91 protein-coding genes, 1 tRNA gene and 1 pseudogene are annotated in these 115,343 nt (G+C 44.7%); 45 read left to right on the forward strand and 48 right to left on the reverse strand.

Annotated elements, in window-relative coordinates; translation table 11 throughout:
• Nucleotides 1-653 precede the first annotated feature (653 nt).
• Together R7E00_RS02585 and R7E00_RS02590 are read left to right on the forward strand one after the other, a co-directional pair.
• Nucleotides 654-1,811: an amino acid permease gene (locus tag R7E00_RS02585; protein ID WP_005375474.1), complete on the forward strand. Its 1,158-nt coding sequence runs from the start codon at nt 654-656 to the stop codon at nt 1,809-1,811.
• Between the two features lie 232 nt (nt 1,812-2,043).
• Nucleotides 2,044-2,391 carry a hypothetical protein gene (locus R7E00_RS02590; RefSeq protein WP_080996664.1) on the forward strand — a complete coding sequence of 116 codons (348 nt, stop codon included), beginning with the start codon at nt 2,044-2,046 and terminating at the stop codon, nt 2,389-2,391.
• A 143-nt stretch (nt 2,392-2,534) separates the two neighbouring features.
• On the opposite strand, the gene R7E00_RS02595 is transcribed toward R7E00_RS02590, so the two are convergent.
• The 4 genes from R7E00_RS02595 to R7E00_RS02610 form a co-directional block, all read right to left on the reverse strand.
• On the reverse strand, nt 2,535-4,406 hold the full coding sequence (locus R7E00_RS02595) for a methyl-accepting chemotaxis protein (protein WP_158155337.1): 1,872 nt from the start codon (nt 4,404-4,406) through the stop codon (nt 2,535-2,537).
• A gap of 437 nt (nt 4,407-4,843) precedes the next feature.
• Nucleotides 4,844-6,208: a YjiH family protein gene (locus tag R7E00_RS02600; RefSeq protein ID WP_136976482.1), complete on the reverse strand. Its 1,365-nt coding sequence runs from the start codon at nt 6,206-6,208 to the stop codon at nt 4,844-4,846.
• A 455-nt stretch (nt 6,209-6,663) separates the two neighbouring features.
• Complete coding sequence (locus tag R7E00_RS02605; protein ID WP_005375484.1) at nt 6,664-7,335, reverse strand: YoaK family protein; 672 nt, start codon at nt 7,333-7,335, stop codon at nt 6,664-6,666.
• A 153-nt stretch (nt 7,336-7,488) separates the two neighbouring features.
• Nucleotides 7,489-7,890 carry a GFA family protein gene (locus R7E00_RS02610; protein WP_047101644.1) on the reverse strand — a complete coding sequence of 134 codons (402 nt, stop codon included), beginning with the start codon at nt 7,888-7,890 and terminating at the stop codon, nt 7,489-7,491.
• A 200-nt stretch (nt 7,891-8,090) separates the two neighbouring features.
• On the opposite strand from R7E00_RS02610, the gene R7E00_RS02615 reads away from it, so the two are divergent.
• A complete protein-coding gene (locus R7E00_RS02615) occupies nt 8,091-8,720 on the forward strand; it encodes a hypothetical protein (protein ID WP_085569299.1) in 630 nt (209 codons plus the stop codon).
• Between the two features lie 124 nt (nt 8,721-8,844).
• A complete protein-coding gene (locus R7E00_RS02620; protein ID WP_025768471.1) occupies nt 8,845-10,128 on the forward strand; it encodes a peptidoglycan DD-metalloendopeptidase family protein in 1,284 nt (427 codons plus the stop codon).
• A gap of 106 nt (nt 10,129-10,234) precedes the next feature.
• Here the strand turns inward: R7E00_RS02620 and R7E00_RS02625 are convergent, their stop codons facing one another.
• Nucleotides 10,235-12,055 (reverse strand): putative bifunctional diguanylate cyclase/phosphodiesterase, encoded by a 1,821-nt coding sequence (locus R7E00_RS02625; protein ID WP_005375494.1) that lies wholly within the window; start codon nt 12,053-12,055, stop codon nt 10,235-10,237.
• A gap of 183 nt (nt 12,056-12,238) precedes the next feature.
• Complete coding sequence (locus R7E00_RS02630; protein WP_017635852.1) at nt 12,239-13,126, reverse strand: LysR family transcriptional regulator; 888 nt, start codon at nt 13,124-13,126, stop codon at nt 12,239-12,241.
• 105 nt (nt 13,127-13,231) lie between these two features.
• Between R7E00_RS02630 and R7E00_RS02635 the strand changes: the two genes are divergently transcribed.
• The 3 genes from R7E00_RS02635 to R7E00_RS02645 all read left to right on the forward strand — a co-directional run bounded on the left by R7E00_RS02635 (nt 13,232) and on the right by R7E00_RS02645 (nt 15,218).
• Entirely contained in the window at nt 13,232-14,425 is a 1,194-nt protein-coding gene (locus R7E00_RS02635) for a multidrug effflux MFS transporter (RefSeq protein ID WP_017821607.1), read from the forward strand.
• Nucleotides 14,426-14,602: 177 nt separating this feature from the next.
• Nucleotides 14,603-14,950, forward strand: a complete 348-nt coding sequence (locus R7E00_RS02640; RefSeq protein ID WP_005391198.1) for a hypothetical protein — start codon at nt 14,603-14,605, stop codon at nt 14,948-14,950.
• A gap of 133 nt (nt 14,951-15,083) precedes the next feature.
• Complete coding sequence (locus tag R7E00_RS02645) at nt 15,084-15,218, forward strand: hypothetical protein (RefSeq protein ID WP_017635854.1); 135 nt, start codon at nt 15,084-15,086, stop codon at nt 15,216-15,218.
• A 126-nt stretch (nt 15,219-15,344) separates the two neighbouring features.
• Here the strand turns inward: R7E00_RS02645 and R7E00_RS02650 are convergent, their stop codons facing one another.
• The 3 genes from R7E00_RS02650 to R7E00_RS02660 form a co-directional block, all read right to left on the reverse strand.
• Nucleotides 15,345-15,959, reverse strand: a complete 615-nt coding sequence (locus R7E00_RS02650; protein WP_017635855.1) for a glutaredoxin domain-containing protein — start codon at nt 15,957-15,959, stop codon at nt 15,345-15,347.
• Nucleotides 15,960-16,002: 43 nt separating this feature from the next.
• Nucleotides 16,003-16,860 carry a DMT family transporter gene (locus R7E00_RS02655; RefSeq protein ID WP_005375542.1) on the reverse strand — a complete coding sequence of 286 codons (858 nt, stop codon included), beginning with the start codon at nt 16,858-16,860 and terminating at the stop codon, nt 16,003-16,005.
• 464 nt (nt 16,861-17,324) lie between these two features.
• Complete coding sequence (locus R7E00_RS02660; RefSeq protein WP_005375535.1) at nt 17,325-18,296, reverse strand: porin; 972 nt, start codon at nt 18,294-18,296, stop codon at nt 17,325-17,327.
• A 609-nt stretch (nt 18,297-18,905) separates the two neighbouring features.
• Here R7E00_RS02660 and R7E00_RS02665 point away from each other — a divergent pair.
• The gene (locus R7E00_RS02665; RefSeq protein WP_042521502.1) at nt 18,906-19,964 is read left to right on the forward strand and encodes a porin; all 1,059 of its coding nucleotides are present in this window, start codon (nt 18,906-18,908) and stop codon (nt 19,962-19,964) included.
• A gap of 221 nt (nt 19,965-20,185) precedes the next feature.
• Entirely contained in the window at nt 20,186-20,800 is a 615-nt protein-coding gene (locus R7E00_RS02670; RefSeq protein WP_017635857.1) for a fumarylacetoacetate hydrolase family protein, read from the forward strand.
• Here the strand turns inward: R7E00_RS02670 and R7E00_RS02675 are convergent.
• From R7E00_RS02675 to R7E00_RS02685, 3 genes are all read right to left on the reverse strand, one after another.
• Entirely contained in the window at nt 20,797-21,108 is a 312-nt protein-coding gene (locus tag R7E00_RS02675) for an AzlD domain-containing protein (RefSeq protein ID WP_005385193.1), read from the reverse strand. The two genes, R7E00_RS02670 and R7E00_RS02675, sit on opposite strands and share 4 nt — an antisense overlap.
• Nucleotides 21,108-21,818: an AzlC family ABC transporter permease gene (locus R7E00_RS02680; protein WP_025768466.1), complete on the reverse strand. Its 711-nt coding sequence runs from the start codon at nt 21,816-21,818 to the stop codon at nt 21,108-21,110. The genes R7E00_RS02675 and R7E00_RS02680 overlap by 1 nt, the downstream gene beginning before the upstream one ends.
• A gap of 79 nt (nt 21,819-21,897) precedes the next feature.
• On the reverse strand, nt 21,898-22,725 hold the full coding sequence (locus tag R7E00_RS02685; RefSeq protein WP_258624830.1) for an AraC family transcriptional regulator: 828 nt from the start codon (nt 22,723-22,725) through the stop codon (nt 21,898-21,900).
• 229 nt (nt 22,726-22,954) lie between these two features.
• Between R7E00_RS02685 and R7E00_RS02690 the strand changes: the two genes are divergently transcribed.
• Both R7E00_RS02690 and R7E00_RS02695 read left to right on the forward strand, forming a co-directional pair.
• Nucleotides 22,955-23,587 carry a LysE family translocator gene (locus R7E00_RS02690; RefSeq protein WP_115386735.1) on the forward strand — a complete coding sequence of 211 codons (633 nt, stop codon included), beginning with the start codon at nt 22,955-22,957 and terminating at the stop codon, nt 23,585-23,587.
• 79 nt (nt 23,588-23,666) lie between these two features.
• Nucleotides 23,667-24,089, forward strand: coding sequence for a GNAT family N-acetyltransferase (locus tag R7E00_RS02695; protein ID WP_115386734.1), 423 nt, complete (start codon nt 23,667-23,669; stop codon nt 24,087-24,089).
• Nucleotides 24,090-24,188: 99 nt separating this feature from the next.
• Here R7E00_RS02695 and R7E00_RS02700 read toward each other — a convergent pair whose 3' ends face one another.
• A complete protein-coding gene (locus tag R7E00_RS02700; protein WP_025768465.1) occupies nt 24,189-25,883 on the reverse strand; it encodes a phospho-sugar mutase in 1,695 nt (564 codons plus the stop codon).
• A gap of 330 nt (nt 25,884-26,213) precedes the next feature.
• Here R7E00_RS02700 and coxB point away from each other — a divergent pair, with 330 nt between their 5' ends.
• The 4 genes from coxB to R7E00_RS02720 are packed head-to-tail and all read left to right on the forward strand — an operon-like array spanning nt 26,214 to nt 30,501.
• On the forward strand, nt 26,214-27,377 hold the full coding sequence (coxB, locus tag R7E00_RS02705) for a cytochrome c oxidase subunit II (RefSeq protein ID WP_136976477.1): 1,164 nt from the start codon (nt 26,214-26,216) through the stop codon (nt 27,375-27,377).
• Entirely contained in the window at nt 27,374-29,005 is a 1,632-nt protein-coding gene (ctaD, locus tag R7E00_RS02710; protein ID WP_005375510.1) for a cytochrome c oxidase subunit I, read from the forward strand. The genes coxB and ctaD overlap by 4 nt, the downstream gene beginning before the upstream one ends.
• A gap of 20 nt (nt 29,006-29,025) precedes the next feature.
• Entirely contained in the window at nt 29,026-29,565 is a 540-nt protein-coding gene (locus tag R7E00_RS02715) for a cytochrome c oxidase assembly protein (RefSeq protein WP_005385211.1), read from the forward strand.
• Nucleotides 29,566-29,616: 51 nt separating this feature from the next.
• Nucleotides 29,617-30,501 (forward strand): cytochrome c oxidase subunit 3, encoded by an 885-nt coding sequence (locus R7E00_RS02720; RefSeq protein WP_171344122.1) that lies wholly within the window; start codon nt 29,617-29,619, stop codon nt 30,499-30,501.
• 24 nt (nt 30,502-30,525) lie between these two features.
• Here R7E00_RS02720 and R7E00_RS02725 read toward each other — a convergent pair whose 3' ends face one another.
• Nucleotides 30,526-30,762, reverse strand: a complete 237-nt coding sequence (locus tag R7E00_RS02725) for a DUF2909 domain-containing protein (protein WP_005375504.1) — start codon at nt 30,760-30,762, stop codon at nt 30,526-30,528.
• Between R7E00_RS02725 and R7E00_RS02730 the strand changes: the two genes are divergently transcribed.
• From R7E00_RS02730 to cyoE, 4 genes are read left to right on the forward strand one after another with little or no spacing between them, the layout of a single operon-like run.
• On the forward strand, nt 30,761-31,552 hold the full coding sequence (locus tag R7E00_RS02730; protein WP_199267669.1) for an SURF1 family protein: 792 nt from the start codon (nt 30,761-30,763) through the stop codon (nt 31,550-31,552). The two genes, R7E00_RS02725 and R7E00_RS02730, sit on opposite strands and share 2 nt — an antisense overlap.
• Nucleotides 31,542-32,078, forward strand: coding sequence for a hypothetical protein (locus tag R7E00_RS02735; RefSeq protein WP_033906820.1), 537 nt, complete (start codon nt 31,542-31,544; stop codon nt 32,076-32,078). Before R7E00_RS02730 ends, R7E00_RS02735 begins: the two co-directional genes overlap by 11 nt.
• An 11-nt stretch (nt 32,079-32,089) precedes the next feature.
• The gene (locus R7E00_RS02740; protein WP_033906821.1) at nt 32,090-33,109 is read left to right on the forward strand and encodes a COX15/CtaA family protein; all 1,020 of its coding nucleotides are present in this window, start codon (nt 32,090-32,092) and stop codon (nt 33,107-33,109) included.
• The gene (cyoE, locus tag R7E00_RS02745) at nt 33,102-34,001 is read left to right on the forward strand and encodes a heme o synthase (protein WP_262605994.1); all 900 of its coding nucleotides are present in this window, start codon (nt 33,102-33,104) and stop codon (nt 33,999-34,001) included. Before R7E00_RS02740 ends, cyoE begins: the two co-directional genes overlap by 8 nt.
• An 82-nt stretch (nt 34,002-34,083) precedes the next feature.
• On the opposite strand, the gene R7E00_RS02750 is transcribed toward cyoE, so the two are convergent.
• The gene (locus tag R7E00_RS02750) at nt 34,084-34,557 is read right to left on the reverse strand and encodes an FKBP-type peptidyl-prolyl cis-trans isomerase (protein ID WP_005375638.1); all 474 of its coding nucleotides are present in this window, start codon (nt 34,555-34,557) and stop codon (nt 34,084-34,086) included.
• 13 nt (nt 34,558-34,570) lie between these two features.
• A complete protein-coding gene (locus R7E00_RS02755) occupies nt 34,571-35,203 on the reverse strand; it encodes a thiol:disulfide interchange protein DsbA/DsbL (RefSeq protein ID WP_005375635.1) in 633 nt (210 codons plus the stop codon).
• A 282-nt stretch (nt 35,204-35,485) separates the two neighbouring features.
• On the opposite strand from R7E00_RS02755, the gene R7E00_RS02760 reads away from it, so the two are divergent.
• Nucleotides 35,486-36,112: an OmpA family protein gene (locus tag R7E00_RS02760; protein WP_031777209.1), complete on the forward strand. Its 627-nt coding sequence runs from the start codon at nt 35,486-35,488 to the stop codon at nt 36,110-36,112.
• A gap of 191 nt (nt 36,113-36,303) precedes the next feature.
• Here R7E00_RS02760 and R7E00_RS02765 read toward each other — a convergent pair whose 3' ends face one another.
• The 4 genes from R7E00_RS02765 to R7E00_RS02780 form a co-directional block, all read right to left on the reverse strand.
• On the reverse strand, nt 36,304-36,663 hold the full coding sequence (locus R7E00_RS02765) for a glutaredoxin family protein (RefSeq protein WP_213879507.1): 360 nt from the start codon (nt 36,661-36,663) through the stop codon (nt 36,304-36,306).
• A 111-nt stretch (nt 36,664-36,774) separates the two neighbouring features.
• Complete coding sequence (locus R7E00_RS02770) at nt 36,775-37,317, reverse strand: hypothetical protein (RefSeq protein WP_017635869.1); 543 nt, start codon at nt 37,315-37,317, stop codon at nt 36,775-36,777.
• Nucleotides 37,304-37,849: a YaeQ family protein gene (locus R7E00_RS02775; protein ID WP_005375627.1), complete on the reverse strand. Its 546-nt coding sequence runs from the start codon at nt 37,847-37,849 to the stop codon at nt 37,304-37,306. Before R7E00_RS02775 ends, R7E00_RS02770 begins: the two co-directional genes overlap by 14 nt.
• A gap of 89 nt (nt 37,850-37,938) precedes the next feature.
• A complete protein-coding gene (locus R7E00_RS02780) occupies nt 37,939-38,148 on the reverse strand; it encodes a cold-shock protein (protein ID WP_005375625.1) in 210 nt (69 codons plus the stop codon).
• Between the two features lie 365 nt (nt 38,149-38,513).
• Between R7E00_RS02780 and R7E00_RS02785 the strand changes: the two genes are divergently transcribed.
• The 3 genes from R7E00_RS02785 to R7E00_RS02795 all read left to right on the forward strand — a co-directional run bounded on the left by R7E00_RS02785 (nt 38,514) and on the right by R7E00_RS02795 (nt 41,671).
• Nucleotides 38,514-38,801 carry an alternative ribosome-rescue factor A gene (locus R7E00_RS02785; protein WP_017821594.1) on the forward strand — a complete coding sequence of 96 codons (288 nt, stop codon included), beginning with the start codon at nt 38,514-38,516 and terminating at the stop codon, nt 38,799-38,801.
• A gap of 203 nt (nt 38,802-39,004) precedes the next feature.
• The gene (locus R7E00_RS02790) at nt 39,005-40,447 is read left to right on the forward strand and encodes a sensor domain-containing diguanylate cyclase (protein WP_262605995.1); all 1,443 of its coding nucleotides are present in this window, start codon (nt 39,005-39,007) and stop codon (nt 40,445-40,447) included.
• 333 nt (nt 40,448-40,780) lie between these two features.
• A complete protein-coding gene (locus tag R7E00_RS02795) occupies nt 40,781-41,671 on the forward strand; it encodes an RNA polymerase sigma factor RpoD/SigA (RefSeq protein ID WP_017635872.1) in 891 nt (296 codons plus the stop codon).
• A gap of 26 nt (nt 41,672-41,697) precedes the next feature.
• Here the strand turns inward: R7E00_RS02795 and R7E00_RS02800 are convergent, their stop codons facing one another.
• From R7E00_RS02800 to R7E00_RS02830, 7 genes are all read right to left on the reverse strand, one after another.
• Entirely contained in the window at nt 41,698-42,072 is a 375-nt protein-coding gene (locus R7E00_RS02800) for a hypothetical protein (protein WP_025768457.1), read from the reverse strand.
• Nucleotides 42,073-42,177: 105 nt separating this feature from the next.
• Nucleotides 42,178-44,316 carry an ATP-binding cassette domain-containing protein gene (locus R7E00_RS02805; RefSeq protein ID WP_053303764.1) on the reverse strand — a complete coding sequence of 713 codons (2,139 nt, stop codon included), beginning with the start codon at nt 44,314-44,316 and terminating at the stop codon, nt 42,178-42,180.
• The gene (locus tag R7E00_RS02810; RefSeq protein WP_063345678.1) at nt 44,313-45,899 is read right to left on the reverse strand and encodes an ATP-binding cassette domain-containing protein; all 1,587 of its coding nucleotides are present in this window, start codon (nt 45,897-45,899) and stop codon (nt 44,313-44,315) included. Before R7E00_RS02810 ends, R7E00_RS02805 begins: the two co-directional genes overlap by 4 nt.
• On the reverse strand, nt 45,889-47,313 hold the full coding sequence (locus R7E00_RS02815; protein WP_262605996.1) for a TolC family protein: 1,425 nt from the start codon (nt 47,311-47,313) through the stop codon (nt 45,889-45,891). The genes R7E00_RS02810 and R7E00_RS02815 overlap by 11 nt, the downstream gene beginning before the upstream one ends.
• Nucleotides 47,288-49,519, reverse strand: coding sequence for a response regulator (locus R7E00_RS02820; protein WP_025768453.1), 2,232 nt, complete (start codon nt 49,517-49,519; stop codon nt 47,288-47,290). The genes R7E00_RS02815 and R7E00_RS02820 overlap by 26 nt, the downstream gene beginning before the upstream one ends.
• A gap of 3 nt (nt 49,520-49,522) precedes the next feature.
• On the reverse strand, nt 49,523-50,872 hold the full coding sequence (locus tag R7E00_RS02825; protein WP_005375593.1) for an HlyD family type I secretion periplasmic adaptor subunit: 1,350 nt from the start codon (nt 50,870-50,872) through the stop codon (nt 49,523-49,525).
• A 9-nt stretch (nt 50,873-50,881) separates the two neighbouring features.
• Nucleotides 50,882-51,250, reverse strand: a complete 369-nt coding sequence (locus R7E00_RS02830) for a hypothetical protein (protein ID WP_031777210.1) — start codon at nt 51,248-51,250, stop codon at nt 50,882-50,884.
• Nucleotides 51,251-51,432: 182 nt separating this feature from the next.
• Between R7E00_RS02830 and R7E00_RS02835 the strand changes: the two genes are divergently transcribed.
• From R7E00_RS02835 to R7E00_RS02850, 4 genes are all read left to right on the forward strand, one after another.
• On the forward strand, nt 51,433-71,259 hold the full coding sequence (locus R7E00_RS02835; RefSeq protein ID WP_262605997.1) for a tandem-95 repeat protein: 19,827 nt from the start codon (nt 51,433-51,435) through the stop codon (nt 71,257-71,259).
• A gap of 431 nt (nt 71,260-71,690) precedes the next feature.
• Nucleotides 71,691-72,044 carry a hypothetical protein gene (locus R7E00_RS02840; protein WP_033906832.1) on the forward strand — a complete coding sequence of 118 codons (354 nt, stop codon included), beginning with the start codon at nt 71,691-71,693 and terminating at the stop codon, nt 72,042-72,044.
• A gap of 121 nt (nt 72,045-72,165) precedes the next feature.
• Nucleotides 72,166-74,166 carry a methyl-accepting chemotaxis protein gene (locus tag R7E00_RS02845; RefSeq protein ID WP_049537031.1) on the forward strand — a complete coding sequence of 667 codons (2,001 nt, stop codon included), beginning with the start codon at nt 72,166-72,168 and terminating at the stop codon, nt 74,164-74,166.
• Nucleotides 74,167-74,466: 300 nt separating this feature from the next.
• Nucleotides 74,467-74,946 carry a Dps family protein gene (locus R7E00_RS02850; RefSeq protein ID WP_005388254.1) on the forward strand — a complete coding sequence of 160 codons (480 nt, stop codon included), beginning with the start codon at nt 74,467-74,469 and terminating at the stop codon, nt 74,944-74,946.
• Nucleotides 74,947-75,054: 108 nt separating this feature from the next.
• Here the strand turns inward: R7E00_RS02850 and R7E00_RS02855 are convergent, their stop codons facing one another.
• The 5 genes from R7E00_RS02855 to R7E00_RS02875 all read right to left on the reverse strand — a co-directional run bounded on the left by R7E00_RS02855 (nt 75,055) and on the right by R7E00_RS02875 (nt 79,332).
• On the reverse strand, nt 75,055-75,669 hold the full coding sequence (locus R7E00_RS02855; RefSeq protein WP_005375585.1) for an HAD family hydrolase: 615 nt from the start codon (nt 75,667-75,669) through the stop codon (nt 75,055-75,057).
• A gap of 142 nt (nt 75,670-75,811) precedes the next feature.
• Nucleotides 75,812-76,888, reverse strand: coding sequence for a PQQ-dependent sugar dehydrogenase (locus R7E00_RS02860; protein WP_262605998.1), 1,077 nt, complete (start codon nt 76,886-76,888; stop codon nt 75,812-75,814).
• A gap of 149 nt (nt 76,889-77,037) precedes the next feature.
• On the reverse strand, nt 77,038-78,186 hold the full coding sequence (yiaY, locus tag R7E00_RS02865; RefSeq protein ID WP_262605999.1) for an L-threonine dehydrogenase: 1,149 nt from the start codon (nt 78,184-78,186) through the stop codon (nt 77,038-77,040).
• A 333-nt stretch (nt 78,187-78,519) separates the two neighbouring features.
• Entirely contained in the window at nt 78,520-79,170 is a 651-nt protein-coding gene (gene elbB, locus R7E00_RS02870; protein ID WP_017634378.1) for an isoprenoid biosynthesis glyoxalase ElbB, read from the reverse strand.
• A gap of 12 nt (nt 79,171-79,182) precedes the next feature.
• On the reverse strand, nt 79,183-79,332 hold the full coding sequence (locus R7E00_RS02875; protein WP_017634379.1) for a hypothetical protein: 150 nt from the start codon (nt 79,330-79,332) through the stop codon (nt 79,183-79,185).
• Nucleotides 79,333-79,452: 120 nt separating this feature from the next.
• Here R7E00_RS02875 and yddG point away from each other — a divergent pair, with 120 nt between their 5' ends.
• Complete coding sequence (gene yddG / locus R7E00_RS02880; protein ID WP_005389394.1) at nt 79,453-80,355, forward strand: aromatic amino acid DMT transporter YddG; 903 nt, start codon at nt 79,453-79,455, stop codon at nt 80,353-80,355.
• Between the two features lie 151 nt (nt 80,356-80,506).
• Here yddG and R7E00_RS02885 read toward each other — a convergent pair whose 3' ends face one another.
• Together R7E00_RS02885 and R7E00_RS02890 are read right to left on the reverse strand one after the other, a co-directional pair.
• Complete coding sequence (locus tag R7E00_RS02885) at nt 80,507-81,400, reverse strand: cation diffusion facilitator family transporter (protein ID WP_005389400.1); 894 nt, start codon at nt 81,398-81,400, stop codon at nt 80,507-80,509.
• A gap of 176 nt (nt 81,401-81,576) precedes the next feature.
• A complete protein-coding gene (locus tag R7E00_RS02890) occupies nt 81,577-82,455 on the reverse strand; it encodes a LysR family transcriptional regulator (protein ID WP_053307827.1) in 879 nt (292 codons plus the stop codon).
• Between the two features lie 171 nt (nt 82,456-82,626).
• On the opposite strand from R7E00_RS02890, the gene R7E00_RS02895 reads away from it, so the two are divergent.
• Nucleotides 82,627-83,202: a class I SAM-dependent DNA methyltransferase gene (locus R7E00_RS02895; protein ID WP_017821100.1), complete on the forward strand. Its 576-nt coding sequence runs from the start codon at nt 82,627-82,629 to the stop codon at nt 83,200-83,202.
• Nucleotides 83,203-83,351: 149 nt separating this feature from the next.
• Here R7E00_RS02895 and R7E00_RS02900 read toward each other — a convergent pair whose 3' ends face one another.
• The gene (locus R7E00_RS02900) at nt 83,352-85,325 is read right to left on the reverse strand and encodes an acetoacetate--CoA ligase (RefSeq protein ID WP_171342532.1); all 1,974 of its coding nucleotides are present in this window, start codon (nt 85,323-85,325) and stop codon (nt 83,352-83,354) included.
• A gap of 222 nt (nt 85,326-85,547) precedes the next feature.
• On the opposite strand from R7E00_RS02900, the gene phhA reads away from it, so the two are divergent.
• Both phhA and R7E00_RS02910 read left to right on the forward strand, forming a co-directional pair.
• Nucleotides 85,548-86,342, forward strand: a complete 795-nt coding sequence (gene phhA, locus R7E00_RS02905) for a phenylalanine 4-monooxygenase (RefSeq protein ID WP_005391119.1) — start codon at nt 85,548-85,550, stop codon at nt 86,340-86,342.
• Nucleotides 86,332-86,670, forward strand: coding sequence for a 4a-hydroxytetrahydrobiopterin dehydratase (locus R7E00_RS02910; RefSeq protein WP_005375563.1), 339 nt, complete (start codon nt 86,332-86,334; stop codon nt 86,668-86,670). Before phhA ends, R7E00_RS02910 begins: the two co-directional genes overlap by 11 nt.
• Nucleotides 86,671-86,741: 71 nt before the next feature.
• On the opposite strand, the gene R7E00_RS02915 is transcribed toward R7E00_RS02910, so the two are convergent.
• Entirely contained in the window at nt 86,742-88,511 is a 1,770-nt protein-coding gene (locus R7E00_RS02915; protein ID WP_017821098.1) for a choice-of-anchor I family protein, read from the reverse strand.
• Between the two features lie 199 nt (nt 88,512-88,710).
• Between R7E00_RS02915 and R7E00_RS02920 the strand changes: the two genes are divergently transcribed.
• Complete coding sequence (locus R7E00_RS02920; protein ID WP_005375560.1) at nt 88,711-89,055, forward strand: HopJ type III effector protein; 345 nt, start codon at nt 88,711-88,713, stop codon at nt 89,053-89,055.
• Nucleotides 89,056-89,093: 38 nt separating this feature from the next.
• On the opposite strand, the gene R7E00_RS02925 is transcribed toward R7E00_RS02920, so the two are convergent.
• Nucleotides 89,094-89,402, reverse strand: coding sequence for a cysteine-rich CWC family protein (locus R7E00_RS02925; protein ID WP_017821097.1), 309 nt, complete (start codon nt 89,400-89,402; stop codon nt 89,094-89,096).
• A 144-nt stretch (nt 89,403-89,546) separates the two neighbouring features.
• Here R7E00_RS02925 and R7E00_RS02930 point away from each other — a divergent pair, with 144 nt between their 5' ends.
• The 5 genes from R7E00_RS02930 to R7E00_RS02950 all read left to right on the forward strand — a co-directional run bounded on the left by R7E00_RS02930 (nt 89,547) and on the right by R7E00_RS02950 (nt 93,384).
• Complete coding sequence (locus R7E00_RS02930) at nt 89,547-89,762, forward strand: DUF3820 family protein (protein ID WP_005375557.1); 216 nt, start codon at nt 89,547-89,549, stop codon at nt 89,760-89,762.
• A gap of 40 nt (nt 89,763-89,802) precedes the next feature.
• Nucleotides 89,803-90,048, forward strand: coding sequence for a hypothetical protein (locus R7E00_RS02935; RefSeq protein ID WP_017821096.1), 246 nt, complete (start codon nt 89,803-89,805; stop codon nt 90,046-90,048).
• 320 nt (nt 90,049-90,368) lie between these two features.
• Nucleotides 90,369-91,280: a hypothetical protein gene (locus tag R7E00_RS02940; RefSeq protein ID WP_017821095.1), complete on the forward strand. Its 912-nt coding sequence runs from the start codon at nt 90,369-90,371 to the stop codon at nt 91,278-91,280.
• Nucleotides 91,270-91,740: a hypothetical protein gene (locus R7E00_RS02945; RefSeq protein WP_017821094.1), complete on the forward strand. Its 471-nt coding sequence runs from the start codon at nt 91,270-91,272 to the stop codon at nt 91,738-91,740. The genes R7E00_RS02940 and R7E00_RS02945 overlap by 11 nt, the downstream gene beginning before the upstream one ends.
• Nucleotides 91,741-92,133: 393 nt before the next feature.
• Nucleotides 92,134-93,384 carry a DEAD/DEAH box helicase gene (locus R7E00_RS02950; RefSeq protein ID WP_053350636.1) on the forward strand — a complete coding sequence of 417 codons (1,251 nt, stop codon included), beginning with the start codon at nt 92,134-92,136 and terminating at the stop codon, nt 93,382-93,384.
• 151 nt (nt 93,385-93,535) lie between these two features.
• On the opposite strand, the gene R7E00_RS02955 is transcribed toward R7E00_RS02950, so the two are convergent.
• Nucleotides 93,536-93,952 carry a VF530 family DNA-binding protein gene (locus R7E00_RS02955; protein ID WP_005375544.1) on the reverse strand — a complete coding sequence of 139 codons (417 nt, stop codon included), beginning with the start codon at nt 93,950-93,952 and terminating at the stop codon, nt 93,536-93,538.
• A 418-nt stretch (nt 93,953-94,370) separates the two neighbouring features.
• On the opposite strand from R7E00_RS02955, the gene R7E00_RS02960 reads away from it, so the two are divergent.
• Complete coding sequence (locus tag R7E00_RS02960) at nt 94,371-95,828, forward strand: DUF3360 domain-containing protein (protein ID WP_005375642.1); 1,458 nt, start codon at nt 94,371-94,373, stop codon at nt 95,826-95,828.
• Nucleotides 95,829-95,959: 131 nt separating this feature from the next.
• Here R7E00_RS02960 and trpB read toward each other — a convergent pair whose 3' ends face one another.
• From trpB to R7E00_RS02980, 4 genes and pseudogenes are all read right to left on the reverse strand, one after another.
• Nucleotides 95,960-97,183: a tryptophan synthase subunit beta gene (trpB, locus tag R7E00_RS02965; RefSeq protein ID WP_005375643.1), complete on the reverse strand. Its 1,224-nt coding sequence runs from the start codon at nt 97,181-97,183 to the stop codon at nt 95,960-95,962.
• Between the two features lie 399 nt (nt 97,184-97,582).
• Nucleotides 97,583-97,889 (reverse strand): annotated as a pseudogene (locus R7E00_RS02970) (S1 RNA-binding domain-containing protein); the annotation flags it as partial.
• A 357-nt stretch (nt 97,890-98,246) separates the two neighbouring features.
• On the reverse strand, nt 98,247-98,459 hold the full coding sequence (locus R7E00_RS02975) for a cold-shock protein (protein ID WP_005375644.1): 213 nt from the start codon (nt 98,457-98,459) through the stop codon (nt 98,247-98,249).
• Nucleotides 98,460-98,765: 306 nt separating this feature from the next.
• Entirely contained in the window at nt 98,766-99,014 is a 249-nt protein-coding gene (locus R7E00_RS02980) for a hypothetical protein (protein WP_005375646.1), read from the reverse strand.
• 288 nt (nt 99,015-99,302) lie between these two features.
• Between R7E00_RS02980 and pcp the strand changes: the two genes are divergently transcribed.
• From pcp to R7E00_RS03000, 4 genes are all read left to right on the forward strand, one after another.
• Nucleotides 99,303-99,941, forward strand: a complete 639-nt coding sequence (pcp, locus tag R7E00_RS02985; RefSeq protein WP_054574378.1) for a pyroglutamyl-peptidase I — start codon at nt 99,303-99,305, stop codon at nt 99,939-99,941.
• Nucleotides 99,942-100,138: 197 nt separating this feature from the next.
• Nucleotides 100,139-100,402 (forward strand): hypothetical protein, encoded by a 264-nt coding sequence (locus R7E00_RS02990; protein ID WP_053303741.1) that lies wholly within the window; start codon nt 100,139-100,141, stop codon nt 100,400-100,402.
• Nucleotides 100,403-100,465: 63 nt separating this feature from the next.
• Nucleotides 100,466-101,452, forward strand: a complete 987-nt coding sequence (locus tag R7E00_RS02995; RefSeq protein ID WP_215810434.1) for a CobW family GTP-binding protein — start codon at nt 100,466-100,468, stop codon at nt 101,450-101,452.
• 171 nt (nt 101,453-101,623) lie between these two features.
• Nucleotides 101,624-102,916, forward strand: a complete 1,293-nt coding sequence (locus tag R7E00_RS03000; RefSeq protein WP_262606000.1) for a DEAD/DEAH box helicase — start codon at nt 101,624-101,626, stop codon at nt 102,914-102,916.
• Nucleotides 102,917-102,982: 66 nt separating this feature from the next.
• Here the strand turns inward: R7E00_RS03000 and R7E00_RS03005 are convergent, their stop codons facing one another.
• The 3 genes from R7E00_RS03005 to R7E00_RS03015 form a co-directional block, all read right to left on the reverse strand.
• On the reverse strand, nt 102,983-106,009 hold the full coding sequence (locus tag R7E00_RS03005; RefSeq protein ID WP_262606001.1) for a polymer-forming cytoskeletal protein: 3,027 nt from the start codon (nt 106,007-106,009) through the stop codon (nt 102,983-102,985).
• Nucleotides 106,010-106,316: 307 nt separating this feature from the next.
• Entirely contained in the window at nt 106,317-107,156 is an 840-nt protein-coding gene (locus tag R7E00_RS03010) for an arginase (protein WP_033907142.1), read from the reverse strand.
• Between the two features lie 6 nt (nt 107,157-107,162).
• Complete coding sequence (locus R7E00_RS03015; protein ID WP_005386192.1) at nt 107,163-107,897, reverse strand: IclR family transcriptional regulator; 735 nt, start codon at nt 107,895-107,897, stop codon at nt 107,163-107,165.
• Nucleotides 107,898-108,245: 348 nt separating this feature from the next.
• On the opposite strand from R7E00_RS03015, the gene R7E00_RS03020 reads away from it, so the two are divergent.
• A complete protein-coding gene (locus tag R7E00_RS03020; RefSeq protein WP_025768976.1) occupies nt 108,246-109,718 on the forward strand; it encodes an EAL domain-containing protein in 1,473 nt (490 codons plus the stop codon).
• Here R7E00_RS03020 and modF read toward each other — a convergent pair.
• A complete protein-coding gene (gene modF, locus R7E00_RS03025; RefSeq protein WP_213885157.1) occupies nt 109,706-111,160 on the reverse strand; it encodes a molybdate ABC transporter ATP-binding protein ModF in 1,455 nt (484 codons plus the stop codon). The genes R7E00_RS03020 and modF overlap by 13 nt on opposite strands.
• Nucleotides 111,161-111,445: 285 nt before the next feature.
• Here modF and R7E00_RS03030 point away from each other — a divergent pair, with 285 nt between their 5' ends.
• A complete protein-coding gene (locus R7E00_RS03030) occupies nt 111,446-112,996 on the forward strand; it encodes a PAS domain-containing methyl-accepting chemotaxis protein (protein ID WP_198556859.1) in 1,551 nt (516 codons plus the stop codon).
• Between the two features lie 155 nt (nt 112,997-113,151).
• Here R7E00_RS03030 and R7E00_RS03035 read toward each other — a convergent pair.
• Nucleotides 113,152-113,242, reverse strand: a tRNA-Ser gene (locus R7E00_RS03035).
• Nucleotides 113,243-113,571: 329 nt separating this feature from the next.
• Here R7E00_RS03035 and R7E00_RS03040 point away from each other — a divergent pair.
• Nucleotides 113,572-114,252: a MaoC family dehydratase gene (locus R7E00_RS03040; RefSeq protein WP_005375670.1), complete on the forward strand. Its 681-nt coding sequence runs from the start codon at nt 113,572-113,574 to the stop codon at nt 114,250-114,252.
• A gap of 63 nt (nt 114,253-114,315) precedes the next feature.
• On the opposite strand, the gene R7E00_RS03045 is transcribed toward R7E00_RS03040, so the two are convergent.
• Entirely contained in the window at nt 114,316-115,140 is an 825-nt protein-coding gene (locus R7E00_RS03045; RefSeq protein ID WP_017635752.1) for a phosphate ABC transporter substrate-binding protein, read from the reverse strand.
• Nucleotides 115,141-115,343: the final 203 nt, after the last annotated feature.

The raw sequence follows: 115,343 nt of genomic DNA on the forward strand, positions 1-115,343 counted from the left end.
TGCAAATGCTGGGGAACCACACCCAGCATTCGGACACTCATTTACCTATATTTTCGAACCGTAAATCAGTGTTTAGAGGTATGTGAACCGAACAGTGTCGGTACGCAGCGAATAATAGCGATATTGTCCGATCTAGGCTACGTCCTTGGAATCTAACACCTTCACTTAAACTGTAAATTAATCTGTACACCCAGCCAAATTGAGCCATTGAGCACGTTCTTCCTTCTCTTTAAGCGATAAAAGACTAATTAGTGACGAAAAAAACAACACATCTTAGGTAAAAGATAAGAGTTGTTAAAATATATCGCTATAAGATTGACCTTTTGCTTTTCAATCGTCCTGCTTATGCCTTACAATCTTTTCGAACCAAATCCATTCATAACGAATGGGGTTGATGAATTAAGATGAACAATTTTGCTTCGAACCCAAAGTTGCGCACATTTCATCAACGATGACATCGCCAAAAACGACTCTCAAGTGTTCATGTGCAAATGATTAACCACCTTTTGTTGCGTGTTTTCTTAGCCATACAGGGCTCTTGTAACATAGTGCTCTTGTAACCAAATTTTGACTAAGTCGGAGCGTTTTGTTGTGTGCTTTAGATAAAGCACAACTGGTGAGAAATTAACGGATTGAATTTAGAGGTATTAACCGTGAACCTAAAACTTGTCGGCAGCTCCCTGATCGTTGCAGGTACTGCTCTTGGCGCTGGTATGCTTGCTATACCAATGGTGCTTGCTCAATTTGGCCTCCTTTGGGGCACTCTTCTTATGTTGTTCATCTGGGCTGGAACGACTTATGCTGCGCTGCTCCTTCTTGAAGCCAGTTGTAAAGTAGGTGGTGGTGTGAGCATGAATGCAATTGCTCGCGAAACGCTTGGTAAAGGAGGCCAGTTGGTAACCAACAGCTTGCTTTACGCCCTGTTAGTTTGTCTATTAATGGCTTACATCATTGGTGCGGGTGATCTCGTACAAAAAGTAACAGCCTCAATTGGGCTTCCAACATCTACGATCTCAAGCCAAGTCGGTTTTACTCTTTTAGTTGGTATCATTGTTTCGGCAGGTACAGGGGTAGTAGATAAGCTGAATCGCGGTTTGTTCCTAGGCATGATCGTAGCACTGATCCTGACACTTTTTGCGCTTGCACCAAGCGTCTCGTTTGAAGGACTTGATGAGGTTGTGAGCGACGATAAAATGGCACTTATCAAAACCAGTTCGGTGCTTTTCACCAGTTTCGGTTTTATGGTCGTGATCCCATCGCTTGTAACTTACAACAAAGAAGCGAGTAAAACACAACTGCGTAATATGATTATCGTGGGTTCAACTATTCCGCTTGTTTGTTACCTGTTATGGTTGTTAGCGGTTGTCGGCAACCTACCACCTCATGAGCTTGTTCAATACTCCAACGTAACAGAGTTGATCTCGGTACTAGGTCAGCAATACGAGGGCTTAGAGTTCATCCTATCCATGTTTACTGGTTTGGCACTGCTAACGTCGTTCTTAGGTGTTGCAATGGCGCTATACGATCAAAATGCAGACCTACTGAAAGCAAGTAAGCCAGTGATTTTTGTTACTACTTTTGTGCTACCACTATTAGGTGCTGTATTTGCGCCAGAACACTTCCTAGCTATTCTCAGCTACGCGGGGATTATTCTTGTGTTTCTCGCGGTCTTTGTCCCATTATCAATGACCATGAAAGTGCGCCGAGTGCCGGTAGAAGATGACAATATTTATGAAGCTGGTGGCGGCGCAATGGGAATGAGCATGATCTTCCTATTCGGCTGTTTCTTGCTGTTTGCCCAAGCAGTATAAAATCACGCTAGCTTATTTAAAAACTGAGCCGCTCGTATTCAAACGGGCGGCTTTTTTGTATTCATAGCCGAACCCAGGCCACTCAAAGTCATCAGCATTTGTGATGTTTGACGTTTCTCTGATAATCACGGTTAGCGCTGACTTTTTAGTAAAACTCCTTAGCGAAAGGCTGACATGTACAGTGATTCACCCTTCTATTATATCGATGTTGATATGAATAAGAGGCTCTGTTGTGTCAAAGCAATTATCTTTTGCCATGGTTGGCGTTATGTTGTCTTTAGGTGTGTTGAGTACAGAAGCGGTGGCTGACCCGAAGCATAAGCATGGACATCGGTACGGGTACGATCACCATCATGCGCATCACCACCATCATAAACACAAGCGCAAGCACAAGCATAAACACAAACATCGTGACGTTATTTATGTGGAGACCAGACGACCAAGGCGCAGTTACTATTACCATGACCGAATTCCTCGGAATAGTACCTACATAAAGATTGGAGATTTCACTTATCTAAAAGTGGACGACCGCTATTATCGTCGTTCTAATGATCGCTATATCCATGTCGAGCTCAATTAAACTTGAAAGGACACATAGTCGCGTTCTTGTAATGTTGAGCTTAATAGCACCAACATGGCACATATAACATCGACCAATACTAGGGTAGAGGGTTAAAAACAAAAACAGCGAGCCGGTGCTCGCTGTTTTTGCTTAAATGAGTGTTAGACAGTAAATCTATTTAAGATTTGATCTTGTTTATGTACATCTTCTTGTTGCGCCTGCATCGCGTCGTTGGTTCGATTTGCCGATTCGGCGACTTGAGTCGATAGGTCTTTAATATTCACCGTATTGTTGTTGATCTCTTCAGCGACAAGGCTTTGCTCTTCCGCTGCTGAGGCAATTTGCAAGTTCATATCGGAAATACGCTGAATCGCGTCACGAATGCGTTGTAACGCACTATTTGCTAAACCCGCTTTTTCAACGGCCTCTATAGCACTACCTTTGCTTTGATGCATGGCATTTGCCACAGATGAAGCGCCAGATTGTAGTTGCTCAATCATAGTACGAATCTCTGTTGTCGACTCTTGAGTACGTTGTGCCAGTGTACGTACTTCATCTGCAACAACGGCGAAGCCTCGGCCAGATTCTCCCGCACGTGCAGCCTCGATTGCGGCATTCAACGCGAGTAAGTTCGTTTGGTCCGCAATATCGTTGATGACTTTTAGAATCGTTTCGATATTGGCAGTAGCAGATTCCAACACTTGTACTTCTTCGACTGCAAGGTCAATGCTATCGGAAAGCATGTTTATCGTTTGTGTCGATTCACCAACGATAGAAGATCCCTCAACCGTTGCTTGGTCGGCTTCTTTGGCTGCACTTGCCGCACCTTGCGCATTATTAGCAACCTCTGTCGCGGTGACAGACATCTCATGCATCGCGGTAGCAAGTTGTTCTAGCTCTTGCAGCTGAGTGTGAATTGCGCCTGCCGAGTCTTTTGCGCCCTCAGCGGTGATTTGAGTTCCATTTAAAATTTGATCAGAAATACGTTTCGACTCAATGATTTGCTGTTGTAAGTTCTCCATGAACGTATTGAAGTTTGTGGCAAGCTCAGAAAACTCTTGGTCAGTATCTGTTTCGAGGCGTTGTGTAAGGTCGCCTTTCCCTGATGCTACATCTTTAATCGCATTGTTTAGCGTGTCCAAAGGACGCATGAGAGTGCGAATCAACAGAGTTAGGGCGATAATAGATGCAATCACGGCAATGATTGAATAAATAATAGCGTTGTTACGAAGCTCTCCTACGGCAGAATAGGCAATAGCTTCATCGATCACCGAACCTACGTACCAGTTCTCGCCAGGAATGTGAGTCAGGTTAACCATGTAGCGGTTGCCATCAATCTCAACATGTTGTGCTGATTGCGTAAGTTCGATTTGCGGGAGGTAGCTACCGACTTTCTCACCGTTGTATTTACTTTGAGGGTGAGCAATGGTTGTGCCATCAGCGGTGACCAGAAATAAGTAACCAGCATCAAACAGATTCACTTGGTTGACCAGATCTGAAAGGGTAGTTAATTCGAGGTCATAAAACATACCGGCTAAAAACTGGCCATTTTCTTTTACTGGTGTACCAACAGAGATGATAACGTTTTTCGAAGACGCATCGACGTACGGATCGGTTACGACCAAATCGCCTTTGCTCTTAGCTGCAATAAACCAAGGACGCTGACGTGGGTCGTAGTCTGGACCCGCATCCCAGCCGTCGTCATTTTCAATCACAAAGCCATTACTTTCATAACCAAAACCGATGGCAAGGAAGCTGCTTTTTGGCGTCGGTCTTTCAAGTATGTTTTGAACATAGCTATGTGAACTGGGATCAAGCTCAATCACTTCAGTAATGGAGCGAGCGAGATCCTTCTTTGCATCCATTTCTGATTGCACAGTGTTACCAACACTGGTCAATATCTCGTTGACACTTGAGTCGATTTGCTCCTGAGTTTGGGAGCGGATGGTCATAACTTGTTGTGTCGACAATAACGACACGGTAATTAGCAGCAAAAATGAAGAGGCTGTGACAACCTTATGTCTGAATTTCATGAGCTTTCCTCTGATTCTCCCGGTTGGTTCCACTTTGCTTTCGCCTCTTTTAAACCGAGCGAATTGGGCATAAAGAGAAACCTATTGTGTTTGGTTATATTTTTATCGACATCTTTGTCAAAAACATGAACTCATTTGTCGTCTTTTTTAACTAAATTTAAACAAAACGATAGTTTACGTTAAAACTTGTGAGTGTGATCATGTTTGCGAGCTCGATTAATGAAATCGTCATAATGAAAAGAATTGCTTAACAAACAGTGGTATCAACTGGTTTTACAGGTGAGGTGATGAAAATTTTGTTGGTGCTGAAAGGTGTTTTTGTTTAAGTTTTGTCTTTGTAAATTATGAGCTTTTTACTAAAAGCCTAATGTGGACGGAGTTTTAGGTATAAAAAAGGCCCCGACGATGCGGAGCCTTTGTTAATTGACGTCTCGATTTTAGAAAATAAGATGAGCAACGCCAGCAATCACAGGTAACGTGATTAACGTACGTAAAATGAAAATTACGAAGAGCTCTACAATGTTTACTGGAATTTTGCTGCCTAACAGTAGGGCACCTACTTCCGACATGTAGATAAGCTGAGTTACTGACATTGCTGCAATAACAAAACGTGTCATTTCGTTATCGATTGAGGCCGCTAAAATTGCTGGAATAAACATATCTGCAAAGCCAACAACTATTGTCTGTGATGCTGCAACAGCTTCAGGGACTTGCAGTAGCTCTAGGTATGGGATAAACGGTTGACCCAGAATTGCAAATACAGGCGTGTATTCTGCAATCACCAATGCGACGGTACCAAGACCCATAACTACAGGTAGTACGCCAAATACCATGTCGACTGCGTTGTGTACGCCTTCTTTAAATACAGACTGAACCGATGTGACTTGACCAGCACGCTTAAGAGCTAGATCCATACCCCAAGAGAATGTGGTGTGGCCTTCTGGCACTGTATCTGCGTCTTTATCTGGGTTGCTGCCGTCAATGTAGCGATCTTTCTTCAGACTAAGCGGAGGCAGGCGAGGAATGATAATCGCAGCTACGATACCAGCTAGACAGATAGCGCCGTAGAAAGGCAAAAATAAGTGCTCTAGTTTTACCTGAGCGATAACAACTAAGCTAAACGTGATCGATACTGCTGAGAAAGTGGTCCCGACAACAGCCGCTTCACGCTGAGTATAGAACTTATTTTCGTATTGCTTGCTGGTTAGCAAGATACCAACACTTCCGTCGCCTAACCAAGATGCCATACAGTCAATTGCACTGCGGCCAGGTAGGTTGAATACCGGACGCATTATTTTACTGAGTAACGCACCAAATAGCTCCAGAAGACCGAAGTTCAAAAGAAGCGGAAGCAGTAAACCCGCGAAAATGAAAACGGCAAACAGAGTAGGTAGGAGACCAGTAAGAACAAGCCCGCCAGTGTTTTCTTCCCAAATTGCTTTTGGACCCACTTGGAAAAACGTCATTAACACGGCAGCGCCGCCGATTAAACGAACAACGAGCCAAAGTGGAGATGGGTTGAAGAGACCGTTTAAAAAACCATTACGTAAAATTGCAGCTGGCTTAAAAATTTTGCAAAGAACAGAAGCAACGGCCATGAAAGCGATGATACTGGTGACGATAGCAATCAAGGTATCGCCTAACACCGCTGGGATGACTTTTGCCATCACGGCAACGGGAATGGTTAGGCCACCATCGTAAGAGATCGGAGCCATAAAGAGTAGAAGACCAATTAGGGAAGGGATGAAAAACATCCAAAAGTTGCCCTTAGGAGCTTCAGTAGCATTAGTGGTGTTATGCATAGTTGTCTCGTGTTACTACTAGTCAATACTTGCCATTTCCATGACATAAATATTCACTAAACATCCGTATTTAATCACAGTTTTGCGGAGGGTACCCGCAAACTGCATCCATTGCAATACTATTCATTAAATACATCTAGTTATTCAGCCGATTTGTCGGGTAATTGGTCAAATAACGTCTAAGTGTATGCGAATATGTTGCTTGTGTTAGAAAATTGTAGCACGAGGGGCGAATTGCGCAGTGAATTATGGGGCGCATTGTGACTGGAATAATAAAATGGTAAACAAATGTGATTTTGATCTAACTAACTTCTTTGCCAGAAATTCAGTTAGCCTTATCTATTCTAAGGTTTTTAGTGGTGTCAAAATACCGTTCAGCGTTTCTTGTACCGTTGCAGTGTGAACCTATTGAGCCAAATCCGATTGAAGCATGTCGCTTCAATCGGATCGAAATTTTATGCTTTTTGTTGACGGCTAAGTATGTATAGGTAACTCCAGTAAATCAGAGCTGTAGAAAAAGCCAATATTGCTGGGAAAACCAGCGTATATAAACCATATACCGTAAATAGAGCCGCTCCCGCGACGCCGCCAAACAAAAAGCCAAAGAAAATGAATAGGAATAATTTTGCTTTACGTCGGTCAAATTGACGACCTCTCAAGCTCTCTCCAATCATAATCCCTAGATCGGTGATGATTCCGGTCATATGTGTGGTTCTGACTACTGCGCCGCTAAACGTGGTGATCATTGCGTTTTGTAATCCACATGCTGCTGATGCTAGATATTGGCCGTACAAATCCCCTTGCACCAAAAAGCCCAAGCTGAGTAAGAGCAAGCTCCCTTCTATGCACAGTGCAACACCATATCTTCGCCCTAGTTTTAACGCACTGCTTTCAATAAAAAAGCCGCTAAAGGCAGCGCCAATCAAAAAGCTAAATACGATGAAGAGCAGGTGAATGGAGCTATCCACACCTGTTAGCAAGCTGTTCCCTAGCTGAGTTACGGTTCCCGAAAGATGAGTTATCGCTTGGTGTTGAAAGCCGAGAAGACCAACGGCGTTGACGCAGCCCGCGAGAAGAGCTAGTAGAAACGCGCCATATTCCACCCAACGAGGAAGTCTGGAAATCACAATAAACCCCAACCAAATATTAGGAGCCGATTATAACGCTCACACCGAGTTACGAAACCCTTTACAGTAAAACTCGATTGATCATTCTCAAAAAAATCTCACTTATAGGTCGTTTGTCCGAGCCAAAGTAAATACGTGAACGAGGATTGCTCGCTAGCAGATGTGTTCCGTTGTGCATTCGAAACTCACCCACCCGTGTTTCATTTGTTCATAGACTGAAACGGTAGGTTGGTGGAACTCTTTATCGGTAAATAGACCGACGGGAATGATCATGATTTCTGGGTATGCAGAAACGAACAACCTCATTGTCGTGCCGCAGGATGGACAAAAGTCATACTGAACCTCACTGCCATCATCGCCAATTCGGGTATAGCTAGTGACTTCACCGTTTAAAGTGACGTGCTCTTTTTCAAAGCGAGCTTGTACCCCAAAAACACTGCCAGTTCGTTTTTGGCATTCGAAGCAATGACGGACAGACGTGTGGGTGGGCTCTCCCTTACAACGGATCTCAACTAAACCGCAGGCGCACTCGCATGTATGAATGGTTTTTGTCATCGTGATTACCTATTTGTCCCAACACACCGATAGACCTAGAGCACAGAGCTTGTGTCACTGGCTCGTTATTAGCTCTGGACTTGAAACTATTTGGATACAATCAGTTTAGTTTAATTTTGAAACACTTGAAGAGGTGAAATCATTTGGGTATACAATGGTATACTCGCTTTTCGTTTATACCTTGAAACAAGGAAGCCTTCATGACTTACAAAAAAATCCTGCCGATACCACTTATTCTACTTATTCCAATCGTTTTATTAGTTGTGGTTGTGATCGCAGGTGTTTATCGTTTTAGTTTGTCTGATGACGAGATCATGGCTAAGTTTCCTCAAACAGAAGTAGAAACTAACGTTATTGTGCAAGAGACGCTTGGCATCACTGCACGTAACCCTTGGACGATCCAAGTACCCGAGCAAAGTGCGGTCACTTTTCTTGATGAGTGGGATAAAGAAAACGGCTATTTGATAGGTGACTATGATGCAGGTGCGACAAAAGGTCAGGTACTTGTTCCAACTGCGTCGATTAGTCAGCGTGAGATTGAAGGTGTTTCATGGGTTGTTGCACCGATGATTGTAACGACACAAGGTAGCGGTTCGTTTAACTATGTTGGCTTGTTCAAGTTTGACCCCGTGCCGAGCCGAGTTGTCCTTTTAGACAGTATTTTTGTTGGTGACCGCGTGAAATTTACTCAGCTCGAATGGAAAAGTGATACAACTATCACGCTTTCATATTTAGCGCACGGTGACGATCAAGCAATGGCAGACACGCCAAATCAATTCAATTCATCCACATTACAGCGTGTAGGGAATAACTTACATATGCAACAGTGATGAATTTTTTTTGAGTTCTGTAAAAATTCAGTATTTTCTGCGCTAGATCTCGAAATTTCCTAGTGATTTCTTATTCGGGAATGCATAAGCTATGAGCCTTGTTTGAAAGGAGATAGTAATTCCCGTGTCTACAAATGAAATTACAAGACGGTTGCCGAATCTGACAAGTCGTAGAGCGCTGCTGTTATACTCCTTGCCAGTTTTAGTTGCGATTGGTGTTTCTCACTCTCTCAAAGAGTCATCTTTAACCAAAACCATCGCATTGAACCTACCTGAATCTCAGGTCGTTGAAAAAATTCTTGATGCGACAACTGCCGAAGTTGTCACTCCCCCGAACTTCGAATATCAAATCCAAGCAGGTGACAACCTAAGCACTATTTTTAGTCAGCTCGGTTTCGGTTACAGCTCGTTAATGAAAGTAATGGAAACGGATTTGAACTACTTGGCACTTGATACACTTAAGCCGGGCAATACGCTCCGTTTCTGGCGTGATGATGCGACAGGCGAGTTAGCGAAAATGGAACTGCAATTTTCTATTGCAGATAAAGTGGTCTACAAGCTGAATAGTGATGGTAGCTATGACTTTACTGATATTTCCATTCCTGGCGTGTGGAGCCAAGAACCTTTAGTTGGCGTTATTCAAGGCAGTTTTTCTTCTTCTGCGAGTCGTTTAGGTTTAACGTCGGCGGAAGTGAGTCAAGTCGTAAGCTTACTCAAAGAACAACTTAACTTTGGACGTGATCTTCGTGCAGGTGATCGATTTGAAGTTGTTCGTCGCTCACAAAGCATCAATGGTGTACCAACAGGTAAGAACGAAATTGAGGCGATTAAGATTTATAATCGCGGCCGCGAGATCACCGCTTACCTTCATACTGATGGTCAATTCTACAATGCCAAAGGTGAAAGCTTACAGCGCGCATTCCAGCGTTACCCTGTAAGTAGCCGTTGGCGTATCAGTTCTGGCTTTAATCCTAATCGTTTACATCCAGTAACGGGGCGTGTTGCGCCGCACAACGGCACTGACTTTGCTGTACCAACCGGTACACCAGTCGTTTCTACTGGTGATGGTACAGTGATCATGACTCGTAAACACCCTTATGCGGGTAACTACGTGGTTGTTGAGCACGGCAGCAAATACAAAACCCGTTACTTACACCTAAGTAAGATTTTGGTGAAGAAAGGGCAAAAGGTTTCTCGAGGCCAGCGTATCGGTCTTTCTGGTAAAACAGGTCGAGTGACTGGGCCACACCTTCACTATGAGTTGATTGAATACGGCCGTCCAGTTAACGCTATGCGAGCAAATATCCCAATGGCGAGTTCTGTTCCTAAGAAAGAGATGGCTACTTTTGTCGCGAACAGAGATGAAATGGATAGACTATTACGCGATAAAGAGAAAGCAGTGCTGTAATAAAGTACTTCGCTCAAAAAACAAAAAGAGACTAAGCATAGCTTGGTCTCTTTTACTTTGTGCATTAACTAGATTTGAATTCTATGACAGCAGTCTGTTCAGTACGTTAGGCACTCCGCACTTCACGTTCATTTATCAGGTGTACGATTTCTTCAACACTGTGTGGACGAGAGTAAAAATAACCTTGGATGTAGTGGCAGCCCATTTCAATTAACTTTTGTAGTGCTCTATCGTCTTCTACTCCTTCGGCAATCAAATCCACATCGAGCAGCTCTGCCAATTGCGCTATCAAAAACACTACTTGTTCAGAGGTTGTATTTGAGAGCATGTTCTGCACAAAGGTAGCATCGATTTTGATGCTATCAATCGGATAATTGTGTATATAGTTCAAGCTTGAGTATCCCGTACCAAAATCATCCAGTGCGACTTTAAAACCCAAGTATCGCAACGAGTTAAGTACCATCTGTTCACGGCCACTTTGTGAGAGTAAGACGGTCTCGGTGAGCTCTATAACAAAGTCTTTTGCTTCGTGCTGATACTTTTCAACCATGTTGGTTAAGTGATTAATATAACGGTTGGAATCAACCAGCTCATACGCTGAGCAATTGATGGAGAGTTTGACTTTATAGCCTAGGTTCGCTTCGAGTTCTTGCTTTGCGATACACGCGAGTTCAATAATCCGTTCACCTAACTCGATAATCAGGCCTGATTGTTCGGCAGCTTCAATGAACTCCGCTGGAGAGATATTTCCATAGATATTGCTATTCCAACGAGTCAAAATTTCAAAGTAATTCCAGCGGTCGCTCGTGATATCGACGATCGGTTGAACCACTACATACAACTCATCGCTGTCTTGTATATCAGTACTTAGCTGGATTCGCATTGCCTCAATAAGCTGCGTCCTACGGTGGTATAACGCACTAAGGTGTGTGTCGTAATGCTGAATCCGTGTATCGCGGTGTTTTTTACAATCTTTGAGAGCGAGACTGGCATTCAAAATCAGCTCATCGCTGTTCAACATATGTACTGGGGCACGTGCAATACCAATACTAACGGTGAAAGAAATCCGGTTAGATTTGTCGCTGTAGCCGCTTTCAATTTTGTCGAGTACTTCCTGACACACGGCGACAGGATCTTCGTCGTACGTGATGAAGGCGAATTCATCTCCTGCAACACGGAACGCATTGTTTGGCGACGACAAGCTCTGTTGAATGGCGTTAGCTGTGAACTTAATGATTTGGTCGCCGATATAGTTTCCGTTGATATCATTGATCGATTTGAAATTATCGATATCAAGATACGCCAAACTGAATGGACGAGTCGCTTGCTGCGTTAATGTCTCCAAGGTATCAGCTAAACAGCTACGGTTGAGCAGTCCAGTTAGGTTATCATGCGATACCTCATAGCTAAGCTGATTAAGAAGCTTATCTGAACGTTCACTGACCCACTTTTCACGTAAGCTATGAATAATGACATTGGCATAAAATCGGTGGAAGTCGAGGATATCTTGCGCTTCTTTCGCGTGGATGCTTCGGGTAAAGGTAGACAGTAAAATTCCCAGAACTTCGCCATTTTGTGTCTTCAATGGCAGGCCAATGTAAGCTTGAATGCCATCTTCTTGAAACATCTGATCTTCAGGAAAACGCTTGTATACCTGGTCTTGATAGAAAATATGTTCGCCAATGTCTTTCGCCACTTTTTCACAGGGGGTGCCTGAAAGGTGGTAGCTTAGGTTGTCTGTAATTTTTCCATTGCTGGCGAAGGAAATGGTATGAGCCGAATGCTGAAGATGCGCAACTTCTACAACGCAAGTGCAATGGCTCTGCAAGTGTTGATGAATATCTAACGTGACTCGGTTTAGCTGAGCCGTGCCGTTTAGCTTCAATATCTCATCAATTTTGTGGAAACTGATTTGTACCTGACCCATCGAGCATTTCACCTAGCGTTGTTATTAACATATCGTGTAAGACACGACGAATTATTATTTGATATGCATCAAATAAACTATCGGTTACTAAGGCAGATTTTTCAAATTTTGTGAACGAACAAATCATTATTTTCATGTTTTTATGCTTGAACCTTTTAAAGGTATAGCGATAAAAACGCTAAGCTAGGCGCGCTTCTCCTCTTCTAATCGTGATTTGAGATAATCGAGGAATAGCTTAGTCCGGGTATGCTGATAATCCAGCTTTGGATAGTAGGCATATACAGTGGCTTTATCCGCTGTGATATCGGGCAGGATAGGGACTAACGCGCCGGATTTGAGATCATCTTTGATCATGACGTTGTTCGTCATCAAAATACCCATGCCTCTTTTGGCACCATGAAACAGCGCTTCTGGGTTGGTCGTGGCAAAGTTACCGGACAAGCTGATACGCTTACCTCGATTTGTTTTGATTTCTCGTGAGGGTTTTTCTCCCCAAATCAGGACATTATGCTCTGTCAGATCCTCAACGCATTGCGGTGTTCCATATTTTTTTAGGTAACTAGGCGCAGCGTAAAACTGGGCTTTATGTTCGAAAAGCGCAGTGGCTTTGAAACTCAGAGAGTTCAGTTGCTCTAATTCCCGGCTAATAAACAGGTCTAAGCTTAGCTCTGGCAATTGGCCTGGTAGCGTTGTTGTTAATTGAAGTGTGATGTCTGGATATTTCTCAAGAAAATCATCGAGATAATGAACTAGAAACTTGGAACCAACGGCCAGTGTCGCGCCAATTTTTAATAGCCCCGCTGGTGATTGGTTGACTGAGCGAGTTTCATCTAATACCGATTGCCATGAATCAAGCTGACTTTTTGCTCGTTGATAAAACAGCGCACCAGCTTCAGTTTGGCTAATTGAGCGGGTCGTACGTTTGAGTAGTTGAACGCCAATTTTATCTTCTAGCCATTGAACTCGCTTACTGATAGCTGAGCTGGTGGTATTGAGTTTCCGCGCTGCTGCATTAAAGCTACCTTCTTCGACCACACGAATATAACTCTTCACGCTTTGAATCCAGTCCATTGTATCTCCTTGGGAATTAATTCCTTTCCAACTTAGCTGATTATCATCTTTGAGTATCAAATATACACTGTTTGCCATCAATCTGTCACAAAGTAGGAGGAACGTTTGCGTAAAACACCATTGTTATTAGCGATGATGATCATTGCCACAGGCCAAGTTGGCGTTAGTATTTATCTTCCTTCTTTGCCGTTGATTGGTCATGACTTGAATTTGCCGCAACATTCGATTCAGAATCTCGTCACGCTATTTCTCGTTGGCTTCGGTATCTCTCAGCTTTTTTACGGCCCATTGTCTGATGCGATTGGTCGTCGGCCGGTGTTTATTTTGGGGCAAAGTGTATATCTAGTTGGTACGGTTATTTGCATCGCGTTTTCGGACAACATTGTTGCCCTTGAAGCGGGACGGTTACTGCAAGGCCTAGGAGCGGGCAGCGCTTCGGTACTTGGTCGGTCAGTACTGCGTGATAGTTATGACGGTATGCAATTAACCAAAGCGCTATCTTATATTTCAGTCACTGCTTCAGTGATGCCAATTATTGCTCCGCTGTTTGGTGGCTGGATTGCTTTTCACCTGAGTTGGCATGCTGTCTTCGTGTTTGTGCTGATTTACTTAATGGCAATTTTTACACTTGGTTTATTGGTGCTGCCAGAAACGCTGCCTTATCCGAAGAGAAAATTTAAAGTAGGCGAAGTAAGCGCGAACTATTTGCGTCTGTTAACGAATACACAAGTGATTGGTAGTGCGAGCTACAACTGGCTTAGTTATTTATCGGCTCTGGTTACGCTCTCCTTGTATCCATTTTTAATGCAACAAGAGTTAGGATTGACGGCGGCAGATTACGGCTCTTTGATGATCATACCATCAGTTGGTTTGCTGACGGGTAGCTTAGTGCTGAATTTGATCAATGCTCGTTACAAAGCTCAGCAAATCTTGCTGATGAGTTTCGCGATTGTTGCTGTTGCTGGCTTCATGTTGTTGGTTACCCCCTTCAGTGTATTTTCATTGCTGACGGCATTCACGTGTTTAAGTTTTGCTCAAGGCATGTCATTCCCAGTATCGATCAGTTTGCTACTTTCACCACATAAGCAACAGGCAGGCGCGGTTTCTGCGCTATCTGGTTCTATTCAAATGTGTTTAGCAGGTTTGTTTGGTGGGTACTTAGTAGACTCATGGGTTACGAATCAGCAGCAGCTTGGGGTGTTTTATTTGTTTATTGCGTTACTTTCTTGCTTTGTTCTTGTACTAAGCCAATTTCGTAAAGTGCCAGAAGGGACGGTTCAAGCAGAAACTTCCATCTGAATATACTTGCAACCAGAAGGTCGGCTTTCTAAAATGCGCAGCTAAATTAAGTCTGGCCTGTTGTGTATACTGAATGACTTGGTTTGAAAGGAAGAGGGCGAACCTTGATACTTCTCTCAAGCTTGGAATACATTTCTGCCCAAATGACTATCCGATCTCTAATCGTTAGGTGAAAGAATGCAACAAAACGAATTTGAAACACTGGTAAAAGAAATTACTCAGCAAGAAAGCATGCCAAAGGCACTCGAAGTCTTGAAGGCGTGTGAGGAAGAAGAAGTTGCACAAGCGGCACAATCCCTAACGGGTCAGTTTGGTCTTGCAGAAGTTGATGGCGAGAAACGTATTTACCATATTACCACTCAAGAAGACGAGTCCGGAGAAGAGCAAGAATACGTAGAGCACGTCATGAATGAAGGCGATCACTTGATCAAGTTTGCTGCGTGGTTCTTTGAAACATTCTTTGAAATCAAACAGAAAGATACGTACGTCGCAGCGGGTAAAACATACCAACAACCTAAGCGATAGACGCTCATTTCAAAAAATCCACGAAAACTAAACTGAAAGTTAATTACAAAATAAATGTGACCGGAGTCTTGTTTTTATCTAATTGTGGTGTAAAATTACAACATAGTTAAGTCAATACATTCAGGAGAAGGTCATGGGTAACGAACTTGGTGGTGCTTATATTGGCCAGATGATTGCAAAAGACGCGATGCACAAAGCGCTTTACGGTAAAGCGAAGAAGAAAAAAGCTTCTGTTTTTGCTCGTGTTATTAAAAAACTGGCGAAATAATTTAAAAAGCCCTGATTGAAAAATCAGGGCTTTTTGCTTTTCTCTGTTTTGTTGTTAGTAAGTAGCCAACATATTGCACAACATTGGCAAACGCTACTCAAAGGCTGATGACATTTAAATCTAGAATTACGCGGATTGGCTTGGTATCTCCACAACATTGTTAGGCACTTTATCTAGCCCCTTTGCTGATAACCACTTTTCTAAATTGTCAGCGCCTCCAATATATTTTCCATCTAACCAGATTTGCGGCACTGTTACCGGTGTTTTTTCGCCAATGATGGCTTTTACTTCAGGAATCATGCGGTATAAGGCGGCGCTGTCTTTAACTACATCACGGTACTCATACTGAACACCAGCCTCGTCAAGTAATTGTTTGGCTTTGACACAGTAAGGGCAAGTTGCTTTACCATAAACAATGTTGCCTTTTAGCTCATCGCGTTTTACCCACTCAGCAATAACAGACTGTACAAGCACACCCCGATTCAATGCTTCTCCTTGGCTGATAACTTTCCCTTCGACAAGAAGAATGGGTGCATGCCAAGCCCCCGCTTTTAATGGTTCCCACCAGTGCGATAACCAATCTTTTACTTCAAGTTCAACGGGCACATCGGCTAGTTCGTTTTCAAAAGTATCCTTTAAAATATCTTTGGTTAATGTACATTCACCACAAGGAATATTGACTTTGAATGGGCCCCAACTACCAGCCCAGCGATACAGTGTAATTTTGATTGGTTGACTCATATGGGTTCCTCATTTCCTTTCCTGAAAATATAGAACTTTTAAATTAGATTTTTCTTTCAACTAACTTTGTCTTTTTCGCTTCCCAATGCGTAATAAACGCAATAGATGCAATAATAATCGCAGCACCTAACCATAAACGACCAGGTGGCACCCAACCAAACACCAACCAACCAGCAACAACATTCAAAGGCAGTTTGGCGTGATCAAATGGTTGCACAAATGAGGCGTCTGCTACTGCATATGCTTTAACGATAGCCCATTGAGCGAGTGCTGTAAGTGCACCTGCGGCTAAAAGCACACCCCATATCGTCCACGTATCTGGCATAGTAAACGTCGGTATCGCTAACAAGATATTAAATGGTGTTATCAGCAGCAATAAATAGACAACCATGGTTGAAGGCGGATCGTTTACCGACATTTTTTTTACCATTAATGAATACGCTGCCCAGAAAAATGCGGCGCCAACAGGGAGCAGGGTCGCCCATGTAAATGAGTCTGCCCAAGGCTCAAGAATGATCATGGCACCAACAAACCCCGTCAATGTCGCTAACCAGCGTGCAGTACCTACTTTCTCTTTGAGTAACAAGCCAGAACCAACTGTGGCAAATAACGGGGAGGTCATGAGAAGTGCAATACCTTGCCAAATTGGAACTGGGTAAGCGAGAGCCCATAACCAAAGTTGAATCCCGATAACAGAGAGAAAAATGCGGAATGCATGCCAGCCAAAGTGTTGGGTTCTTAAAGAACGTCTAATCCCAAGTGTACGTAGGTAGGGCAGAATAACAAATAAGGCGATTGCATATTGGAATAACGCAAATGTGGTGGAGGAGACACCAAAGTTGATGCTAGCAATTTGGGCGAAGCTGTTCACTATGGCGAATGCCAAGCCAGCTGTTAGCATCCAGGACGCACCTTGAACAGGATGATGATTCAATTGAAAAATTCCAGTTTGATAGAGGTGGCGGGATCATACGTCCTATTGTTTTTCGCGCCAATAAAAAAATGCCTCCCAGAGGGAGGCGACATTACCAATTCAAAGGACGTGCCTGTTATAACAGGTACAAAGAACGAGAAGCACAAACGCTGCCATGCATTTGCATAAATAATATTGCAGAACACGTGCCAACTTTTATGTATTTGATTTTAAATGGTTTTTTGGTTTTTCTATGTTGTCGATTAGATGAAATGCACTAACTTAGTGATCAATCGCATTAAAAGAGGGCAGAAGTAGGCGTCGTTACGCTCGTTTTTCATTGCTGAGCGATGCTTGGATAGTGTGAAAACTTATCGAGTTATGTTGGGTTACATAAAAAATGGCCAGCAAAGGTGCTGGCCAAGTGGACTCGCTCTTAGGACAAGAGTGAATTAGAAATCGTAACGTACGCCTAGGCGCAGTGTATCTTCGCCTTCTGTTACTAGACCTGTTGTTGCATCTTTTGCTTCATCAAGTTGGTTGATGTAGTAAGACAGGTAAGTACGGAAGTTGCTGTTTAGTTTGTAGTAACCAACAAGCTCGATACCTTCAACTGTGTCGTACTTTGAACCGTTGTCTGGATCATTCTCTTGAGCTGTGTATAGAGCTGCAAGTGTCACTTTGCTTGCTACTTTGTAGCTTGCGACTAGCTCGTAAGCCGTAAAGTCTTCAGAGTCAGTCAGGGAACCTTGAGAATAAGTACCTGCTAGGTAAAGGTTGTCCATCGAGTAAGCGATACCACCTAGAATTTGATCTTCAGAGTTATCTTTATCTACATCGCCACCAGAGTATGCAAGACCAAAGTCGAGGCCCATTGGTAGTGAGTACATTCCAGAGATGCCGTATTTATCTTCGTTATCGCTAGAGTTTGCTTGGTAGGTTGCTTGAAGTTGTAGTGCATCAAACGCACCACGGTATGCGAAAACGCTGTCTTGCTTATCAGACGACGAATCAATAACTTGCTGAACACCAGAGAATTCTGTGATATCCGTCATGTCAGAGATGATAACTGCAGCCATGTCTTGACGACCTACAGAGAAAGCACCGATATCAGAGTCGACGCCTGCATACATGTAGCGGTTTTTGAATTCACTCTTGCCCGTTTTTTGTTCGGCTTCGTAAACACCGAAAGCAGAAAGGCCGTTGCCGATGTCTGTTTTACCTTTTAGGTTAAGACGAGCACGGCTTTTATCTTCCATAGAACCTTCAACTTCAGCACCGTCTGAACCGATGAAGTCACCACGAAACTCAACGCGGCCGCCAACTTTTAATTCAGTACCGTCGTTTTTGTATACAGTTGCTGCGAATGATGGTGCTGATACCAATGCTGTAAGAATTGCAGTAGTTAGTGCTGCCTTTTTCATTTTCTTATTACCCTAGTTGTAATCGATGGGCTTTCTTGCCCGATGTGTTGATGACGCTAAGGTAAAGGCTGAAAATGAAAGATAGATTTCTGTTAAGTTATGATTTGATTGCACTTTTATTGCTGGCGAGAATAAGTGCCCCTTCTCATACCACTTATAAAAAGAAAGGTTTATCTTTTTTGAGGTTTTTTCCTCTCCGTTGAAGACTGTGTTTTTTTCAAAAAGTTCCTGAATTGTTTCTTGACCCTAAATGTAAGTAAACATTTCAATTTGGCAAGGAAGTTTGGCCTAAAAATAGCGAATCATCAGCTATTTGTGAGCTAACTCTCTCTAAAGCATTTCTTATTGTAAGGTTTTTATTTCTCGATTTCTTGAAGGCTAAGTAAACGATTGCTTTTTAGATTTTGTCTGAGATCTTTTCACTCGGTTGTCAGGAACTAATCAAATAAAGTGTCGGCAGTTGTTACACAAAGGTAAAACTAATCTGGTGGAAACGATGCCTCGGATAGCCTTTGTATTCCTCTCTTTGTTCATCATTTCGTTTTTACGAAAGTGAACCAAAGCCGGGTCTAAAACTGACTAACCAACTAATAAGTAATGGATTTAGAAATGAATAAAAAATTATTAGCAGCGGCAATCGCGGCAGCAACCTTCGGTACTCAAGCAGTTGCAGTGGAACTATATAATAACGATGGCACAACATTTTCGATGGGCGGCCACGTTTCTGTTAATTTAAATGGATCAGAGCAAGGTGACACGGATGTGGGTACTAACTCTCCTCGTATCAATATCTCTGCGACACAGGATTTGGGTAATGGCTTCACCGCAGACGCACGTGGTGAATGGGCGCTAAACTACTTAGACGGTGGTGAAGAGTCGTTTAAAACTCGTCTAGGTTACTTAGGTATAACGCATGAGGTTTATGGTCGTGCAGTAGGTGGTACGCAATGGTCACCTTACTACGATGTCGCAGGTATTGCAGATATGCCAATCGCGTTTGCCAACGACTTCATCTATGACGATCATGGAAACCTTGGCACTGGCCGTGCGGATAAAATGCTTTCTTACCGTAATGCCATCGAGCTGGGTGAAGCGGGTGTGATCAACTTTGGTCTTGGTTGGCAGGGTGCAAACGATGATTACACGCGCAACGATGCTGGAGTTATAACTGGCGGTGCTAAATACGATGACCGTGTGCAAGCTGCGCTTTCTTACTCAATCATGGGCGCTAAAATCGGTTACTCTTACAATGGCGGTGATTTCCAGCACCCTGCATATGCAGGTAAGCACACGGCGGAATCACACGTTGTATCAGCATCTTACGGTGCGTACGGCCAAGGCCTATTCCTTGCTGCGGTTTATGGTTCAAACGAAAACATGAACTTCAGTGCAAAAGGCGACCGTTTAGAAGAAAGTGATGCGTACGAAGCGATCATCGCATACGCTCTAGCAAACAGCCTAAACTTGAGTGTTAACTATGAGATGGTGGAAGGTAAAGAGTTTAAGAGCTCTAAAACAGAAACTGCTCGTGAAGAAATGGCACTACAAGCAGAATACAACTTCACGCCTAAATTTGTTGGTTACGCGGGTTACCAGTTTGACCTAAATGACGACAATGGTCGTGAAACTGATGACAAATGGGCGTTAGGTGCTCGTTACTACCTATAATAGGGTTTAGCGAGAACTATTATTCAAGCTCATTGATCTAAAGCCAGCCTCGTGCTGGCTTTTTTGTCTATTTGTTTTACAAATACTTTGCTGTTTCAATTAGATGATACAAAACTCAAAACGGGGTGAATGTCTTATTTTTTACACTAGAGGTTGCTATTTAGTGTCGTTAAGTCAATAGGTTAGATTATGATGGGATTTTTGTTTTGCAGGGAAGAATGATGAGTGTTATTCAAGTTGAAGAAAAGAAAGTAGAAGTGGGTAAAGTGCTTTGTGTTGGACGAAATTACGTTGAACATATTCATGAGCTTAATAATGCAATGCCTGAGCAAATGGTGGTATTTAATAAACCCGCAACTTCCGTATCAACAACTCTGCGTTCATTCCATCAAGAGCCCCTTCATTATGAGGCTGAAATCTGCTTTTTGATCAAGGATGGACGTTATTCAGCGGTTGGTTTGGGATTGGATCTGACCAAGCGTGGTTTGCAATCCTCGCTTAAAAATCAGGGGTTGCCGTGGGAGCGTGCTAAGGCATTTGATGGCTCTGCTGTGTTTAGTCGGTTTGTCTCTTTGGATAACATTGATATCAACGATCTTAACCTTGAGCTCTTAATTAACTGTGTTCGTGTACAAAAAGGTCACGTTAACCAAATGCTCTACCCGCCGCTAACTATCCTGGATGAATTAACCAGTTACACAACACTTCAAGATGGCGATGTAGTGATGACTGGTACACCAAAGGGCGTTGGTGAGGTACATGAAGGTGACATCTTCCTTGGTCGATTAAAGTGTGGCGATGTCACCTTGTTGGAGATTGAGTGGTTGGCGGATTAAAGCCAAATTCGTAGAACGAGAAATACCACCATACTGATAACCGTCGTTAAAAGAACATTTTTAGTAAAATACGCGATTAAAGCAGCCAGTACGGCAGCCAGTAAAAATGGGTTTTGCACATTGACGCTGAGCTCCCCATCGGGAATGAAAACGATAGGTGCCCAGATCGCAGTCAGTACTGCTGGGCTAGCGTAATTGAGTACTTTTTGAGTGCGCGTCCCTAATCGCAATGGTAGCTTGGGTTCTAAAAACAAGTAGCGGCTGGTGAAAACAAGTACCGTCATCAGTAAAATAGCCAACATGATCATTAGCGTTTCTCCTTTACTTGTTCCACAAAGTAACCAGTAAGCATGGCTAAAATGCTTGAAATCATCAAACTTCCCTCAATTTGATAATAGGTTAGGGCAACCGAGCTCACCAAAGCCACAAGAACACTCGCGAGCACCGCTGCATTTTTAATAGTCGGAACTACAATTGCGATAAAAGTTGCGGCCACAGCAAATTCCAAACCCATTTCGTTCAGTTCAGGGATTAGACTTCCCGCAATAATGCCCGTCAATGTCGCGACATTCCAAAACAGGTAAAAACTCAGACCAGCCCCAAGTGCATACCAGCGATTAAATTGTTTATCGGAATGATGGCCTACAATCGCAAACAGCTCGTCAGTAAGTAAGAAGCCGAGTGATAATCGCCATTTTAGAGGGAGCGGTGAAATTTTACTGCGCATCGATACACTGTAGAGGAAGTGTCGAGAGGTGATAAAAAACGTTGTCAGTAACATGGTCACTAGACCTGCTCCCGTTTTAATCATTCCCATCGCGACGAGCTGTGCAGAACCTGCGAACAAAATGGCGGATAGTGCTTGTCCTTCCAAAGGGTGAAGCCCAGTATCAATTGCGAATGAGCCTGCGAGTAAGCCCCAAGGGAGCACTGCGATACTCAGAGGCATCATCGCAAGTGTACCTTGCCAAAATAGCGTGGCTTTTGATTCTTTTTTTAACGGCAAAGTGTGGTCCATAGTTTCTTCTTATTTATTCCTAAATCAGATTACCAAGATAGCTCGGTAGTCGCATAACGCCTTGTACAATATTGCTGCTTTAGCTGTGACGGACGTATTGGCCGGGAGTGACGCCCATGGCTTTTTTAAAGTGTCGATGCAGATGGCTCTGATCATGGAAGCCGCATTCTTGTGCCACGTCTGAAATTTTTTGTCCCATTTTTAGTAGCTTCTTCGCCATACGTAAACGTTGCTGAATTTGATAGGCATGAGGCGGAAAGCCAAATTGCTTTTGAAATTCTCTCAGCAGATGAAAAGGGCTTAACCCAGCCAGTTTTGCTAGCTCTTCTAGTGAGACGTCCGTTTGTGGAAAGTCTTCCAAAAATTCTCTGACGAGCTGCACTTGTCGCTGAGCTCTGGTTGATTCTTTCAGTGGTGCCCGATGAGTGCTGTGTTTACTGGCTAGCTTGATCAACGTGCCGTAAACCAAAGTTTCTCTCAATAAACGGTTGTCTGATTTTTCTAGTGTTTCAAATACCAATCGTAACTGACTAGCCAGCTCAGGATCGTAAACCACAGGTTGAGGGAAATAGGGCAGAGCTACATTTGGTGAACCAAGCTCTTGTCCTAAAGTTTGAAACTGCTGAGGCACGGGGTACATTGCTTTGTATTCCCAGCCGCCTTCCGAGGCTGAATGCCCGTTGTGTACTTCATCTGCATTAACAAGGATGATGCTGTCCTGTGGCGCGATATGATTCCCGCCCGTCCTAAAAAATTGTTGTGCCCCTTTTTCGATGACACCAATAGTGTAACCTTCGTGGCTATGGCGTGAAAAATTCTGCTTCTTATACTTTGCATCGAGAAGTTCTAAACCGCCGAGCTCTTGAGCTATCTTGAAGGTAGCGATTTCCTTATTCTTTTCTTTCATCTTTATCCGGTCTGCTCAAGAAAATCATTTTAGAAGTGTAACGGATCCATCGTGCTTATTTTTGTACAAAATTGCTATTCGATTTTGATAAACAGGCGAATTGATTGCTATTTTTCAGCTGGGCAAACTATGATTTTTATTTTTTGATTTATCTTGGCTATTTTGGGCTGGATGATGTCATTTTGTTGGTATAACATTCGCCGCCTTGTTGTAGAAAAGCGGTTCCATCATGATTGATTTATCTGTACTTCCTGTTTATCTCACCGCAGTTGTGGCTTTGTTGCTGTTACCAGGGCCCGATATGTTGCTGATAGCGAGCTCTAGTATGAGTTACGGTAAGAAGGTCGGTTTTTTTGCTAGCTTAGGCAATGCGACGTCTGGTGTTATTCTTACTTTGCTTGCTGCAATGGGCGTATCTACCCTGATTGCCATGAGCCCAATAGCCCTTAAAGTCCTTCATCTATTAGGTGGCGCTTACTTGCTAAAAATGGGTTGGGACTGCTTACGAGCTGAGGCATCTTCGGCTCCAGAGCTTGATGGTCAAAACAAAATGGCATCAACTTATTATCAGCGTGCTTTGATGAGTAATTTGCTTAACCCTAAAGCCTTGGTCTTTTTTGTAATGTTTTTGCCGCAGTTTGTCTCAAGCAATATCACGGCATCTTCCGGTGAGCAGATGCTAGCGCTAGGGTTATTGTTGAACGTTCTTGGCTTGTCATTCAATTTATTACTTGTTGGGTTAGCAGGCACATTGGGCAAAGGGCTGCTCGAGAACGAAAAATTCCGCACGTATCAGCATAAACTAATGGGGTTAGTGTTTGTTATTCTGGCGTTGTGGATGCTGAGTAGTTTCGCCTTGTAAAGTTATCATATTCCATCAGAAAGCCAGCAATTGCTGGCTTTTTGTTTTAGGATATTGGTGTTTCCTAAGGAGAGGGTATATGAAGCTTGAATTTTGTTTAAATCCAGATCAAACAGACCTTGATTTTGTTCGTGAAGGTATTCGATCTTATAACCGACTGCATTTACCAGAAGGGGAAGTGCATGCTGTAGGCTGTTTCGCAAAAGATGAGAATGGCAAGATCATGGGTGGCTTGACTGGCGAAATGTTTAAAAATACGGTGTTTGTTGAGTTTTTGTGGGTAGACGCTGAAAATCGAACCTCTGGTCTCGGTAGCCAATTAATGTCGATGCTAGAACAAAAAGTAAAGCCTCATGGGGTTACCCATGTTTATTTGGATACCTACAGCTTTCAAGCTCTTGAGTTCTATATCAAATTAGGTTTTGAGAAAGTGGGGCAGTACTCAGGCTATCCTGCAGAGGGCATCCACAAGTACTTTCTACAAAAGGAAATTGTAGGCTAGGGAAAGCACGGGTTAGCTTGACTTGTTCTAGTTAAAATCAAAAAAAGAGGCGCGAATTTGCGCCTCTTGTTGTATAAAATATCTATGTTTCTCTTTGACTTACAAACTTTGCTGGTGCGCGTCGATAAGTTCGTTCATCTTCGCTTCTGCTGCTTGCTGTGCTTGTTCATAGCTCATATCCGCAGGGAAGAGGTTGATGACTTCGTAGTAACATTTTAGTTTTGGCTCAGTACCAGAAGGACGAACAATCACGCGTGATTGATCTTCTAGGTGATAAATCAATACGTCACTTGCTGGTAAGTCAATGGATTCTTCAGAGCCGTCGTCAAACATGCGAACCGATGTTTTTAGATCTTCGGTTACTGCAACTTTTTTACCAGCAATCTCTGTTGGTGGATTTGCTCGGAGTTTGTCGCCGATTGGTGGAGAGTTCGGGTCGAGAGCAATGCTGCGTTGCGCGTTGAAGTAGAAACCGTGCTCGCGGTACAGCTCTTCCAGTTTATCCCACAGTGTTTTGCCTTGCGCTTTAAGCTTGCCTGTTAGCTGTGAAAACGCGACGATTGCAGATAAACCATCTTTATCCCACACCTTGTTACCCACGGTATAACCGAGCGCTTCCTCATAAGCAAACAAGAATGGGTTGGTTTCTGTCTCTTGTTCCATGGCAACGTTAGTAAGCCATTTAAAGCCAGTTAATGTTTGATAGTATTGTGCGCCATGCGCCTTAGCGATGCTGCTCAGCATTCTTGAGGATACGATGGTGTTGCCAACCAAAGCGTTAGGTTGCTGTTCCAACAAGTAATCGCCAAACAGTGAGCCCACCTGATCACCCGTTAGCATTTGATACTCGCCATCTGGGCGTTTAACTGCCACGGCAAAACGGTCCGCATCTGGATCGTTAGCGCAAGCGATATCGGCATCTACGGACTTACCTAACGCCATCACCATATCCATTGCACCGGCTTCTTCAGGGTTTGGGAAGTTGACGGTTGGGAAGCTTCCATCAGGTTCGCGCTGTTCCTTAACACTTGCCACTTTTTGGAAGCCTGCGTCGGCAAGTAGCGTTTCCGCCATATTCGCGCCAACGCCATGCATCGCAGTGTAAGCGATAGAAATATCGGTGTTGTTGTCAGGAGTAAGCAGCGCGTTTTCATTCATTGTCTTACGGTAAGTTTGGTAGTAGTCGTCTTCCAACCAAACTAACAAACCGTGCTGTTTTGCATCATCGAGAGACATTAAAGGTAATGGCTTCGTTGTTGCGTCATCAATTTTCGCTGCGATTCCAGAGTCGTGTGGAGGAATAATCTGTGCGCCATTCTCCCAATATACTTTAAAGCCATTGTATTCTGGTGGATTGTGACTGGCAGTAACAACAACAGCGGCCGCTGCATTCAATGTACGGACACCAAACGCGACAATTGGGGTTGCTGCAACGTCATACGTTAGGTAAACCTTGATACCAAGGGCCGTCAGTACGGAGGCGGTATCATGCGCGAATTGTTTTGAATCGGGACGACCGTCGTAGCCAATAACGACACCACGACTCGCGGCATCTTTGACTTGCTCAAGCAAATAGTTCCCTAAACCAGTGGCGGTCTCTTGAATCACCAAGCGGTTCATTCGGTTTGGACCTGCGCCCACTTTTCCACGTAAGCCTGCAGTACCAAAGGCAAGGCGTGAGCCAAAGCGATCAGTAAGTTCTTGTTCATTGTTCGTATCGACGAGGTGTTGTAGCTCTTCACGAGTCTTAGGATCAGGGTCTCGTTCTAGCCATTGAGTAATTAGTGCTGTCATATCAGTCATTCCTTAGTAGGTGGAGCCTACTTTCTTGGACACTTCGTTTGGTAAGTATCTCAATGTTTTCTTTTAAATCAATGTAAATGGTTCTCAATTACATTTCAAAGAGGGCAATCGATAAACCGAATTAATTTTTCTTATCCGAACAAAATTTAATCATATTTAATTTCTTGAAGAACCTTGGAACTATAACTAGCCTTTTAACATAAATATAACAAACCGTGTCGAAATCGTAGTTTTTGTGATTTTTCGTAAAGTTGTTCGATATTTGCATCGGGACGCAAGGAAGCTCGCGTAGGCGTAGCGGCTGAGCAGAGGAGAGATCTTTTGAAAAGATTAACGACTACTCTAGCCTTATCACTGAATGTGATTTTAATCACATTTTCCTCTTTTGGTTGGTCAAAGGAAAATGACTACAACATGACAAAAGGGGTCACAGAGATAAGTGGGCAAGTGTATGAATTACATATGCTGATTTTCTATATCTGCTGTGTAATTGCTTTGATTGTTTTTGGTGTGATGTTCTATTCCATCTTCCGTCATCGCAAGTCAAAAGGAGCAGTTGCCGCACATTTCCATGAAAGTACAAAAGTGGAAATTATTTGGACGGTCATACCCATCATCATTCTTGTCGCTATGGCTATTCCCGCAACAAAAACTCTAGTAGCAATGGAAGATACAAGCCAATCGGATATCACGGTCAAGATCACAGGCTCGCAATGGAAATGGCATTACAGCTATTTTGGCGAAGATGTTGAGTTTTTTAGTTTGCTTGCCACCAGCCAAAAACAAATTGATGGAATCGAAGCTAAAGGCGCACATTACTTACTGGAAGTAGACAACCCTTTGGTGTTGCCTGTGAATCGCAAAGTGCGTTTTTTGATGACTTCTGATGATGTCATTCACTCTTGGTGGGTACCGGACTTTGCCGTCAAGAAAGACACCATTCCAGGTTTTATTAATGAAGCATGGACAAGAATTGATGAGCCAGGCGTATATCGCGGCCAATGTGCGGAGCTATGTGGTCGTGCACACGGATTTATGCCAGTGGTGGTGCATGCGATGGAAGAAGAAAAGTTCGATGAATGGCTAGCGAGTAAGAAGCAAGAACTCGCACTTCAAAAAGCGGCGGCACAAGAAGCGCTCTCTCAAGACTTATCTATGGGCGAATTGATGTCGCAAGGCGAATCGATATACACGGCGCGTTGCGCTGTGTGTCATCAGGCAAATGGTGAGGGGATTCCGGGTGCATTTCCCGCGATTAAAGGCAGTCCTATTGCAACCGGAGATGTTACAGAGCACATAGATATTATTGTCAACGGTCGCCCTGGCACCGCAATGCAGGCTTTTTCTAATCAGTTAAGTGACAAAGAAATTGGCGCGGTTATCACATATCAACGAAATGCATGGGGCAACGATACTGGCGATACAGTGCAAGCATCCGATGTGAATGCCTTTAAGGCACAAGGCAGTGCTAAGGAGGAAATATGAGTAAGCCAATAGATAAGGCAGTGAAGTCTGCGCCAGCAGAAGCCAGTGCGAACAGTACGATTGCGATTGATGATGGTCACGAGCATCATGCACCCCAGGGCATCACTCGTTGGTTGTATTCTACAAGCCATAAAGACATAGGCACCCTCTACCTTTGGTTTAGCTTTGCGATGTTTCTAACAGGTGGTGCGATGGCTATGATCATTCGTGCCGAACTGTTCCAGCCAGGGCTACAGCTAGTCGATCCGCAGTTTTTTAATCAAATGACCACGGTACACGGTTTAGTAATGGTATTTGGTGCGGTGATGCCAGCATTTACGGGTCTTGCTAACTGGATGATCCCGATGATGATCGGCGCTCCAGATATGGCGCTGCCGCGTATGAACAACTTGAGCTTTTGGATCTTACCTTTTGCATTTCTTATTTTGTTGAGCTCGTTGTTTTTACCTGGTGGCGGTCCTGATTTTGGTTGGACGTTTTATGCTCCGCTGTCCACGACTTATGGCCCAGATAGCACTGCGCTGTTTGTATTCTCTGTGCATATCATGGGTATCAGCTCCATTATGGGCGCGATCAACGTTATCGTGACGATCGTAAATATGCGAGCTCCGGGAATGACTTGGTTCAAGTTACCAATGTTTGTTTGGACTTGGTTAATTACCGCTTTCTTGCTAATCGCGGTTATGCCGGTATTAGCGGGTGCGGTGACCATGGTTCTTACTGACAAATATTTCGGGACTAGCTTCTTTGACGCAGCTGGTGGTGGTGACCCGGTAATGTTCCAACACATCTTTTGGTTCTTTGGTCACCCAGAAGTGTACATCATGATTTTACCGTCGTTTGGAATCATCTCCGCCATTCTGCCTGCTTTCAGTGGTAAGAAGCTGTTTGGTTATCATTCGATGGTTTACGCGACGTGCAGCATTGCATTGTTATCTTTCCTTGTGTGGGCGCACCACATGTTTACCACGGGGATGCCAGTTTTTGCTGAGCTCTTCTTTATGTATTGCACTATGCTGATTGCGGTACCAACGGGAGTTAAAGTCTTTAACTGGGTTGCCACCATGTGGCGTGGAGCTCTGACATTTGAAACGCCAATGTTGTTTGCCATTGCCTTTATTGTGCTTTTTACTATTGGCGGCTTCTCGGGACTGATGTTGGCGATTGTGCCGGCGGATTTCCAATATCATGACACTTACTTCGTGGTTGCCCATTTCCATTATGTGTTGGTATCTGGTGCGGTATTCTCGATCATGGCAGCGGCATACTACTGGCTACCTAAGTGGACGGGCAATATGTACGACCACAAGCTGAGTTTATGGCATTTCTGGTGCTCAATTATTTCCGTCAATGTCCTGTTTTTCCCAATGCACTTCCTAGGCTTAGCGGGCATGCCAAGACGCATACCGGATTACGCCATTCAGTTTGCTGATGTTAATCAAATAGTATCAATTGGTGGGTTTGCATTCGGGTTGTCACAACTGATCTTCTTATGGTTGGTGATCAAGTGTATTCGTGGCGGGGAAAAGGCCTCTGCAAAACCGTGGGAACGTGCGGAAGGCTTAGAGTGGACAGTGCCAAGCCCTGCGCCGCATCATACGTTTACTACACCGCCTAAGATTGACTAGCAAAGAGTGGGGTGAGTGACATGAAACCGAATCCATCAAACAAGAAGCTCACAGTGAAGTTGCTTTTGGCGACCCTGTTAATGTTTGGCTTCGGCTATGCACTGGTCCCACTTTATGACGTGATGTGCGACGCACTGGGAATCAATGGAAAGACAAGTGAAGTAGCCGCCATTCAACCGACAGGTATGCAACCGGACATGAGCCGAACTGTTCGCGTGGAGTTTATGGCGCATGTCAGCCCAGATATGCCTTGGGAGTTTAGACCCAAAGTGATTTCGATGGATGTTCACCCAGGTGAAGTCGTACAAACCGAATACCTTGCATTTAATGAAAGCGGGCAGAAGTTGGTGGGGCAAGCCGTTCCTTCTGTTTCTCCCGGGACTGGAGCTGCTTACTTCAATAAGATTGAGTGTTTTTGCTTTAACCAGCAGCCTCTGGATGGTAAACAGCAAGCTCAAATGCCGTTGATTTTTTATATCGAACCGGACTTGCCGGAGTCTATACACACGTTAACGCTGTCTTACACACTCTATAAACTTCCCCCTCCTACAGGCTCTTAGCCACTCAGGGAGAGAGATACAGACCAAGGTTGGTCAGTAAGGAGAGAAATTATGAGTAACAAGCCAGGAACATATTATGTTCCCGCTCAAAGTAGCTGGCCGATCATCGGTGCATTTGCTCTGTTTTTGGTTGCTGTTGGCGCAGGCATGACCGTCCAGGGGACACAAAGTGACGGTGCAGTGGGAACCATTGGTGGCATTGTGCTAGCGGTGGGCTTCTTGTTCTTGCTTTACATGTTGGCTGGTTGGTTTAGTAATGTGATTACTGAATCACTGAGTGGAAAATACAGCTCGCAAATTACTCGTTCTTTTCGCCAAGGAATGAGCTGGTTTATCTTTTCTGAAGTGATGTTTTTTGGTGCCTTTTTTGGTGCCTTGTTTTACGCCAGAATGATTTCTGTGCCTTGGTTAGGTGGGGCAGATAATAACTTCATGACCAACGAAGTCCTGTGGCCAACCTTCGAAGCGATGTGGCCACTCACACTGACACCGGGGGGAGAAACAACACAAGCTATGCCGTGGCAGGGCATACCCCTTACCAATACTATTTTGCTGCTATTGTCGTCTATTACGCTACATATGGCGCATATAAGCCTTGAACAAGACAAAAGAACGGCACTGATTGTTTGGTTAGAGATAACCATCGTACTTGCTGGCTTTTTCCTATATTACCAAGCGGTTGAGTATATTCATGCTTATCAAGACATAGGGCTCACGTTGCAGTCCGGTATTTACGGTAACACGTTCTTCATGTTGACGGGATTCCACGGTTTACACGTTTGTCTTGGGACTATCTTCTTAATCGTGCTGCTGTTCAGAATCGCTAAAGATCACTTTTCGCCAAAGAACCATTTTGCCTTTCAAGCCGGCAGCTGGTATTGGCATTTCGTGGATGTGGTTTGGTTATGTCTGTTTGTGTTTGTTTACGTACTTTAGGCGCAGTGTGAACTCTTGGTTCGACTAATAAGGGCGAGGGTTTGGTGCTAGCCAACCCGAGCTGAGCGCAATAAGCAAAAGGACGACCACCAAAGCGGAGAACATGACTCGACGGCCTAAGTAATGACTCATGGGTTTGTCTCTTTTTTCAGGATTATCTGGGTCTTCACGAACCATTTCGATAAGCGCTTTTGCGAGGTTGAAGATAATGAAAAGCAGCAAAAGGACAAGCGTCAGTTTGAATAGAAATACGGTGGACATGGCACCTCCGGTTTCATCATTGTTGTTATCAAGACAATTATGGCTATCGAAACGGTTTTGGGTTGCAGTTGGTTTAACTGTGGTTGTGTTTTCTCTTTTGGTCAAACTGGGTTTTTGGCAGTTTGAGAGAGGGCAAGAAAAACAAGCATTGGAACAAGCCATTCTCGCGCGTGCGGATAGTGCGTACCAAGCACTAAGCGTCGTTCTTGAAGACAACGACTGGCGAGAGGAAAGTATCCTCGGGAAAAAAGTGGAAGTTAATGTTGTTCCTCAGGCGTTTCCCGTAATTTTGTTAGACAACCAAACGCATCAAGGCAGTGTGGGATATTTAGCATTTCAGATTGTATTGACGAGCGATGAGCCTAGTACCTATGCGTTATTGGAGCTTGGTTTTGTCGAGGGAAGAGCAGATCGCTCAATGTTACCAACGGTCACCAAACTCGATAATTCGATTTTCATCACAGGACGCCTGTACCGAAAATCTACTAATCCACTGAGCTCAGAGTTAATGCCGGAAGTTGGCGATGTTATTCGCGTGCAAAACCTAAACATCGCGCAATTGAATCAGCTACTGAATATTGAACTTATGCCCGCAGTCTTGCAGCCAGACAATTTAACTCGTTGGCCCTATGACTTTCCTTGGAATCCATTGCCACTCAATAGTGCCAAACATTTCGGCTATTCGATTCAATGGTTTTCGATGGCAGGTGTTTTCTTATTACTGACTTTAATTGTTTTTGTTCGTTGGCAAAAAAAGTTGCGTCACATGGAGGTGAAGCATGACATCTAAAGTAACCAAAGGACGACTAATGTTGATTGCGCTGGTTTGTACGTTCGCGCTTCCCGCTGTCATTGCAAAAGTCATTCTCACACAAGGGTGGTATCAAAGCGGAGTGACCAATAGAGGCGAGTTAGTCGAACCATACACGACGTTAGAGCAGCTTGGTCAAGAGTCACCTCTCAAAGACCATGGTTGGCAACTCGCTTATGTATTGCCTAACGAATGCACTGAACAGTGTAAACAGCAGCTTTACCTGCTTCAGCAAAGCCATGTTGCTTTAGGTAAGTATCAAGAGCGAGTAGTGCCAGTCGTTTGGCAGACTGAGCATTCAGATCCCATGGAAGTATCGATGTTAGCGATGCAAATGAATGAATTGGTTACCGCTAAAGTGAAACCTGGGCAAATGTTGATCGTTGATCCTCTTGGGCAACTGGTGATGTCTTACTCGCCGAAACCAAATGAGGACTTAGTCCTAATGAATAAAGGTATGTTGGCGGACTTACGCAAGCTCTTAAAACTGTCACGAGTCGGTTAGAGGAAGTGCATATGAAATTAATTCAGTTGGTTAGATTCAGTTTGCTCCTAACTCTCGTGGTGATCATGCTAGGGGCATATACTCGCCTTTCAGATGCAGGGTTAGGTTGCCCGGACTGGCCTGGTTGTTATGGGCACTTTTCTGTGCCGCATCAAGAAGAAGACGTCATACGTGCTAACCTGAACTTCCCCGAGCGGGCAGTAGAGCATGAGAAAGCATGGCTTGAGATGATTCATCGCTATTTTGCAGGAACGTTAGGTTTAGTCATTTTTGCGATGGCAGCGATATCAATAAGGTCTGAGCGTGTAAATTCAACCATTCCGATGTTGCTCAGCGTATTGGTGATTGGGCAGGCACTTTTGGGAATGTGGACAGTTACTCTTAAATTAATGCCCGTCATCGTGATGCTTCACTTGCTCGGTGGTTTTGTTTTATTGGCGTTACAGGCGATTTTTTACTGCCAATTAAAAGCGCAAAACAATCTCTATTTCTCTCCATCTTCTAGCTCTCTGAGAGGCTTTTCATTGTTGGTTTTCCTGGTTGTTTTGGTGCAAGTGCTCCTTGGAGGATGGACTTCGTCAAATTATGCTGCGCTGATGTGTACCACACTGCCGATTTGTGAGGGAGACTGGATGAGCCATCTCTCATGGAAAGAAGCGTTTTCTTTCTGGCAAACTGGATTCGAGAATTATGAATTTGGTGTCTTGGAGTATCCGGCAAGAATGACTATACACGTCACTCATCGTATAGGTGCTATTGTTACCGCCACCGTGGTATTGGCTTATAGTATTGGGCTTATGAGGCAAGATTCTCATCATTCACAGAGAATCGGAGGGTGGTTGTTATTCACTCTGGTGTGCCAAATTATGCTGGGTGTAAGCAACGTAGTATTTCAACTTCCTATCTATGTCGCGGTGGCGCACAACCTTGGTGCCGCTGTTATGTTGAGTCTCGTTTGTGTTAGCCAGTTTTACTTGTGGCAGGGTAAAACGGCTTGGAATTACACCGCGAAAGGAGTTCGCTATGAGTAAAGAAATCGCGCTGTCGTTAAATGGGCGAAAGCGACTAAGTTCAGTTTATTTGAAGTTAACGAAACCTAAAGTGGTGGCGTTAATGTTGGTGACGGCAGTAGTAGGGATGAGCTTAGCCCCGGTTGATGATTTCCCCTGGTTGCAGGCGGTAGTTGGCCTAACGGGGATTGGTCTGATGGCAGGGTCTGCGGCAGCGTTTAATCATCTAATTGACCGCCGAATTGATGCGAGAATGGCACGCACACACAAACGACCATTGCCATCGGGTGAGACTAAGCCATCATCGGTGATAGCCTTCGCTACAGTTTTAGGTGTCTTAGGGTTTGTACTTCTCTATGCGATGGTCAACCCGCTGACGGCATGGTTGACTTTGATGAGTTTGCTCGGCTATGCGATGGTATACACAATGTACCTCAAACGTGCTACGCCCCAAAATATCGTCATTGCAGGGATTGCCGGTGCGATGCCGCCTCTTCTCGGTTGGACTGCTGTAACAGGGCAATTACATGCGAATGCTTGGCTGCTCGTGATGATCATTTTTATCTGGACGCCACCACATTTTTGGGCTCTGGCTATTCATCGTGTCGAGGATTACCGCAAGGTAGATATTCCCATGCTGCCAGTGACACACGGCATTGAGTACACCAAAACTTCTATTCTGTTGTATACGGTGCTATTGACTTTGGTTTGTGTCCTACCGGTTTTGGTTGGTATGGTCGGCGTGGTGTATCTTTTTGCCTCGCTACTCCTCAATGCTGGCCTTATGTACCATGCATGGAAGCTAAAATATGCACCAGAGCCAAATACCGCGATGGAGACGTTTAAATTCTCTATCTATCATCTTTTGGCGTTGTTCATTGCATTGCTTTCGGATCACTATATTGGTTTTTAACCTCTCTTAAAGCAGAAAACGCCGCGTGGTTCGCGGCGTTTTTGGTTTTGATACTTTGGCTTTAAGACAAAGCTTTCTAGATTTATTGAATTTCTAGCAGCTCAACATCAAAGATCAAAACACTTGCTGGTGGAATTGGGCCAGAGCCACTCTTACCATAGCCAAGCGTGCTTGGTACGAAAAGGCGGATTTTCTCACCTTCTACCATGTATTGTAGACCTTCTTGCCAGCCTTTAATGACTTGGTTAAGACCAAATGAAATCGGCTCACCACGATTAACAGAGCTATCGAATACCGTGCCATCAATCAGGGTGCCGTGGTAGTGTACTTTTACTTTACTTGTTGCAGTTGGGTGAACCTCACCTTCGCCTTTTTCAAGAACCATGTATTGAAGGCCACTTTCTGTTGTGATGACGCCTTCTTTTTTCGCATTCTCTAGTAAGAATGCTTGGCCTTTGGCAAAGTTTTCATCTGCTACTTTATGGTTTGTCCAAGTACGGTAAATGAAAAAGCCCGCCAAAATAAAAATAATAAGAGGAAACAAAAATTTAGACACGTAATCTCCTTGTCTATTTAGGTTGTTTTAGCAAAAAGTTGATGGTTTCTGCCATGGCTTCAACGCTGTCATGACCACCAGTAATCACTTGATATTTTCCGTTTACGATAAAGGCTGGAACGGAGTTAATTTGGCCGCGAGTCGTGATCGCTTCTGCCTTAGTGATGTACTCAAACAGCGTTTTTTGCTGAGCTTCATCTAAATGGTAAGGGCTGATAAGGTTGCGAGACTCAAAGGCTTTCTCAACAGCGATTTGGCGTTCCTCAGCCGTTGCATCGGCACCCATTTGCACAGCAGTAAAAAGATCCGCCATAAACGCTTTATCTGGTGTTGATTCAAGCTGCATTACGGCAGTATAGAAGATGATGGCGCTCACTTGTGCACTTTCATTGAACGTTACATGCATTTTTTCAACGCTTTGATCGGTCAATGATTCAATTTGAGGGACAAACTCTTCCATTGAGCGGCAGTGGCCACAAGTTAAAGAGAATGCTTCAGTCAGGGGAGCTAAATCATATTCTTCAAGGGATACTGGCAAAACTTCGTATTGTTTGCCTTGCTGAGGCTGACTCTTGCCGCTATCGCATGCCGACAAAGCCATTACGGCAACAACAACAGCAAAGCCTTTCGATATGGTTTTTAACATAGTAGGGCTCTAAATGAGAAATTTGCGTTAGTTTATCGGTTAACGATAGTGACTAAAACCATTAAATAACAATAAAGTGAGACCATTGGTAACAGACTTAGCCTGACGTATGGGCTGCAAGGGTAGGGTATTTTAGTGTTGCGTTTTATTTGAGAGATGATTTTGCATTGACTCCAGTGGCATGAACGCTGCATAGACAAACCAATCGGTGGACAAAAGCGCTAAAGATTCGGCGTGTTTTGTCGACACAATGAACAAGAGTTTTTCTACGTTGGTAATGGTATGAAGCATTGGTTTTTAATTGTTTGTGGCATTCTGGCCGGGTGCAGTAGCCTCGATCAAGATATGGTCCCAGGTGGGGACATTTTAGATACAGCTCCTAAATCAAACACAGAGCTGAGACACCCAGAATGGGGATACCCGAGCGCATCCAATGTGGCTTCTTCCCCTCGTTCATATCAAACGGCGAGGGCGTCAGTAAAAAAGTCGCAAAACGTGACCTCTCTGGAAATGTTCCTGAGCAGGCATAACATTCCTCACGAGACGCTCAGTGGTGGTCACCTGATGATACGTTTGAAAGAGCAAGTGCATTTTCAAACGGGTTCTGCACGGTTATCGGCTCAATCTCAAGACTGGATTCGAAACATTGGTCACTATCTGGCGGGAAGAACTGATGTTGATGTCGTGATTGATGGTCATGCGGATAGCACGGGAGCTGAAAGCTTCAACGACACGCTATCTGAAAAGCGAGCTCGTGAAGTAGAAAAACAACTATTGGCGACGAGTATTCCACGTCAACGAGTGTTTTCTAGAGGCTTCGGAGAGTATGTACCGAAGTGCAGCAATGCGACAGCAAGTGGTAAAGCTTGCAATCGGCGCGTAGAGCTAACATTGATCGTGGATGAATAACGCAGACGTTGGGCGGTAATCTTCGTTGTGTTGTTCTCGCATACTCGTTATTTGCTTAATGGAGTTTAAGTTCGGAGTTGAGCAAGAAGACTGAATAAGGAAAGCTCGCACGGCAACATCTAGCTAGAAAAAATAGAAAAGAGGCACCGTTAGGTGCCTCTTTTACATCCGCCAATGTTCATAGGGGGAACTTAGGCAAATTCTTTTTCAACGTAAGCGACGATGTCCGATGACTCGTATAACCACTGTGTTTCGCCATCTTTTTCGATACGAAGGCAAGGGACTTTAACTCGCCCACCACGTTGCTCTAGTTCAGCTCGATGAGTCGGGTTATTTTTTGCATCACGTAGCTCAATGTTCACCGATTGACGCTTCATTGCACGGCGGACCTTTACGCAAAAAGGGCAGGCTTCAAATTGGTAAAGTGCGTATTGTTTCGCTTTTTCATCAATACGTTGCTGTTCTTCTGCGGTGCGCTTAATACCACGAGGTGAGAACACCGCGTTCAGCAATAAGATAACCTTGCCTAAAATCCAACGGATAAACTTCATAATGATCCCTTGATGTTCATTGGGTAATTGTCCTTTAAGAATGCAATCATGATGCTTGTTGCACTGAGCGTGAAGTCTATCAGTTGTTTGAAGTGGATAAAACCATGTATTTTATGCGGAAAATAGACGTTTAAACCAACCCCAAAAGCCACTTGCTGAAGCCGGACGGGCTTCTTTACCTTGATAAAAACTTTGCATGAGTTCGGTTCTGAATGCATCAACGTCCATGCGTTTCATGACAAGTTCGTGCTGCAATGTATTTTGAGTCTGCTCGGCATGATCGTGCGCCAAGCTGAAATCCATATTTAAATAGCCTTGCGTGTATAACCAAAGGTGGGTGACTAAGATTAGGTCTTCAGCAGATTGGTTAGTAAACTTATCCGCGTGCTCATTACCCAAGGAGTCAGTCAGAACTTGCTGCATACGCTGGGTAGAGTGAGCATGTTGCTCGTAGTTAGCACTTGCTTCAATATGTGATTTGGTCAAAAGGCCAAGCAGGTGAAGAGTAGGTGCTGTTGTGGGTTTGTTCTCACAAACTTTTGTAAATAGTTGTGACTGTTCTTTTAACCAACGTCGCTTTGCTGCTTTATGTTCTTTAACAAAGGGGATTTCTTCAAATCCCATCTCTTGACTCAGTTCACTAAGAGACGTCATGGTTTTTTAGTTCCTTCACCGTTACTTCGATATGTTGATCATTGATATCAACAAAAATTGAGCTGCCAGTAATCATAACAGAAAGGCTAGTACCTCGGTCAAGATGCTGACAAATCAAGTCGATAGCGTCATAGTCAAAGCTCTCTACGTTGACGGGAAGCATTGAGAACTTTCCTGACATTTTGTCCCACCAGACAGCCGCTTTGGTGTTATAAGTGTAAACTTTTACATGCTTTGCGAGGCGAGAAGCTTTCTTAATTCTGTCTGGTTCTGGTTCGCCAATTTCAATCCAGTGAGTAATGCTTTGATCATCGCCAACATGCCATAAATCAGGCTCTTCAATCGTAGAGAGTCCTTTTGTAAACTCTAGATTGCTTTGAGCATTTAAACAGTAAGCTAGAATGCGAGCCAACATTCGTTGCGGCTTTTCAGAAGGGTGAAGGGCGATAGTTAGATTTTTAGAATCGTAATAGTCATTATTCATATCGGAAATGGCGATACGAAATTTGTAAATGGTTGGTTTAAGAGCCATAGATTTATATCGTTTTGTTGGCAAAATAAGTTTTAGGCAAAAAAATAGCCAGCTTTAAAAGCTGGCTATCGTATCAAATTCTTTAAGAATTAAAGTACTTTGATTTGCTCTGCTTGAGGGCCTTTTTGACCTTGAGAGATAACAAATTCTACTTTCTGGCCTTCAACTAGAGTACGGAAGCCGTCACCAGTGATTGCAGAGAAGTGAGCAAATACGTCAGGACCGTTTTCTTGTTGAATGAAACCGAAGCCTTTAGTTTCGTTGAACCACTTAACTGTGCCAGTAGCTGTGTTAGACATGTCTATTTCCTAAATATCTAAATAATGTAATCTTTCGCCTCAACGGCGCTTATAGCGTGGAAAAATAAATTGCTATTGCGTACCACAGGACGACGGGTTACAAGTAATCCAACGAAATGTGAAAACAAAGAACTTTCTTTCTAGCCGTGTTTGAGTCTAGGTTAATTCCACGAAGAGTCAACATATATTAGTGCTTTATGGACAAATATTTGTATTTAGTCACTATTTAACCAGCATGTTTTTGATTAAATTTCAAATAAATGACGGTGATGTGAAGTTTTTTAGCATAAAATTCAACTAAATCTATAAATTTGACTTATTTACATAATTATTGTCCAATCTGGTTCGACCATTAAGGAGGATTTATGGCAAAGCGTAAAATCAGTCCTCAACCGAGTGGCTCACAACATGAGACCGACTTCGGCAGAGGTGAAATCAAAGACAACGCGTTAAAAGCGGTTGTTACCAGTCAGCTGTTCCAAACACGAGTCGTTAAAGCGAAAAAAGGTAAAGGTAGCTTCAGCCGTAAAATGAAGCATAGAGGCAAAGAGCCCTATTCAAAGTTCTCCCCAAGGTGGATTTTGAATAGGGCTTTTTTATTGGTACTAGGTGTTTGCAAAACTGATGATATTCAATTTTTTAGTACCAGATAAGTTTTCCTAATTTATTATGTACTGCTTCAACTGCTTCAACTGCTTCAGCGAACCAGGCGTTGAAAGTACCAATTAAGTACTAAAACTTACTAAGTTAGATTCATATCAATAAGCGTCACTTCCTGTCTTATGCAACTCTACTATATCTTTAGTCTAATCAAACAGCCGAGATTATGGTTTAAAAAGACTGGTGAGAAGTAGGTATGTCATCGACGAGTTATGGTACTTATGGTTGCAAATGTAAAAAAGCGTGTGCTTCTTTATTACTAGTGTGGCTGTCCATTTGTCCGATGGCGCATGCGCACAAATCAGAGTCTCATTCTTTAATTGTTGCTAACTCCAAAGCGTGGAAGCCGTTCTCTTACCTTAGCCCAGATGGTGAACCTAAAGGTATTTTAATCGACTTTTGGAAAGAGTACGCGGCGAACAACCAAATCGACGTTCAGTTTCTCCTTTTGGATTGGGATGCTTCTTTACAAGCCGTAAAAGAGGGTAAGGCTGACTTTCACGGAGGACTTGTCTACTCGCCCGAAAGAGCGAAGTATATGGACTTTGGCGCAGTCATAATGCCTATCCAAACCAAACTGTACGTAAATAAAGATGTACTTTCGGTTGATATCAGGAGTGTTTTAACTGGCGAAATGACGCTGCCAATTGGCGTTGTTAAAGGAAGTTACGAGTCTGAGTTTGTTCAGACGAATTATCCAAATGCACCTATTGCAGAGTACATTAACAATGATTCGATGATACAAGCAGCCGTCGATAAAAAGGTGCTGTACTTTGTTGCAGACCTGCAAGTTGCTAACTTTTATATGGCAACCACGCCGGGAGCGGGTATGTTTGTCCCGACAATTAGCTTGTATAGTAAAGATCTTCGGATTGCAGCAGGAATGCACAGTGCAACTTCCATTTTAGAGGTATCACGAGCGTTTGAAAAAGTCATCGATACGGATCGTGAGCGGATCCTCACCCGTTGGAGTGTGGTGAAAACGGTTTATCCACTTTATCTTTTCCCTATTGCTATTTTCATTATGGCGGTCGCAACGCTTTATCATATTTTTGCCCTCAAACGTATGGTTGCTCTTCGGACAAGGCAATTAACGATTGCCAATCAGCAATTGCTGGAGATGACGTTGACGGATTCTCTCACAAAGCTATACAACCGTAGACACCTGATTGAGCAATTGGCGCTACTGAATCATTTGAAGCGAAACTTAACGGTGATGGTGTTTGATATTGATGATTTTAAATCAATCAATGATCGATATGGCCACCTTGCTGGAGACCGAGCAATAGTTGCCATCGCAGAAGCCGCTAAGTCGATGACTGATGACCGAATGACATTGGCGAGAATTGGAGGAGAAGAGTTCGCACTCGTTACGTCTTCTCTGTCAGAGCGAGAAGCGCTCAATTTTGCCAATATGCTCTGTAAAGCAGTTTACGATCAGCCTGTTATACTGGGTGGAGAAGCAATTCATTTGAGTATCAGTTTGGGTTGTGCTTACTATCCTGAGTTTACCCACATCGTGAGCTTGCAAGATGCTGACGAGTTGATGTATCAAGGTAAGTCTGAAGGAAAGAATCGTGCAGTTTTCCAAGTTATAACAGACTGTCAGCTTCAACCTGCGCTTCGTCAAGTGAATTAGATCTCGCTAATTCAACTGATACTTCAAACCATCCTCAAGCCTCAAAGTTTTAGTCAGAGTAACGTGGTAAGCGTTAACGATCACGTTGCGTTGTTTTCTTTGAGGCCAATTTGCGTACAAATACTTGCACTTTCATATATATAACCCCCCACCTGCTCACGTTTTTATCATAGAAGCAGTAATTGTTTTAAAGTGATAAGTGATTTCTTGGTAAAGATCAGAACCCCTGTCTACACTCAGTGTAAAGTAATGCATATAAAGCATGATGCATACAGTGTTGTACAAAAACAATTAAAGAAGATAAGAAATAAGTTGGCTTGAGAAGGACGGGGAATGAACAACGAATGCTTTGCTAGGTTCCGAGCTGTCACGGATGAACTGTCAATGAAAGAATCGTTGTCAGTTGGGAAAGACCCTTATGCTCACTATCTCAAAGATATTGTGGGGATTGATTTGTTGTCTCGTGAAGAGGAGTTGCATTACGCCAAACTTAATCGAGCTGGTGATGAAGAAGCGCGCGAAATGTTGATTGAGTCTAATCTTCGACTTGTTGTGAAAATCGCAAAAGGTTACCTCAAACGGCCAGGTAATAACTTTACTCTGCTCGATTTAATAGAAGAAGGTAACATTGGTTTGATAAAAGCGGTCGATAAGTTCGATCCTGAGCCAGGCTACCGTTTTTCTACTTATGCGGTATGGTGGATTCGCGAGAATATAGAAGCGGCATTAATGAACAATGGCCGCACGGTACGTTTACCTGCTCATGTGTGCAAAGAGATAAATAGCCTAGCTTTAAAAAAGCTCGATGCGTCAAAAAGTGAGAGCAAGGAGTTGTCTATTTCTGAACTCTCACGCTGCTCAGGGGTGAAAGCAGAGCGTATAGATGAACTTGTTGCGCTTAGTGGCTTTATTGATGTATCGACCACTGCGGACCTACATCGCGTTCCATTTGTTCTTGAACTGTGTGAAAGTGAGTATACGCCAGATCCACAACAAGACTGTGAAAATCAGTGCTTTACTCAAGCTATTGAAAATATTATTAAAACCTTGCCAACTAAGTTGCAGAAAGTCTTAATCCATCGATTCGGATTATTTGACCAGAGAGTGAAAACCTTGTCGGAAATAGGCCTGTTGTTAAACGTGTCTAACGAGCGTGTTCGTCAGATGCAGATAGAGGCGGTTGAACGCGTGCAGAAACGTCTCCGATTCGATGGTTGGGTTTAAGATTTTTAGCCCCTTATCCTAGCCGATTAATTTACTGGCTTGCTACTCTGTTCTTCCGTAAGTAACAGCAGCTCAAGCTGTGCTTTAGCTGCTGCCTCCAATCTCCATACACTCAATAATCGGTTAAGTGCTGCGCGATAAGCACGACTTTTGAGTAAAAAAGCGAGCGTACTTGTGTAGTTGTTTACGACTTGCGCTTGTGTCTCGACTAATGCGGTTTTGTTTTCGATGTCGATGTGTTGAAGGTTAAAGTCAGGAAGAAACGCACACTCATACCATACCTCTACAATTTCACGAATTTCGAGTTCTTCTTCAGGCACGTCGAAGTCTTGTAACTGGTAGTTTTCTGGTATCGTTGATAAATAAACCACATCCAATTTGTCTGCAACAAATGTATACATCGGATTCCTTAGTGTACGCGCTTACAGAGTAAATAGTCTCATCGTTTACATTTTTGTCAATGACCGTGCTCAAGTATGAATGATGAACCACACCACATTCCGAACTTAACTTAGACTTTTTAAGTACTTATCGGTTAACCCGAAATATTTCAGGTTGCCATCTGGCTCCAAGACTAAGCTCATGTTGGATGTAGAGATCATGCCCGGATCATTCGTTGAGAAAATAACGGTCTTATTGAGTAGTTTGTCGCTGAATAACCGCTTGAAGTAGTGCGAGTTTTCTTGCTCAGCACCATTAAATGGCTCGTCAATGATAATCAAAGATTGTTCGCAGTTACCTAGCCCTAATGCGAGCCGCAGTCTTTGTTGAATACCATTTGGTAAACTTTTACAGATATCAACGCTCAATTGAGTGTCCAGGCCTTGTGGCAACCATGTATCGAGCTCAAAGAAACTCACCATTTCACGCATTTTTTCTGTTGGGATTAACCCATTATGCAAGATGAAGTTAGTCTCCAAGGAGCCTTCAAAAATATGCAGGTTAAACGGGACGTAGTTAATCGAGGTTCGATAGCGGTAACTGTTGAATTGTTTGATGTTATAACCGTCCACCGAAACTGAGCCTTGATAGCGTTCCTCTAGCCCAGCGATAATAGAAATGAGCGTCGTTTTACCGCAACCTGTTGGTCCACAAATCACAACTTTTGCGCCCGGTGGAATTTTAAAACCAAGATTAGTTAAGCCTGTTGCCGCACCACTATAACGATGGCTCACACCAGAGCCGACGATACTACCTTGAAATAGGCGAATAGGGGGGCTTTTCTCTAACGTTAGCTTATCGTCATTCATCGCCATAAGGTTGTTGATTTGCGCAGAAGACGCCTTAATGGATTGGAACTTAGAAATAGAGTTGTAGATGCCCATAATAGGCCCCAACGCCTTCCAGACTAAAATTACGGTAGCAAGCATTGCACCTGCATCGGAGGTGCCGTCCATCACGCCGATAACGGCCGCGACGATACTTGCGGTACCAATAACCTGAATCAAACTCCCGCCTGCTGCCTGAACCCTGCTATTAGTCACTGAAACATGTTCTGCATCGTTGGTGCTTTGTAAATGCGATGCGCTAAAGCGGGACTGGATAACACGCAACAATGGCAAGCCTTGGATGGTTTTTATACCACGAAGAATCTCATTCCATTGGTAAGAAACCATGGCGTTGGCGCGAGAGCTCTTGGACGTGGCTTGCGAGTAGATGTAACGAGAATAAACACAGAACACCAACATTAGAATCAACCCCGCCATAACGACTAGCGCCGCGGTACCAGACATAAGAGCAATGGCAATAATGAATACGATAACAAACGGCATGTCGAAGTAGCTTAATGTTGACTCTGCGGTTACCAAACGGCGGAAAGTGTCGATGTCTTTCAAACGTGCTAACTGAGAAGAGACACCAGCGGTAGATGTCATCGAATAAGGAAGCCACAACAGTTTGGATATTACGTTTTGAGAAATATGCACCGCCAAATCCTTCCCTGATGTGGCGATGATGTTGACCCGCATTTTCTTGAAAAAGTATTCCGAAAACCCAACAATCACGGCAAACAACGTGAGCCAATAGAGCGTGGCTTGCGAGCTAGACGTCAAGGCGAAGTTGTACACACTCATAATAAAAAAGGGCTGGAGTGCGCCGAGAATACTGACCACGAAGCTGAGGATAATCAGGCTCTTGAGTTCATTGTTGTAGCGATAAAACGCGTATTTAATCCAGTTACTGCGGTCTTGAGATTCAGGTGGCGGCTCTCGGAACAAGCGCGAGTATTCGCTGATCGAGACCAACAAACATGGCTTCTTGCAGAGCGGGTATTCAATGGTGTTGTTATTGGTGTAATCAAACAGGATCAGTTTGCCGTCTTTGGTGCCCAAGAAAATCGCAGTGAGGTTTTCGATCTCGATAAAACAAGGATGAGGGTGCCCCTCGATGTGTTCCAACGTTTTTAATTTGGTGACGTCACAACGGTAACCAAGGCGTTCAATCGTGGCAACAAAACTGTCGCTGTCTTTTGGTTTAGGGATAAAAGCGTCACTGAGGATAGAAGGTGTGCCTTCCCATTCAAGCGCAATGAGGGTGTAAGCTAAACCACGAATCAAAGGTGACTGATTGTATCGCTCGTCATAACTGCGAGCCTCAAAGTCCAACAAGCGCTGAGGGACATTATTAAAATCAACCAAAATACTCATTGGTCACCTCCGGTAAGTTTGACGCGTTTGAGGCGATGATTGAGCTTGTCCATCTTATTGCTGACGATGATGAGTATTTTGTCGTTGGCGCGATAGGCAGTACTGGTCAAAACCAATCGAGCAAAGTCGTCATCATAAACACAGTCGATGTCGTCGAAGATCAACACACGTTTGTTCGCGAGTAAGGCACGCACCAACAACAGGGCATAAGCGACTTGGCGAGAGAATGGGTTGCGTAAATGTCCTTTAAGCTCGGTGTAAAAACCAGCGGGAAGGGCATCGATTTGTGCTTTGATGTTCATGGTTTCGCAAAGCGCAAATGCCGTGTTATTTAAGCTTGGGCGGAAACAAGTCAAGTTGTCGATGATGGTGCCTTCGACGAACGAACTGGTTTTGTCGACCATGAGCACGCTATTACGCCAGACGTTGTAGTTGACGTCATCGAGTGGTGTCTCGTTGATCTTAATGTCCAGTTTGTTGTCGGTGTTTTGCCGCGTAATGCAATTGGCAAGATGGGTTTTGCCTGCGCCGCTTTTCCCCGTCAGCAAGTAAGCCTGACCACGTTCAAACTCGATGCGTTGCTTTTCCGAATACTTCACCGAGATGCGCTCGACTTCTGTCGTATCATTTTGTTGTTCTACAGATGCCGCAAGCTCAAGCAGCTCGGCGATACGTTGAATATGAAGCTTGTTCAACTCCCATCGACTCACCGTGCGCATTACTTGCTGGTATGGCGCGAAGTAGCGGTTGGTAAGCATGATGATGGCAGCCATGATGCCTTGGCTCGATTGCATGTTGATAACTGCCGTTGCCAAAACTACCACCACACAAGCGATGGAGAGCTGTTGTATGAGCGACAAGATAAGGCTGAAGTTTGATTCGATTTGCTCGTATTTGATGTTCTCGACTTCACGTTCTTCCACCATTTGTGTCATCAAGCTCTCAACGCGATATTCCATATTGCGTGCTTTGATATCGAGTGGGCTAGAGATGATCTCGATAATTTTTGAGGTGGTTAAGCCTTCGATATCGGATTTGTTTTCTAGGCTGTTGATCTTTTGCTTGGAAAGGCTGAGTGCGAACACGGCCAAAACGATGGAGGCAAGTAAGATGGTCACCCCCGCCCAGATGTTGATCAGACCGATAATCAGAATGGTCAGTATGCTGACGGCAAGGTTGATCAATGCCCGTACAGATTCTCCGCCAAAGAAGGATTTAATCTCAGGAATGGTAGCAATACGCTCTAGGTATTCACCGGGTTCTAGGCGACGAAACTTCGATATCTCAGCCAAACAGATGGATTGAAACACCTTGTTGGTTAAGTTGGTTTCGAACTGCTTCATGATCACCGACGAAATCTTTTCTTCCTGATTCTTTAAGTGATAGTCGAGGAAGATGGTGATCAAGATAATAGCAAACAGAAGAAACAGCGTGTCTTTGGCTTGGTTAGGTAAAACTCGGTCAAAAATAATCAGAATCGAAAAGGGCAGCACTAAACCAAACAGTGTTGAGATGACCGTTGAGAAAGTCAGATAACACTTGTCAGCAAAGTTAATCTTTTGGGAAAAATGCTCAGTTTGCATTGCGACCTCCTTTCTTAATCGATGGTTTGGAGAGAAGGTGTTTTGGAACTAAGTCTTGACTGCTTCTGCCTTCGATATCGCTCATCAACTGCATGATGCTTTCGATGGATTGCACCGACAGCATGCCTTTGATTTGCTCAAGATTGATCGATTCAATGATGTAGTCATAACGCGCGCTCTCGTAATCACGTAGCGCGCTAAACAGTTTACTTTCCGCTGCCAGTAAGTCGGTAATGGTTCGCGTACCAAGCTGGTAAGCGCGTTGAATGCCTTTGTAGGAAGCGTAGTTGGCTCGGATGATGTTCTCGTAACTGCTAATTGCGCGGGAGAAGTCATTAATGTTGAGTACCGAGGTGTTAACGCTATTGCGCGTCGTGAACAACGAATCTTGGTACAGTAGTTCCGTTCGCTCGATAGCAGTCGACGATTTTTGATAACCGTAGTAATCCGAACCACCGGAGAAAATCGGCACATTCAAGTTCAAACCGACGCTGGTGGAATTACTGTCCCCTGTTGCGGTTGGGTCGGTTCGGTCATAGTTGTTCGCATCGTCGTAACGGTAACTGGCAGAGAGCGATACGGTCGGCACAAAGTTTGAACCGCTTTCTTTCAAGCCTCTTCGGCTGCGCTCTACCGTCTTCTTCGCAACCAATAAGTCGTTATTTAGCTTCAAAGCTTGCTCAAGAATCGCGCGTTGTTCGGATTCGCTGATTTCCGCCAAGGGCACGCTTTCGTAGATGTCCTGCGATGGGGTGACTGGGTATTGAACTTGAATCTCTAAACCGTTCAAAATCACACGTCGGTCTTTCTCTAGGGTTCTTAAGCGATTGGCAATGCCTTCTTTCTGAGCAATCACCTCATACAACTCGCTCGCCGCAGTGTTGCCAAGCTCCACGTTACGACGCATTTGGCGCTCACGTGTTTCAGACGATTTAAGCTCGACTTTGGTGGCTTTGATTTGCGCGTTGTTTTTCAGGTACTCGAAATATTGCGTCGCGATTTCAGAAATGGTGCTCTGGATTTTGTTCTCGTGCTTGATTTCTTCAATGTTGAAATCAAGCTTCGCGGTGCCGTATTTGAAGATGTCGCCAAGGTTAAACACCGATTGGGATAAAGACACGCTGTAGCTGTTCGAGTTGTAGCTTGAACGTGTATCCGGTGTTCCCGTTAATATGGTTTCGTTTTCATTCCATGTGGTATCAGCAGCACCGTTTAAAGAGGGTAGAAACTTAGAACGGCTAATGTCGATGTTGTATTCGTTTTCTTCCACGCCTTTATCACTAGCGCGCAGAGATAAATTGTTTTCCAAGCCGAGTTTGACCGCCTCAAGCAAGGTGGTCGCCATTGCCGAAGGAGTATTGCTCAATGTAAGCGCTGCCAATACGCAGCTAGTTAAGTTTCTGTACCGCCACATACTTGTTGATCACTTTGATGATTTCGTCGTTTTTATAAGGTTTGCTGATCACGTAATCCATTCCAGCTTCGATACAAGCTTGGTGTTCATTACTGCTGGTCAATGCTGTCGCACCTATGATGGTGCAGGGGTTTTGCCCGCTCTCTTGTTCGTATTGTCGAATGCGTTTGGTTGCTTCAATACCGCCCATGCCAGGCATGATGCAGTCCATAAAAATGATATCCGAGCGCTGATTCATGAAGTGCTGAACGGCGTCTGCGCCATCGCCAACGGTGTCGGCTTCGTATTCTTGCTTGCTCAAAATACGTTTGAGTAGAATCTGTTGAACACGGTCATCCTCCACAATCAGGAATGAGCTGTTCTCCATCTGTTCTTCAGAGGCTTCCGCTTCCATGATTGCTAATAGGTTAGGGATGAACTCATACGGAATCGCGGGGGAGTTCAGAATCTTGTCGACAAAGGTATGACTCTCTTGTGCTTGCTGAGTGCTAGTGACTGAAAGCAACAACTTCGTGTTCGGGTGATTGCGCAGTTGCGATTTCACCGTTTTGCTCAGTGAGGGCAGCTTGTTTGGCTCGAACGTGTCGGTCAGCATGATGGCATCGTATTCGCCAAAGGTTTTTGCAGCAGAGAAGAGTTCGTTCGGCGTTCGAATTGGCGTGATCTCCAAGCCCAAGTTGACTAACATTTTGTTCATTACATCAATGCGCAGCTGAGAGTTGGCACACAGCAACAAACGCTTATTGTCGAAGCGAGTTTTCTCGGTGTGGAAGCTTTTGGCTTTCAAATCGAGCTGAATTTGAAAACGTTCCTGATTGCCCGATTGATACCAATGGCTCTCGTAATAGCCATAATCTTTCAGTACGCTTTTAGCCAAATCGTCTTTGGTTGCAGTGTGCTGTTTATGGTCGCTCCAGTGTAGGGTATTGAGCTTGGCAAACGGCACATCCAGTGTGGTTAAGAAGTTTAGATTGATGGTCAAGCGGGTATTTTCAATGTCTGACGCCGCACCTGATTCAATGGTGACAAACAGTTTCTTGTCGGCTTTGAGTTGGATGGCATTTGATAGCTGTAGGAACAACACCCAGAATAAGCTGGTGGATTGTCCTTCAACACGGTTTGGTAAGTTATCTGAGATAAAGCAGTCTAGCTCACCTTCATTTCGCTGCACTTTTGAACTGATGTGAATCATCAATTCAGACAGTACATTCAGCAGTGAAAACTCTTTCGATTTGCTCTCGGTCCCTTGTGAAATGAGTCGGTTGTAGTTCTCTGCCAATTCAGACAGGGTATTGGCAGCCGAGGTTATATCTTGCGCCATCAACACTCCGCTCTCATCGGTCTCTTGAACGAGATATTGCACGCCGCCGTTAATGGTGTTGGTGATGCCACGAATCTCGTAACCAATCAGAGCATAGAGCTGCTTGTAGAGATCGTTATTGCGTTTTTGCTCTTCGAGTTTGCTGAAAATCAGTTTTAGGTGTGAGTAGATCTGACGCTGCTTAGGATTGATGCTCACTTCATTCAGCAACTCTTCCAACCTTTGTAAATCCAGTAGTTTGAGTTCTTGATAAAGCTCATCGAATTCTTGGTCAATGTCACGCTCATTCGAGCTGGATTTTTTCAGTTTAAGGATTGCCACCAAGTTCGATAGCACTGCGATACCAACCAGTACGACAACGACCACAAACAACCAAATGAAGAACTCGTTTTTCTCCATCATTAGGTCACTCGCATGGTTGTTAAATATGGTCCGGTAGTTGTCGTCCATTTGTAGGTAGTTATTGGTGAGCGAGAGGTACAGTGCCAACACATCGTCGCGTGTTTTTTGGCTGTCTGAGAAGCGATTGATTGCCAGTTCAAGCTGCGTGTATTCGGTCGCGCCCACCAAGCTAAACTCGGTTTTGTTGAGTGACGCGAGCGACTTAAATTGGTCAATTTCGTCTTTCAGAACCTCAAAATCAAGCTCTGTTGTACTGCAATAACGCGCGCTTAAACAGCGTTGAAGCGTTTGAATATCAAACTCGATAGTTTGGTTGAGCTGTTGAGCTTGAACCAACAGAGGCGCGTTTTGCACTTTCTCGACTGAATCCACTTTTTCCCAAGAGATATACAAATAAAAGGCGAGGGCAGCCAGCATCAAGCTGAAAGCGATGCTTAGGCGCATAACAGGAACGGAAATATTGTAAGAAGGTTTGCTACTCATCCATCACCTCTCATCGAATGCGTCTTCGATAGCCGACATAACCGGCTTCGCTGCGTATTCGATCACCCGGCGTGAACCTGTTTTCACGTCTGCGGTAAACTCCATATAAGGGGACAGCTTGTATTGTGTGCCTCCGCGCTCTAGATAGTTTTGACTGATTTGGATTTCCGCGAGATAGAATTCAGCGTCTTCTTCTTCATAAGAAGAACGGCTGATCGATGCAATTCGACCTTCCAAAAATCCGTATTTGGCAAAGTTGTAGGTATCCATCTTCACTTTGACCGCTTGTCCGATTTCTACAAAACCCATGTCTTTACGCGGGATCTTCGCCTCTCCGTGAAGGGCGTTATTGATCGGTGCAATGTCCGCGATGCTTTCACCTGGCGGTATCACAGCGGAGCGGAAATTGAAGTGCACTTTATCTACTACACCGTCAATAGGGGCGTAAACCACGAGGCGATCCACTTTATCTGAGTGTTGAGGACGTAATATACGTTTCAACTTTAAGTCCTTGTTTGCTTGAATGATTTGTGCTTGATACTCGGCATTACGATTCTCCACCAAGTCTCGGTACTGCTTCTCTAGTTTGTCGAGTTGGAAGCGCTCATTCATGACCGACTCATCAAGGTTTTCAATCTCACGCACCATGTTTGACTCTTGAACCTGCATATTCAGAACATCGACGTAAGACGCCATTTCCTCTTTGTACAAGGTGTTCTTAATATTGAGCTGCTTGCGTATCAAGGAGAGCTGGTTCTCGGAGCTTTTACGGCGCTTGAGCATTGAATCAATAAGCGAATTCTTATGTTGGATATCGTGAGTGATCAACTCTTCATTGGAACGGTTTTTAGAAAATTCTTGCTGCCAGGTATTCATGTTGACTTGCACTAATTCTGGGTACTTTTCGATGTAGGCAGAAAAATCGGGTTCCACCATATCGCGCAGGCTTTCGTAACGAATCTTGTCTAGCTCAAGCTGAATGATCTCTGTGTTTACCGTATCGAGTTGAGTGTTTCTATCCAGAGAGCGAAGGCGTGCAATAGGCTGACCTTCGTAAACTACTTCGCCTTTGCGCACTAGCATTTCTTCTAGAATACCGCCTTCAAGGTGTTGCACTTTTTCGATGTCAGATTCGAGCAATAGCTCACCGCGCACCGACACCACAATGTCGATACGAGCCTGAGATGCCACGGCGATAGCCACCATGGAAAGCAAAAAGATAACCAGCAAGGTTTTGTGTACGCTGGTCATTGCACTGGCTAGCACGATTGTATCGTCTGTTGTTACCTTCGAAGCTTCGTTGTTCGAAACGAGCGCCTTTTTGAGGTGATGTTCTATTTGCTTATTGCTCATGAGCCACCCCTACGATTCACTACCTGTGCGGCTATCGATTGAATTTTCGATTTTTAACAGCTGGCTAATTTGTTTGTTTACGTTGTTAAGCTCGGTTTTAACATCCTCGATCAATTCATTAGGAGCAGGGAAATGGTGTTTGTTTAAGTGTTCAAGCTTTGCCAATTTTGGTGGTAAGTCGTCATCACATAACAAGACGAGAATGGTCTTTAGTCTTTTTGAATAACATCTGAGTGCTTCAAAACGGTTTTGTTTATGCAGCATCTCAATATCAATCCCTGCGTCACTGAAATCTTGGTAAAAATCGCCTAATAGCAATTGCAGCCCTTTATGGCTGTTGTCGACTGAGCGCAACAGATTTGTCATATTTATCATTATCCCACCGCACTAATTGCTTTAATGACAACAAGTAAGGATCTTTATACTGGGTTTTCAAATTTTTTTGTTTTTATGGAACTCGAAAGGTATGAAAAAAGTTGTATAAAAAAGTTGGTTTCTAAAAATGGTGTCCTTTACTGCCTCTAAATACGATCAGTTAGCTAAAAGCAACGGAGGCTGTAATGGCAGGCGACACTAATCAAGAAAAAGACAATGAAAAGCTTAACGATGCGGTAGAGCAAACAGAAACGAAGGATACGGGGACAAAAGAAGAAAAACAGCAGTCGACCGTCTCTTCGACTGTAGCGACCGGTGCTGAAAGCGCAGATGCTGTTGATGAAGCCAATCGTGCGATGGAAGAAAATCCTAGTGGCGCGGGTACGGAAGAAGAAGCAGTGAGCTCGGGTGGCGCAGTTCAAGAAGAGGATACTGAAAGTAGCAGCGACTCTGACGCTGCACAATCCAATGTTGTTGATAGTGTAGCTTCTAGCGGAGAATCAGGTGACGAGGCTCTGGGCAGCGGTGGTTCGGATTCTGGGGCGGGTGCCCAAGCGGTCGGTGGTGGTGATGCCTCTGGCTCTGAAGGTGGTTCGGACGCAGAAGGCAATGAAGCGCAAGGACAAGCGGTACAAACTTCATCTGCGCCAAGTGCTTCTTCAGACTCTGAAGGTTCTCAAGGTGGTGACGAGCTAGATTCAGAAACCACTGAAGAGAGCTTCGCGGTGGATGTACAAGACACCAGCGAAGAAACCACGACGCAAGTAGAAGACGATTTCGACTCCGAAACTACGAGCGAAACGTTCCAAATTAAAGTCGAAGGTGAAAATGACGCGCCAGAAGTAGGGCAAGATCTGGCATACATCATGGATGAAGATGGCACCATTACCTTCACGCAAGAACAACTTCTCGGGTACGCGAGTGATGTTGATGGCGATGATCTTGCCGCATTCAACGTGCAAGTGGGTGCTAATGCATCCGTTGTGGATAATGGTGATGGCACTTATACCGTCACACCTGATACTGATTTTAATGGTGAACTCGGCTTAACGTTTGATATCAGTGATGGTCAAGAAACCATTTCTAGCTCGATTGATTTAACTGTTCGTCCAATCAATGACGCACCAGTGCCTGAAGATAAAACCTTTGAGATTGAAGAGGATGGTACGCTGATCTTCACCGATGCTGACCTGCTTACTGGCGCAACGGATATTGAAGGCGATAACCTAACAGTTGAGGGCGTAAGCTACGACGGTGGTGACGGCATCCTGACCGACAACGGTAATGGGACTTACACTTTTGCGCCAAATGAAAACTTCAATGGTGACGTAAACTTCAGCTTTGATGTGTCCGACGGTACGGATACGGTTTCTGCCAACATTGATGTCAGTGTTACGCCAGTCGATGATGCGCCAGTGTCTGGCAATCTTGCTTACTCGGTGGACGAAGATGGCTCGATTCGTTTGAGTCAAGAACAGTTGTTGTCGCAAGCTTCCGATGTGGAAGGCGATGCACTGACGGCTTCTAACCTTTCGGTAGATGGCAATGCGACGGTGACTCAAAATGACGATGGTAGCTTCACCATCACGCCGGACGCAGATTTCAATGGTGATATCGACATCAGCTTCGATATCTCAGATGGCACGAATACCGTTCAAGCAACCGCTGACCTAACCGTTAATCCAATCAACGATCTGCCTGTTCCTCAAGACCAACAATTCAGTGTGGAAGAGGACGGCACTCTTCAATTTACTGATGCAGATCTGCTTGCAGGTGCTACCGACATTGAAGGCGATGACCTTTCTGTAACGGGAATCAGCTATGAAGGCACCGACGGCGTTCTAACTGACAATGGAGATGGCACATATAGCTTTGCGCCAAATGAGAACTTCAATGGCGATGTGAACTTCAGCTTCGACGTATCTGATGGCACAGATACGGTTTCAGCGAATGTAGATGTGAGCGTCACGCCGGTGAATGATCCTCCGGTGGCTGGTTCAACGTCTTACACGGTTCACGAAGACAACTCTATTACCATTTCTGACGCGCAACTGTTGGCAAATTCTTCGGATCTAGAAGGGGATGTCTCGATTGATAGCGTGAGCTACTCTGGCAGCGATGGTGTGTTGCAAATCAATGGCGACGGTACGTACACCTTCTCTCCAAATGAAAACTTTAATGGTGAAGTGACGCTTGATGTTGTCGTCGCTGATGAAGAAGGCGCAACGGATGTCACCACTGCTGGCATTACGGTGCTGGAAGTGAACGATCCACCAGTCGCAGGACCAACTTCTTACACCATTGATGAAGATTCTGTTCTGACCTTTAGTGAGTCGCAAGTGCTGTTGAATGCCTCTGATGTGGAAGGCGATGTAGAGCTTGTTGGCATTAGCTACGATGGTCCGGATGGCATTTTCACCGTTAACGATGATGGCACGTGCAGCTTCGCGCCAAACGAGAACTTTAACGGGCAAGTTCAACTTGATGTGACCATTCGAGATGAAGATGGAGCAGAAGTTGATACCGTCATCAATGTGAATGTATTGCCAATCAATGATGCGCCAGTATCGGGTGATTTGGCTTACAGCGTTGATGAAGACGGTGCAATTACGCTCAGCCAAGAGCAGCTTCTTTCTCAAGCGTCTGATATTGAGGGCGATGACCTGACTGCTAGCGATTTGACTGTAGATGGAAACGCAACCGTCACAGCGAACGATGATGGCAGCTTCACGATTACACCAGATGCGGACTTTAATGGTGACATTGATATCCAATTCAACATTACAGATGGCACAGACACTATCCAAGCAACGGCGGATCTAACGGTTAATCCAGTTAACGATCTTCCTGTTCCTCAAGACCAGCAGTTCAGTGTTGAAGAAGATGGCACGCTTCAGTTTACCGATGCAGACTTGCTTGCTGGCGCGACCGACATCGATGGCGATAACTTAACGGTTGATGGCATTAGCTACACAGGCAGCGATGGTGTGCTGACTGACCACGGTGATGGTACTTACACCTTTGCACCAAATGAAAACTTCAACGGCGATGTCAGCTTTAGCTTTGGTGTTTCTGACGGTACTGAGACCGTACCAGCCAACGTGGACGTGAGCGTCACTCCAGTGAACGATCCTCCGGTTGCGGGTTCAACGTCTTACACGGTTGATGAAGACAACGCGATTACCATTTCCGACGAGCAGCTTCTGGCTAACTCTTCAGATGTGGAAGGTGCAGTGTCCATCGATAGCGTGACCTATTCAGGCACCGATGGCGTATTCCAAGACAACGGTGACGGCACTTACACCTTCATGCCGAATGAGAACTTCAGTGGTGACATCAGCCTTGATGTGATTGTGGCGGATGAGCAAGGAGCGATTGACGAAACGACCGCAGGCATTACCGTCATTGAAGTGAATGACCCTCCAGTTGCCGGTCCAACGTCTTACACGATTGATGAAGATTCAGTACTGACATTCAGTGAGTCACAAATTCTTGCCAACGCATCTGATATCGAGGGTGATGTAGAGCTTGTTGGCATCAGCTATGAAGGCTCGGATGGTATCTTTACCGTCAATGGCGATGGTACTTGTAGTTTTGCGCCAAACGAGAACTTCAATGGTCAAGTTCAGTTGGATGTGACCATTCAAGATGAGAATGGGGCAACCGTTGATACGCACATCAATGTCGACGTATTGCCAATCAACGATCCACCAGTATCGGGTGATTTGGCTTACACCATCAACGAAGACAGCTCAATTACGCTAAGCCAAGAGCAACTGCTTGCCAAAGCGGGCGATATTGATAGCGAGAACCTTGAAGCCATCAATCTATCGACAGATGACAACGCGACAATTCAATACAACGATGATGGCAGCTACACCATCACACCAGATGAAAACTACAACGGTGACCTAGATCTGACCTTCGATATCATTGATAACGATGGCGGCTCGGTACAAGTTGGTCTGGATATTACGGTTAATCCTGTGAATGACTTGCCACAAGCGCAAGATCAACAGTTCACGGTAGAAGAAGATGGCACCTTGCTGTTCACGGATGCAGACCTATTGGAAGGTGCATCGGATATTGATGGCGATGATCTGTCTATCGAAAACGTTCTCTACACAGGTGCGGATGGTGTACTTACCGACAATGGTGATGGCACTTATAGTTTCGCGCCGAATGAGAACTTCAACGGTGATGTTCAGTTCACATTCGATGTGTCTGACGGCACAGGTTCAACACCAGCATTCATTGATGTCAGCGTGACACCAGTGAACGATCCACCGGTTGCCGGTTCTACGTCTTACACGGTTCAAGAAGACGGTCAAATCACCATTAGTGACGAGCAGTTGTTAGCTAACTCTTCTGATGTGGAAGGCGATGTAGCCTTGGCGAATGTTAGCTACTCTGGTAACGACGGTAGCTTCGTGGACAATGGCGACGGCACATATACCTTCACGCCAAATGAGAACTTTGACGGTAACATTTCTCTCGACGTTACGGTTATCGACCAAGATGGTGCAACGGATACAACAACCGCAGGCATCGATGTTATCGCGGTGAACGACGCACCAGAAACGTCAGGCATTCAAGCGGAGGTGGATGAAGATAACGCCATCACCATCACGCAAGAACAATTGCTTGCGAATGCGACAGACATTGAAGGTGATGACCTTGTTGCCAGCAATCTACAAACCAATGACCCGGATGCGACGATCGTAGCCAATGACGATGGTTCTTTTACCATTACGCACACCGAAAACTTTAACGGTGAGTTGGACTTTACTTACAACATCAGCGATGGCGAAAATGATGTTCTGACCACGTTGGATCTGACCGTTAATCCTGTCAACGATGCGCCAGAAGCGGGCGACGAGATCTTTATTCAAGCGGAAGAAGACCAAACAGTGGGTGTTTCTCTGCGTGAAGAGCCTGCTTTACGTCTCGACCAAGCCCCTGAAAACGGCATCATTGAAGCGAATCTAAATGACGAATGGGTACAGCTAGAAGTCGGGCAGGAGGTTCCTGCAGACACGGAAGTGCGCTTCATTCCAAATGATGATGCATTGGCGAACGGTACGCATACGAGTCAAATTGGTACCTTTGACGACAACGCTAGCCTCGATGATTGGGGTACTGCTGTTGACCCTTACACACGTGAGTTTGTTGATGGTGATTTGAAAGTTACCGTTCAAAGTAATGATGACCCACTCGGTGCGTGGAATGGTAAAACACACATCGGTCACGGTATTGGTGATACTGACCGTCAAGGCTTGAGCGGTGATGAAAAACTAACTGTGACCGTTGAAGGTCAAGATATCAACGAAATCAGCTTCCACCTAGATGGTCTAGGCGGCTGGTTTATGGAAGAGTCTCGCCACTTTACCGAAGTCGAAATTCGCGCATTCAACTCCGATGGTGACTTGATCGACTCGATGACTTACCACAAAGAAGATCGTGGTAGCTATGAGACGGATTACACTCTAACGGTGAACGAGCCGGTGTCTTACTTTGAGCTAGGTACGATTCAAGGTAACGGTACTTACGTGGTTCAAAACATGACGGTTTCGCAAACTTGTCATGATGAAGCGGTGTTCACATCTATTGGCGTGGACGGCACGGAAATCACGGAAACGGTAGAGCTTAATATCCGTGAAGGTGACAGTGAAATCGAACTGACCGCTGACCTGCCAAATGTGACCATTGATACCGAAGGTTCTACGCAGTTTGCCTCTGTGGTAATTACAGAAGAGCAGCTTTTAGCACAAGCGAGTGATATCGATAGTGACGTTCTTGATATTCAAAACCTTGAGCTGGTGGGGGACAACGCGGAGCACGCTACGTTAACCGACAACGGCGATGGTACATGGACAGTCACACCAGATGAGAACTTCTACGGTGAGATTGAGCTGGGTTACCAAGTTACGGATGGTGAACTCACTGACGACAACATCATCAACATCAACTTCGAAGCAGTAAACGATGCGCCAATCGTTTCTGGTCCGATTGTGTTGTCGACTGATGAGGATGTGGGCATTACGTTTAGCGCGGATGATTTGCTTGCCAATGCAAGTGACGTGGAAGGCGATGCGCTGTCTATCTCTGATATCTCTTACAGCGGTGATAACGGTGAGCTTGTCGACAATGGCGACGGCACTTACACCTTTATGCCGAATGAAAACTTCAATGGTGAAGTCGACATCGATTACAAAGTCTTCGATGGCACCGATGAAGTCGATACCCATTTAGATCTGACCGTTATTCCGGTCAACGATGTGCCAGTCCCTGGTGCACCGCTGCATACTCAAATGCTAGAAAACGGCACCATCATCATCGAAGCAAAAGACCTGTTATCAGGTGCGACTGATGTGGATGGCGACATTCTGCATATCGAGAATCTACTGCTTGTTGACCAGTCACAAGGTACGTTGACAGATAACGGCGACAACACCTTTACCTTCGAGCCAACTTCGAACTTCTACGGTGAAGTGAACTTGACCTTCGACATCAGCGATGGTCAAGCAAGTGCACCAAGCACTGCGAAGATCGATGTTGAGATCGTCAACGAAGGTCCAGAGGTTAGCGGTCCAGTTGATGCGGTCGTTGATGAAGATGGCTCAATTACCATCACTCAAGAAGACTTGTTAGCGAACGCGACGGACGTGGATGGTGACAACCTTGAAGCGGTGAACCTATCGACCAACGATCCTAATGCAACTATCGTTGAGAACGCTGATGGTAGCTTTACGATTACACCGAGCGAAAACTTCTTTGGTGAAATCGAATTTACTTATGACGTAACTGACGCGATTGAAACCGTCGCTGCGGATCTAAACCTCACCGTTAACCCAGTGAACGACCTGCCAGATGTGCCTGATTTGTCCTTCACCACAGAAGACGGTGAAGCTATCACGATTACTGAAGCAGAGCTGCTGGCTCAAGCGACGGACATCGAAGGCGATGACCTGTCTGTTGTTAACGTGACGAGTTTAAGCGACACGGTTCAAGTGACAGACAATGGCGATGGCACTTACACATTAACGCCAGAGCAGGGCTTCTTTGGTAATGTTGACCTCACGTTTGATGTGAGCGATGGCACCGATGTGGTGGCGGCAAACATCGACTTGAAAGTTGAGTTCGTCAACGACGCACCAGAAGCAGCGCCAATCGTGGCAGACGTGGACGAGGATGGATCTATCCTCGTGACACAAGAAATGCTGCTTGAAAACGCCAGCGATCAAGATGGTGATGACCTGTACGCAACGGCATTAGAAACCAATGATCCTAATGCCTCTATCGTGGATAACGGTGACGGCACCTTTACCGTTACGCCTTCACAACATTTCAATGGAGACATAGAGTTTACTTATGAAGTAAGCGACGGTGAATTGAGTGTTGCCAATGAAATGACATTGACGGTGAACCCAGTCAATGACATTCCAATTGTTGCGCCTGGCATGTACCACATTGAAGAGGATGGCAGCATCCTGTTCACGCAAGAAGATCTGCTAAGTGGTGCGATTGATATTGATGGTGATGACCTCACTGTTACCAGCATTAATTACTCGGGTGATGAAGGTACTGTAACGGACAACGGTGACGGTACATTTAGCTTCGTACCAGAAGAGCACTTCAGTGGTGACTTGCAGTTCAGCTTTACGGTTTCTGACGGTACTGATGAAGTTGAGCAAGACATTAATGTCCATATCGAAGCCGTGGCAGATGCGCCAGACCTAGTCATCACTGATGGCGATGGTCGAAATGTGGATGATCAAGCAATCTTGGTTGAGCCAGGCGGTATTGTTGAAGTGAACATCGCCGCAGCATTGGTTGACCAAGACTTGTCAGAAACGCTGACTGTGACCGTTGATGGCGTTCCAGAAGGTTCGGTGATCAGCTACGACAACGAAGGGGTACTTAACGATCAAGACAACGGTATCACCAGTTTTAACGATACTGAAATCACGGTTACCTTTGAAGGTGAAACCGCGGGTTACCAAAACGCAGCTGGCTATTACAAAGTTGATGAAGACGGCAATATCACGGGCGTTGAAGTGGTGTACGAAAACGCCTCTCAAGTTGGCGGAGGCGGTGACCTCATTCCGGGACAAGATCAGTTCAGCTTCCAAATCTCGGAAGGGGAAAGCTTCAACCTATTCTTGATTCCTAACGGTCATAACTTCAATGACTTTGCGTCCATGCAAGATGGTCAGTATGAGTTCCGTGCGGCAGATGGCTCTCCTGCGAACATGGATACGGTCGACCCACAACTCGTGTTTGTGGGTGCTGATGGTTCTGAAACCGTGATTCAAAGCCAATTTGGTGATGCAGTCTTCCATGGCGGCACAAGCTCAGAGCTCAACCAAGATGGCATTGAACATACTCGAACTACTGTGAACGAAGACGGTGAACTGGTTTACGGCTTTGAAGATCTCTACGGTGGCGGCGATGCCGATTATAGTGACTTCAACTTCACCATTGATGTAGGTGAAGTGAACAGCCAGATCTACAGCGGTGAAGTAACAGTCGGTCCAGATGGTTCTGTAACGCTTCCAACCACAGCAATTGAACAAGAGCTACAGATTCAATTGCCAGAAGACTTTAACCAACAGCTAGAAATCAATGTAACGGCAACGGCGACAGAGCTATCAAATAATGATTCTGAAACCGTTTCTCAAACCATCTACGTCAATGCAACGGGTGCTCACATTGAACATACGCCTGAAGCATTGCCTGTTTCTGCTGTGGTTGAAGAAGATGGTTCAATCCTAATCACGCAAGAAGATTTGCTCGCTAATGCGCGTGACTTGGATGGAGACCAACTGACAGCACTGAACTTGGCAACGGATGATGAAAACATCACCATCACAGACAATGGTGACGGTACTTACACCTTAACGCCAGATGCGGACTTTAATGGTGACATCACCTTTACGTTCGATGTGTCTGACGGCGATGATGTTGTCTCAACCAACCTTGAGTTATTGGTGTCACCAGTTAACGATGCGCCTGAACCACAAGATCAAGCGTTCACCATTGGTGAAGATGGTGTGCTGACCTTTACTGATGCGGATCTCCTAACAGGCGCTACCGATATTGAAGGGGATGACTTATCTGTTGAGGGCGTCACTTACACAGGCGCGGACGGTGTTCTTACTGACAATGGTGATGGCACATATAGCTTCGCACCAAACGAGAACTTTAATGGCGACGTGAACTTCACTTTCGATGTTTCCGATGGCACGGATACCGTGACGGCGAATATCGACGTAAGCGTGACGCCGGAGAACGATCCACCGGTTGCAGGCAGCACGGCTTACACCGTTCATGAAGACAATTCGATTACCATTAGTAACGAACAGCTGTTGGCTAACTCGTCTGATATAGAAGGCGAAGTGGCGATTGATAGCGTGAGCTACAGCGGTAACGATGGCGTGCTGGAAATCAACGGTGATGGTACGTACACCTTCTCACCAAACGAAAATTTCAGCGGCGAGGTGAGCCTAGATGTTGTCGTTGTCGATGAAGATGGTGCAACGGACTCGACCACTGCAGGCATTACTGTGATTGAGGTAAATGACCCACCAATCGCAGGTCCTACCGCATACACTATCGATGAAGACCAAGTTCTAACCTTCAGTGAATCGCAAGTGCTACTGAATGCTTCGGATGTTGAAGGGGATGTTGAGCTAGTAGGCATCAGCTACGACGGTCCAGATGGCATCTTCTCAGTAAACGGTGATGGTACTTGTAGCTTTGCACCGAATGAAAACTTCAACGGTCAAGTACAGTTGGATGTGACCATTCGCGATGAAGATGGCGCAGAGGTTGATACTTACATCACAGTCGATGTCTTACCAATCAATGATGCACCTGTATCTGGTAACTTGGCGTACAGCGTTGATGAAGACAATTCAATTACGCTAAGCCAAGAGCAGCTACTTGCTCAAGCATCGGATGTAGAAGGTGATGCGCTGACTGCGTCTAACCTAGTGGTTGACGGTGATGCAACGGTTACGGCAAACGACGATGGTAGCTTCACTATCACGCCAGATGCGAACTTCAATGGCGACATTGATATCACGTTCGACATCAATGATGGCAGCGACACTATTGTTGCAACGGCGGACCTAACGGTTAACCCAGTTAATGACTTGCCGCAGCCAGAAGATCAAGCGTTCACCATTGGTGAAGATGGTGTGTTGTCCTTCACTGATCAAGACCTGCTGGATGGTGCAACGGACATCGATGGCGATGACCTATCGGTAGAAGGTGTCACTTACACAGGCGCAGATGGTGTCCTAACTGACAATGGAGATGGTACCTATAGCTTCGCACCGAATGAGAACTTCAATGGCGACGTGAACTTTACCTTCGATGTTTCCGATGGCACGGACACCGTGACCGCGAATATCGATGTGAGTGTGACGCCAGAGAACGATCCACCAGTGGCAGGCAGCACGTCTTACACGGTGCATGAAGATAACTCGATCACCATCAGTGATGAACAGCTACTAGCGAACTCATCGGATATTGAAGGTGATGTATCGATTGATAGCGTTAGCTACAGCGGCACAGATGGTGTGTTCCAAGACAATGGTGACGGTACGTACACCTTCTCGCCAAACGAGAACTTCAATGGTGAAGTGAGTCTAGATGTTGTCGTGGTCGATGAAGACGGTGCGACGGATTCAACTACCGCAGGTATTACAGTACTTGAGGTGAACGATCCACCAATCGCAGGCGCGACCAGCTACTCAGTGAACGAAGACGAAGTCATCATTATTAGCTCTGAGCAGTTATTGGCGAACGCTTCTGACGTTGAAGGTGAAGTTGCGATTGATAGCGTCAGCTACAGCGGTTCCGACGGTATCTTTACTGACAACGGTGACGGCACATTCAGCTTCGCACCAAACGCCAACTTTGATGGCGATGTGAGCCTAGATGTTGTGGTTGTTGATGAAGACGGTGCAACTGCGGCAACTAACGCAAACATCGATGTATTGCCAATCAACGATGCGCCAGTATCGGGCAACTTGGCTTACAGTGTCGATGAAGACAATTCAATTACGCTTAGCCAAGAGCAGCTTCTTGCTCAAGCATCGGATGTAGAAGGGGACGCGCTAACCGCGACTAACTTAGTGGTTGACGGTGATGCAACGGTTACTGCAAACGATGATGGCAGCTTTACCATTACGCCTGATGCGAACTTCAATGGTGACATTGATATCACGTTTGATATCAGTGATGGTTCTAACACCTTGGTCGCGACGGCAGATCTAACGGTTAATCCAGTTAACGACCTACCACAGCCAGAAGATCAAGCGTTCACTATTGGTGAAGATGGTGTGTTGACCTTCACTGACCAAGATCTGCTTGATGGCGCAACGGATATTGATGGCGATGACCTATCGGTAGAAGGTGTCACTTACACTGGCGCTGATGGTGTCCTAACCGATAACGGTGATGGGACCTACAGCTTTGCGCCAAACGAGAACTTCAATGGCGACGTGAACTTTACCTTCGATGTTTCCGATGGTACGGACACCGTGACCGCGAATATCGATGTGAGTGTGACGCCAGAGAACGATCCACCGGTTGCGGGCAGCACCTCTTACACGGTGCATGAAGACAATTCGATCACCATCAGTAACGAGCAGTTATTGGCTAACTCATCTGACGTCGAAGGTGAAGTAGCAATCGACAGCGTGAGCTACAGCGGCGCAGATGGCGTGTTCCAAGACAATGGTGACGGCACTTACACCTTCTCGCCAAACGAGAACTTCAATGGTGAAGTGAGCCTTGACGTTGTGGTTGTCGATGAAGACGGTGCGACGGATTCAACCACCGCAGGTATTACGGTACTTGAGGTGAACGATCCGCCAATTGCCGGCGCGACCAGCTACTCAGTGAACGAAGACGAAGTGATCACCATCAGCTCTGAGCAGCTATTGGCGAGTGCTTCTGATGTTGAAGGCGAAGTCGCGATTGATAGCGTCAGCTACAGCGGCTCTGACGGTATCTTTACTGACAACGGCGATGGCACATTCAGCTTCGCGCCAAACGAAAACTTCAACGGTGATGTCAGCCTAGATGTGGTCGTGACCGATGAAGACGGTGCAACGGTAGCAACCAATGCAAATATTGATGTATTGCCAATCAACGATGCTCCAGTATCAGGTGATTTGGCTTACAGCGTGGATGAAGATGGCTCTATCACGCTAAGCCAAGAACAGCTTCTTGCACAAGCAGGCGACGTAGATGGCGATGACCTAACCGCGGCGAACCTCACTGTTGACGGCAATGCGACCGTTGTTGCGAATGACGATGGCAGCTTCACTATCACACCAGATGCGGACTTCAATGGCGACATTGATCTGAGCTTCGACATTACGGACGGCGATGCGACCATTCAAGCCACTGCCGATCTGACTGTGAACCCAGTGAACGACCTACCAACGGTTGGTCAACCACAGTTTGTTACGCAAGAAGACACCAGTTTCACCTTCACCGAAGAGCAACTGCTGCAAAATGCAGGTGATATCGATGGTGATAACCTAACGGTTGAGAACGTTGCTTCTGACAGTGGTACGTTAGTCGACAACGGTGACGGCACTTACACCTTCGCACCAAACGAAAACTTCGATGGCAACGTGAACGTGACGTTTGATGTCAACGATGGCACTGCAACGGTTCCTGCTGAAGCGAACATTGATGTTCAATCTGTGGTTGATATGCCAGAGTTGTCGATTGCTTCGGACTTGGTGATTGCGTCTGATAACTTCGAGTCTGGCTCGAACGGTTGGAACGCGAACACTGAAAGCTCTCAAGGCTTCGAAACGGGCGACATGCTGGGTCGTATTGGTGGCACTGGCGGTGATGAAACGGTCAGCAAAACCTACGAGATCCCAAGTGATGTTAATGAAGTGAATATATCGTTTAGCTTCTACGAAATCGATTCTTGGGATGGCGAGTCGTTCCAAATCTTTGTGGGTGGCGAACAGCTAACCACCTTGGAGAACTCCGCGTTCCGTACTCAAGATGGTACGACAACGCTATACGATTCTGACGGTAACGAAGTGGGTGAAGTGATCCACGGAGCCTCTCAACGTGAAGGCTTCAGTGGTTGGAATGACCAAGCTCACCAAATCAACCTGACGGTTCCTGTCGAGGATGGCGAACTGCAACTCGGCTTCGGTTCAACCTTGAATCAAGACGTTTGGGATGAATCGTTTGGTATCGACAACATCGAAATCACGGTAGCGGATGCGGATTACCAAATTATTGGTACCGAAGATACACCAGTGCCGCTTGATATCGATGCAGCGTTAAGCGATACCGATGGTTCAGAAAACCTCTCAATCTTGATTGAAGATGTGCCAGAAGGCAGCGCACTATCAGCGGGTGTCGATAATGGTGACGGCACTTGGTCACTACAACCAGGCGAGCTAGAAGGACTAGAGTTTATCCCTTCTGCGGACTTCAACGGCGATGTGACGCTAACCGTAAATGCAACCTCTACGGATGTGGATACAGGTACAACGGCGACAGCGACGCAAGATGTGACGATTCATATCTCGCCAACCAATGATGCACCAGAAGTAACGGGTGACATCACTGCAGTCACTGCCGAAGACAACAGCATTACGCTAACTCAAGAGCAGTTACTGGAGCACGCTGTTGATATCGATGGCGATGACTTAAGTGCAATCAACCTGAGCACCAATGATGAAAATGCAACGGTTGAAATGAACGAGGATGGCAGCTTCACCATTACTCCAAGCGAGAACTTCTACGGCGACATTGAGTTTAGTTACGATGTCACGGATGGCGAAGAAGTGGTTGCTGCTGGTCTTGACCTAACCGTTACACCAGTCAATGACGCTCCAGAGCCACAAGAGCAAGCGTTCACCGTGGGTGAGGACGGTCTTCTTACCTTTACAGATGCAGACCTATTAACAGGCGCGACGGATGTAGAAGGTGACAACCTAACAGTTGAAGGCGTGACTTACACTGGCGCGGACGGTGTCCTAACCGACAATGGTGATGGCACGTACAGCTTCGCGCCAAACGAAAACTTCAATGGCGACGTGAACTTCACCTTTGATGTTTCTGATGGCACGGATACCGTGACCGCAAATATCGATGTAAGCGTGACGCCAGAGAACGATCCACCGGTGGCAGGCAGCACGTCTTACACTGTGCATGAAGACAACTCGATCACCATCAGTGATGAGCAACTACTGGCTAATTCGTCTGATATCGAGGGTGATGTTGCGATCAGTAGCGTGAGTTACAGCGGTAACGACGGTGTGCTAGAAATTAATGGCGATGGTACTTACACCTTCTCACCAAACGAAAACTTTACAGGCGATGTTAGCCTAGATGTTGTCGTGGTTGACGAGGACGGCGCGGTTGATACAACAACAGCGGGTATTATCGTTCTTGAGGTGAACGATCCACCAATCGCAGGTACAACCAGTTACACCATTGATGAAGATGAAGTCATCACCATCAGTGCAGAACAGTTGTTGGCAAACTCTTCCGATATTGAAGGTGAGGTAGCACTAGATAGCGTGAGCTACAGTGGCAGCGAAGGTATCTTTACCGACAATGGTGATGGTACGTTCAGCTTTGCACCAAACCAAAACTTCAATGGTGAAGTGAACCTTGATGTTGTAGTCGTGGACGAAGATGGTGCGACCGCTTCGACGACGGCAAACATTGATGTTCTGCCAATCAATGATGCCCCAGTATCGGGTGACTTGGCTTACAGTGTCGACGAAGACAACTCAATCACGCTAAGCCAAGAGCAGCTTCTCGCTCAAGCAACGGATGTAGAAGGTGATGCACTAACCGCTTCCAACCTAGTGGTTGACGGTGATGCGACGGTTACGGCTAATGACGATGGTAGCTTTACCATTACGCCCGACGCGAACTTCAATGGCGACATTGATATCACGTTTGATATCAGTGATGGTTCTGACACCTTGGTCGCGACGGCAGATCTAACGGTTAATCCAGTTAACGACCTACCACAGCCAGAAGATCAAGCGTTCACCATTGGTGAAGATGGCGTGTTGACCTTTACTGATCAAGACCTGTTGGATGGTGCAACCGATATCGATGGCGATGACCTATCGGTAGAAGGTGTCACATACACTGGCGCGGACGGTGTTCTTACTGACAATGGCGATGGCACATACAGCTTCGCACCGAACGAAAACTTCAATGGCGACGTAAACTTTACCTTCGATGTTTCCGATGGCACGGATACCGTGACCGCGAATATCGATGTGAGTGTGACGCCAGAGAATGATCCACCAGTGGCAGGCAGCACGTCTTACACAGTGCATGAAGATAACTCGATCACCATCAGTGATGAACAGCTACTAGCGAACTCATCGGATATTGAAGGTGATGTATCGATTGATAGCGTGAGCTATAGCGGTAACGATGGTGTGCTGGAAATCAACGGTGATGGCACGTACACCTTCTCGCCAAACGAGAACTTCAATGGCGAAGTGAGCCTAGATGTTGTTGTAATCGACGAAGATGGCGCGACGGATTCAACTACCGCAGGTATCACGGTACTTGAGGTGAACGATCCGCCAATCGCAGGCACAACCAGTTACACCATTGATGAAGATGAAGTCATCACCATCAGTGCAGAACAGTTGTTGGCGAACTCTTCCGATATTGAAGGTGAGGTAGCACTAGATAGCGTGAGCTACAGTGGCAGCGAAGGTATCTTTACCGACAATGGTGATGGTACGTTCAGCTTTGCACCAAACCAAAACTTCAATGGTGAAGTGAACCTTGATGTTGTAGTCGTGGACGAAGATGGTGCGACCGCTTCGACGACGGCAAACATTGATGTTCTGCCAATCAATGATGCTCCAGTATCGGGTGACTTGGCTTACAGTGTCGACGAAGACAACTCAATCACGCTAAGCCAAGAACAATTGTTGGCACAAGCAACGGATGTAGAAGGTGATGCACTAACCGCTTCTAACCTAGTGGTTGACGGTGATGCGACGGTTACGGCTAATGACGATGGTAGCTTTACCATTACGCCTGACGCGAACTTTAATGGCGACATTGATATCACGTTCGATATCAACGATGGCAGCGATACTATCGTTGCAACGGCGGACCTAACGGTTAACCCAGTTAATGACTTGCCGCAGCCGGAAGATCAAGCGTTCACCATTGGTGAAGATGGTGTGTTGACCTTCACTGACCAAGATCTGCTTGATGGCGCAACGGATATCGATGGTGATGACCTATCGGTAGAAGGTGTCACTTACACTGGCGCTGATGGTGTCCTAACCGATAACGGTGATGGGACCTACAGCTTTGCTCCAAACGAGAACTTCAATGGTGATGTGAACTTCACTTTCGATGTGTCAGACGGTACGGATACGACCTCTGCCAACATTGATGTGAGTGTGACGCCGGAGAACGATCCACCTGTGGCGGGCAGCACGTCTTACACCGTACATGAAGACAACTCGATCACCATCAGTGACGAGCAACTACTGGCTAATTCGTCGGATATTGAAGGCGACGTAGACATCAGTAGTGTGACTTACAGTGGCAACGATGGCGTCTTCCAAGACAATGGTGATGGTACGTACACCTTCTCTCCAAACGAGAACTTCAATGGCGAGGTTAGCCTAGACGTTGTAGTTGTCGATGAAGAGGGTGCGACAGACTCAACCACTGCGGGTATTACCGTTCTTGAGGTGAACGATCCACCAATCGCAGGTGCGACAAGTTACTCTGTCAATGAAGACGAAGTCATTATCTTCACGGAAGAGCAACTGCTAGCGCAATCAAGCGATGTGGAAGGTGACGTGAGCCTAGAAAGCGTCTCTTACAGTGGTAGCGACGGCATTCTAACGGCGAATGACGATGGCACTTACAGCTTCGCACCAAATGAAAACTTCAACGGTGGCGTAAGTCTCGATGTGGTAGTCGCTGATGAAGACGGTGCAACTGCGACAACCAATGCGAACATTGATGTATTGCCAGTCAACGATGCTCCGGTATCTGGCGATTTGGCTTACAGCGTCGATGAAGACGGTTCAATCACATTGAGTCAAGAGCAGTTACTGGCTCAAGCGGGTGACGTCGACAGCGATAATCTAGAAGCGGTGAACTTAACCGCGGTAGCCAATGCAACCGTTGTTGAGAACCAAGATGGTAGCTTCACGATTACGCCTGATGCGAACTTCAATGGCGATATCGACCTAAGCTTCGACTTGATTGATAACGATGGTGCGAGCGTGGAAGTGGGCGTCGACCTAACGGTGAACCCAATTAACGATGCGCCGCAATCAACGCCAGTGAATATTGCTGGCACCGAAGATACCACCATTCTTATCACGCAGGACATGTTGCTTGCTAACGCGACAGACATCGACAACACCTACGACGAACTGTCTGCTGTCGACTTAGTGATTGATGAGCAATACGGTGACTTGCTAGACAACGGTGATGGCACTTGGGCATTCACTCCGGCAGAGAACTTCAATGGCGATGTGCCAATGTCGTTCGGCGTCAGCGATGGTGATTTAGTTACGCCGGTTGAAGGCAATCTAAACATCGAAGCGGTTAACGATGCACCAGAAGCGCCAACCATCCAGATGCAAGGCGAAGAAGATGTGGTCATGGTGATTGACCCAGCTTACATCGCTGATCAAGTTACGGATCTTGATGGTGACGAAATCAGCGTAGAAAGCATCACGGTTCGTGCGCCTGCAAACGCGACATTAACCCAGCAACCAGATGGTATGTACCACTTGGTAACTACTCAAGACTTCAATGGTTTGGTGGAACTGGGCTACACCGCGACGGATGGTGAAGAAGTGGTTGAAGGCTCGTTGAATGTGGATGTCATTCCAGTCAACGATGCTCCATTCAATGTGGGTAATGCCTTTATGGCAACTGACGAGGATGGCGCATTCACCTTCGACGCTGGCGACCTGATGAACTTGTTCGGCGATATCGACACTGAAAACCTAGTCGTATCACGCATTATCACCGCAGAAGGTGAAGATGGTGGTGAGGTAACAGACAACGGTGACGGTACATGGACATTCACACCAACTGGCGATTTTGCAGGGGTTTCTGACTTGCAAGTCGTGGTAAGTGACGGTGAGTTTGAAACAGTACTTGATGTGCCAGTGTTTGTTCGCCCTGTTGCGGATGGCGCGGTCATCACAACCGACCATGATGGTCCATTAGTCTTCGGTGAAGACGAAACAGGTCACCTAGGCTTGAATGTCGGTCTAATCGACGATTCAGAAACGCTAAGTAACCTAGTGATGACTGGTTTCCCTGTTGGCTTCGAAGTTACGGATGGTGTGAATACCATTACCATTACGGAGCCGGGTCAATACATCGACTTGAACGAGTGGGATATTTCAGACCTGCAAATGACGCCTCCGGCTGACTTTAATGGCGAGTTCTTCGTAACCGTGACCGCAACAACGGTGGATTATGGTGACGAGCCAGAAGAGTTCGAAGATGGCATCGATTCAGGTGACTTCGAAACCCTAGCGGGTGAACCTGTTATCCTAACCGCAGATGACCTAATCGGATTGGCAGAGAACGTAGACGCTGACGCGGGTGATGAAGTGAAATTCGTGCACCTAGCTGATCGCAGCCAAGGTGAAATTGTCGATAACGGTGATGGCACATGGACATTCAATCCAGCACCAGGCTTTACGGGTGAAGCGGATATCGCTTACGTGATTGATAAAGACGGTGTGCTTCATGATGAGCAAACGGGTGTGGTCGTGAAAGAAGACGCACCACAAGATAATGTTTCTCCAGAAATCGACAGCATTTCTACCACAGAAATGGCTGCGGATGGCACCTTGTCGTTCACCAATGATGACATGCTATCTACCTTGAGCGATGCAGAAGGCGATAGCTTGAGCATTGAGTCAGTGAGCCTAATGGAAGGTCAAGGTGTGATAGAGGCCGATAACCAAGGTAACTACCAATTCACACCAGCAGAAGGGTACACCGGAGATGTTCAAGTTGGCTTTATTGCAACTGACGGTGAAAACCGCATTGAGAGCTTCTTTAATGTCGACATCCAAGGTGAAGGTGAAACCACAACCAGCGAAGGCTACGCACTGGCTGATGATGGTTCACTAACACTAACGGAAGCACAGTTGATTGATGAGCTTGGCATTAGCCCTTCTGCAGAAGTGTTGGATGTCGCCGATGCAAACGATGCTGGTTTCTTTGCGAAATCAGGTGATGAAGAGTGGACATACTGGCCGAACGATGACTTCGATGGCAATTTGGCTATGGATGTTCAGGTCAACGACAACGGTGAAGTATCGACTCAGAATCTGAGCATCCAAGTTGCGGACGATTCAGCGCAAAGCGACGAGCCACAAATCCAAACTGCTCAAGCATCATCAGAGCAGCAAGTCGGTGAAGCGCAACAGCCTGAAGAGCAAGCAGCAAACGGTGCAGACAGTGAAGAGGAGAGCGCAGCTGATGTGACTGCAGCACCAGGCGATACCATTTCTATCTCGGTTCCAGATGAGGTCAGTGGTAACGAATCGGTGGATTATGCAGAAATGTCCGGTCTACCTGATGGTGCATCAGTAAGTAACGCGCTGGATAATGGCGATGGCAGCTTCACATTAAGTGGCAACCTGAACCAACCAGTATCGGTTGACTTACCAGAAGGTTACGAAGGTACGAGCGAAATCCAATTCCAAGGTTACGACGAATTGGGCAGCGCAGTAGAAGGTGCGAGTGGCACAGTTGAAGTTGAAGTCGATGATCAATACACCATGCAAGGTTCTGCTCAAGATCAGCAACCAGATATGGCGGGTATGGAATCTGGTGGCAGCGACTGGACAAGTGCGGGAGGTCAAGATCAAGGTGTTGACTTCACGGATGACTCTGGCAGCTTCGACTCGGATACTCAAACGGGTACTGACCAAGGCAACGATTTCGATCAAAGCTCAATGTAACCAGTCCTAGACGAGGGCAGTGTCATTGCTGCCCAAACCAAAGCCATGCAGAGCCTACTTTGCATGGCTTTTTTGTTGGGCTTCTTTCTATGAGCTTTAGAAAAAACTTGGAAATTGAAAAAAGTATTCTTAGCTAGTTTATACCCAAGTAACCTCGAGATGTTAGGTTCAGCGAGAATGGCTTGGTTTGTAGACGCGGCGGCGATTTAAAGGTCTAGTGGGTCTAAATCAAGAATCGACAACAAAGTATACAAACCAAGACAGCTCGCCCTTCGGGAGCGTGTCATTGACTCGGCTTCTGTGTCAAACAACTTGGAAAGAGCTGACTATTACGCTGCGTTGTTTTCCTTGACCCCGAATCAATGACAACGCTCTGAATCTTGCATCTTGAAGTCACTTGGGTATAAGAGTCATTTACAAGGAGGAGCGACATGTACCGTTATGTCAGTTCGCCAAAAGCATCGAAGTACATAGTGCCACCACCACAGCATCGCGAGTTGTCGAGTATCGATGTACCGGAGTCAGAACTTGAGATGCGTGAAATTCTGAACAATTGGTTTGCCGATGGATTGGCGCCCATCATTGAAAATGAGGACAATGACATCTCTGCTAATGAGCAACAGCGCTTTGAGCAGCTCAGCCGCACGGTGGGCGTGTTACTGCGTAATAAAGATTACTACTTCGCCACTAAGCGGATTCTTTCGTTGTGGGAGCAAGACTGCTTAGAAACGACTTACGTTAATTATCTGATTTTACGTAGTGAGCGCATACCATACTTCGAATAAGCCCTATTTATAGGCTTAAAATAGTGGTTTACATGGTTTTCTTAGTAACTTTTGACACCTGTATTTAATATTTTTGTAAACATCGTTATATTTAAGGCTCATCGTTGTCAGGAGTTTATGGATGAACCTTACGATATCAGGGAAGTTGCAGCTCAGTTTTGTGCTGCTAGCCGTACTTTTTATGGCATCAGCGGTATTCACGTATCGCAACGTCACTACCGTAGAGCAATACGCCTCTTCGTTACTTAAATCCGATTTACCGACCGTCGACACCAGTCGCGGCATCCAACAGTCCGTTCAAGCGTCGCTGTCCTCGATTCGAGCCTACATGTTGCTAGGTGGCGATGAAGAGGCGAGCGCACGTCTGAGTGAGGACGTGCGTAATATCATGGCATCTACAGACGAGTCGCTTCCAACGTTGCAGGCGTTGATCTCTGAACAGGATTTTCAAGCGATCCAAAGCCAGTGGGACGCGGTAAAAGTTTCTCTAAACAAGCTGATTGAACTTAGCCACAGTGATGAGAACTTACCCGCACACAACCTCTTTATTAACGAAGCGGCACCCATTGCAGAAGTGGCACTTGACCAGCTTCAAAGCTTAATCAACGAAGAGTCAGGAAACCCATTCGGTGGAGACAGAAAACGTCTGTTCAAAGTTTATGCCGACAGCTATACCTCGCTCGCCAATGCACTGTCTGCACTGCGAGATTTCCTGTTATACGGGCAGCAAGATCATCTAGACAAATACCACGACTTGATTAAATACCACAATCAATCTGTGGCGGAAATCGATAGCAAACTCGACAGACTTACCGATAACGACCAATCACTGTGGTCACTGTTTAAAGAAATGCAGCAACTGTACTTTCCTTTAGCAGAGCAGGTGATTGCATTGCGTCAATCGCCAGAATGGAACGAATCAAACTTGTTAATGGCGAATGAACTGTTGCCAGCAGCGGATGCACTAGACCAAAGTTTAGAAACGATCGTATTGGCTCAGCAAAGTCGTGCTGATCAAAGTGGACAGGGTATTAATCAGTCGATCAAGAACGTACTGACCACTATGTTGATTGCAGCAGCATTAGTTTTGTTTGCCGCAGTAGCGATTTCAAAATACATGGGCAACACCATTGGTCGCCGAGTGAAAAACTTATCGGAGCGAGCCAAGACGATCGCTTCAGGAGATGTTTCTCAGCCTCCGTTAACTGTTGTTGGGAAAGATGAATTGGCAGACCTTACCGATTCGATTAACCGCATGAACCAATCGTTAGCGAGCATCGTGGCAGGGGTGAGTGAGAAAGCGCACCAAGTGGATACCAGCATGGGGGCTTTATTGGAATCGGCGCAAGTCACTTCATCGAATGTTGAACAGCAACAGACCAGCATTGTTGAAATGGGAAGCCAATTGGATGAAATCGCTTTAGCCGCGCGTAACACCCTAGATCAAGCCAATCAATCGGTGCAGAAGCTTTCTGATTCAAAAGGCGAGATTGAACAAGGTCGCGATGCACTAGAGCAAAACAAAGTCACCATGGAAAGTTTGCACGGCAGCATTGAAACTGCGAGTACGCAAGTCACACAGCTAAGCAAAGAGAGCGAAGCCATTGGTCGAGTGACGGAAGTGATTGAAGGTTTGGCAGAGCAAACTAACTTACTGGCATTGAATGCCGCGATAGAAGCAGCGCGCGCAGGTGACCAAGGGCGAGGCTTTGCGGTTGTGGCGGACGAAGTGCGTATGTTAGCGACGCGCACTACTCAATCGACGACGGAAATCAACGGCATCATCAATGCGATTCAACGCTCGACCCATTCGGTGGTTGAGGAGATTGAACACAGTCAATCACTTGCGGAGCAGGGCGCTGAGCACATTGAAAAAGCGGTAACTCGTTTGCTTGTTACTACGGAGCAAATAGGTTCCTTGAATGAACAAATGGCAGAGCTTGCGGCAGCGGCAGAGCAGCAATCTCATGCGACCAATTCGATCACTGGATTGATGTCCGGCATTACTCAATCAGTGGATGAGGTTTCGAATAACAGCCAACGTGCATCAGAAACATCATTGCAAGTAAAAGAGCAAGTTACTGAGCTGAATCAACAGATGGCAACTTTCAAAACGGCATAGATAAGGTTTACGTCTGTTCATCTACTTTTGAACGTTAACCAAATAGTAAAAAAGCCCCAATTCTTTTTACACAAAAAGGATTGGGGCTTTTTGTTGGATGATACGCCGATATTCGTCTACTTGCTCATTGGATTTGGCTATTTAAATCATAGTTAAAACCAAATTCTCTTCACCGAGCCGGAGTCGTAATATGACTCCATCGGCAGCAAATACTGCAAAAGAATTTTTAAACTTTATACCAATCCCAGTAAGAGAATCGTTCGTTACTACGATTGGTATCATCCTTCTAGGAGCAAGATTATGAACAAACAAGTAAGCCTAATTGGTCTAGACAGCGAACAATCAGCACAACTAGCTCAACAACTAAATCAACTGCTAGCGCATTACCAAGTGTTGTACATGAACTCTCGCGGTTACCACTGGAATATTAAAGGTGCGCAATTCTTCGAACTGCACGTAAAATTTGAAGAGATTTACACTGATCTACAAACAAAAATCGATGAGCTTGCAGAGCGTATTCTAACTTTGGGTCATACGCCAGCGCACGCATTCAGCAACTACTTGGAAGCAAGTGAAATTAAAGAACATCAAAACGCGACTTCTGGTGAGGAGTGTGTACAAGGTCTGGTTCAAGGCTTTAGCGTTCTACTTCTAAAACAGCGTGAGATTCTACAAAACGCGGGTGAAGCAGATGACGAAGGTACAGCGGCATTGATGGGTGACTACATCCGTGAGCAAGAAAAATTAATGTGGATGCTTAACGCTTACCTACAAGGTTAAGCAGCGCATCACCCAAGCAATCCTTGGGAACGCATGAAACAATCGGGAATAAGTCATAAGGGGCACGTTGGTGCCCCTTTTTTTGTTTGCGTATTTTATATGTGTGCTTTATTTGCGTGGTAAGGATTGGAAATGGCTCAATAAATCGCTGAGTTCATTAAGCGCCAACGAGGCTGAATCATTGAAAGTTTCTTGATTACCGTGATGAACAAGGCAAGAGGGCATCTGTGCGTTATACGCTGCCTGTAAGTCGTAAAGGTAATCGCCGACATAAAGCACTTCATCAGGCATCAAACGCCACTCTTTCGCCAATACCTGAAGAGACAAAGGGTCTGGCTTGGGCGGGAAGCATTCACGAGTGATGACTCGTTCCACTGAGATTTGGTTGTGTTCTAGTTTGCGCTGCGTGGCGATTTGACAGTTGCGCGTCACGATAGCGGTTTTGATTTCATTTTGATGCAAGTGGGCGAGTAATTCATGGCAGCCAATCATTGGAGCAGACTGCTCAGCATCAGAAATCTCGTAATCAAATATCACGTTATGAGCGTGCTCTCTATGGTGAGGATGCTCAAGTGCGTCGACAAAATCCAATAGATCTTCACTCTGCGGACAACCTAGCTGTTGTCGCAATTCGCCGAAGTTCATATCAGAACTCACCAAGGTGTTGTCTAAATCAAACACCACGGCTTTAATTTTATCGAGCTGTAAAGGGAATGGAATCATAATGACCTCGTACAACTTAACCGAACTATCGTTTTAAAAAACAAAAGGTTATTGTTAAGTTTAGATTCTTCTGCTTAGATTGTACGAAAATAAATCACTAGTACGTCACAAATTAAATAGTCTTAACGATTTTAGTGTTTGATTACCTTTCCTCAAGACGAAAGATTTTGCCGCTGTCGGTAGAAAAGTAGATATAGCCATCGGGGCTGATGGTTATATCTCTTACTCGCTCTCCATGACTCTCCATCAATCTTTTTGATTCGGTGAGCTTGCCATTATCAATAGAAACCACGTTGATGTGCGCCAGTTTCAATGCGCCTGCGAGGATTTTCCCGTCCAATTCTGGGTATTTATCACCACGGTACAAAATCATATTACTGGGCGCGATAGAAGGGACGTATACCAGCTTGGGATCTTCCATTCCCGGTAACGACTTAGCTTCCCCAACGTCCAACGGTCCCCAATATTCTTTACCATGAGAGACTTTTGCCCAGCCGTAGTTCGCGCCTTTCTTGATTAGATTAATTTCATCGCCACCGCGTGGTCCATGTTCAATCGACCACAGCTGTTTTGTTGCTTCGTCGTAAAACATACCTTGTGGGTTGCGGTGCCCGTAACTCCATATCTCAGGACGAGCTTGGGAAGGTTTGAATGGGTTGTCTTGCGGAACCGAACCATCAAGGTTAAGGCGCACAATACTGCCAGCATGGGTTTGAGTGTCTTGGCCATTATCGCGTTCGCCACGGTCACCGATTGAGAAGTAAACTTTATCGTCTACAAATGAAATTCGACTGCCGTAGTGGCGACCCGTGTCGGTGATGGCATCAGCAACAAAGAGATCGTTCCAACCCACAAGTTGATTGTTTTGCAATTGCGCCGTCGCTAACGCCACCGTATTGCCTTTACTTGTGCGCTTGCTGTAGGTAAAGAAGAGTTGCGGGTTTTGCGTATCGGCATTCGGTGCGAGCGCAACATCCAATAAGCCGGCTTGTCCACTGGTGTTCACATCGGGGACGTTAAACAGCTTTTGAGGTTTGCCTGTGGTGATATCCAGCAACGAAACCGTACCGTTCTTTTGATTGACGATAACGCGTTGATTATCTAAGAACTCGATCCCCCAAGGGATCTGAAATCCACTCGCCACTTCGTTGGCGCGGTATTCGGCAGTGTTGGCAGAAAAGGATAAACAAGCGAGTAGGGTGGCAGCAATCGTTCTCATGGTTCCTTCCAATATGAATCGTGTTAATACTTAAAAGCTAACACTAAAAGACTATGTTTGGCAGAGATTCACTTGTATATGAATGTAAAAAATCCCCGATACGAGATCGGGGATTGAATTAAGGCTAGAGAATTGTTTATGTAGCGAGATTACATCGCTTCTTCGAAGATCTTAGAGATTTCTTCGTGAGTTGCTTGTTTAGGGTTAGTGAAACCACAAGCGTCTTTCAGTGCGTTGTCTGCTAGTGTTGGGATGTCTTCTAGTTTCGCACCAAGCTCTTTAATACCTGCTGGGATACCCACATCTTTCGCTAGAGTAACGATAGCGTCGATTGCTGCCGCTGCACCTTCTTCAGCAGACATGCCTTCTACGTTTACGCCCATTGCTTTTGCTACGTCACGTAGACGCTCAGGACATACTTGCGCGTTGTAACGCTGTACGTGAGGTAGAAGAATCGCGTTACAAACACCGTGTGGAAGGTCGTAGAAACCACCTAGCTGGTGTGCCATTGCGTGTACGTAACCTAGAGAAGCGTTGTTGAACGCCATACCCGCCATGAACTGTGCGTATGCCATTTGTTCACGAGCTTCTAGATCTTCACCGTTTTTCACTGCTGTGCGTAGGTAAGCTTGGATAAGCTCAATCGCTTTAATTGCTACCGCGTCAGTGATTGGTGTTGCCGCGATAGATACGTAAGCTTCAATCGCGTGAGTTAGGGCATCCATACCTGTTGCCGCAGTTAGCGAAGCAGGTTTAGCGAGCATTAGCTCTGGATCGTTTACCGAGATAAGCGGTGTTGTGTGCTTATCAACGATAGCCATCTTAATGTGACGCTCTTCGTCAGTGATGATGCAGAAACGCGTCATTTCAGATGCAGTACCCGCCGTCGTGTTGATCGCGATAAGTGGCATCATTGGTTTTGCAGATTGGTCTACGCCTTCGTAATCTGCGATTTTGCCGCCGTTAGAAGCAACAAGCGCGATACCTTTCGCACAGTCGTGTGGTGAACCGCCGCCTAGAGAGATAACGAAGTCACATTCGTTATCAGTAAGAAGTGCTAAGCCGTCGTTAACGTTTCTGATAGTTGGATTTGGTTGAGTGCCATCAAACACAACGGTTGCTACATCGCGCTCAGTGAGAAGGTCTTGAACTTGTTTGACTACACCGATTTGGTTAAGGATCTTATCCGTAACGATCAAACCTTTTTTAAAGCCTTGAGATTGGATGCTGTCTGCTGCGTCTTTCAAACAACCAGCGCCCATTAGGTTTACCGTAGGGATAAAAAATGCACTTGTCATATTGGATAGCTCCGTCGTTATTTTTAATAATCTTTCTTAATTTGCCATTTACTGTCGCACATTCGTTTCCAGATTGAAGTTGATCTAAAGCAAGTTTACCCACTTAGAGGTACTTGCAAGAGAAAAACTGTGACAGTGATCTTGTTGCACTGCGTATAAGTGCAACACTGATATAAAGTAGAACAAATATGAAACTATGGACGCAAACGATTGGCAGAAATTGACTTCTGACGCGGATATATCTCTAAATTCGACTAAAGTATAAAAAATCCCCATTAATAACTTAGTTATCAATGGGGATAGGGAAGTGTTTTATAAGCTAACTACTAATAATTAAGCTATTTTAATCAGTTTTGATACTAACTTTTCGATACCTGAAGCCGCTTGAGAGATATTCTCTGCCAACATGTAAGCAGGGGTTGAAAGTACGAGGTGTTTTTCATCAAAAACGATGTCTTCGACAGGGCACGTGGTGTGTTCACCGCCCATTTGATTAAATGCTATTGAGACTGCCTCATCGTTGCCTACCGTTCCTTTCACGCCTTGCTCATAAATCATCGGAATAATGACAGGAGAAATACACAGATAGCCAGCTGGTTTTTTCGCATTAGCAAACGCGCGACAAGCTTGAGCTACGTGTGTGTTAATGGAGCACTCCGCACCCGAAACAGCGAAGTCGGTTAAGTTTTTCGCGGCACCAAACCCACCTGGAAGCAGTAGGGCATCGTATTCATCGACGTTAAGTTTGGCGACATCGTCAATATTTCCGCGTGCAATACGAGCTGATTCGATCAATACGTTACGTGTTTCATCCATTTCGTCACCAGTTAGGTGATTGATGACGTGGAGTTGGTCAATGTTAGGTGCAAAGCAGTGCCAAGTTGCACCTGCCTTCTCGATGGCGTAGAGCGCCAACACTGCTTCGTGGATCTCAGAACCGTCGTAAACGCCTGAACCACTTAAAATGACTGCGACTTTTTTCATGTTTGGATTCCTTTACTCTGAACGTTCCTTAGATTGCTCTTCGCTATCTAGACCATGCGTTTCCGAATGTGTTTTAACGTTTTCACTCTCGTTGTCATCTTCATCATAGTAGCGCACAACAAAGGGTGTAAGCATAACACTAGAGGGCAGAAAATGTTTCATATCGACTCCAACGGCTTAATAGAATGATTTTTATACTGATTTTTATAAAACAGTACGTTGAACCTGATCATTTTTGAGTTAAGCTGACGTTTCCTTTGGCATTCGTGAGTGGTAGGTCACATGAAATCAGTGCAATTTCGTTTCACACTTTATGGTTGTATCGCGATTCTCTCTTGGAGTTGTCTGCTTGGCATCGCGAGGTTGGTTACGGAGAGTTTAGGTCCTGTAGGCGGGGCAGCCATGTTGTACTCTCTTAGCTCTGTTTTCCTTCTTATCGTGGTCGGTATTCCAAAGTTGTCTTACTTTTCTCCCAAGTATCTTGCGCTTGGTGGTGCGATGTTCGTCTGTTATGAAATATTTCTCGCTCTATCTTTGGGATATTCCAACTCGCGCGCGCAGGCAATTGAGGTGTCGATTGTCAATTACCTTTGGCCCGCACTGACGGTTTTATTTGCGGTCCTTGGCAGCAATAAAAAAACAAACTGGTTGCTTTATCCCGCAGTTACGCTGGCGTTTGTTGGGGTTGCTTGGACTGTGAGCGGTGAGAATGGCTTATCCATAACTCAGATCATGTCCAATGTTAGTAGTAACCCTCTGGTGTATTTTATGGCTTTCGCTGGCGCGGTTATATGGGCTTTTTATTGCAACTTAACCCAAAGGCAGCAATCTAAACATAATGCGATTACCCTGTTTTTTATTGCAACAGCTGTTTCGCTTTGGGTCAAATACGCGTTTACGGATGAGCCACCAATGACATTCAGTTGGGAAGCGATGGGGTACTTAGTGGCCTCTGCCGCTTTAATGGCTGGTGGTTATGGTTTATGGAATATCGCGATCGTTGGCGGCAATATGGTTTTTCTCGCCACCTTGTCTTACTTCACACCCATTTTTTCCGCTTTATTTTCTTCCATTATTCTTGGCGTAACTCTGAGCCATAGCTTTTGGCAGGGCGTTGTGATGGTAACGGTGGGCTCGCTGATGTGTTGGTTAGTCACCAAAGAGAAGCGCGAAGCGGCTGGGTAAGTTACCAACGAGATCAGAGAATTTAAGTGAGCAACGAACAGATCTCCCTTGCGAGCTGTATTCGAATACGAAGCAACTAAATCGAAAAAATTAAAAAAGCTCCCGAGATTGGGAGCTTTTTATTGAGTTTTAACGGCTCTTTGGTGGCGCTCTAATAAGCGACGTTCAAGTGTAGTTGAAGCTTGAATCTGTGCTTTGACAGTCGCTTGATAAGCTGCTTACGAGTGTGCTCTAGTGTGTCAAGCTCCAATGTGTCGTCATCAATATGTACGTCCACATTTACTCGTAGCTCTTGGCCCACCTTCGTTACGCCAGCCAGTTTCAATTGATGCTCAGTCACTTTTTCAATCTCAAGAACATCTTTGCCAACGCTCTGACACAGCTCTTTGCTTGGTGTCATCATTAGTAGTTCACGTAAGGCACCTACTAGCATATCGAACGGTACTTTGAGGAAGTAAAAGCCCATTAAAACCATCATCATGGGGTCGGCATATACCGCATACTCAGAGAATGGCGTTAGTGAAACAGCCCAAGCCGAGATAAATCCTACGGTCACCGCCACACTTAGCAGAGTATCCATTTGCCACTGTTTTTTCTCCGCTTCAATCAAGCCTGATGAGAAGCGGCGGCTGCGTTTCGCCATAAACCACCAAGCGTAACCACAACCGATAACATTCACGATGCCGAATAAGGTCGCAATAGAAGCATCGACCTCGCGACCTCCAGACATCAATGCTGATATCGCAGAGTAGAGAGAGAAGCTTACAACCACTAAAATGACGGCTGCTTTTATCGCAATAACGATTGGTTCTAAGACCGCTTTTCCAAACGGGAATACAGATTTTGAAGGCTTGTTAATATAGTAAGAAGCGGCCAGTGACAATAAAGTTAACAGTAAGCTGACCAAAGAGTAAACACCGTCAAACACGATGACAATTGATCCTACAAGCAAGCCAAGTACCATACCACCAGCAGCGAACCCAGATGCCAAAAGGGCTGAAATGGTTAGAATACGGTTTTCGTTTTTGCTTGTCCTGTCACACATAAAAGATGCCTTTGAATTTTAATACCTTACTATTCTTCGCTCATAAGGTAATTTAGGCAACCACAAAGTGACCAGTAACTAATCTAAAAAATTGCGTTTTTATTTATATTCCTATAAAACAATGGCTTACTGTTATTTTTTGGTGTCAGTAAAATTGACGCTCACTGATAAAATGTTTAGAAGTCAAATAAATACTCGCTCAATTTATCTGCTAACCACGTCATTGCAGGATGCTCAGCATGGCCGTTAGGTGAAAACATACAGTAGTCTTCTTGCGTCAATCCGTATGTGTGTTTGATAACGGCGAGCTTCTGCTGACGAAGGTAATGGCGGATTAATGGTTCTGGAAGCACGCCCCAAGCGTCTTCTTCTAAGATGGTGTTCAGCATGTAGTCAAAACTCGAAAAACCAATATATCGAGTCGAGAAAGGTTGCAGTTCAGGGTTGTCTTTCTCATTTAGGTACACCATTAGTGCTTGCATTTGACTACGTAGATCTTCGTCTGAGACACGGCGCATCTTACTTAGGCGGTGTTCTACACTGCATACTGACATCATACGTATCTTGCCTAACGGGTTGTATACGATACGAGGATCGTCTACTCGCTCATAATCAACGCCGAAAGCAAAATCTACTTGGTGGGTACTGACCAAGTTGGCTAAGTCGCCACTGGATGCCAAGATTAAGTTGAAGGTTGTTGAAGGAAAGCGGTTATTCAATGTATGAGATAATTCTTGCCAGAGATCATCAGGTAAGGAGTCGTCACGTGCTACCCAAACTTCCGCGTTAAACCCTTCCGAGATTTGAGCGCAGGTCTTTCTGACCCGTTGTGCGATGATAAGTAGGTGTTCGCAATCTTTGTAAATGGCTTTCCCAGCTTCAGAGAGGGTGAGCTGGTTGCCAGTTCGGTTAAACAATTCAACGTCGAGATCTTTCTCTAATGCCTTAATCGACATACTGAGTTTGGTGCGATTGCAGTCGAGTTGCCTTGCCGCTTCAGAAACAGAACCACACTCAGCGATGGTGCAGAAGGCTTCTACTTGAGTTAAGTTCATGATTTGACACAACCAATAAATGAATTCAAATAATTTGGGTATTATGCAGATGCGCTCCCAAAGCCATGAAAGATTATCGAAAAAAACGCGAATCCGCCAGATAAGTCTATGGTCTTTTAACGGTTTTGCGGTAATCTATGTGGGTTACAAAAAGTGAACATGGAGGCCACGATGGCACAAGATTGGGACGGCTTAGCAAAAAACTGGGAATCAAATCCAGCAACAGAGCAATTTGCGCAGTCGGTGTTTGAGCAGTTACAACAGCTAACTCAGCTTGATGGCATTAAAGTACTAGATTTTGGATGCGGAACAGGGCAGTTAAGTCAACGATTGTCACCGATGGTTAAAGACATCGTAGCATTAGACGCATCGGAAGCCATGATTGAGGAACTCGATAAAAAAGAGCTCGTCAACGTAGAACCTGTGGTAGATGCATTATCTCGCGGCTTGGTCGCTCAGCACCCTGCGTTTCGTGGACAGTTCGACTTGGTGGTTGCATCATCAGTTTTAGCGTTTGTGGAAGACTTAGACGCGTCATTAACGATCTCGCATTCTCTACTTAACCACGGCGGCTATTTTGTTCATTTTGATTGGATTGCAGAATGTGAACAAGACGGTTTTACCCTTGCGAAGTCTGAGCGTGCACTGAAAGAAGCAGGCTTTACTGAAGTTGAATCGCAACACGTTTTTGACATTACATCTGATGGTAAAACAATGTCGGTATTAATGGGGCTTGGTCGTCGCTAATACTGCTGAATAAAGAACACAAAATGACAAAAGCGAGCTAACAAGCTCGCTTTTTTCTTATCTGCTGAGGGTATATGTAACTTCACTTGCTCTAAACAAGTCGTCGTGGTGCAGGCAAGGACATACTCGAACAACTAAGTCTTCGGAGGTTATTTTGAGACGACTATCCTGCGTATCTCCTCCAGCACTTCAGGGTTGGCTATTGCGCCTAAATTTTCGACGTTTCGGTTGTTAACGACTTGCTTAACGGCTAACTCGACCAGCTTTCCTGAGCGTGTCTTAGGTATATCGCTTATTGCGTAAATCGCACTAGGTACATGCCTTGGAGAACATGCAGACTTTAGCTGTGCTTTGATGGAAGCGATCATCTCGTCATTGAGCTCTACCCCTTTGACTAATTGGACAAACAGCCATATTTGTTCGTTGCGATCGACTTCTTTTCCTACTGCGATGGAATCTAGAATACCGTCTATACTGTTCACTTGCTGATAGATTTCGGCCGTGCCGATTCTTACGCCACCGGGATTCAACGTGGTATCACTTCGACCATAAAACACGTATCCACCAACGCTGGTTTGTTCAACATCGTCGCCGTGGTGCCAAATATTGTCGAACTTATCCCAATAAGCACGATGATATCTCTCCCCGGTGTCGTTCCAAAAGCCAGCGGGGAAGTTGGGCAATGAATTGGCACAAACCAACTCACCGCGCTCTCCGATTACGCTATTACCCTGCGGGTTAAAGACTCTGACATCGACCCCTAATCCCGCTGATTGGCACTCTCCTCGATAAACGGGAGAAATAGGGTTGCCTAACACAAAGCAGCCACAAATGTCTGTCCCGCCTGAGATCGATGCGAGGTGGACATCTTCTTTAATGTGCTGATAGACATAATCAAACTGTTCTGGATACAGAACTGAGCCCGTTGAGCAAATGGTTTTCAGACTTGGAAATGCATCACTTTTCGGCGGAGAAAAAGAAACTTTTTCCAATGCCTCTAGGTATTTCGCCGAAGTTCCAAACAGCGTCACTTCGGCTTGTTCAGCGAGGTCCCAAAGCACGTTATGAGTGGGATAAACAGGGCTACCATCAAAAATTACTAAACATGCGCCGCTCGCGAGTGAAGAAACGTGCCAGTTCCACATCATCCAGCCACAGGTCGTGTAATAAAACACTCTGTCGTTCGGTTGGATGTCGCAATGCAGTTGATGCTCTTTCAAATGGTTAAGCACTGTTCCGCCGACGGAATGAACGATGCATTTCGGTTTGCCTGTCGTGCCTGAAGAATAGAGCACGAATAGCGGATCGTTAAAATTAACACGAGTAAAAGTCAGCGCTTCGGGTGTGTATTGATTCAGGACGTTTTGCCAATCTTGAGTGCAGACGTCGCATTCAAAAATGTGTGGTTTCAGGTAGCTAATTTGGCAAACCTGTTTAAGACCATCAAGATGATCCGCAATATGCTGGTTTTTCTCAGACATATCGAAAGTTTTGCCATTGAATGTATAGCCATCACAAGTAAACAGGATTTTAGGTTTCACTTGACCAAAGCGCTCCAAAACGCTTTCAACGCCAAAATCAGGTGAGGTAGAAGTCCAGGTTGCCCCTAAACTGGTGGTTGCTAACATGGCTATCACCGTTTGAGGTAGGTGAGGTAAATAACCAGCGACGACATCACCTTGCTTAATTCCACATTCTTTCAACCATTGCTGCACACTCGAAACTTCTTCGCACAATTGTTTCCAGGTGTAGGTCTGTTTTTCTTCACGTTCATTTTCAAACCAAATCGCGAGATCATCGGGTTGGTGACACGCGTAGGTTAGCAAATTTTCGGCGTAGTTAATTTGCGCGTTTGGGAACCATTTTATATCCCTATTTTCAACAGGTTGCTGCCAGCGACTTTCTGCTCGCTCTTTTATGGTCTCTCCCTGAGTGCCAATGACGTCGCAGAATAGCCAAACTTCTTGCCAAAATTTTTCTACATGATCGAGTGACCATTGATGCAGATCAGCGAAGCTTTCAAGGGTATTTCCTTGTCGATTAATGTGTTCAATAAACTGTGTAATGTTGGCTTCTTCGATACGACTTTCGCTCGGTTGCCATACTTTGCTGCTCTCGCGCATAGGTCCCTCTATAACAAAGTGATAACAGGTTTTAGTTTGAGAGGAATACACGATAAAGTCAAACAAGCCAGAGATTATATCGTGTCATAAAAATCATGCAGTTACGATGCATTGTAAACAATATGTTACATCGGGATGGTGCTGAGAAAATCGCGCAGGGATTGGAAGCTCTTAAGACTGAAGATAGGCTTAATGTAAAGGATTTGTTAATGGAGATGTGCCATGACTCAGTATCGTTCTAAACCCGTAAACCAGGAAGGCAGGGTTGAATGGAGCCGTGAAGAAGACGCCATTTGGCGAGATTTGGTAACACGACAAATGGGTGTGATCCAAAACAGAGCTTGTAAGGCTTATTTACACGGTTTAACGCTGCTTGATTTACCTCAAGACCGCGTTCCTCAATTGCCAGAAATTAATCGTGTCCTGATGGAGACAACAGGTTGGCAAGTGGAGCCCGTTCCTGCGCTTATTGACTTCGACCGATTTTTTAATCTACTCGGTAATAAGCGCTTTCCCGTCGCCACATTCTTGCGTACCAGAGAAGAGTTCGATTACTTGCAAGAGCCGGATTTCTTCCATGAAATATTTGGTCATTGTGCGATGTTAACCAACCCAGATTTTGCTGCATTTACCGAACATTATGGTCAACTAGGGCAAGCCGCTACCCCAAAACAAAGAGCCTATCTCGCTCGCCTCTACTGGTTTACCGTAGAGTTTGGCTTGGTGAAAGAAGGGGACAAAACCAAAATTTACGGTGGTGGTATTCTCTCATCTCCTGGCGAAACCCTCTACGCATTAGAGAGTGATGTAGCAATTCGCGACCCATTTGAATTACAAACTGTGCTGAGAACGCCTTATCGTATCGACATCATGCAACCGAAGTACTACGTGATTGATGACTTTTCTCAGCTCTTTAAAATCAGTCAGTTAAATTTATTGAAACAAGCCGATCTAGCGATTGAAGCTGGACTGCTTCCTCCACTTTTTGAACCAAAGGAACCTGCTCATGTTGAATGAACAAAAATGCGAAGCTTGTAGTATCGATGCCATTGCACTAAGCAAAGAAGAGCAACAGTCTCTGCTTCTGCAATTGTCTGATTGGCAGATCATTGAAAGAGAAGATATACCTCAACTAGAAAAGGTGTATAAATTTAAGAACTTCAAACAAGCATGGGCTTTCAGTAACAAAATCGCGGAACTGGCAGAAGATGAGTTCCACCATCCTTCTATTTTGTTGGAATGGGGTAAGGTTACCGTAACGTGGTGGAGTCACTCTATCAAAGGTCTGCATAAAAACGATTTTATCTGCGCATCAAAGTGTGACGCGCTAGCATCGGCAGAGTAGGACATTACCTCATACAAAAAAACGCCCGGCTTACGTCGGGCGTTTTGGTTCTAAATGACTTTTACATTACTTTATAGATTGATTCGGAAGACGGATGTCGTGCCCGATACCTCATTGCCAACGGCGATAAAATGACCACCATTACGGGTAAAGTAATTAATGGATTCTGGACCTAAATCGCCTGCTTTTGGATTGTATGTGTCGTTCATGCATTCGCCATCTTCGACTTCTGTACATACTGGCTGATTGTAATCACGGCGGTTGACGTAATGCATAAACTGCGCTTGTTTCGGGTCTGTGATGTCATAAATCATGATACCGCCTTGACGCTCCAAGCCAATAAACGCGTAATGACGACCGTTAATTTGTGCTACTTCAATCGCCTCTGGCTCAATACCTTTATCATCACTTCGGTCATCGCCACTATTATTGTTATCGTTGGTGCTGTTGAAGTTCTTGCCTTCATTCAGCAGCGCGATAGTCGCGAAATCGTCACCACTATCGAAGACCAACTTGCCGTTTTCATCCCAAATCGAGAATGAACGCGCGCCAAATGATTGAACATTCTCTTGTGCAGAAAGCGTTTGTTCCGGCTTAATCACTTTTAAACGCGCGAGTTGTTTGTTGTCTTTTAGTGCCTCTGCCAATGGGTGTTCTGCTGCCACTTTCAGCTTCTTACCGCGCACTTCATCAATATGGCTTAAACAGGTTCCTTGCTCAGATGTATATTCATCTGTACCGAGGTAATCGTCTTCATCCCACATAAAGCCAGCTTTGTCGCACAGTTCTTGAGTGGTTGTGAATCCGTACTCACGCCCGTCGCCTTCATTTGCAGATACGATGTAAGTACTCCCATTCACTGAGTAGCTGTCGATGGTGTCAGGCATAAATAAGCCAACCAGTTGTGGGTAGCTTTTCAAGTTCCCAATGATTTTGTCTTTGTTGGATGCATCGAGTTTAGCGCCCGACCAAGACTTCTCACCTAAGCCAACAATTTTTTCTACCGATTTGCTCTCTGGATTGACGATTGCCATGGCGTTATTTTCTTGTAGCGCGACATAGATTTTACCGTTATCTGCAAAAGTGAGGTATTCAGGCTCTAGATCTTGTGCGACGGTGGCGTTTGGCCCCGAAATACGCACATTCATTGGGAGCTCTGCTTTTCGTGAACCATCAAATTCGTTAAAGCCAATTTGTGTCACTTCTGCTTGAGTAACACCAAGGCTCAGAGCGATCAAAGTGATACTACCTTCAGGGTCAATGCTGTAATCGCTGTTTGGCTCTCCTTCATTAGCGGTTGCGATGTATCGGCCATCTTTCGAGAAGCCAACCATGTCTGGCAATGCGCCTGTTGGAAACGTCATGACTAATGACAAATCGTCGGAGCGGTACAAGCCAACAATACCATTCGCTTGTTTATTACTGTTTTCAATCGCAACTGCTACCAAACCATTGAATACAGCGACACTGTTTGCTGCGCCAATTTCAATGCCCGCTGCTTCGCCAGCGCTGTTGAGATCGATGAATGCGCTTTGCGTTGGTACGCCGTTGTCATCCATAGACATTACATCGACACGTTTTGCTTGAGCATTAACCACATAGAGCTTATCTGTACAGGCGTCATAACTCACGATTTCAGCTGCCGATGTGTCGAATGGTGCATCAGCAACGGATGTTCCGATAAAAGTTAAACCTTGAATTGACGTTTCCCCAGTAACGGGTGCAGTGGTAGGCTTGCATTGTGTAGCGAATGAAGCCACGGTATCTTCGGGTTGTGATGAACACGCGATGGCAAGTGATGACAATGCGAGTGCACCGATTGCCTTTAAAGGGGTGATCATGATATCTCCTTATCAATCCGATAGGTTGTCAATCAGCATGGGTTTTATGCTGCTGTCCATTTCCGCAACTGGAATGATAGAGCGCTGAATGACGTGTGATTTGGTAAGGCTCTGAATATATGTATGATTGATGACTCTTATATTGGCTTTTTATGAAACTAATGTGTCATCAATATGATGAAGTAGGGATAGAGGAATAATGGAATTAAAATCGTTTTTAGATTTATTGGCAGCGTCACCAGAGCAGGTCGAATTTGAAGCAACGATGGCGGTGATCGAAGATAACTATACGTTTGAGCCAACCGCTTTTGTAAATGGTGAGACACAAAACAATGCAGGCGAGAACAACGGTTCGTGTAAGATCTTCGCTTTCGGTTTGCTAAACAACCTAGACAAAGAAGCGACGCTAGCCTGCTTTGGCCGTTTTTATCGTGAAGATGTATTGCAGCATCCAGAGAACAGCGATCACCAGAATATTCGTAATTTTATGGTGACAGGGTGGGAAGGCATTAAGTTTGAAGCGTCCGCTTTAACCGCTAAATAAACACCAGTCAGAAAACGATGATCAGTAAGCCAGTCGTATTACGCGACTGGCTTTTTTTCTAGACATTTTCGGCACAAACACAGCTGGTTAGCGCTTGGCTTGGGTAAATTACGGGTTTCAATAGTAAAGCACCAGCATGTCTCTTTGCCTGCGGCGATATCACAATGGGCTTGAGTCCCGCATTCTGGACAACTGTGCGTTGAATCTTCTCCTGCGATTTGTTCGATAATCGCATCTCGTTGGAGATCGGTTTTGTCTTTCCATTGGATGATTTCATCCATCGTTCGGTGACAACCAGAGCATATTCCGGCGTTATTTTTACATGCTGCTCGACAAGGTGACTTCATTGCTTTCTCGTTCTCATTTTTTATGCCGCGTACTCTAGCATAAAGCGAGTCAAGGCCGCCAAAAATAAACGTGACTGCGATTTGCTGGTGAGGAGGGAGAACCAGTGTTACCCTTGGGCGAGTTACCTTAACTCTCTGTCACTTATGTTAGAAAAAGAAAACCTCATTAAACTCGCTAGAATGCAAATGCCATTTGGGAAATATGCAGGGCGAGTGTTAATCGACCTGCCTGAAGAATACTTACTGTGGTTTGATAAAAAGGGCTGGCCAAGCGGCGAGCTAGGGGATTTGCTCAAGCTATGTTTAGCGCTCAAAATTGAAGGCTTAGATAGTGTCGTGAAGCCTTTGAAGCGTATGTAACTAGCCACAGAAACTCCCACTCTTAATGAAAAGACTTATTATGAATTTTGATATCGATGCACTGAAACACCACCAATTGGTCGAAGATGGTAAACTAGAGGGATGTTACATTCATCAGCCAGCTCAAGGTAGCCAGCAAGATGACAAAGCTGTTTTGGCAGAGCGCCAAGCGTTGGAAAAGTTGGGATATAAGGTAATACAGGTTAAAGCTAAAGGCGGGACAACAACGTTTGCCGAGGCGATGCAAAAGCTAGCGAAGGAAACTGGTCACCTGCCTAAGGAGTAAGTGAGTGTAACCTGCCACAGACTTACAAGTTCTCCCACCAGACTATTTTTTCATTCAAAAGAGCCAGACCGTTAGGCTAACTCTTTATTGCCCCAAAAAAGAACTGGAATAAATACTCTACAAAATTTGGTTCGTACGTTTTACCCTACGAAAAGTTATCCGATTGAATGTAACTCAACACTATTGAGCCTTCATTGTGCTTGTTTGATTAGTCAAACTGCCTATTTAATTGGTTAAATCATCATGCAATCTTGTTGGGGATGATAAATCACTGAAAATATTGTTATTATCCTTTTTATTTATCAGTAAAACCGACTCCCATGAGATATGAATCCTCTCCTGTAGCCCCAGAAGAAAGACAAGAAACCACTAGAGAACGAGCAGCACGTCAACGCCGAGAACGTCAGGAAGAGCTGAGATCTACCGCGAGCGATGAGAAACGATGGACTGAAAATAGAGAGCGCGTTCTTGCTGAACGCAAAGCGGACCAACAAGCTTACGACCTAACAGAAAAAGAATGGAACGATGATTTACAAAAGCAAGCTAAAGAATATCAGTGGGACACCTCTCAACAAGAGAACGTGAGTATTGCGGTACTGACTGTTGAAGAAGGTAACGAGTATTTAGACTTGCTCATCAAAGACTCGCATGGACAACTTTCGAACGGCAAGGACTACACTGGCGTAGGCATGGGGCTTAAAGGCGCTTATGAGGTCGCTAAAGAGCTTGGCGCTTGGGGGGCAACCGCTAAAGCTGTCAATATCAATGGTGTAATGAATATTGTGGTTGAGAACTACAAGCCTAAATATTTAGACCTAGGTATCCGTTGGCAAGAAGCAACACCACAAATGCTTAAAATTGGTCATGCTCTAAATACTGTTCAAGGCAATGTCAGTTTCTTGAAAGGCAACATCTATGTTGAACTTGTGTTTAGTGGTGCGGTTAATGCGGTTGACTACATTCTACATGATGAAAAAACGCTAGGTGAAGTGGTCGGCCAATTTACAGCGGATATATCTAAGGGCATTGCCGCAGGAGTTATCGCTCAAGGAATAACTATTCTGGGAGTCGCAACATTAAGTACGGTACTTGTTGTGCCAACCGCTCTAACACTTGGTATTTTCGCTGTTACTGCGTTTATTGTAGGAAAGGAAATATCTAAACTAGATGACCAATTTAAATTCACGGAACCGATGAAGAATCAAGTAGAGAAAACTATTAATGATTTCTAATGAAAAATTTAACCGAAGACTAAAGATAAAGCGTTGGCTTAAAGTGATGGCTAGTTGGCCTCTTATGGTTTTTATGGTGTGGTTGAGCTACAGCTCAATTAATGAGTTAATTAGCATTAACAACTCAATCGGTATCATTCCTAAAGTAAAACTAGCAGGTTTAGTGAACAATGTTGCTTCTTTTGTAGGCCTTCTAATATTTGGTTTTATAGCGATCATTCCCATAGCTATGCTACACAGGTCAACAGAACTATTACTAAAAGTACCATTTTCGACAAAAACAGGGCTATATTCTATAGCGATAATAGTATTAAGTTCTATTGCCTCTGCCATATGGTTAGATAACAACACGAGAGAAAAAATAAAGCAATATGACTATATTGAATGTACTTCTGAACAAGAACTTACATTAAAATCCTCAAGTCGGACGTATGTTTTAGACCCTAGTTCGTGCGATTAAATCATCTTTCAAGCTCTTGGTACAAGCACCCTGCTAGCGTATGTACATGTCATGCGCTAGCTCTCAATACTTGAAGTTATCCATTAGTTGCTAATATTCTATTTGTCGTAACGCATTTTTGTCCAATTATAAGCTATAGGGTTTTCTCAAGCTGTATTTTGCTTTACAGGAGTCAGAGTGCCTGACTCCTTTTCCCTTTGCTTGTCGCGAACGCTACCATCTTGGTCGTAGAGTATTGGTTATCGAAACCGTTAACTCATGTTAGTGAAAGGAAATTCCTGAACTCTATAGTGCTTCTTTCACCAATCTTCTGTTTGGGCCATTATCTCTAACATCCAGACGCGAAATAGCATAAGATACACGGCCTTTACTAGCACTGAGCCACTCATCGTAATGACAGATAAAACACAGCAAGCGACATTTGCCGATCTTGGCCTGATTCCAACCTTAGTCGAGCGACTAGAAGCGTTAGAATACAGCCAACCGACGCCCATTCAATCCCGTGCTATTCCTGATATCCTTGAAGGGAAAGATATTATTGGTGGTGCCAATACGGGTTCTGGTAAAACCGCTGCTTTTTCGCTGCCAATCCTGCAAAAAATTGTTCAGCAAGACGGATCAAACAATCGCCGTGGTAACTTCGTTTCTCACCTGATTTTAGTTCCAACTCGTGAGTTGGCATCACAGGTGGCGTACAACGTCAAATCTTACTCATACCATCTTAGAGATAAGATCAAAACGGTTGCCGTATTTGGTGGTGTATCGGTGAACCCACAAATGCTAGCGCTTCGCGGTGGCTGTGACATTATCGTAGCTACGCCGGGTCGATTACTTGATCTGGTATCCAGTAACGCGATTAAGTTGAACCAAGTAGAAACGCTCGTCCTTGACGAAGCCGACCGAATGTTGAGCCTCGGATTTACCGAAGAACTGAATAAGATTCTTGCGTTACTACCAGAGAAGAAACAGACGCTGTTATTTTCTGCTACTTTCCCTGATAAAGTCACGACGCTGGCTCAGCAGTTGCTCCGCGACCCTGTTGAAGTTCAGTTGCAGAGCGCAGAAGCCAGCACTTTGGTGCAGCGCGTGTTTAGTGTAAATAAAGGTGAGAAGACGGCGGTACTCGCGCACTTAATCAAACAGCATCAGTGGCGACAGACTTTGATTTTTGTGAATGCTAAGAATGCCTGTAATCATTTAGCTCAAAAGTTGTCAAAACGCGGTATTACCGCTGAAGTTTTCCATGGTGATAAAGGGCAGGGCGCTCGTACTCGTGTCCTTGACGGTTTTAAGTCTGGCGAGATTCAAGTTCTTATTGCCACCGATATCGCAGCACGCGGCCTTGATATAGAAAAACTTCCAGTGGTGATTAACTTCGATCTTCCGCGTAGCCCTGCTGATTATATGCATCGAATCGGTCGTAGTGGTCGTGCTGGTGAAGTAGGTTTAGGGTTATCTCTTATCGATTACGACGACTACCACCATTTCAAAGTGATAGAAAAGAAAAATAAGTTCCAACTTGAACGCGAGCAGGTAGTCGGTTTTGAAGTGGAAGACGATCAGAGTGAAGCCTACTTTTTACCAATGAAGCCGCGAGCGAAGCCGGCAGGTACGGGTAAAAAGAAGAAAAAGCGTAATCAATAGAAAACGTAAACTACATGTGAGTTTACTTACGGGAGTTGTTAGAGAAAAGGAATGCTCACTAGCTTGAGTCTTCGCTTCTAGCCATTCCTTTAAAGAACAATAGAGCCCTGCTGGAGCTACCAGTAGGGCTCTATTGCTTTTCAAGATAGTGTTATTGGCGACGAGCAGGGCGTCCGCGAGGTGAACGCTTTTTAAATGCAGACGCTGCTTTGGCTTGTGACTTAAGAATAGAGTCAACGGTTAGCGGCATTGGCTCTTTAGGTTCAAGGCCATGAGGGAAGGTACGAGCTCTTGGTGGTAAGTTGTATTCTTCTTCGCTCGCGCGTGGCATGCGCTTAAAGCGATAAAGGTAAAAGTTTTCTAATTTTTCTCTCGCCCATTCGGTTTTCTTTAAATACTTCACGCTACTTGCAATCGAAGGCTTAGTGTTAAAGCAATTAAAACGCATTGCTGTATCTAGAATGTCCCAGCCGTAAAAATCCACTAACTCTTGCAACATAGTCTCTAGCTTTAATCCGTGCAGTGGATTGTTCTGTTGCAGCTCGATTCTCTCTTCGTCAGTCATCATTTTTAAGGGCCTTACTCATTAAAGGGCGGAGTTTAACAAAGTATACAATGTAGAGATATCGATAGTTACTTTGCGATGGATGCGAGCACAGTGCTCTCTACCTTGAAAGTATAAATCGGAATTGGCCGCTCTACTTGGCTCTCTGCTCAAAAATGACTCTTAAAAGTTCAAGCGTCCCAGCTCGATGTTAAATTATTGTGTAATAAGTGAGATTTTTGTTGTTCTTTTACTAATGTCTAATATTCCTACCCATAGCAACACATGCTTAATAAGCTCAAAATCAAAATTGGTTCATGCCGCTTTCTTAGTATGGCCTAGAAGTTTGATGTGGGTGTTGTCTCGTATTGGTCGAAGGCCTGTCTACCAAGCGAAACTCTAGTTGACGTAGTTCAACGTTGAAACATAAAAGGATGACTCAATGTCTGACAAAAGTAAGACTTTTTACAGGGATGTGCGCAAAAAACCGCATGAATTTGAAAACCGAGAAGACTTTCTAAATCATGATTTAACCGTCATGAGTTTCCGTCGCTGGGGAATTCATTTGCCCTCACGTGATTACAGTATTGAAATCGAAGACTGGGTACCGGCATTAGCAGCAACCATTGGTAAAGTGGTTATGGTCACTGCCATGGTTTCCGCTTTTGCTGCTCAGTTTGGTTTATCTCCGGAATTCATTGCAGAAAACGTGCGTTACGAATTACTTATCGCTGGAGCCCTGTTCGTCATCCTGTTTTCTGCCATCCTAAACCCGAATGCAAACTTAGCGGGAACCCATGGCCCAATGATACCGCTGATTCCTATGATTGCAGCTGCAGGAGGGCACCCTCTCGCGCTAGGTTTGATGGTATGTGTTTTTGGGTTAATTCTCGCCTTAACCAAAGGTGGCTCTAAACTCATGACTCTGACTGGTATCGGGGTTCGAGGAGGGTTGTTGATCTACCTTGGTGCCGTTGGGTTGCTCGGGCAAATTAATAAGACGGAAGCGTGGGCTGCAAGTACGGACCAAGGTTACATTTCGTTTGTGGTCATAGGCCTAACCGTTATGGTTTACGCTTACTTAGCCAAGATCAATAAACGTTGGCTCGCTATCCCATTGTGCTCTGCACTCGCGGGTATTGTTGCTTATTTGATGGGCGCTGAGTTTGCCTTTACCACAGAACCGGGCCTGCCTAATTTCAGTCCATTCTACTGGTGGGGTGAAGATACAGGCTGGCAGCTAGGCTGGCCAACCCTAGAGCACTTTATTGCCGTGACTCCATTTGCTCTACTGGCAGTCGCTATGTGGTCCCCTGATTATCTCGGCCATCGTGTGTTTCAAGAACTTAACTACCCAAAAGAAGCGAAAGGTGTACTCATGGATGTCGACGACACGATGGTCGGAGCATCTGTTCGTCAGGGGGTTGGTTCACTCTTAGGGGGCGGAAACCTAGCTTCTTCTTGGGGAACGTACATGATTCCTGCCGCAATTGCCAAGCGTCCTATTCCAGGTGGCGCTCTGTTGACGGGTTTCATGTGTATTGCGGCGGCGGTAATTGGCTACCCAATGGATCTAGCAATGTGGGAACCTGTTCTGCGCGTTGCTTTGATTGTGGGTGTATTCTTACCACTCCTTGAAGCGGGTATGCAGATGATCCATAAGCATAAAGATTCACTCAGTGCAGGTATCTGTATTTTTGCCTGTGCATTCGTTAATCCAGTCTTCGGTTGGGCAATCACGATGCTGTTGGATAACCTCGGGCTTATCGGCGACCATGAGCGTGCTAACGAACTATCGCGCAAAGATAAATATCTGATTCCTGGCACTGCGTTTATCGTTTGTGCAGGCTCCCTTGCTATTGTTGGTCAGCTTCCAGGCATTCCAGCTCTTATCGGTTAATCGAATTATGCTCTAAAGGTATAGTGAGATCAGTGAGTAAAGGGACTTGCTTCTTAAAATAGTAGACAAAAACAAAAAGCTACCTAGTACCAGGTAGCTTTTTGCATGTAGGGTTAGGCTACGGAGTTAGGCTATATGAGTGATTCAATGCCGTATTTTGCGCCGTAGTGTTCAACGACAAAATCAATGTCTTTGTCACCACGGCCTGATAAGTTGATCAAAATCGAGCCGGTTTCTCCTTGCTGTGCGAGTTTAATTGCGTAAGCGACAGCGTGTGAGGATTCAATAGCAGGGATTATTCCCTCTTCACGAGACAGCTCAAAGAAGGCATCAATCGCTTCGTCATCACTGATTGAGCCGTAATTGACACGGCCAATGTCTTTTAAGTAACTATGCTGAGGCCCAACCGATGGGTAATCCAAGCCACTTGCTACAGAGTACACTTCCTGAGGTTCGCCTTGCGCATCTTTAAGCATGTAAGACTTAAATCCGTGCATGATTCCTGGCTCACCGAGTGTGAGTGTTGCAGCATGCTCGCCAACCTTTTGCAAAGAGCGGCCCGCAGGTTCAACGCCGTGAATGGCGACTTGTTCATCCTCTAAGAAAGCAGTAAATAGCCCCATCGCGTTAGAACCACCTCCAACGCATGCGACGAGATTATTGGGTAACTTGCCGGTCATTTCTTTGAATTGAACTCGTGCTTCGTTACCGATAATTGATTGGAAATCTCGTACCATTTTAGGGAATGGGTGAGGGCCAACGACAGAGCCTATCGCATAAAGTTGTGTATCAGGATCTTTCAGATAAGCTTCGAATGCAGAATCTACCGCTTCTTTGAGGGTTTTGCGCCCATGAGTGGCAGGAATGACATTAGCACCAAGGATTCTCATGCGGACGACATTCGGATGCTCTTTGGCGATATCAACTTCACCCATGTAAATATCGCATTTCAAGCCAACCAATGCCGCGGCTGTAGCAAGCGCAACACCGTGTTGCCCTGCGCCAGTTTCAGCAATCAGTTTCTTCTTACCCATCTTTTTAGCGAGAATGGCTTCCCCTAAGCAGTGGTTAATTTTATGTGCGCCTGTATGGTTTAAGTCTTCGCGCTTTAGGTAGATGTCTGCTCCGTATTTTTTAGACAAGTTTTCCGCATGGAAGATTGGGCTAGGTCGTCCAACAAAGTGCTTATATAGGCGAGCGAGTTCCGCTTTAAATTCAGGATCTTTGCTGCATTCCTCATAAGCTGCGTTGATGTCATGCATGATTTGTTCAAGCTCAGGTGGAACAAAGCTACCACCGTATTCACCAAAGTATCCTTCTTCGTTGGGCATAGTGAGATCAAACGAGTTTTTCATTATTTACATCCTAGTTAACGAAAGTATTGATACTTTATACCCAAAATTTGGAAGAGGTTGTGTGATCAGTTGCTTAAATAACAATTGTAGATCTAGTGAACTAGTTAAAAAGTACAGCTTGGGTAGGGGATAATAGTTGGGATGTAGAATCAGGTGGTTTGAATAGGTGCAAAAAAGCCTCGAGAGATCCTAGGCTGTCATAAGAACCTCTCGAGGCAAACAGAGTGCTGGAAATACACTCTGCGATGGTGTCTGGAAACAAAAATTAGATTCGTTTCCTTTGTCAGATGTTAGGGTTTTAGAATGAGTCGATGTCAGCGAAATGTCACAAGTTAATTGCGGTATTAAAAGCTTATTTTTTATTTTTGATTAATGGATTAGAAAGTAACCTAAAACAGGCTAACCTACCGAGTGTTCCGCGTCTTTTAAGTTGAACATGATCTTTCTTTGTCTCGAATCGGCGTCTTTAACCAACACGTGCACTTTGGTCCCTAAAGTAAACGTGGCGCTCTGGCTGGAAATTTTTTGTTTGACTACATCAAATTCGAACTCACCATTTTGGAAACTTGATAAAGGAATGAGACCTTCGATTCGGTTCCTCTAACTCAACAAATCCCGCGAAGTATGTGACTCCAGACGCTGTTCCTATGAAGTGTTGTCCGATAAATGGCTTCATGTAATGACATTTCAGTGCTGACTCAACCTCTTAGCTAGGGATTATGTGCTCGTAGTTATTAGAATTTATTGATTGAGCAGATATATTTAATTTCATTTTTTCTCTTATATTCGCCAATCGCTTTTATTTTATAAACTTTATTTTTATGAGCAAAGCATGAGGCGAAGTGATTCAGATATAAATGAGATTAATTTAGCCAAACTGGAATTGCAAGGTAGGCTGTGTGATTACCTAAAGATGTATACCAAAGTGACTTTATTGAAAGTAATTAATGATGGTGTGGGAGAGGTAAGTGATTTGGGTATATAAACTTAGATAGAGAATAGTAAGGGCAGTAATAAGTGGAAGGGGATGGTGGCACCAACAACGTTGATGCCACACAAAGAATTACAGTGCAGTTACTTCAGCAGCTTGTAAACCTTTGTTACCTTGTTCAACAACGAACGATACTTTTTGGCCCTCAGTAAGAGTTTTGAAGCCTTCAGAAACAATAGAACGGAAGTGAACGAATACGTCATCACCACCATTGTCTTGAGAAATAAAACCAAAACCTTTAGTTTCGTTGAACCATTTTACTGAACCAGTTAATTTATTAGACATAGATACCTCTATATTTGATTGTTTTAAATATTGAATTTTTAGCTAATATCAAGTGCTACTATATGATTTTAGAGATAACTATTTTGTCGCAGGAACGTAAACGAGGAATTCGATGTGGAACTGAGAGAAACTTTGATCTTTAATTACATTAATAGCTCTTTCCGTAAGAGCTGATGTGCAGTATACCGACAAAATTAATAAAGGCTAGCCTTTTCTTTTTTATTTTTTGAGTACACCAAGCGCATTGCTTTCAAAGCATACGATTGGTGTATAAGACGGCGTGATGTTATAGGTGGTGTCGAGCGCTTAGTGTTTTCTGGTTGGGCCGTTACGAACGATGTCTTTACCATTGTCATATACGTGCTGCGAAACCCAGCGACCGAGGAGTAATTGGTGCTTTTCTCCTAATACGGCAACAAATGGACGACCATCGGTATTAGAGGTGGCTAGCGCAACGCCAGTGACACCTTCAAGGCCCAGAGCGCCGCTTTCTACTAAATGCAGAAATGCCTCTAACTCTTCAATCGTTTCGATTACATGGTTATCAATATTCATTGTATTCAATCTCTTCGAATTGCATTGCGGTCGCGTACTCTACCTAAGTTAAGCGTGGAAACCAAGTTTCTGCGTGAGTCATGTAATAAGAGAGCTTCGCCCTGCCATTAATCATCGATAGTTAGTCTCGATAGTCCGGAACTTGCCTAGATTTAATAAGTCTGAAAACACTCTCTGGTTAGACATGAGTCACATAATGTTGTCTGGTTTATCTCATCAATACTTTTGCTATTGGATGGGGGGAAGGGGAGTGCAATAATTTGTAAAACTCTTTTCCTAAAGGCTGTTATGAAGAAAGTCCTGATTACCGGTTTTGAACCTTTTGGTGGTGACGCCATTAACCCCGCCTTAGAAGCGGTCAAGCAATTAGAGGCTGCGGCCATAAAAGGCGGTGTGATAGTTACTTGCCCAGTCCCCGTAGTTCGATATGACTCGGTGAAAGTCGTTATTGAAGCAATAGAAGCGCACCAGCCAGACTGTGTAATTACTGTAGGTCAAGCGGCCGGGCGTAGCGCGATAACCCCAGAGCGTGTCGCAATTAATGTCGATGATTTTCGTATTCCAGATAACGCTGGTCATCAGCCGATTGATGAACCCGTGGTGGCTGATGGTCCTGATGCTTACTTCTCGACACTACCGATAAAGCGTGTTGTGCAAACGTTGCAAACGCAGGGTATACCTAGCCAGATTTCCAACAGTGCTGGAACATTTGTATGTAACCATCTCTTTTATGGGATCCAACATTACTTGAAAGACAATCCGATTCGTCACGGGTTTGTTCATATTCCATTATTGCCAGAACAAGCAGCAGATGGCAGTCAGCCTTCTATGTCTTTGGACATGATAGTCGAAGGGCTAAGGCTGGTGGCGCAAGTTTGTATTGCCCATGATAGCGATATCCTGGTAAGCGGTGGAACGATTTGCTAGTAGGTGTTTTAAAATCCAGTAAGTGTCTGAAAGATAAAAATAAGCTCGTCGTTTGATGTTGTAGTAAATGTTAGCTTTGTCAAATTTCACAAGTAGCGAAAGGAGTAGCATTGAATAGTCAGGTTGGATGTTGTTCAAACTGGCATTCCTCTAGTACAGGAGGTGTTAGGGGCTAACTTTACGAAAGGCGAGTTATTATGAAAAGCAACAAAAGTAAGTCAATCGCACTTATCTCTGTCGTTGTTTTCGCGTTGGCTATTGCTGCGCTTAAATTCGAAAACACGCTCGGAGTTCTTCCCATCGTAGTCGCTATTATCGCGTTTTTTACTTGCGTTATTTATACCGGTAGGTACTTGTCCGATATGAAGCGTTCAGAGTTGATAAGTCAACCCAAACAAGCTCGAAAAATGTGTGCCAACGCATCACGCAATGAGCTTGATGAGTGCGATAAAAAGCGTTGAAGCGAGTCACATTCTCCGTATACTTTGCTGGAGCATTAATGCACTAACGTGTCGGAGATAAGCATGTCAAATCGAGTACCAACCAACATACTGACCGGATTTTTGGGTGTCGGTAAAACGACCACGATTTTAAATCTACTGAAGAACAAACCGGAAAAAGAAAACTGGGCGGTTTTGGTCAATGAATTTGGTGAGATTGGCATCGACGGTGCATTGATGACCGACCAAGGAGCGCTGATTAAAGAAGTGCCGGGTGGTTGTATGTGCTGCACTGCGGGTGTGCCGATGTCGGTAGGTATCACCGCATTATTGCGTCAAAAACCGGACCGTTTATTGATTGAGCCGACAGGCCTTGGTCATCCCAAACAGGTTATCGCGACGCTTACCTCACAGCAGTATGAACCTTACGTTGATCTTAAAGCGACGATTGCCTTGGTTGATCCGCGTAACTTAAGTGATGAAAAATATCTTTCTAACCAAAATTTCGTGGACCAGTTAGACAGCGCAGATGTGGTTATAGGCAGTAAGGTTGACCTTTGTACCAGTCACGACATTGATGTGTTTAATGGCTGGGTGACGGACCAATCTCCCTCAAAAGTATTCAGTAAGCTTATTCATGACGGTGAGTTACCGATAGAAGTCTTGGATATTGAGCGGGTTTACGGCAGCGCTTCTTCCCATATCGAGTCACATCATCATGACCACGCTCATCAAGAGCCTCAATTCCAATTGGCGCCTGGTGAAGCCTTTGTGCGCAAAGAGAACAAAGGGCAGGGTTATTTTAGTTGTGGGTGGTTGTTTGGGGCAGAGTATAAGTTTGATTTTGAAAAGCTTTTCTCTATGCTTTCGGACTTGACCGCAGAGCGTGTTAAAGCAGTGGTCAATACGGATCAAGGTTGTTACGCGTTTAATGTTGCCAACCGAGTCGTTTCGGTGAATGAAATCAGCTTAGAAGGCTTTGAATCTCGATTAGAAGTGATAGATTCTCAGCTGTTGCCATGGAATGAGCTTGAGCGAATTCTCCTTCAGTTATCTGGCATCAAGCATTAAATCGCGCAAAGGTTAAACGAAAACGGTGAACCATTAATATATCTGTGCTCACCGTTTTTTCTTTTGTAGGATTTCAATGAGAAAAGTGAGATAAATCACTCAAATTCGGGTATAGTGCACGGCTAAATTTTTAAAGCTATTTTTTAGTGGTTTGTTTAAGGAATACGCTCAATGTCATTTTCATCTCAAGGTTTTGCGCCAGAAGTGGTTAAAGCACTGGCAGAATGCGGTTATGAAAAGTTAACGCAAATTCAACAGAAGGCGATTCCAATGGCTCGCAAAGGCCATGATATTTTCGCTACAGCACAAACAGGTACTGGTAAAACGGCTGCGTTTTCTCTGCCTATGATTCAGCAGCTGCTAGACAGTAACCGTAGCGCTTCTCGTAAGACTGCTCGCGCACTTATCTTGGCTCCAACTCGTGAGCTTGCTGAACAAATTGCTGACAACATCAAAGCTTACACGAAGTACACGAACCTGTCGGTGGCTGCGATTTTCGGTGGCCGTAAAATGTCTTCTCAAGTAACGGCATTAGAAAACGGTGTAGATATCCTAGTGGCTACACCTGGTCGATTGGAAGAGCACATTGAACAAGGTAATGTCTCGGTCGCACACTTAGAGTTTTTAGTGTTTGATGAAGCAGACCGTATCTTGGACATGGGCTTTATTCACGCAGTACGTAAGATCATGCTAGATGTGGATACTGATCCGCAAATTATGATGTTTTCTGCAACGACTTCGAGCCAACTAAATCTGTTAGCAAAAGATATCCTGCGTAAGCCTAAGCGTATTGAAGTTGAGCGAGCGAATACGACAGCACAGACAGTTGCTCACGTGTTATATCCAGTTGATCAAGAGCGAAAAACGGAACTGCTTTCGGAGCTGATTGGTCGTAAGAACTGGAAACAAGTGTTGGTATTTGTGAACTACAAAGAGACCGCAAACGACGTTGTAAAAGAGTTGAAACTTGATGGTATCAAAGCGGTGGTTTGTCATGGTGACCGTGCTCAAAGTGCTCGTCGTCGTGCGTTAGAAGAGTTCAAGTCCGGTAAAGCACGTGTCATGGTGGCTACCGATGTCGCTGCTCGAGGTCTAGATATTGAAGATTTACCTCACGTTGTGAACTATGACATGCCTTTCCTAGCGGAAGATTACGTTCACCGAATTGGTCGTACAGGCCGTGCAGGTAAACAAGGTCATGCCGTTTCATTTGTAAATCGAGATGAAGAACTCACGGTTGTTCAGGTTGAAAATCTGATCCAGCAGCGAATTCGCCGTATTGAGCTTGCTGGCTATGAACCAAAACAGCGTGAATCTTACATTGAAAAGCTGCACTCAAAACCAGCATTCAAGAATCGTCAAGGTCGTCGTAATAATCCGAACCAGTCGGCAACAGACCAAGGGTCGGCAGAGCGTCGTCTTGCTATGGTGAAGCGCCTGAAAGCGCGTCGTGGCGCAAAGTAAATTACATCCGTTTTAGATGAAAAGAGCCCCTCAATATAGGGGCTTTTTTTGTTTTGTCGTTTCGCGTTAATTTAGGCCAAGCATATTTGGCTCACCACGATAAATAATGCGATCGTTTCCTCGGTGAATACCAAACGTAACTGTAACAGGTGGATTTTCCTCTTCACTTGTCGTGTTATCCCAATCGTATTTCAGCCAAGAGATGCGATTACCTGAGCCGTCTAAATCCAGATGGAATTGTATTTGCTCGCGTGCTGAGTCAATTTGTCTTGCAACGATATCGGTCATCCTGCCAACATGCATTGTCCCAACTCCAGAAAGCATGGCGTTGTTTGCAGGCGCATGCGACCAAATTGGCGTGCTGAAGTAATATTCACCATTCGCCGTTGTTGAGCTGTCATCGAAGTTAGTCATAAATCGACCGTTTTGCCAAGTTTCTACAGCAAGTGGCACTTTGATCACCATGCCTTGGTTGCCACCTACATCTTGAAAGTTCAAACGACCGAATCGAATGTCTGGTTGTTTTGTGAGTACTTCGCTATCGTCGAAGAAGTTTACCTCATCAACGGCTTTAGTCGTGACTATACCTATTTTGCTGCTGTCACTGTTAGTCCCTTTATTAAATGGGCCATCAGGATATTGCTTATCTGTCGTGTTCTTTTTCCAGCATGGGCTATTGTTACAAGTCGCATTGGTCGAGGGCTTCTCTATAACAAACGTTCCAACACTCGCGCTACCCAGTAGTTTCCAGTCTACCTTCTTAGGCTTAGGCGGCAAAAACCGATCGGAGTATGAGCTTAGCTCGCCTAAATCGAAATGTTGTTGAAGGTTAGACGAAAAGTGGACGTAATTCTTCACGTTTTCCTTATTCGCATTGAGTGCGACAACATCGTAAGTGACTTTCTCAAAAGGTTGATTCATGTAAGCAAAAGTTTGGCCATGTGGGTAGTGCCATTCTTGGTCTTGCACTTGAAAATATTTTGGGTAAAAACGACCAACGTAACGATAGCCTTCGTTCACAGTCATACCTAGATATTTACTTTCTAGGTTTGCTTTTACTCTCAAGCTCCCGACTTCTTCCCAATATAATCCATTAAAGACGAATTGATCATTCTTGGCTGAATTATGCGCCTGAGCCAGTGAGTCACTACTTTTTAGCAATTTTGAGGTTTGGTTCGCTGTCTCTGATGGCGTATGTTGCTCACTCGACAAGACAACCGATGCTGCTGGAGCGTCATCAAGCGTAAAATTACGGGTGATAGAAGCATCACAATAGCGTGCTGATTCAACAGACCCACTTACAGAGCCGTCAGGTTGCCAAATGATTGGTTTCACCGTTAGAGAGAAAAGTTCTCCGGCAGCAAGAAACCCTTCTCCTTGTTCAGAGGTGCCAGAAGGCAAAGCACGTTGGTTGTCACAAATAGCGAGTGTCCATGGTCGCGAGTGCACATTAAATGTCCCTTTCACTTCCACTTTGCCTTCTTCTGGACATTCTTCAAATCCCTCACATTCAAAATGATCGGACAATGTCACTTCAAATATGCCGGACTCGTTCGTGATAAGACCATGTTCAGACAAGCCGTCTTTAAATTCCGCTGAATAGCTAAAGTTTCCTTCACTTCCTCCTAATGGTTGAACCAATGGATGAAAAATCTTAGGCGTACCATTGTAGTTGCTTGCCACTACAGGTTCGCCGGTAGAGGCACAAGCAAGCAATCGCGTATGCACGTTTTCTGGTTTACCTGCAATAACGCGTATTTCATTTAAAGTTGCGCTTTTCGTCTTTGAGTAGGCCTCAAACATAAATGGCGTAAACATAAAGCGAACAGTTTGATGCTTGCTCGTGTCTTTCGCCATAGTGAAAGTTAGTGTGTAGTTGGTATCTAACGAGATCGTATCAATATTATTCGGAACCACTCGAACAACAAGTTCACCATTCTCGTCAGATATAAATTGGTTGGCTCCTAATGTCTGCTGACCTTTAACCACCTCTAAAGTGAACAAGTCAGGGTGTGATAGGACAGCACTGACTTCTGCGCTTACAACTTCTCCATTATTGGTTGTTGTTGCTGTAAATTGCGGAAGATCGTCGCCGCACATCAGTGCCATGTCGTCCGATGGTGTGACGCTGAGGTTTAAGTCGTTCTCCGATGGAGGCTGCATGCTGCAATTCGGAACATCTTGAGGGGTGATTGGACAGATTTGGGAAGAGTAGTGACAATCAGCCTGGTCCAATCCACAGTATTGCGTGTATGTGTTGTCTTGTGCTTTCGTTTGTGCACTTCCTGGCGCTTGTTGGATTTCACCACAAACTTGACTAGGCTGATTTGGAGCGTTGTTGAAGTTCAATGTGTGGAAGTATTTAATTGCTGCGGTGGAACTATAGAATGAGCCACTTAATGTAGCTGACGATCCTACAGATTCAGCTGTACCATAGATCGACATATCTTTTATAATCAGAGAGTTGTGCGCAGAAACATCACCGACGACAAAATGGTCTTGTAAAGGATGGTTTGTTTTTAGGTGTAGTGTTTCGCCTTGTGATTCGACCTTACCACAGATGTTTGTATTAAATACATTGGTCGTGCTGTGTGTCGAAATATCACCAATAATGGTGTTGTACGTTCCATCAATGTGAAGTGTCGAACCTGTTAGCTTAATATTCCCGTCTATGAGAATGTTATGCAGCTTTGTTGGGTAAGCCGATAGAAGATCACCATAGATGACAGTGTGTTTGTTTTGGTAATCGTCGAGGTTTGATGCTTTCTCATTGTTAACTGTTAATCCGGTAGCGAGGGCGTGTAGAGAGATACGTTTATTGGGTTCACCAATCGTATTATTCCCCTCTAACACAATGCCATAATCTGCTTTTAACGTTATCTCTTTTTCCGGTAATGAGGAGACAATTTTATCACCAGCGAGTAGGACTAGTTTCCCTGTACAGCGATAAGTCGTGCCATCGCTTTCGATACTAAAACTCTTGTGTGAGCAAAGTTGACCTAACTCAGATAGATCTTTTACGTCATAAGTGGTGGCGTGTGAGGTTAGCGGTAAAAAAAGAACCGCAGTGAAAATACTGCAAAGACGCATCATCAAATGTCCTAATGAGTGGAACAAGATGGCATCAAGCGAGCGTGAGCAAATGCTCACTGAAATTGGAATAGCTGCGGTACTTTTTTGTTTTGAAGCCGCTTAGTTATTGAACTTTGGTTAATTTTTATTTCGTATGTCATACCAAAGTTTAGCGGCCTTATTACAACGTAAGTGTCAGGTTAGTTCAAGAGGTAAGTGTGATGTGTGTCGCTTTATATGTGTAACTATTTGTTAGTTAAGGATAATGAGTAAGCATGTTGGTTCAGAATCAGGAAGGACGCGATCCTGATTCTGAATGTTTATAACGCTAGGCAGCGTGAACGATGAGTGGGGCCATCTGATATAACTCTTCTAGTATGGCTTTCGTTTGTCTCGAATACACCAGACAATCTCGATCGCCAACGAGCTGAATTGCTCGCACTTTACCTGCAACCAAACATTGCCTAATCGTGCGTAGAACCATTTGGATATCAATTTCTGACGCGCCATCAAGGCTGTTTTTGGTTTTTAGAGATCCAAGGTCGATGCTAATGATTATTTGGTCGCAGTGGTCTAGGTAATTGCCGATCTGTTGCTTAACGTTATTGCGATGACGAAAAGAAAACTCTTTCTCGGTCACCCAATCACAACCTTGATCTTCCGCGTATTCCCACGTTTCCTGCTTCGTCTCTTGCTCACTGACGCCAGCAAAAAACAATCGTACGTTTTGATAGCGAGAAAGAGCAAAATGGAATGCAGAGCCTAAGCGTGGCTCAAGTGTCGGCTTCAAGTTCATGTTATGCCCGATATTTACGACACCCACTTCGTCTCGATAGGATACGACCACAGGTAACATGGACAAGATTGCCTCGGTACAGTTAGTGACTAAAACAGGAATTGAGTGGCGAGAAAGCGAAAGGCTTAATGCTTCCTGAAACTCGCCATTTTCCAGCTTGTCGTGGTTGAAGTGACCAAAGTTTTCAGCGGTTTCATGATCATGCTGTTGGTATAGCCAATCGCTAGCATTTTCCAAACTTTGATCAGCTAATTCAAACGCGCCCTTAGACATGGGTGGCAAATACTCACACACTGTCATAAAAGAAAAAGGGTAATGCTGCGGCTGTTTCACGGTGTGGTGGAGTTTATAGCGTTTGAAAAAGCTTAACATGATGAATTACCTTTCTGGTGGTAGTGCCCTTGCCGCTTGCAGTACATGTAAAATAATGCGCTGCTTATCCTTTTCGACTCGGTGGGCCGGAGCCATCACCGAGACTGCGCCAATCAGTTTGCTTCCTTTCATTACCGGTGCGCTAATACCTGAAACACCAGGGTCAATCTCAGAAGTACTGACGGCATATCCGTGTTTACGGATGGTTGTGAGCTCTTTTTCCCACTCGTCACGTCGGTGATCTTGATTAAAATATCTCAAGATTTTCTCGCATCGACTTTGAGGCATAAAAGCAAGCATCACTTTAGATGAGGCACCGCGCAGCAGAGGTTGACTTTGACCCTGGACGAAGCTGCAACGCAGCGCCTGCATACTTTCTTTCTGTCTGACACAAAGCGCACGATAACCCGCTGGTACCATATAAGCGGCCATTTCCCCGGTTTGTTGTACCAACCTAGCCAGTATGGTTTCGACCATGTCGAGCCCATGTTGCGCGGTCTCATAGCTGTGCATGAGTAATAATGCCGCCGGACCAACGACAAATGTCTTGTCGTGAACGCTTTCTTCGATCAAGTTCCACTCTTTAAGCAGTTTTAAGTGTCGGTAAAGGCTGCTTAAAGGAACGTTCAATTGCTCGCTTAGCGTTTTCGCAGAAACTGGGAACGGACTAACTGCAACTTGCATTAACAACTGCAGTGATTTTTCGTTTACCTGGTTAGCATTAGCTTTGTTTGTCGTCATGAGAGTGTTGTAACGTGTTGTAGGAGTTACGACAAATATAATTCTTAATCACTGAGAAAAGAAAAATAATTTTAATGGGTAATTCTTACATGATGAGAAACAGACAGGTAAAGACTTTCGCAACTACCGATAGACATAACATGGTGTCGAATTAAAGTCTCAGGTTTGAGGCGCTTGATACTAAATTGGAACAGGAGTGATTAAGACATTGTTTAGTTTGCGGTATTACTCAGCGTTTCGCATACTGAGTTAATCCAAACAAATAATGTTAAAAAACGTGAGTTGCTAGCGGGTATCGGAATCGAGGTACCATCTCAGTAAATCGGTTTTATAAAAGGTTACTTTTATATGCTGAATAAGGCGATTTTTAAAAAAGCCATCATTTTTCTTCTGCCTATTCCCTTGGTTATTGGAGAGGTTTTGTATTTAGCTCGTGAAAGCGTGCAAAACAATCTCAATCATTTATTAGAAAAAAATGTGCAAATTGCAGATGAAATTTTATTCCAAATAGAGACAGAAAACCGCACGGCGCTGCTACACCCTGAGCGATGTGAAGAGCTCCAGCAAAGCTTAATGTTTGAACGAGATATTGAAGAAATGCTCATTGTGAAAGAGGGAGTCATTACTTGTTCTTCGAAATTGGGAAGTATCTCTAAACCGTTAGCTGAGCACATCACCTTTCCCAAGGGACAAACGCTAGCGCTTGGTAGTGTTGATAGCTTGTACGATCAGTTTTTGCTAGTGGTAACGGAAGGAGAGCGGGGTTATCAAGCCGTAACGATTATCGATCATGACTACTTTAATGCGACAATAGGGTTTAACAACGATTTACGCCTAAAACGTTCTGCGCTGTTTATCCATGAGCAAGTTTCACCTGAAGGAGCATTAAGAGCGGGAAGTAATCCTATCGGTATCAAATCGTCGCAAATGTTTGAGTATGAAGCTTTGAGCGAAGCCAGCGATCTTTTCGTCAAACAGAGAACACTTTCCTATTTTTTGTACTCAATTCCAATTATTTTCGTGATCTACCTTTGTTTGTATGCGTTGAATAAATTTATTGATCCTCATCGCAATTTGATACTGGATCTTAAAAGAGCGATAAAAAGAGGAGAGTTGACCCTGTATTACCAACCGCAAGTTAACGTTGATACCGGCCAGTTATTCGGGTTTGAAGCGCTAGTGCGATGGGAGCATCAAAGTAAGGGGTTCATTTCTCCGGATGAGTTTGTCCCTGCGGCAGAGCAAAGTGGATTGGTTTTTTTACTTACTGATTTCGTTCTGGATAAAGCGGCAGAGGACTTCAGTAAATTAGGCTTTGATCAGCCTGTCCACCTTGGTATTAACGTGCCGCCTGGTTATTTAGTCGGACCAAACGCGATCAGAAAAATTCAATTGCTCGACAGACAGTTGAGCCGAAACAAAGTCTCATTAGGGGTAGAGATAACGGAGCGTCAGCTCATTGATTCAGAGGCGAGAAAATGCATTGCAGCGCTGCGAGTGCATGGTATTGATGTGCTGATCGATGATTTTGGAACTGGCCAAACCTCGTTAGCATTTCTACAGCACATGCGCATAGATTACTTAAAAATCGATAAGTGCTTTGTCGAAACCATTGGTATTCCTAGCCTTAGTGCTTCTGTCTTAAAAGCGATGGTTCATTTCGCGGAAGAATTACAAGTACAATTGATCGCTGAAGGCGTGGAAACCATAGCGCAAGCTGAACACTTAAAGCAGATGGGAGTGAGATATCATCAGGGATACCTGTACTCCAAACCATTACCTTATGAGCAGCTTGCGCAGCGAAGTCATTATGATTGGTAGACGTTAGCTCTATAACACTGAGCATTTTCATCAAACACAAACTCTAACTCATTTTTGATGCTATCTAAGCGGTCTTCTTGGTAGTGAGATACATACAATAGTTGGCTTAAATTCTCTCTAGCGATGAGTTCAAGTGTGTTCTTAACTAACCGTCTACCCAAAAAATCTAACCCTTGATACGGCTCGTCCAAAATCAATAATGTGGGTTGTTTCACGATGGCTCTTGCAATCAGTAATAGTCGCTGCTGACCGTACTCTAATTGCTTGAATGAGGTTTTTTTGTACTGGCTCATATGTAAGATATCGAGCCACTCGTTTGCAATATTCATCTCTTTGCGAGTTGGCTGGTTATACAACCCAATCGAATCGTAAAATCCTGACAAAATGACTTCTAATGCGCTGCAATTGACTCGATATTGGAGGTGTAGCGCTGAAGACACCATACCGATATGCTGCTTAATTTCCCAGATTGTCTCGCCAGTACCACGCTTTTTACCAAAAATATCAATGTCATTGCTGTAGCATTGCGGATGATCGCCAAAGATCAATCCAAGTAAGGTACTCTTTCCACAACCATTTGGGCCTTTGACCTGCCAATGTTGGCCCTTGTCTATGCGCCAGTTCAAGTCAGTAAAAATCTTCTTATCGGTGTATTCGACAGCCCCATTCTTTAGTTCAAATATTGGGTTGTTGAATGGCGTCGAGTGCTGATGCTGACGTATCAAGCTCATCATTTCTTCACTCTGTTGCTCTGACTGAGATTTTATTTGTCCAATGATTGGATGATTATCCCAACTGGACTTATCCATTGTACTATCAAGCTTTCCTGCACTGAAAAGCGCGATGCTATTGATCCACTCAGGCATGTCAGATTCGCGAGAGAAGGTTATGAGTAGTTGCACATTTTGAGAAAGCGAGTGTAAATAGCGAGCGAGAGCAGCTCGGTGCGCAATATCTAAGCCAGTAAATGGATTATCGAGTAATACTAAGTCAGGTTGTGTGGCTAAAGCTCGGGCGAGCATTACTCTTCTGGTTTCTCCGGTAGAGAGAACGCGGAAGCCACTATCTCTAAGATGACTTAGGTCGAGATCATTAACTAGCTGTTCAGTTAAGTTAGTGTCTTGGCTCTGTTCTAGGATTAATGAATAAACAGTGCTTCCTTGGTCGATACGATCAAGAAAATCCGTATCATCCTTTTCTAATTCTCTTTCCAGTAATCGCTGTTGCTCTGATAACGACACTTGCGCAACGGACAGCCCATTTAGCTCAATTTCCCCACTATTTGGTGATATTTCATCACAAATAAGGTCTCCAAGCAGAGAGCCAATATCTCCATCCGCGCTGAATATCCCCCAAGACTGCTGAGTGTTAATTTTCCAATCGTCAATAAACAAGTGTGTCGTGTTTCTCTTAGCTGCAATCTGACGAAAGTGAATAGTCATTGTGTTTGTCTTCCTTGTTTTCGCTTTAGTGGATTACTTATAACAATTTACGAACTCAGTACGGAAGCGCTTTTGTGTATTAATTTTGAACAGTGCTCAGTCTTGTGCATATTAACGAAGCCTTGTATTAAAGGATAAAAATGCGACTAGAGTCATTAAGTAACAAGTAAGCTTGTCAATAATTTTGTTTTATTTTTGAATCAACCTATCATTATGCATGTAAATGTTATGCTGATAAATTCATATTTGCCGTTTGTTAATTAATCAATGTAAGGACACATGTTTATGAGTGAAACGGAATACGATTACCCTTCGAGTTACAGCCTAGTCTCCATTACCGATACCTCCAGTTACATCAAATATGCCAGTGAAAACTTTAATGAAGTAGCGGGGTTTGATGAAGGGGAGCTTATCGGTAAACCCCACAATGTTGTGCGTCATCCTGATATGCCAAAACAGGCTTTTAAAGATTTATGGACTCACCTGAAAACTGGCAAACACTGGATGGGAATGGTCAAAAATCGACGTAAAAACGGTGGCTATTATTGGGTTGACGCGTTTGCTTCTCCTATAAAATCTAATGGTGAAGTTGTGGAATACCAATCAGTGAGATTTAAACCTGAGCGTATACACATCCAGCGAGCGGAAAAAGCGTATTCGAAGCTTCGAAATAATCGTAAGCCGTGGAAAATGTATCTTCCTCGTACACGTTTGTGGATGAGATCGGCCTTCTTCCTTTTAATTTCAAACCTTCTTGGCTTACTCATTCTACAAATGAATCAATCACCAGTGATAGCGTTTGGCGTTGTTGCGTTACTTTCCGTTTTCTCTATTTATGTATTAACCAGACCAGTTGAGAAGCTCGCTAAACAGGCTAGGCAAGACTTCAATAATCCACTCATGGAATATATTTATTGCGGAAGAATCAACGATCTGGCTGAGATTGAGCTGGGTATGAAGATGCGTAAGCAATTTGCCAATGCGCTATTGGGGCGCGTTGGCGTGTCTGTAAAAGACTCTTGCGAAGAAACGCGCGCAAGTGCTAACAGTGCTGCGACAAATAGCCAGCAAGTGACGGAGAACTTAAGCGCACAGAAAGTGGAGATTGACTCGGTCGCAACAGCGGTCAACGAGATGCAAGCCTCTTCTTCTGAGATATCAAATAATGCTCAAGCGACCGCCGAGGCTACGTTAGAGGCGCAAAATACGATGATAGACAGCCGTAGCGTTATCGATAATGTTAACCAATCGGTTTTAGAGTTGGTTGATGAGCTAGGCGAAATATCTAAAGTGGTCATACGTTTGAACCAACAAACCGAGCAAATTGGAACCGTTGTTGAAGTCATCAATGGTATTGCCGAACAAACTAATTTATTAGCGTTGAACGCTGCAATTGAAGCCGCGAGGGCAGGCGAACAAGGCAGAGGGTTTGCCGTTGTAGCAGATGAAGTGAGAACCTTAGCTAAAAGAACTCAGGAATCGACAACAGAGATTAAATCGGCCATTGAAGGGATTCAAAATGGGAGCAAATCAGCGGTTTCTGCGTTAGAGAAAGGTAATGAAATGTCGACCGGAACGGTAACATTGCTAGGTACTGCTTTGGATAGCATTCAACAACTGGAATCCCTTGTTCAAGACGTCGTCGAACGAAACCAACAAATTGCGGTCGCGATAGAAGAGCAGGTTTATGTAACGGATGAAATAAATGAAAACATCCAGTCGCTTAATTTAAAGTACAGTGAATCGTATGAACTGATGACTGAAACGAACCATATGAACACCAAAGTGCAAAATTGTACCAATGACCTGTCTGAAATGATTAAAAAGTTTGCTTAAACTTTAGAAAATCTAAAAGCCCGCTAAACATTAGCGGGCTTTTAACTGGAATATAGTGAAGTGCCGGATTCGTTTACGAGCGAGGATTTCTAAATCTCGTTTTTTAAGAGCTAAAACGACGAAAGCTCGCAATAAATGCGAGCTCTCTAAATAAGTGGCGGAGAGATAGGGATTTGAACCCTAGATACGCTATTAACGTATGCCGGTTTTCAAGACCGGTGCTTTCAACCACTCAGCCATCTCTCCGTTGTGGGCGGTATAATAAGGAGCATAGTCCGACTTGTAAAGTGCTGAATTATAATAGAAGTACTGTTTGCTTGTTTTATGATCACTGATGTGATGTTGGACAGTTTGAAAACGGAGTGAAAAAGGGACAAAAAGTACCAATTTATAGAGTTTTTACTTTATATTGGCGCACGTCAATAAAATGGTGTTTTATTGTTATCTTGCTGATATATAAGACATAACATGCTTTTAGGGTACATGTGTTCGCCCGAAAGTATTTGCAAGACTTTGTGAACTAATTCAAAATTAACTGGTATAGCCAGTTGTGCTTAGAATTCTTAAGGGTGTTTATGAAGGTCACAAATCTATTTAAAGACAAAGTTGATGCGATTTCTGCTCATCAATCCGAGTTTATGAATTGGATGTCTCCAACGTTACGCGATTATTGGAGTGACTTTTTGGGGAAAGCTCAAAATAGCTTTCTTTTCTCAAAAGTTCGTGATCACCAGCAGCCAGCCGTCAACGAAGAAGTTGCACCTCAACCTGCACCGATCGTAATGGCACCTGAGGCTCAAAAGCTTTATGACGAGTTAAGTGAAAAAATTGGCGAAGTTATTCACACTGGTGATTGGGTTCATGTGTCTCAAGAACGTATTAACCAATTTGGTGCGGTAACGGAAGACATGCAATGGATTCATACTGATCCAGAGCGTGCTTCAACTGAATCTCCATTTAAGACAACTATCGCTCATGGCTTTTTAACATTAGCATTGCTGCCTAAACTGACGGATTCAGTCGATCCAGACAAGCCAATGTTCCCAACAGCTAAAATGGTAGTTAACTTGGGTTTAAACCAAGTCCGTTTCCCTTACCCTGTCAAAGCAGGCAATAATGTTCGTGCAGTCAGCACGTTAACAAAAGTAACGCCAATCAAAAAAGGTTTGGAGATTGAGCGCGAAATTAAAGTGGAAATTGAAGGTATTCGTCGACCTGGTGCGGTTGTGGTCTCTGTAATTCAACTGCATTTCTAATTCCGAAACCGGATAGAACACGACATAGTAAAAGAGAGCATCAGGGTGCTCTCTTTTTCATTTTTACTGATTAAAGTTTTTTACTGGCGTATAACCGTAATCTGCAATCGCTTTTTGTCCCTGCTCTGAACGAAGGAAAGCGATAAAACCTTTACCTGCATCGCTAATCTTATCTACTTTGTATAGCACTAGGAATGGTCGCGCCAACTTGTACTTATGATTGCTAATGTTTGTCGAGGTTGGGTCAATACCATCTAACTGAATCGCCTTGATCGAGCGATCTACTGACCCTACAGAGATAAAACCAATGGCGCGAGTGTTATGGTTAACAATGGTTTTTACCATGCTGTTGCTGTTTACAACCAAGTTGTTTGGGCTGATATCCGAGACAAGGCGATCATTAACGATTTTGGTCAGTCCCAGCAAGCTTTCGAAGCTGTAACGTGAACCTGAAGACGCTTCTCTAGTAACCACCGCGATAGGCTGATCTGCGCCCCCGACCTCTTTCCAATTCTTAATCTTACCTTTGTAAATATCAAACAGCTGTTGCTGAGAAAGGTTTTCTACAGAGTTGGTACGGTTTACAACAACAGCGAGGCCATCATAAGCGATAGGGTATACATTGAGATCTTCACCTTTTTCGCTTTCAGTCAGATAGCGAGAGCTCATGCCTATTTCGGCTACTCCTTTATTGACCATGGTGATACCAGCACTCGAACCAATGCCCTGAACAGCAACGTAATCGTCTGGGTGTGTTTTGTTGTATTCCTCAGCAAGTACATCCATCACACGAGCAACCGACGTTGAACCCGAGATGTTGATTTCTTTTGCAATGGTAGGGAGGGAGACTGCTATGGCCAATAACGTCGCCACAGTAAAACGTAACATATTAAACTCCATATACGGGATAAAGCAGAGTTTATGATATTGCGTTCAGGTTACACTTTTGTGAACTGTTAGCGCTAAACAGGGGAATTGTTTCTAGTCAAGAGGTGATGGAGCTAGCGTTTCCAAGTGGACTGAGATGATAATCTGGGCAAATGATAATATAGCTATCTTATACTTGAGTTAGGTAGATAACTACCATCGGT

Source organism: Vibrio sp. Vb1755 (genome assembly GCF_033338635.1).
Classification (GTDB): Bacteria; Pseudomonadota; Gammaproteobacteria; order Enterobacterales; family Vibrionaceae; genus Vibrio; species Vibrio alginolyticus.

Bases quoted from the DNA above. Each gene is read 5' to 3' on its own strand.
- R7E00_RS02595 (WP_158155337.1), bottom strand. From the start codon at position 4,406: ATGAAATTCAGACATAAGGTTGTCACAGCCTCTTCATTTTTGCTGCTA.
- R7E00_RS02600 (WP_136976482.1), bottom strand. From the start codon at position 6,208: ATGCATAACACCACTAATGCTACTGAAGCTCCTAAGGGCAACTTTTGG.
- R7E00_RS02610 (WP_047101644.1), bottom strand. From the start codon at position 7,890: ATGACAAAAACCATTCATACATGCGAGTGCGCCTGCGGTTTAGTTGAG.
- R7E00_RS02615 (WP_085569299.1), top strand. From the start codon at position 8,091: ATGACTTACAAAAAAATCCTGCCGATACCACTTATTCTACTTATTCCA.
- R7E00_RS02625 (WP_005375494.1), bottom strand. From the start codon at position 12,055: ATGGGTCAGGTACAAATCAGTTTCCACAAAATTGATGAGATATTGAAG.
- R7E00_RS02630 (WP_017635852.1), bottom strand. From the start codon at position 13,126: ATGGACTGGATTCAAAGCGTGAAGAGTTATATTCGTGTGGTCGAAGAA.
- R7E00_RS02640 (WP_005391198.1), top strand. From the start codon at position 14,603: ATGCAACAAAACGAATTTGAAACACTGGTAAAAGAAATTACTCAGCAA.
- R7E00_RS02645 (WP_017635854.1), top strand. From the start codon at position 15,084: ATGGGTAACGAACTTGGTGGTGCTTATATTGGCCAGATGATTGCAAAA.
- R7E00_RS02650 (WP_017635855.1), bottom strand. From the start codon at position 15,959: ATGAGTCAACCAATCAAAATTACACTGTATCGCTGGGCTGGTAGTTGG.
- R7E00_RS02655 (WP_005375542.1), bottom strand. From the start codon at position 16,860: ATGCTAACAGCTGGCTTGGCATTCGCCATAGTGAACAGCTTCGCCCAA.
- R7E00_RS02660 (WP_005375535.1), bottom strand. From the start codon at position 18,296: ATGAAAAAGGCAGCACTAACTACTGCAATTCTTACAGCATTGGTATCA.
- R7E00_RS02665 (WP_042521502.1), top strand. From the start codon at position 18,906: ATGAATAAAAAATTATTAGCAGCGGCAATCGCGGCAGCAACCTTCGGT.
- R7E00_RS02670 (WP_017635857.1), top strand. From the start codon at position 20,186: ATGAGTGTTATTCAAGTTGAAGAAAAGAAAGTAGAAGTGGGTAAAGTG.
- R7E00_RS02675 (WP_005385193.1), bottom strand. From the start codon at position 21,108: ATGATCATGTTGGCTATTTTACTGATGACGGTACTTGTTTTCACCAGC.
- R7E00_RS02680 (WP_025768466.1), bottom strand. From the start codon at position 21,818: ATGGACCACACTTTGCCGTTAAAAAAAGAATCAAAAGCCACGCTATTT.
- R7E00_RS02685 (WP_258624830.1), bottom strand. From the start codon at position 22,725: ATGAAAGAAAAGAATAAGGAAATCGCTACCTTCAAGATAGCTCAAGAG.
- R7E00_RS02690 (WP_115386735.1), top strand. From the start codon at position 22,955: ATGATTGATTTATCTGTACTTCCTGTTTATCTCACCGCAGTTGTGGCT.
- R7E00_RS02695 (WP_115386734.1), top strand. From the start codon at position 23,667: ATGAAGCTTGAATTTTGTTTAAATCCAGATCAAACAGACCTTGATTTT.
- R7E00_RS02700 (WP_025768465.1), bottom strand. From the start codon at position 25,883: ATGACAGCACTAATTACTCAATGGCTAGAACGAGACCCTGATCCTAAG.
- ctaD (WP_005375510.1), top strand. From the start codon at position 27,374: ATGAGTAAGCCAATAGATAAGGCAGTGAAGTCTGCGCCAGCAGAAGCC.
- R7E00_RS02715 (WP_005385211.1), top strand. From the start codon at position 29,026: ATGAAACCGAATCCATCAAACAAGAAGCTCACAGTGAAGTTGCTTTTG.
- R7E00_RS02720 (WP_171344122.1), top strand. From the start codon at position 29,617: ATGAGTAACAAGCCAGGAACATATTATGTTCCCGCTCAAAGTAGCTGG.
- R7E00_RS02730 (WP_199267669.1), top strand. From the start codon at position 30,761: ATGGCACCTCCGGTTTCATCATTGTTGTTATCAAGACAATTATGGCTA.
- R7E00_RS02725 (WP_005375504.1), bottom strand. From the start codon at position 30,762: ATGTCCACCGTATTTCTATTCAAACTGACGCTTGTCCTTTTGCTGCTT.
- R7E00_RS02735 (WP_033906820.1), top strand. From the start codon at position 31,542: ATGACATCTAAAGTAACCAAAGGACGACTAATGTTGATTGCGCTGGTT.
- R7E00_RS02740 (WP_033906821.1), top strand. From the start codon at position 32,090: ATGAAATTAATTCAGTTGGTTAGATTCAGTTTGCTCCTAACTCTCGTG.
- cyoE (WP_262605994.1), top strand. From the start codon at position 33,102: ATGAGTAAAGAAATCGCGCTGTCGTTAAATGGGCGAAAGCGACTAAGT.
- R7E00_RS02755 (WP_005375635.1), bottom strand. From the start codon at position 35,203: ATGTTAAAAACCATATCGAAAGGCTTTGCTGTTGTTGTTGCCGTAATG.
- R7E00_RS02760 (WP_031777209.1), top strand. From the start codon at position 35,486: ATGAAGCATTGGTTTTTAATTGTTTGTGGCATTCTGGCCGGGTGCAGT.
- R7E00_RS02765 (WP_213879507.1), bottom strand. From the start codon at position 36,663: ATGAAGTTTATCCGTTGGATTTTAGGCAAGGTTATCTTATTGCTGAAC.
- R7E00_RS02770 (WP_017635869.1), bottom strand. From the start codon at position 37,317: ATGACGTCTCTTAGTGAACTGAGTCAAGAGATGGGATTTGAAGAAATC.
- R7E00_RS02775 (WP_005375627.1), bottom strand. From the start codon at position 37,849: ATGGCTCTTAAACCAACCATTTACAAATTTCGTATCGCCATTTCCGAT.
- R7E00_RS02780 (WP_005375625.1), bottom strand. From the start codon at position 38,148: ATGTCTAACACAGCTACTGGCACAGTTAAGTGGTTCAACGAAACTAAA.
- R7E00_RS02785 (WP_017821594.1), top strand. From the start codon at position 38,514: ATGGCAAAGCGTAAAATCAGTCCTCAACCGAGTGGCTCACAACATGAG.
- R7E00_RS02790 (WP_262605995.1), top strand. From the start codon at position 39,005: ATGTCATCGACGAGTTATGGTACTTATGGTTGCAAATGTAAAAAAGCG.
- R7E00_RS02795 (WP_017635872.1), top strand. From the start codon at position 40,781: ATGAACAACGAATGCTTTGCTAGGTTCCGAGCTGTCACGGATGAACTG.
- R7E00_RS02800 (WP_025768457.1), bottom strand. From the start codon at position 42,072: ATGTATACATTTGTTGCAGACAAATTGGATGTGGTTTATTTATCAACG.
- R7E00_RS02805 (WP_053303764.1), bottom strand. From the start codon at position 44,316: ATGAGTATTTTGGTTGATTTTAATAATGTCCCTCAGCGCTTGTTGGAC.
- R7E00_RS02810 (WP_063345678.1), bottom strand. From the start codon at position 45,899: ATGCAAACTGAGCATTTTTCCCAAAAGATTAACTTTGCTGACAAGTGT.
- R7E00_RS02815 (WP_262605996.1), bottom strand. From the start codon at position 47,313: ATGTGGCGGTACAGAAACTTAACTAGCTGCGTATTGGCAGCGCTTACA.
- R7E00_RS02820 (WP_025768453.1), bottom strand. From the start codon at position 49,519: ATGAGTAGCAAACCTTCTTACAATATTTCCGTTCCTGTTATGCGCCTA.
- R7E00_RS02825 (WP_005375593.1), bottom strand. From the start codon at position 50,872: ATGAGCAATAAGCAAATAGAACATCACCTCAAAAAGGCGCTCGTTTCG.
- R7E00_RS02835 (WP_262605997.1), top strand. From the start codon at position 51,433: ATGGCAGGCGACACTAATCAAGAAAAAGACAATGAAAAGCTTAACGAT.
- R7E00_RS02840 (WP_033906832.1), top strand. From the start codon at position 71,691: ATGTACCGTTATGTCAGTTCGCCAAAAGCATCGAAGTACATAGTGCCA.
- R7E00_RS02845 (WP_049537031.1), top strand. From the start codon at position 72,166: ATGAACCTTACGATATCAGGGAAGTTGCAGCTCAGTTTTGTGCTGCTA.
- R7E00_RS02850 (WP_005388254.1), top strand. From the start codon at position 74,467: ATGAACAAACAAGTAAGCCTAATTGGTCTAGACAGCGAACAATCAGCA.
- R7E00_RS02855 (WP_005375585.1), bottom strand. From the start codon at position 75,669: ATGATTCCATTCCCTTTACAGCTCGATAAAATTAAAGCCGTGGTGTTT.
- R7E00_RS02860 (WP_262605998.1), bottom strand. From the start codon at position 76,888: ATGAGAACGATTGCTGCCACCCTACTCGCTTGTTTATCCTTTTCTGCC.
- yiaY (WP_262605999.1), bottom strand. From the start codon at position 78,186: ATGACAAGTGCATTTTTTATCCCTACGGTAAACCTAATGGGCGCTGGT.
- elbB (WP_017634378.1), bottom strand. From the start codon at position 79,170: ATGAAAAAAGTCGCAGTCATTTTAAGTGGTTCAGGCGTTTACGACGGT.
- R7E00_RS02875 (WP_017634379.1), bottom strand. From the start codon at position 79,332: ATGAAACATTTTCTGCCCTCTAGTGTTATGCTTACACCCTTTGTTGTG.
- yddG (WP_005389394.1), top strand. From the start codon at position 79,453: ATGAAATCAGTGCAATTTCGTTTCACACTTTATGGTTGTATCGCGATT.
- R7E00_RS02885 (WP_005389400.1), bottom strand. From the start codon at position 81,400: ATGTGTGACAGGACAAGCAAAAACGAAAACCGTATTCTAACCATTTCA.
- R7E00_RS02890 (WP_053307827.1), bottom strand. From the start codon at position 82,455: ATGAACTTAACTCAAGTAGAAGCCTTCTGCACCATCGCTGAGTGTGGT.
- R7E00_RS02895 (WP_017821100.1), top strand. From the start codon at position 82,627: ATGGCACAAGATTGGGACGGCTTAGCAAAAAACTGGGAATCAAATCCA.
- R7E00_RS02900 (WP_171342532.1), bottom strand. From the start codon at position 85,325: ATGCGCGAGAGCAGCAAAGTATGGCAACCGAGCGAAAGTCGTATCGAA.
- phhA (WP_005391119.1), top strand. From the start codon at position 85,548: ATGACTCAGTATCGTTCTAAACCCGTAAACCAGGAAGGCAGGGTTGAA.
- R7E00_RS02910 (WP_005375563.1), top strand. From the start codon at position 86,332: ATGTTGAATGAACAAAAATGCGAAGCTTGTAGTATCGATGCCATTGCA.
- R7E00_RS02915 (WP_017821098.1), bottom strand. From the start codon at position 88,511: ATGATCACCCCTTTAAAGGCAATCGGTGCACTCGCATTGTCATCACTT.
- R7E00_RS02920 (WP_005375560.1), top strand. From the start codon at position 88,711: ATGGAATTAAAATCGTTTTTAGATTTATTGGCAGCGTCACCAGAGCAG.
- R7E00_RS02925 (WP_017821097.1), bottom strand. From the start codon at position 89,402: ATGAAGTCACCTTGTCGAGCAGCATGTAAAAATAACGCCGGAATATGC.
- R7E00_RS02930 (WP_005375557.1), top strand. From the start codon at position 89,547: ATGTTAGAAAAAGAAAACCTCATTAAACTCGCTAGAATGCAAATGCCA.
- R7E00_RS02935 (WP_017821096.1), top strand. From the start codon at position 89,803: ATGAATTTTGATATCGATGCACTGAAACACCACCAATTGGTCGAAGAT.
- R7E00_RS02940 (WP_017821095.1), top strand. From the start codon at position 90,369: ATGAGATATGAATCCTCTCCTGTAGCCCCAGAAGAAAGACAAGAAACC.
- R7E00_RS02945 (WP_017821094.1), top strand. From the start codon at position 91,270: ATGATTTCTAATGAAAAATTTAACCGAAGACTAAAGATAAAGCGTTGG.
- R7E00_RS02950 (WP_053350636.1), top strand. From the start codon at position 92,134: ATGACAGATAAAACACAGCAAGCGACATTTGCCGATCTTGGCCTGATT.
- R7E00_RS02955 (WP_005375544.1), bottom strand. From the start codon at position 93,952: ATGATGACTGACGAAGAGAGAATCGAGCTGCAACAGAACAATCCACTG.
- R7E00_RS02960 (WP_005375642.1), top strand. From the start codon at position 94,371: ATGTCTGACAAAAGTAAGACTTTTTACAGGGATGTGCGCAAAAAACCG.
- trpB (WP_005375643.1), bottom strand. From the start codon at position 97,183: ATGAAAAACTCGTTTGATCTCACTATGCCCAACGAAGAAGGATACTTT.
- R7E00_RS02975 (WP_005375644.1), bottom strand. From the start codon at position 98,459: ATGTCTAATAAATTAACTGGTTCAGTAAAATGGTTCAACGAAACTAAA.
- R7E00_RS02980 (WP_005375646.1), bottom strand. From the start codon at position 99,014: ATGAATATTGATAACCATGTAATCGAAACGATTGAAGAGTTAGAGGCA.
- pcp (WP_054574378.1), top strand. From the start codon at position 99,303: ATGAAGAAAGTCCTGATTACCGGTTTTGAACCTTTTGGTGGTGACGCC.
- R7E00_RS02990 (WP_053303741.1), top strand. From the start codon at position 100,139: ATGAAAAGCAACAAAAGTAAGTCAATCGCACTTATCTCTGTCGTTGTT.
- R7E00_RS02995 (WP_215810434.1), top strand. From the start codon at position 100,466: ATGTCAAATCGAGTACCAACCAACATACTGACCGGATTTTTGGGTGTC.
- R7E00_RS03000 (WP_262606000.1), top strand. From the start codon at position 101,624: ATGTCATTTTCATCTCAAGGTTTTGCGCCAGAAGTGGTTAAAGCACTG.
- R7E00_RS03005 (WP_262606001.1), bottom strand. From the start codon at position 106,009: ATGATGCGTCTTTGCAGTATTTTCACTGCGGTTCTTTTTTTACCGCTA.
- R7E00_RS03010 (WP_033907142.1), bottom strand. From the start codon at position 107,156: ATGTTAAGCTTTTTCAAACGCTATAAACTCCACCACACCGTGAAACAG.
- R7E00_RS03015 (WP_005386192.1), bottom strand. From the start codon at position 107,897: ATGACGACAAACAAAGCTAATGCTAACCAGGTAAACGAAAAATCACTG.
- R7E00_RS03020 (WP_025768976.1), top strand. From the start codon at position 108,246: ATGCTGAATAAGGCGATTTTTAAAAAAGCCATCATTTTTCTTCTGCCT.
- modF (WP_213885157.1), bottom strand. From the start codon at position 111,160: ATGACTATTCACTTTCGTCAGATTGCAGCTAAGAGAAACACGACACAC.
- R7E00_RS03030 (WP_198556859.1), top strand. From the start codon at position 111,446: ATGAGTGAAACGGAATACGATTACCCTTCGAGTTACAGCCTAGTCTCC.
- R7E00_RS03040 (WP_005375670.1), top strand. From the start codon at position 113,572: ATGAAGGTCACAAATCTATTTAAAGACAAAGTTGATGCGATTTCTGCT.
- R7E00_RS03045 (WP_017635752.1), bottom strand. From the start codon at position 115,140: ATGTTACGTTTTACTGTGGCGACGTTATTGGCCATAGCAGTCTCCCTC.